General features: G+C 38.2%; 94 protein-coding genes and 3 tRNA genes (1 of these 97 running past the window's edge). 28 read left to right on the top strand and 69 right to left on the bottom strand.

Annotated elements, in window-relative coordinates; genetic code table 11:
• Positions 1 to 2693, top strand: partial view of a pyruvate, phosphate dikinase gene (gene ppdK / locus PALPR_RS00495; protein WP_013443631.1) — the 3' portion only. 31 nt of this gene lie to the left of the window's left edge; 2693 of the gene's 2724 nt are visible here — the last part of the coding sequence; its start codon lies off the left edge, out of view; it ends in the stop codon at positions 2691 to 2693.
• Between the two features lie 118 nt (positions 2694 to 2811).
• Here the strand turns inward: ppdK and PALPR_RS00490 are convergent, their stop codons facing one another.
• Together PALPR_RS00490 and pdxH are read right to left on the bottom strand one after the other, a co-directional pair.
• On the bottom strand, positions 2812 to 4143 hold the full coding sequence (locus PALPR_RS00490; RefSeq protein WP_013443630.1) for a DEAD/DEAH box helicase: 1332 nt from the start codon (positions 4141 to 4143) through the stop codon (positions 2812 to 2814).
• A 141-nt stretch (positions 4144 to 4284) separates the two neighbouring features.
• Positions 4285 to 4914: a pyridoxamine 5'-phosphate oxidase gene (pdxH, locus tag PALPR_RS00485; RefSeq protein WP_013443629.1), complete on the bottom strand. Its 630-nt coding sequence runs from the start codon at positions 4912 to 4914 to the stop codon at positions 4285 to 4287.
• A 279-nt stretch (positions 4915 to 5193) separates the two neighbouring features.
• On the opposite strand from pdxH, the gene gcvP reads away from it, so the two are divergent.
• Entirely contained in the window at positions 5194 to 8043 is a 2850-nt protein-coding gene (gcvP, locus tag PALPR_RS00480; protein ID WP_013443628.1) for an aminomethyl-transferring glycine dehydrogenase, read from the top strand.
• A gap of 96 nt (positions 8044 to 8139) precedes the next feature.
• Here the strand turns inward: gcvP and PALPR_RS00475 are convergent, their stop codons facing one another.
• From PALPR_RS00475 to PALPR_RS00410, 14 genes are all read right to left on the bottom strand, one after another.
• Positions 8140 to 9063, bottom strand: a complete 924-nt coding sequence (locus PALPR_RS00475) for a PorP/SprF family type IX secretion system membrane protein (RefSeq protein ID WP_013443627.1) — start codon at positions 9061 to 9063, stop codon at positions 8140 to 8142.
• An 18-nt stretch (positions 9064 to 9081) separates the two neighbouring features.
• Positions 9082 to 14349, bottom strand: a complete 5268-nt coding sequence (locus tag PALPR_RS00470; RefSeq protein WP_013443626.1) for a T9SS type B sorting domain-containing protein — start codon at positions 14347 to 14349, stop codon at positions 9082 to 9084.
• A gap of 1153 nt (positions 14350 to 15502) precedes the next feature.
• Entirely contained in the window at positions 15503 to 17185 is a 1683-nt protein-coding gene (locus PALPR_RS15220; protein WP_013443624.1) for a GIN domain-containing protein, read from the bottom strand.
• 91 nt (positions 17186 to 17276) lie between these two features.
• Complete coding sequence (locus tag PALPR_RS00460) at positions 17277 to 17603, bottom strand: PadR family transcriptional regulator (protein WP_013443623.1); 327 nt, start codon at positions 17601 to 17603, stop codon at positions 17277 to 17279.
• A gap of 75 nt (positions 17604 to 17678) precedes the next feature.
• Positions 17679 to 18986 (bottom strand): TolC family protein, encoded by a 1308-nt coding sequence (locus tag PALPR_RS00455; RefSeq protein WP_013443622.1) that lies wholly within the window; start codon positions 18984 to 18986, stop codon positions 17679 to 17681.
• A gap of 25 nt (positions 18987 to 19011) precedes the next feature.
• Positions 19012 to 20154 carry an efflux RND transporter periplasmic adaptor subunit gene (locus tag PALPR_RS00450; RefSeq protein WP_013443621.1) on the bottom strand — a complete coding sequence of 381 codons (1143 nt, stop codon included), beginning with the start codon at positions 20152 to 20154 and terminating at the stop codon, positions 19012 to 19014.
• A gap of 49 nt (positions 20155 to 20203) precedes the next feature.
• Positions 20204 to 20425, bottom strand: coding sequence for a hypothetical protein (locus tag PALPR_RS00445; protein ID WP_013443620.1), 222 nt, complete (start codon positions 20423 to 20425; stop codon positions 20204 to 20206).
• Positions 20426 to 20444: 19 nt separating this feature from the next.
• Positions 20445 to 21695, bottom strand: coding sequence for an ABC transporter permease (locus tag PALPR_RS00440; RefSeq protein ID WP_013443619.1), 1251 nt, complete (start codon positions 21693 to 21695; stop codon positions 20445 to 20447).
• Positions 21696 to 21788: 93 nt separating this feature from the next.
• Positions 21789 to 23048, bottom strand: a complete 1260-nt coding sequence (locus PALPR_RS00435) for an ABC transporter permease (RefSeq protein WP_013443618.1) — start codon at positions 23046 to 23048, stop codon at positions 21789 to 21791.
• A gap of 61 nt (positions 23049 to 23109) precedes the next feature.
• Positions 23110 to 23310 (bottom strand): PLDc N-terminal domain-containing protein, encoded by a 201-nt coding sequence (locus tag PALPR_RS00430; protein WP_013443617.1) that lies wholly within the window; start codon positions 23308 to 23310, stop codon positions 23110 to 23112.
• 43 nt (positions 23311 to 23353) lie between these two features.
• Positions 23354 to 24028 carry an ABC transporter ATP-binding protein gene (locus PALPR_RS00425; protein WP_013443616.1) on the bottom strand — a complete coding sequence of 225 codons (675 nt, stop codon included), beginning with the start codon at positions 24026 to 24028 and terminating at the stop codon, positions 23354 to 23356.
• A 332-nt stretch (positions 24029 to 24360) separates the two neighbouring features.
• Positions 24361 to 25236 carry a TraB/GumN family protein gene (locus tag PALPR_RS00420; RefSeq protein WP_013443615.1) on the bottom strand — a complete coding sequence of 292 codons (876 nt, stop codon included), beginning with the start codon at positions 25234 to 25236 and terminating at the stop codon, positions 24361 to 24363.
• 27 nt (positions 25237 to 25263) lie between these two features.
• Positions 25264 to 25503: a hypothetical protein gene (locus tag PALPR_RS00415; protein ID WP_013443614.1), complete on the bottom strand. Its 240-nt coding sequence runs from the start codon at positions 25501 to 25503 to the stop codon at positions 25264 to 25266.
• Between the two features lie 427 nt (positions 25504 to 25930).
• On the bottom strand, positions 25931 to 26671 hold the full coding sequence (locus tag PALPR_RS00410) for a winged helix-turn-helix transcriptional regulator (protein ID WP_013443612.1): 741 nt from the start codon (positions 26669 to 26671) through the stop codon (positions 25931 to 25933).
• Between the two features lie 288 nt (positions 26672 to 26959).
• Here PALPR_RS00410 and PALPR_RS00405 point away from each other — a divergent pair, with 288 nt between their 5' ends.
• A complete protein-coding gene (locus tag PALPR_RS00405; protein WP_013443611.1) occupies positions 26960 to 27289 on the top strand; it encodes a hypothetical protein in 330 nt (109 codons plus the stop codon).
• A gap of 73 nt (positions 27290 to 27362) precedes the next feature.
• Here the strand turns inward: PALPR_RS00405 and PALPR_RS00400 are convergent, their stop codons facing one another.
• Together PALPR_RS00400 and PALPR_RS00395 are read right to left on the bottom strand one after the other, a co-directional pair.
• Entirely contained in the window at positions 27363 to 27791 is a 429-nt protein-coding gene (locus tag PALPR_RS00400) for a hypothetical protein (RefSeq protein WP_013443610.1), read from the bottom strand.
• Between the two features lie 114 nt (positions 27792 to 27905).
• Positions 27906 to 28703, bottom strand: a complete 798-nt coding sequence (locus tag PALPR_RS00395) for a sulfite exporter TauE/SafE family protein (RefSeq protein WP_013443609.1) — start codon at positions 28701 to 28703, stop codon at positions 27906 to 27908.
• A gap of 1073 nt (positions 28704 to 29776) precedes the next feature.
• Between PALPR_RS00395 and PALPR_RS00390 the strand changes: the two genes are divergently transcribed.
• Complete coding sequence (locus tag PALPR_RS00390; RefSeq protein WP_013443608.1) at positions 29777 to 30511, top strand: DUF6261 family protein; 735 nt, start codon at positions 29777 to 29779, stop codon at positions 30509 to 30511.
• A 124-nt stretch (positions 30512 to 30635) separates the two neighbouring features.
• Complete coding sequence (locus PALPR_RS00385; RefSeq protein ID WP_013443607.1) at positions 30636 to 32276, top strand: Ig-like domain-containing protein; 1641 nt, start codon at positions 30636 to 30638, stop codon at positions 32274 to 32276.
• A 164-nt stretch (positions 32277 to 32440) separates the two neighbouring features.
• On the opposite strand, the gene lacZ is transcribed toward PALPR_RS00385, so the two are convergent.
• The 5 genes from lacZ to PALPR_RS00360 form a co-directional block, all read right to left on the bottom strand.
• Positions 32441 to 35548: a beta-galactosidase, LacZ type gene (gene lacZ / locus PALPR_RS00380; protein ID WP_013443606.1), complete on the bottom strand. Its 3108-nt coding sequence runs from the start codon at positions 35546 to 35548 to the stop codon at positions 32441 to 32443.
• A 72-nt stretch (positions 35549 to 35620) separates the two neighbouring features.
• Complete coding sequence (locus PALPR_RS00375) at positions 35621 to 37570, bottom strand: alpha-L-arabinofuranosidase C-terminal domain-containing protein (protein ID WP_013443605.1); 1950 nt, start codon at positions 37568 to 37570, stop codon at positions 35621 to 35623.
• A 56-nt stretch (positions 37571 to 37626) separates the two neighbouring features.
• Complete coding sequence (locus tag PALPR_RS16025; protein ID WP_013443604.1) at positions 37627 to 39834, bottom strand: glycoside hydrolase family 43 protein; 2208 nt, start codon at positions 39832 to 39834, stop codon at positions 37627 to 37629.
• 421 nt (positions 39835 to 40255) lie between these two features.
• Entirely contained in the window at positions 40256 to 41743 is a 1488-nt protein-coding gene (locus PALPR_RS00365) for a RagB/SusD family nutrient uptake outer membrane protein (protein ID WP_171805012.1), read from the bottom strand.
• 83 nt (positions 41744 to 41826) lie between these two features.
• Positions 41827 to 44886 carry a SusC/RagA family TonB-linked outer membrane protein gene (locus PALPR_RS00360; RefSeq protein ID WP_013443602.1) on the bottom strand — a complete coding sequence of 1020 codons (3060 nt, stop codon included), beginning with the start codon at positions 44884 to 44886 and terminating at the stop codon, positions 41827 to 41829.
• Positions 44887 to 45345: 459 nt separating this feature from the next.
• On the opposite strand from PALPR_RS00360, the gene PALPR_RS00355 reads away from it, so the two are divergent.
• The 3 genes from PALPR_RS00355 (at position 45346) to PALPR_RS00345 (ending at position 53767) form a co-directional block, all read left to right on the top strand.
• Entirely contained in the window at positions 45346 to 49386 is a 4041-nt protein-coding gene (locus PALPR_RS00355) for a hybrid sensor histidine kinase/response regulator transcription factor (protein WP_013443601.1), read from the top strand.
• A 393-nt stretch (positions 49387 to 49779) separates the two neighbouring features.
• Entirely contained in the window at positions 49780 to 52140 is a 2361-nt protein-coding gene (locus tag PALPR_RS00350) for a beta-galactosidase (RefSeq protein ID WP_013443600.1), read from the top strand.
• A 40-nt stretch (positions 52141 to 52180) separates the two neighbouring features.
• Positions 52181 to 53767 (top strand): glycoside hydrolase, encoded by a 1587-nt coding sequence (locus PALPR_RS00345; protein ID WP_013443599.1) that lies wholly within the window; start codon positions 52181 to 52183, stop codon positions 53765 to 53767.
• Positions 53768 to 54005: 238 nt separating this feature from the next.
• On the opposite strand, the gene PALPR_RS00340 is transcribed toward PALPR_RS00345, so the two are convergent.
• The 3 genes from PALPR_RS00340 to PALPR_RS00330 all read right to left on the bottom strand — a co-directional run bounded on the left by PALPR_RS00340 (position 54006) and on the right by PALPR_RS00330 (position 56931).
• Positions 54006 to 54731 (bottom strand): lysophospholipid acyltransferase family protein, encoded by a 726-nt coding sequence (locus tag PALPR_RS00340; RefSeq protein WP_013443598.1) that lies wholly within the window; start codon positions 54729 to 54731, stop codon positions 54006 to 54008.
• A gap of 113 nt (positions 54732 to 54844) precedes the next feature.
• Positions 54845 to 55753, bottom strand: a complete 909-nt coding sequence (locus PALPR_RS00335; protein ID WP_013443597.1) for a DMT family transporter — start codon at positions 55751 to 55753, stop codon at positions 54845 to 54847.
• Positions 55754 to 55944: 191 nt separating this feature from the next.
• The gene (locus tag PALPR_RS00330) at positions 55945 to 56931 is read right to left on the bottom strand and encodes an adenosine kinase (RefSeq protein ID WP_013443596.1); all 987 of its coding nucleotides are present in this window, start codon (positions 56929 to 56931) and stop codon (positions 55945 to 55947) included.
• Positions 56932 to 57027: 96 nt separating this feature from the next.
• On the opposite strand from PALPR_RS00330, the gene PALPR_RS00325 reads away from it, so the two are divergent.
• The 6 genes from PALPR_RS00325 to PALPR_RS00300 all read left to right on the top strand — a co-directional run bounded on the left by PALPR_RS00325 (position 57028) and on the right by PALPR_RS00300 (position 59825).
• Positions 57028 to 57101 (top strand) — tRNA-Asn (locus PALPR_RS00325).
• Positions 57102 to 57247: 146 nt separating this feature from the next.
• A tRNA-Asn gene (locus PALPR_RS00320) sits at positions 57248 to 57321 on the top strand.
• 67 nt (positions 57322 to 57388) lie between these two features.
• Entirely contained in the window at positions 57389 to 58147 is a 759-nt protein-coding gene (locus PALPR_RS00315) for a tetratricopeptide repeat protein (protein ID WP_013443595.1), read from the top strand.
• Between the two features lie 120 nt (positions 58148 to 58267).
• The gene (locus PALPR_RS00310; protein ID WP_013443594.1) at positions 58268 to 58753 is read left to right on the top strand and encodes a glutathione peroxidase; all 486 of its coding nucleotides are present in this window, start codon (positions 58268 to 58270) and stop codon (positions 58751 to 58753) included.
• Positions 58754 to 58769: 16 nt separating this feature from the next.
• Positions 58770 to 59243 (top strand): MarR family winged helix-turn-helix transcriptional regulator, encoded by a 474-nt coding sequence (locus PALPR_RS00305; protein ID WP_013443593.1) that lies wholly within the window; start codon positions 58770 to 58772, stop codon positions 59241 to 59243.
• Between the two features lie 27 nt (positions 59244 to 59270).
• Entirely contained in the window at positions 59271 to 59825 is a 555-nt protein-coding gene (locus PALPR_RS00300) for a glutathione peroxidase (protein ID WP_013443592.1), read from the top strand.
• Between the two features lie 825 nt (positions 59826 to 60650).
• Here PALPR_RS00300 and leuB read toward each other — a convergent pair.
• The 25 genes from leuB to PALPR_RS00175 all read right to left on the bottom strand — a co-directional run bounded on the left by leuB (position 60651) and on the right by PALPR_RS00175 (position 85569).
• The gene (gene leuB / locus PALPR_RS00295) at positions 60651 to 61772 is read right to left on the bottom strand and encodes a 3-isopropylmalate dehydrogenase (RefSeq protein WP_013443589.1); all 1122 of its coding nucleotides are present in this window, start codon (positions 61770 to 61772) and stop codon (positions 60651 to 60653) included.
• A gap of 292 nt (positions 61773 to 62064) precedes the next feature.
• Positions 62065 to 63570 carry an alpha-isopropylmalate synthase regulatory domain-containing protein gene (locus tag PALPR_RS00290; RefSeq protein ID WP_013443587.1) on the bottom strand — a complete coding sequence of 502 codons (1506 nt, stop codon included), beginning with the start codon at positions 63568 to 63570 and terminating at the stop codon, positions 62065 to 62067.
• Between the two features lie 62 nt (positions 63571 to 63632).
• Complete coding sequence (gene leuD / locus PALPR_RS00285) at positions 63633 to 64220, bottom strand: 3-isopropylmalate dehydratase small subunit (protein ID WP_013443586.1); 588 nt, start codon at positions 64218 to 64220, stop codon at positions 63633 to 63635.
• 60 nt (positions 64221 to 64280) lie between these two features.
• Positions 64281 to 64679: a GxxExxY protein gene (locus tag PALPR_RS00280; RefSeq protein WP_013443585.1), complete on the bottom strand. Its 399-nt coding sequence runs from the start codon at positions 64677 to 64679 to the stop codon at positions 64281 to 64283.
• A 45-nt stretch (positions 64680 to 64724) separates the two neighbouring features.
• Positions 64725 to 66116 carry a 3-isopropylmalate dehydratase large subunit gene (gene leuC / locus PALPR_RS00275; RefSeq protein ID WP_013443584.1) on the bottom strand — a complete coding sequence of 464 codons (1392 nt, stop codon included), beginning with the start codon at positions 66114 to 66116 and terminating at the stop codon, positions 64725 to 64727.
• A 90-nt stretch (positions 66117 to 66206) separates the two neighbouring features.
• Positions 66207 to 67703 carry a 2-isopropylmalate synthase gene (locus tag PALPR_RS00270; protein WP_041620083.1) on the bottom strand — a complete coding sequence of 499 codons (1497 nt, stop codon included), beginning with the start codon at positions 67701 to 67703 and terminating at the stop codon, positions 66207 to 66209.
• Between the two features lie 385 nt (positions 67704 to 68088).
• Entirely contained in the window at positions 68089 to 68685 is a 597-nt protein-coding gene (locus PALPR_RS00265) for an aminotransferase class IV (protein ID WP_013443582.1), read from the bottom strand.
• Positions 68669 to 69688 (bottom strand): aminodeoxychorismate synthase component I, encoded by a 1020-nt coding sequence (locus PALPR_RS00260; protein ID WP_013443581.1) that lies wholly within the window; start codon positions 69686 to 69688, stop codon positions 68669 to 68671. Before PALPR_RS00260 ends, PALPR_RS00265 begins: the two co-directional genes overlap by 17 nt.
• Before the next feature lie 78 nt (positions 69689 to 69766).
• Positions 69767 to 70330, bottom strand: a complete 564-nt coding sequence (locus PALPR_RS00255) for a hypothetical protein (RefSeq protein ID WP_013443580.1) — start codon at positions 70328 to 70330, stop codon at positions 69767 to 69769.
• 59 nt (positions 70331 to 70389) lie between these two features.
• Complete coding sequence (locus PALPR_RS00250) at positions 70390 to 71115, bottom strand: DUF6261 family protein (RefSeq protein ID WP_013443579.1); 726 nt, start codon at positions 71113 to 71115, stop codon at positions 70390 to 70392.
• A 506-nt stretch (positions 71116 to 71621) separates the two neighbouring features.
• Complete coding sequence (locus PALPR_RS00245) at positions 71622 to 72848, bottom strand: DEAD/DEAH box helicase (RefSeq protein ID WP_013443578.1); 1227 nt, start codon at positions 72846 to 72848, stop codon at positions 71622 to 71624.
• Positions 72849 to 73062: 214 nt separating this feature from the next.
• Positions 73063 to 73941 carry a phosphate ABC transporter ATP-binding protein gene (locus PALPR_RS00240; protein ID WP_013443577.1) on the bottom strand — a complete coding sequence of 293 codons (879 nt, stop codon included), beginning with the start codon at positions 73939 to 73941 and terminating at the stop codon, positions 73063 to 73065.
• The gene (gene pstA, locus PALPR_RS00235; RefSeq protein WP_013443576.1) at positions 73941 to 74786 is read right to left on the bottom strand and encodes a phosphate ABC transporter permease PstA; all 846 of its coding nucleotides are present in this window, start codon (positions 74784 to 74786) and stop codon (positions 73941 to 73943) included. The genes PALPR_RS00240 and pstA overlap by 1 nt, the downstream gene beginning before the upstream one ends.
• A 237-nt stretch (positions 74787 to 75023) precedes the next feature.
• Entirely contained in the window at positions 75024 to 75959 is a 936-nt protein-coding gene (gene pstC / locus PALPR_RS00230) for a phosphate ABC transporter permease subunit PstC (protein WP_013443575.1), read from the bottom strand.
• A gap of 230 nt (positions 75960 to 76189) precedes the next feature.
• A complete protein-coding gene (locus PALPR_RS00225) occupies positions 76190 to 77035 on the bottom strand; it encodes an alpha/beta hydrolase (RefSeq protein ID WP_013443573.1) in 846 nt (281 codons plus the stop codon).
• Between the two features lie 174 nt (positions 77036 to 77209).
• Positions 77210 to 77485, bottom strand: a complete 276-nt coding sequence (locus PALPR_RS00220; protein WP_013443572.1) for a putative quinol monooxygenase — start codon at positions 77483 to 77485, stop codon at positions 77210 to 77212.
• 129 nt (positions 77486 to 77614) lie between these two features.
• On the bottom strand, positions 77615 to 78466 hold the full coding sequence (locus tag PALPR_RS00215; protein WP_013443571.1) for a class I SAM-dependent methyltransferase: 852 nt from the start codon (positions 78464 to 78466) through the stop codon (positions 77615 to 77617).
• Between the two features lie 371 nt (positions 78467 to 78837).
• Positions 78838 to 79215, bottom strand: coding sequence for a VOC family protein (locus PALPR_RS00210; RefSeq protein ID WP_013443570.1), 378 nt, complete (start codon positions 79213 to 79215; stop codon positions 78838 to 78840).
• A 404-nt stretch (positions 79216 to 79619) separates the two neighbouring features.
• Positions 79620 to 80018 (bottom strand): DUF1634 domain-containing protein, encoded by a 399-nt coding sequence (locus tag PALPR_RS00205; RefSeq protein WP_013443569.1) that lies wholly within the window; start codon positions 80016 to 80018, stop codon positions 79620 to 79622.
• Between the two features lie 6 nt (positions 80019 to 80024).
• Positions 80025 to 80864, bottom strand: coding sequence for a sulfite exporter TauE/SafE family protein (locus PALPR_RS00200; protein WP_013443568.1), 840 nt, complete (start codon positions 80862 to 80864; stop codon positions 80025 to 80027).
• Positions 80865 to 81154: 290 nt separating this feature from the next.
• Complete coding sequence (locus PALPR_RS15215; RefSeq protein WP_013443567.1) at positions 81155 to 82978, bottom strand: TlpA family protein disulfide reductase; 1824 nt, start codon at positions 82976 to 82978, stop codon at positions 81155 to 81157.
• Between the two features lie 121 nt (positions 82979 to 83099).
• Positions 83100 to 83522 (bottom strand): GNAT family N-acetyltransferase, encoded by a 423-nt coding sequence (locus PALPR_RS00190; RefSeq protein ID WP_013443566.1) that lies wholly within the window; start codon positions 83520 to 83522, stop codon positions 83100 to 83102.
• Positions 83523 to 83675: 153 nt separating this feature from the next.
• Positions 83676 to 84209, bottom strand: a complete 534-nt coding sequence (locus PALPR_RS00185) for a hypothetical protein (RefSeq protein WP_013443565.1) — start codon at positions 84207 to 84209, stop codon at positions 83676 to 83678.
• A 201-nt stretch (positions 84210 to 84410) separates the two neighbouring features.
• A complete protein-coding gene (locus PALPR_RS00180) occupies positions 84411 to 84719 on the bottom strand; it encodes a hypothetical protein (RefSeq protein WP_013443564.1) in 309 nt (102 codons plus the stop codon).
• A gap of 202 nt (positions 84720 to 84921) precedes the next feature.
• Positions 84922 to 85569, bottom strand: a complete 648-nt coding sequence (locus PALPR_RS00175) for a PKD domain-containing protein (RefSeq protein WP_013443563.1) — start codon at positions 85567 to 85569, stop codon at positions 84922 to 84924.
• 804 nt (positions 85570 to 86373) lie between these two features.
• Between PALPR_RS00175 and PALPR_RS00170 the strand changes: the two genes are divergently transcribed.
• The 10 genes from PALPR_RS00170 to trxA all read left to right on the top strand — a co-directional run bounded on the left by PALPR_RS00170 (position 86374) and on the right by trxA (position 94516).
• Positions 86374 to 88200, top strand: coding sequence for a DAK2 domain-containing protein (locus PALPR_RS00170; RefSeq protein WP_013443562.1), 1827 nt, complete (start codon positions 86374 to 86376; stop codon positions 88198 to 88200).
• A gap of 10 nt (positions 88201 to 88210) precedes the next feature.
• Complete coding sequence (locus PALPR_RS00165; protein ID WP_013443561.1) at positions 88211 to 88987, top strand: DUF1295 domain-containing protein; 777 nt, start codon at positions 88211 to 88213, stop codon at positions 88985 to 88987.
• 5 nt (positions 88988 to 88992) lie between these two features.
• Positions 88993 to 89721, top strand: coding sequence for a peroxiredoxin (locus PALPR_RS15630; RefSeq protein WP_013443560.1), 729 nt, complete (start codon positions 88993 to 88995; stop codon positions 89719 to 89721).
• 8 nt (positions 89722 to 89729) lie between these two features.
• On the top strand, positions 89730 to 90320 hold the full coding sequence (gene plsY / locus PALPR_RS00155; RefSeq protein WP_041620488.1) for a glycerol-3-phosphate 1-O-acyltransferase PlsY: 591 nt from the start codon (positions 89730 to 89732) through the stop codon (positions 90318 to 90320).
• A 174-nt stretch (positions 90321 to 90494) separates the two neighbouring features.
• Complete coding sequence (locus PALPR_RS00150) at positions 90495 to 91388, top strand: LysR family transcriptional regulator (protein ID WP_013443558.1); 894 nt, start codon at positions 90495 to 90497, stop codon at positions 91386 to 91388.
• Between the two features lie 75 nt (positions 91389 to 91463).
• Complete coding sequence (locus tag PALPR_RS00145; RefSeq protein ID WP_013443557.1) at positions 91464 to 92447, top strand: YeiH family protein; 984 nt, start codon at positions 91464 to 91466, stop codon at positions 92445 to 92447.
• Positions 92448 to 92616: 169 nt separating this feature from the next.
• Positions 92617 to 93123 (top strand): RNA polymerase sigma factor, encoded by a 507-nt coding sequence (locus PALPR_RS00140; protein ID WP_013443556.1) that lies wholly within the window; start codon positions 92617 to 92619, stop codon positions 93121 to 93123.
• A gap of 5 nt (positions 93124 to 93128) precedes the next feature.
• The gene (locus tag PALPR_RS00135; protein ID WP_013443555.1) at positions 93129 to 93722 is read left to right on the top strand and encodes a hypothetical protein; all 594 of its coding nucleotides are present in this window, start codon (positions 93129 to 93131) and stop codon (positions 93720 to 93722) included.
• A gap of 8 nt (positions 93723 to 93730) precedes the next feature.
• Positions 93731 to 94195 (top strand): C-GCAxxG-C-C family protein, encoded by a 465-nt coding sequence (locus tag PALPR_RS00130; protein WP_013443554.1) that lies wholly within the window; start codon positions 93731 to 93733, stop codon positions 94193 to 94195.
• A gap of 21 nt (positions 94196 to 94216) precedes the next feature.
• Entirely contained in the window at positions 94217 to 94516 is a 300-nt protein-coding gene (gene trxA / locus PALPR_RS00125) for a thioredoxin (protein ID WP_013443553.1), read from the top strand.
• A 272-nt stretch (positions 94517 to 94788) separates the two neighbouring features.
• Here the strand turns inward: trxA and PALPR_RS00120 are convergent, their stop codons facing one another.
• The 6 genes from PALPR_RS00120 to PALPR_RS00095 form a co-directional block, all read right to left on the bottom strand.
• Positions 94789 to 95616, bottom strand: coding sequence for an ABC transporter permease (locus PALPR_RS00120; RefSeq protein ID WP_013443552.1), 828 nt, complete (start codon positions 95614 to 95616; stop codon positions 94789 to 94791).
• On the bottom strand, positions 95613 to 96557 hold the full coding sequence (locus PALPR_RS00115) for an ABC transporter ATP-binding protein (RefSeq protein WP_013443551.1): 945 nt from the start codon (positions 96555 to 96557) through the stop codon (positions 95613 to 95615). Before PALPR_RS00115 ends, PALPR_RS00120 begins: the two co-directional genes overlap by 4 nt.
• A gap of 33 nt (positions 96558 to 96590) precedes the next feature.
• Positions 96591 to 96878, bottom strand: a complete 288-nt coding sequence (locus PALPR_RS00110; protein WP_049776916.1) for a 4Fe-4S dicluster domain-containing protein — start codon at positions 96876 to 96878, stop codon at positions 96591 to 96593.
• A 7-nt stretch (positions 96879 to 96885) separates the two neighbouring features.
• The gene (locus PALPR_RS00105; RefSeq protein ID WP_083807212.1) at positions 96886 to 97257 is read right to left on the bottom strand and encodes a hypothetical protein; all 372 of its coding nucleotides are present in this window, start codon (positions 97255 to 97257) and stop codon (positions 96886 to 96888) included.
• 21 nt (positions 97258 to 97278) lie between these two features.
• Positions 97279 to 97848: an RNA polymerase sigma factor gene (locus PALPR_RS00100; protein WP_013443548.1), complete on the bottom strand. Its 570-nt coding sequence runs from the start codon at positions 97846 to 97848 to the stop codon at positions 97279 to 97281.
• A gap of 170 nt (positions 97849 to 98018) precedes the next feature.
• A complete protein-coding gene (locus PALPR_RS00095; RefSeq protein ID WP_148226407.1) occupies positions 98019 to 98570 on the bottom strand; it encodes a flavin reductase in 552 nt (183 codons plus the stop codon).
• A gap of 172 nt (positions 98571 to 98742) precedes the next feature.
• Between PALPR_RS00095 and PALPR_RS00090 the strand changes: the two genes are divergently transcribed.
• Entirely contained in the window at positions 98743 to 99399 is a 657-nt protein-coding gene (locus PALPR_RS00090) for a GNAT family N-acetyltransferase (protein WP_013443545.1), read from the top strand.
• Complete coding sequence (locus tag PALPR_RS00085; RefSeq protein ID WP_013443544.1) at positions 99380 to 100348, top strand: helix-turn-helix domain-containing protein; 969 nt, start codon at positions 99380 to 99382, stop codon at positions 100346 to 100348. Before PALPR_RS00090 ends, PALPR_RS00085 begins: the two co-directional genes overlap by 20 nt.
• Positions 100349 to 100694: 346 nt before the next feature.
• On the opposite strand, the gene PALPR_RS00080 is transcribed toward PALPR_RS00085, so the two are convergent.
• A complete protein-coding gene (locus PALPR_RS00080; protein WP_013443543.1) occupies positions 100695 to 101318 on the bottom strand; it encodes a hypothetical protein in 624 nt (207 codons plus the stop codon).
• 255 nt (positions 101319 to 101573) lie between these two features.
• Between PALPR_RS00080 and PALPR_RS15860 the strand changes: the two genes are divergently transcribed.
• On the top strand, positions 101574 to 101897 hold the full coding sequence (locus PALPR_RS15860; protein ID WP_171805011.1) for a hypothetical protein: 324 nt from the start codon (positions 101574 to 101576) through the stop codon (positions 101895 to 101897).
• A gap of 582 nt (positions 101898 to 102479) precedes the next feature.
• Here PALPR_RS15860 and PALPR_RS00070 read toward each other — a convergent pair.
• The 7 genes from PALPR_RS00070 to PALPR_RS00040 all read right to left on the bottom strand — a co-directional run bounded on the left by PALPR_RS00070 (position 102480) and on the right by PALPR_RS00040 (position 109600).
• Positions 102480 to 102863 (bottom strand): hypothetical protein, encoded by a 384-nt coding sequence (locus PALPR_RS00070; protein ID WP_013443542.1) that lies wholly within the window; start codon positions 102861 to 102863, stop codon positions 102480 to 102482.
• A 498-nt stretch (positions 102864 to 103361) separates the two neighbouring features.
• Complete coding sequence (locus PALPR_RS00065; RefSeq protein ID WP_013443541.1) at positions 103362 to 103997, bottom strand: hypothetical protein; 636 nt, start codon at positions 103995 to 103997, stop codon at positions 103362 to 103364.
• A gap of 513 nt (positions 103998 to 104510) precedes the next feature.
• Positions 104511 to 105623 carry a radical SAM protein gene (locus PALPR_RS00060; protein ID WP_013443540.1) on the bottom strand — a complete coding sequence of 371 codons (1113 nt, stop codon included), beginning with the start codon at positions 105621 to 105623 and terminating at the stop codon, positions 104511 to 104513.
• Entirely contained in the window at positions 105604 to 106608 is a 1005-nt protein-coding gene (locus PALPR_RS00055) for a hypothetical protein (protein WP_013443539.1), read from the bottom strand. The genes PALPR_RS00060 and PALPR_RS00055 overlap by 20 nt, the downstream gene beginning before the upstream one ends.
• Positions 106609 to 106614: 6 nt before the next feature.
• On the bottom strand, positions 106615 to 108258 hold the full coding sequence (locus PALPR_RS00050; protein ID WP_013443538.1) for an ATP-binding protein: 1644 nt from the start codon (positions 108256 to 108258) through the stop codon (positions 106615 to 106617).
• A gap of 115 nt (positions 108259 to 108373) precedes the next feature.
• Positions 108374 to 109291 (bottom strand): helix-turn-helix domain-containing protein, encoded by a 918-nt coding sequence (locus tag PALPR_RS15210; protein WP_013443537.1) that lies wholly within the window; start codon positions 109289 to 109291, stop codon positions 108374 to 108376.
• Positions 109292 to 109510: 219 nt separating this feature from the next.
• A tRNA-Ser gene (locus PALPR_RS00040) sits at positions 109511 to 109600 on the bottom strand.
• Between the two features lie 268 nt (positions 109601 to 109868).
• Between PALPR_RS00040 and mltG the strand changes: the two genes are divergently transcribed.
• The gene (mltG, locus tag PALPR_RS00035) at positions 109869 to 110885 is read left to right on the top strand and encodes an endolytic transglycosylase MltG (protein ID WP_013443536.1); all 1017 of its coding nucleotides are present in this window, start codon (positions 109869 to 109871) and stop codon (positions 110883 to 110885) included.
• A 141-nt stretch (positions 110886 to 111026) separates the two neighbouring features.
• Here the strand turns inward: mltG and murB are convergent, their stop codons facing one another.
• The 4 genes from murB to dnaA all read right to left on the bottom strand — a co-directional run bounded on the left by murB (position 111027) and on the right by dnaA (position 115187).
• Positions 111027 to 112037: a UDP-N-acetylmuramate dehydrogenase gene (murB, locus tag PALPR_RS00030; RefSeq protein ID WP_013443535.1), complete on the bottom strand. Its 1011-nt coding sequence runs from the start codon at positions 112035 to 112037 to the stop codon at positions 111027 to 111029.
• Positions 112038 to 112985, bottom strand: a complete 948-nt coding sequence (miaA, locus tag PALPR_RS00025; protein WP_013443534.1) for a tRNA (adenosine(37)-N6)-dimethylallyltransferase MiaA — start codon at positions 112983 to 112985, stop codon at positions 112038 to 112040.
• Positions 112986 to 113080: 95 nt separating this feature from the next.
• Positions 113081 to 113638 (bottom strand): IS1096 element passenger TnpR family protein, encoded by a 558-nt coding sequence (locus PALPR_RS00020; protein ID WP_013443533.1) that lies wholly within the window; start codon positions 113636 to 113638, stop codon positions 113081 to 113083.
• Positions 113639 to 113795: 157 nt separating this feature from the next.
• Positions 113796 to 115187, bottom strand: coding sequence for a chromosomal replication initiator protein DnaA (dnaA, locus tag PALPR_RS00015; RefSeq protein ID WP_013443532.1), 1392 nt, complete (start codon positions 115185 to 115187; stop codon positions 113796 to 113798).
• Positions 115188 to 115343 lie beyond the last annotated feature (156 nt).

Below are 115343 nucleotides of genomic sequence, written 5' to 3'. Positions count from 1 at the left end.
GCAACGGACAAGCCGAAGGTAAAGCAGACATGAAAAACTTGCTCGGAGGAAAGGGAGCAAATCTCGCAGAAATGAATTTAATTGGAGTGCCTGTTCCTCCCGGTTTCACTATTACTACCGACGTTTGTTCGGAGTATTACAGCCTGGGTAAAGATCAGGTGGTGGCATTATTAAAACCTGAAGTAGAAAAAGCTTTGGCCGGAGTTGAGGTTTTGATGAATTCAAAATTCGGCGATGTAGAAAATCCGCTACTAGTTTCGGTACGTTCGGGAGCACGCGCTTCTATGCCGGGGATGATGGATACCATTTTAAATCTTGGTTTAAACGACGAAGTGGTGGAAGGACTGACCCGCAAAACAGGAAACCCCCGCTTTGTTTGGGATTCGTACCGCCGCTTTGTACAAATGTATGGTGACGTGGTACTGGGCATGAAGCCTGTCAATAAAAATGATATAGATCCTTTTGAAGAAATAATAGAACACGTAAAAGAAGAAAAAGGCGTAAAGCTGGATACAGAGCTTAATGTAAACGACCTGAAAGAGCTGGTTGCAAAATTTAAAGCTGCTGTAAAAAAGCAAACCGGAAAAGATTTTCCGGATTCTGCTTACGAACAACTTTGGGGCGCAGTATGTGCCGTGTTCGATTCGTGGATGAACGACCGTGCAATTTTATACCGCAAAATGGAAGGCATACCTGCCGAATGGGGAACTGCTGTCAGCGTTCAATCGATGGTTTTTGGCAATATGGGAAATACTTCAGCAACAGGTGTTTGCTTTAGTCGCGATGCTGCAACAGGCGAAGATCAGTTTGTTGGCGAATACCTGATTAATGCGCAGGGCGAAGATGTGGTAGCTGGAATCCGTACACCACAACAAATTACCAAAGAAGGTTCGCAACGTTGGGCTAAATTAGCCGGAATATCGGAGGCAGACCGTTTGGCCAACTATCCTTCGATGGAAGAAGCTATGCCAGCTATTTACAAAGAACTGGATGCTATTCAAACCAAACTCGAAAATCACTACAAAGATATGCAGGACATGGAATTTACCGTACAAGAAGGTAAACTGTGGTTCTTGCAAACCCGCAACGGAAAACGTACGGGTGCTGCCATGGTAAAAATTGCCGTGGATATGCTTCGTCAGGGAATGATTGACGAAAAAACTGCAATTCTGCGCGTTGATCCTATCCGCTTGGATGAATTACTTCACCCTGTTTTCGATAAAAAAGCACTGAAAGAAGCCAAACTTATAGCTAAAGGACTGGCTGCTTCGCCCGGAGCTGCTTCAGGTCGCGTGGTGTTCAACGCCGATGATGCTGCCGATTGGGCTGCCAGTGGCGAAAAAGTAATTATGGTTCGTGTGGAAACTTCGCCCGAAGACTTAGCCGGTATGGCTGCTGCTCAGGGAATTCTGACTGCCCGTGGCGGTATGACTTCGCACGCTGCCGTTGTGGCTCGCGGTATGGGTAAATGTTGCGTTTCAGGAGCCGGCACATTGAAAATTGATTATACAACCAAAACCATGGAAGTGGATGGATTGGTTGTAAAAGAAGGCGATTATATTTCATTGAACGGTTCTACCGGTGACATTTTCTTAGGAAAAGTGGCTACAATGGAAGCTGAATTGGATGCAGACTTTGCCGAATTAATGACATTGGCTGATAAACATACCCGAATGACTGTTCGCACCAATGCCGATACACCTCACGATGCTCAGGTTGCCCGTAAATTCGGAGCTACCGGTATCGGACTTTGCCGCACAGAACATATGTTCTTCGAAGGTGAAAAAATTAAAGCCATGCGTGAAATGATTTTGGCCGAAGACGAAGCTGGTCGTCGTATAGCATTGGCTAAAATCCTTCCTTATCAGGAAGCCGACTTTGAAGGTATCTTCGAAGCCATGGCCGGTTGCCCGGTTACGGTCCGCTTGCTTGACCCACCGTTGCACGAGTTTGTACCGCACGATGAAAAAGGACAACGTGAGATGGCAGAGGCTATGGGCGTTTCGATAAAAGTTATCAAACAACGTGTTGATTCGCTTCACGAACAAAACCCAATGTTGGGTCACCGCGGATGTCGTCTGGGAAACACTTATCCTGAAATTACCGAAATGCAAACCCGCGCTATTTTGGGCGCAGCACTGGCACTGAAGAAAAAAGGTATCAAAGTTATTCCTGAAATTATGGTTCCGCTGGTAGGTATTAAATTCGAGTTTATCGAGCAAGATACTATCATCCGCGAAACGGCCGCTAAACTCTTCGCAGAAAAAGGTGACAGCATAGAGTTTAAAGTGGGAACAATGATTGAGATTCCGCGGGCAGCTCTTACAGCAGCTAAAATAGCCGCCACTGCTGAGTTCTTCTCATTTGGTACTAACGACCTGACTCAGATGACCTTTGGTTACTCGCGCGACGATATTGCTTCGTTCTTGCCAATTTATCTCGAAAAGAAGATTCTGAAAGCCGATCCGTTCCAGGTACTGGATCAAAACGGTGTGGGTCAATTAGTAAAAATGGCCACTGAGAATGGGCGGGCAGTAAACCCAAGTCTAAAAGTCGGTATTTGCGGTGAACATGGCGGTGAACCATCATCTGTTGAGTTCTGCCATCGGGTTGGATTGAATTACGTAAGTTGCTCACCATTCCGCGTACCTATTGCCCGTTTGGCTGCTGCACAAGCTGCATTGAGAGATTAAAATTAAGAGCAAAGGTTTTAAACCTTTACGCCTAAAAACAGAACAGGCTATCTCGTATAGAGATAGCCTGTTTTGTGTTATACTTGGTACTACAGTCTAAAAACCTACCGACTACTAACTATTTAGTCTTCTGTCCTCTAGTTTTGGGCTTCTTATATTTTATTTTCATGGCAGCCGCCCGGCGTACCTTCATATTTACTTTTTTGTTCTTATCTTTTTTCTCATGAAAAGCCTCCCCTCCTTCTTCTTTCTTGGGAAGTTTTACCAGCGTATTTTTCATAGTCACTTGCGGCATTTCATCCAAGGTCAGCTCTTTTGACACCTCCACTTCTTCGGGCATGGCTGTCATCGGAATTTTTTTATTCATCAGCGCCTCTATCGCTTCACGGTATTCTTTGTCGGCTTTGGTGATAAAAGTCAATGCAACGCCTTTTTTATCAGCACGTCCGGTTCGGCCTATACGGTGCATATAATTCTCCGGAACTTCTGGAACATCGAAGTTAACCACGTGCGATACATCCGAAATATCCAAACCACGAGCCACAATATCCGTAGCAATCAACACTCTATATTCACTTTCCTTGAAACCTCTCATGGATTCAAAACGGTTATTCTGGCTCTTATTAGAGTGAATCAAACCAAACTGACCAGGGAACTTTGAGGCAATCTCATCATACAAAGCGTCAGCGAGTTTCTTCGTAGAAGTAAACACCAGCACCTTGGAAAATTCAGGATGATTGTTCAGCAAGAATTCCAACATATTCACCTTGGTGTAGAAGTTTGGTACACGGAATCCAATCTGTTTGATATTTTCAAGTGGCGTACCGGTTGGAGCAGCTTCAATTTCAAGTGGTTCAACAAAGAAATCGTGAACCAAATCTTTTAGCTCTTCCGAAATAGTCGCTGAAAACATCAGGTTCTGACGTTTTGTTGGCAACAAGTCGATAATGCGAACCAACTGAGGACGAAATCCCAGATTCAGCATTTCATCCACCTCATCAATCACAAATCGTTTAATCGATTTGAGCTTCAGGCTACCATTGAGCGCCAAATCCAATAATCTACCGGGAGTGGCAACCAAAACATCCACACCGGCTACAACCAGCGGAGTCTGACGAATCATATTTACACCTCCATAGACTCCCACTACCCGAACACTCATATAAGTGGTCAGTTTTTCAACCTGTTCAACAACCTGAATAACAAGTTCACGAGTAGGAACAACTATTAAAATCTGAGGATGTTTTTCTTTCGTAAATTTCCATTGACGCAGACAAGGCAGCAGGTAAGCTATAGTCTTTCCGGTTCCTGTTTGCGCTATTCCCACCATATCCTTACCGGACATAATTACTGGATAAGCTTTTTCCTGAATCGTGGTAGGTTGAGTCAATCCCAAGTCTGAAAGGGCATTGAGAAGCGGTGAGTTAATATTAAAGTCGGTAAAAGTCATTATTGCAGTTGATAGTTGACAGTTGATAGTTGACAGAATTTGTGACAAAGATACTCTAAATGTATCAGAATCTGAAATTCAAATCCTAAACCACTGATTATAAAGACAATTATCAATTATCAACTATCAATTGCCAACTAATTACGGTGCCAACCGTGAGATTTTCCATTCATCAGCTTCCCTGGTAAACAACAACCGATCATGCAACCGGTTCGGTCTGCCTTGCCAAAATTCAATGGCTGTTGGTTTTACAGCATACCCACCCCAATGCGGCGGCTTAGGTATCTCTTTACCAAATTTTTGCTGATAATACTGAAACTGTTTTTCTAAAAAATCTTTTGAACGGATAAGTTGACTTTGTGGAGAAGCCCATGCACCCAGCTGACTGTCCACAGGACGGGATTTAAAATACGAAGTGGATAGCACCTCACTGATTTTCTCCACTACACCTTCAACCCGAACCTGTCTTTCGAGTGCAGGCCAAAAAAAGACCAATGAAACTCTGTTATTTAAAGCCATTTGTTGAGCTTTATGACCTTCGTAGTTGGTATAAAATATAAAAGTTTCAAGCGTAAGTTCCTTGAGTAAAACCACCCTCGAATGGGATTGTAAGTGTTCATCAACTGTGGAAAGAATCATAGCAGTAGGTTCCAACTGATCACTTTCTATGGCATCCTGAAGCCATGTTTCAAACTGGTCAAATGGATTAGGCAACACATTACTCTCATCTAACGAAGAAAAAAAATATTGTTTTCTGATATCTCGAAGCATGACTCTTAACTTTAATCCTAAAGAAAATTTGTGGCACTAATATGGTTTGAATTCACATCTTAATAAACAATTTATTATTCAATTGGTTTATATGCACATTAGAAAATGAATAAAAACAAGTGTTTTTATCTACTATTTATAAATAATACAACAGAAATCTTTCAACTTGAAATTTGACACGAAAACTCTCTTAATGTTGAAATCTTTTAGCTGATTCTTAGCTATTTTCCGAAAAGAAAAAACTACTTTTGGGGCACAAAAACAAAAAAAATATCCCTTATGAAAGACTTGTTGAAAGCCCGCCACATAGGCGTTTCTGAACAAGATGAAGCATTTATGCTTCAAGCTGTTGGAGCAAAAAGTATCGATGAGCTAATCGATCAAACAATACCCGCTTCTATCCGGTTAAAAGAAGCAATAGTACTGCCTGAACCGCTTACCGAGCGCCAATATGCAGAACATATTGCCGATATTGCATCGAAAAACAAACTCTTCACTTCGTATATCGGACAAGGCTGGTATGATACCTGTCTACCTGCCGTAATACAGCGAAATATATTCGAAAATCCTTCGTGGTATACATCCTATACACCCTATCAGGCCGAAATTTCTCAGGGTCGGTTAGAGGCTTTGCTTAATTTTCAAACTGCAGTTTCTGACTTCACCGGAATGCCATTGGCTAATGCTTCGTTGCTAGATGAAGCAACTGCCGCCGCCGAGGCTGCCACCATGATGCTGAATCTTCGCAGCAGAGAACAGGTGAAAAATGAAGCAAATATTCTTTTTGTAGATCAGGCTACTTTCCCATCTGTTCTGGCTGTACTTCGTACGCGTGCCGAAGCGCAAGGCATCAAACTTGAAATCGGAGATTTTTCCACTTACAAGTTTACTTCAAAGAACTTTGGTGCTATCGTTCAGTATCCTAACGCAAACGGAAATATCGAGAATTATTCCGACTTTGTAGCCGAAGCGCACGCTATAGGTGCAAAAGTGGCTGTAGATGCCGACATTCTGAGCTTAGCCCTATTAACTCCTCCGGGAGAATGGGGAGCTGATATTGTTTTTGGTTCCACTCAACGTTGGGGAATACCTATGGGATTCGGTGGTCCATCAGCTGCTTATTTCGCTACCCGCGACGAATTTAAACGCGACATGCCGGGACGTATTATTGGTATAAGTAAAGATGCCAACGGCAAAACAGCACTGCGAATGGCATTGCAAACCCGCGAGCAACATATAAAAAGAGAAAAAGCAACATCAAATATTTGTACAGCCCAGGCGCTATTGGCTTCTATGGCAGGAATGTACACCGTCTATCATGGTGCCGAAGGTATTAAAGCCATTTCGCAACGCATACATGCCATAGCCACTTATATTAATGAGATATTACCGGTTTATGGATATACTCAGGAAAACGAAAGCTTTTTCGACACATTGAAAATCAGTTTGCCTGAAGAAGTTTCGGTTGAAGATTTGAAAGCTATTGCATTGGATTACGAAGTCAATTTCCGCTATTTCGAAACAGGCGAAATAGGTATCAGCTTTGACGAAACAACCGATATTGATGATGTAAACACATTGATTGAGATTTTTGCCACCTCGGTGAATAATGCCGCTGTGTATGCGTCAGAAGAAGACCTTGAAAATTTAAGATCTTTCGATGAAAGTTTTGAACGCTCAACGCCATACCTGACTAACGAAGTGTTCAATTTATATCGCAGCGAAACTGAAATGATGCGTTATATCAAGAAACTGGAACGACGCGATATTTCACTTACACATTCCATGATTTCTCTCGGATCATGTACTATGAAGCTGAATGCAGCCTCAGAAATGTTACCCATGAGTCGTCCTGAGTTTGGCGGAATACATCCATTGGCGCCTGCCGATCAAACTGAAGGTTACAATGAGATGATTTCAGAATTAGAAAAATACCTTACATCAATAACCGGATTTGCGGCATGCAGTCTCCAGCCCAATTCGGGTGCAGCAGGTGAATATACCGGGCTCATGGTTATTCGAGAACATTTCAAATCGAAAGGCGAAACACAACGCGACACACTTCTGATTCCGGCTTCGGCACACGGAACAAATCCTGCCAGTGCCGCTCAGGCCGGATTTAAAATAGTGGTTGTAAAATGTGACGAAGGAGGAAATACCGACTGGAATGACTGGAAAGAAAAGGCTGAAGCTAACAAAGACAGACTGGCAGGCTGTATGATTACCTACCCTTCTACGCATGGTATTTTCGAGGAACGCATCAAAGACATGTGCGAAGCCATACACGCCAATGGAGGTCAAGTGTATATGGATGGTGCCAACATGAATGCTCAGGTTGGGTTAACTAACCCTGGAACCATTGGAGCAGATGTTTGCCATCTCAATCTGCACAAAACGTTTGCAATTCCTCATGGCGGTGGAGGTCCCGGCGTGGGTCCTATTTGTGTGGCTGAGCACCTTGCGGCATTTTTACCAAGCAAAACTTACGGAAAAAACACCGTATCGGCTGCACCTTACGGAAGCGCCAGTGTAACTGCCATTACTTACGGATATATTCGCATGATGGGCGAAGCAGGTCTGACACATTCAACTAAAATTGCCATACTAAATGCCAATTATCTAGCGGCGAGACTCAAGGACAGTTATGGTGTGCTTTATACCGGCGAAAACGGTCGTGTTGGTCATGAATTAATTCTTGAAGCACGTAATTTTAAAGCCACTTCAGGCGTAACAGAAACTGATATCGCAAAACGACTCATGGATTATGGATTTCATGCTCCAACTTTATCTTTTCCTGTTCATGGGACGTTAATGATAGAGCCTACGGAAAGTGAATCGTTAGCAGAACTCAATCGTTTTGCAGACGCAATGTTACAAATTTTCGATGAAATAAAAGAAGTCGAAAATGGCACTGCTGATAAAACTGATAATGTTCTCTTGAATTCTCCGCATCCGGAATACAGCATTGTTTCAGACGAATGGAATCATTCATACAGTCGTACTAAAGCAGCGTATCCAACTGCATGGGTTGCCGAAAATAAATTTTGGGTAAACGTAGCGAGAGTAGATAATGCTTACGGCGACAGAAACCTGATTTGTACATGTCAGGCAATAAGCACAGAAGAATAAGATATACTCGATAAAATAGAAATCCCGCTTTACTTCCGTAAAGCGGGATTTCTATTTTAATTCGGTTAGCTCACTTAATTCAAAAGGGGATAAAGCTTACCACCAGCAATTATGACACATCGGTTTTCTGGACAGATTATACGTAATCATTATTTCATTGGTTCCTACGGAATTTCGATTGAGACCACTCACATTATAATCATAACTGTAGGATAAATGAATGGATTCACTTAAATCGATCCCTAAAATTATACCAACTTCACTTTTGGTGCGGTAAAGCAATCCGACATCAAATAAATCGGGAGTTTCTGACAATCCAGATCGTTGACCTACCTTAAAATAGCCCGTTATATTAAACTCTGCCTGATACATGTTGGAATACTGAATTCCACACACTCCAAGACCAAAATCGACGACGTTATTTGAAATCTGTCTGTAACGTGTATACAAGAAATTCGTATTAGTTTGATATTTTCGGTCTGTTGAAAAAATCGAAAATATATTTTGACTCGAAACACCAATTTTGAAAGCTTTGTTAGTCACCTCCACTCCTAAATCGGAATTAAAATTATCTTCGGTCAACAGATTTTGATAAGCTTCAGGATCATAATCGGAAGATAAATTAACCTTAGACACATCGTAACTCAAACTCTGATAGGTCAGTCCCATTCCAAAGTGTAATTCCCAGTCCCGTTGCAGTTTTATGGCATAGGCATAGGTCAAATCAAGATTAGTTATTGAGGTATATCCAATTTTATCCTGTACAGCTATTAATCCCAGTTGAGTATTCAGATTATCGATGTAAGTACTGCCCGAAGCGAAAAAGGTCATGGGAGCACCCGTTACTCCAATCCATTGCTTGCGTGCAGCCATGCTAAATACAGCCTGATATTTATCATAAATAGACGCCGGATTGATGTAATGAGCATTACCCCAGTAATTATTCAACCGAATGTTCGATTGACCAATTGCCAGCAAACTAAATAAACTAAATACTAAAATAAAAATAGTTTTCTTCATCTTAATTACTCATTGCTTTTACGGGATAACCATTAAATAGCCTTCTTTTATCTTCGTGCTCGACTGGGTTGTATAATACAAAGTATAAAAATAGGTATCCTTTGAAACTGGTTTATTACGATATAAACCATTCCAACCATCCACTCCATCATACAAAAGAATGCCATTTCTGTTATATATTTTTGAATGCCAGCCTTTCATAAACGTGTCGTTATAGCCATCACCGTTTGGAGTAATGGTATTAGGAACATCAATCACGTTGACATTCGTAACAACCGTGCTATCACAACCATACTGGGTTTTAAGTACATCGATATAACTGCCGGACTGGCTATATTCATGTCCGTTTATCGAATAAGAATCACCGGAAATAAGCAACACATCGTTATGTTTACTAAATGTCGGATTAACCGTCAGTTTCAATGTAGCAGTACTATCAATGCCCATCGCATCAACTAAATAAGCATTGTATGTACCGGCGCTGGAGTAGTTTATTCCATTGAAAAAATAACTGTCACCATCACAAATAGTAGCATTGGTAACAGAGCTAGTAGGCATTTTTATTGATAAAACCAAGGAGGCAGTACTATCACAACCCGATGCATTAACAAAACGAATAGGACAAGTGTGCGTGCCTGATTCATAATACTTCATATTATTCCAAACCAGTGGCAATCGGGTAGAGCAAACGGTTAAACTGGTTATGGAGCTTGTGGGTGAGCTTACCTTTAAAACCAACGAAGCTAAACTATCGCACCCAGCAGCATTAATTAAATGTTTGCGGTAAGTTCCTGTTTTTGTATAAGCAACTCCGTTAAAATAATAAGATCCTCCCTGGCAAATGGAGGCTTTGGTGGTTGATGAACTTGCCTTTTTTACGTTCAATACTAATGTTGCGGCACTATCGCACCCAACCTTATTAATCAGATGAGCCACATAACTTCCTGCAAGTGAATATAATTTCCCATTAAATGAATAACTATCGCCCTGACAAATAGAAGCAACTGTAGTAGAACTACTTGGCAATTTAATCGAAAGATTCAACGTAGCCGTACTATCACAACCTGCCGCATTAACGGTATGAACAATATAAGTTCCTGCATTGGTATAAGCCACTCCGCAGAACAGATAGGAATCTCCCTGACAAATTGAGGCAGTAGTGGTTGAAGTCGTCGGAAGATTTACTTTCAGTTTTAAAATAGCTGTACTATCGCAACCTACCGAGTTGATAAAATGATTACTATATGTGCCGGTAGTGCTGTATGAGACACCGTTAAACGTATAGGAGTCACCCAAACAAATAGAAGCAGTTGTAGTAGATGTTGTAGGTAATTTAATTCTCAGATTTAGTATAGCCGTACTATCACATCCTACTGCATTAGTAAAACGCTTGGTATAAATACCTGCTGTTGTGTAAGTAGTTCCATTAAAAATATACGAGTCTCCCTGACATATTGAAATATTTGTTGTTGAAGAGGTAGGCAACTTTATAGTCAAATTTAAAATAGCAGTACTATCACAACCTTGCTTGTTTATCAAATGCTTTGTGTAAGTTCCAGCTGAGGAATAAGTTGTACCATTAAACACATAACTGTCTCCCTGGCAAATAGCCACATTGGTATTTGATGTTGTTGGTACTTTCATTGTCAACACTAAAGTTGCCACGCTATCGCAACCTACTTTATTTACTAAATGCTTGGTATAAATTCCGGTAGCATTATAGACAGTACCATTAAACATATAGTTGTATCCCTGACAAATAGAAGCTGTTGTAGTAGAAGCACTTGGCAGATTCACCGTCAGATTCAATGTTGCCAAACTATCGCAACCTACTTTATTCGTCAAATGAGCGGTATAAACTCCAGTGCTAGCATAGTTTGTTCCATTAAATGAATAACTCTCTCCCTGACAAATCGAAGCAACTGTGGTCGAATTGCTTGGTAATTTCACCGTCAAATTCAATGTTACCAAACTATCGCAACCTACTTTATTCGTCAAATGGGCGGTATAGACTCCGGTGCTAGCATAACTCATTCCATTAAAAGAATAACTTTCACCCTGACAAATAGAAGCTGTGGTGGTAGAACTGCTGGGTAATTTTACAGTCAAATTCAGTGTAGCAACACTATCGCAATCTACTTTATTGGTCAAATGAGCGGTATAGATTCCGGTGCTAGCATAACTTGTTCCATTAAATGAATAACTCTCGCCTTGACAAATAGAAGCATTCGTGGTGGAAGTGCTTGGTAATTTTACCGTTAGATTCAATGTAGCCAGACTATCACAACCTACTTTATTCGTCAAATGAGCGGTATAGATTCCGCTGCTAGCATAACTTGCTCCATTAAATGAATAACTTTCACCCTGACAGATTGAAGCTGTGGTGGTAGAACTGCTGGGTAATTTTACCGTTAGATTCAATGTTGCTACACTATCGCAACCTACTTTATTCGTCAAATGGGCCGTATAGATTCCGCTGCTAGCATAACTTGCTCCATTAAATGAATAACTTTCACCCTGACAGATTGAAGCTGTGGTGGTGGAAGCGCTTGGTAATTTTACCGTCAAATTCAATGTTGCTACACTATCGCAACCGACTTTATTAATCAAATGGGCGGTATAGATTCCTGTAGTATTATAGCTCGTTCCATTAAATGAATAACTCTCGCCCTGACAAATCGAAGCTGTGGTGGTAGAACTGCTTGGTAATTTCACCGTCAGATTGAGCGTAGCCGTACTATCGCAACCTACTTTATTAATCAAATGGGCGGTATAGATTCCGGTGGCAGTATAGCTCGTTCCATTAAACGTATAACTTTCGCCCTGACAAATAGAAGCCGTGGTGGTAGAACTGCTTGGTAATTTTACCGTTAGATTCAATGTAGCAACACTATCGCAACCCACTTTATTGGTCAAATGGGCGGTATAGATTCCTGTAGTAGTATAGCTAGTTCCATTAAATAAATAACTTTCGCCCTGACAGATCGAAGCTGTGCTGGTAGAACTGCTTGGTAATTTTACCGTTAGATTCAATGTAGCCAAACTATCACAACCTACTTTATTCGTCAAATGAGCGGTATAGATTCCTGCGCTAGTATAATTCGTTCCATTAAATGAATAACTTCCGCCCTGACAAATCGAAGCTGTGGTGGTAGAACTGCTTGGTAATTTTACCGTTAGATTCAATGTAGCCAAACTATCACAACCTACTTTATTCGTCAAATGAGCGGTATAGATTCCTGCGCTAGTATAGCTCGTTCCATTAAACGAATAGCTTTCGCCCTGACAAATGGAAGCTGTGGTGGTCGAACTGCTTGGTAATTTTACCGTTAGATTCAATGTAGCAACACTATCGCAACCCACTTTATTGGTCAAATGGGCGGTATAGATTCCTGTAGTAGTATAGCTAGTTCCATTAAATAAATAACTTTCGCCCTGACAGATCGAAGCTGTGCTGGTAGAAGTGCTTGGTAATTTTACCGTTAGATTCAATGTAGCCAAACTATCGCAACCCACTTTATTGGTCAAATGAGCAGTATAGATTCCGGTGCTGGTATAGTTCGTTCCATTAAACGAATAACTCTCACCCTGACATATGGAAGCTGTGGTGGTAGAACCGCTGGGTAATTTTACCGTCAGATTCAATGTTGCCAAACTATCACAACCTACTTTATTCATCAAATGGGCGGTATAGATTCCGGTGGCAGTATAGCTCGTTCCATTAAACGTATAACTCTCGCCCTGACAAATGGAAGCTGTGGTGGTAGATTCAGTAGGTTGATTAACAGTTACTACTGCAGTCCCTGATTGTGGATTTGAACAGCTCGTACTGCTGTGATCAGTCACACTCAACAGATTATAGCTAAGGCTTCCGGGACTATTCGTGGGTACGGAAATGCTAACACTATTACCAATCGTAGTGCTGACAGTCTGGGTAGATCCCCCATTGATATTGTATGTAAAAGTATAGGGAGCGGTACCGCCGATACCCGTGAGAACAATATTTGGAGAAGCGGCATTCAAACAAACGGCAGTTGCACCTCTAATGCTAGCACTTGGCAAGGGATTTACAGTAAGGTTTAATGTTGCTGTACTATCACATCCATTTACATTAATTGTATTATAAGTATAGACTCCTGTAGAATTATAGCTTGTTCCGTTGAACAGATATGAAGATCCTTGACAAATGGCAGCATTGGTGACTGAAGTTGTTGGTAAATTGACTTCTATATTGGTAAAAGCAGTATCTCTACAGCCAAAACCTAAATAAGGAGACAAATCAACATTGACGACTCCACTATTAACCGGCGCAGGCGTTAAAGTCACAGTTTGTCCGGTTCCTAACTGCTGAGTATAATCACTGTTCCACCAAGTATAATTTTCATATCCTGAAGGTGCAGTAAGAGTTAATGATGATTTTCCCTGACAATATGATACTGAACTAGATAAAGATGTACATGTTGAATTAACATCAATATAAGCATATCCGAAATGCCGACCTAACGTACAATCTTCAGTGGTAAATTCTAAAATTACTGTATGCCCTGCATAACCCGACAAATTAATTGTAACAGCCGACCAGGGCTTGTATAGCACCGAATGATCAACTGTAGACACATTAAATCCGGGTAAACCGGAAGCTGCCGTAAAATCGTAACTTGCACATGAAATAATATTTGAGCTATTATTAGCATCATAAACTTTAGCCTGAAATCTTGGCTGCTCATCGTAAGGGTGGTTTGGATCTTGGAACACAACTGCATAATAATACTCAATCGAAAAATTATTCTGATCGGCAGGTATGGTAAAACTACAACTAACTTTCTCGGCTTGACTTCCGGTTGAATTATTTCCTAATTGAATTGAGTAATTTCCACCAGAAGGACAAAGTCGGGGAAAATTGCCATAATAATCTAAACCAGAAGCAGATGAAGTTATTTGATGTCTACCAGCTACTGGTACAACGGGAGTTGTTGGGCTCCATGTTACATAATTTGTTGTTCCGGTAGTTTTAGCAGTACCCGTATAACATTTCCAGTTTGTAAAATCACCGTTTTCAAAATCTATATTATTAACGCAGGTACTTGTAGGAGCAGAAGCCTTTACATATTGCGCTTTGGCATATGAAGTTTTTTTTGTTGAAACAACAGTGGTATTTACTGAAGTAACGGAGCTATCAACAGCAGTGTATAGAGGCACTATTGGCCGTTCTTTAAACGACAAATAGGTCTGTCCCAAAGCAGTATTTGCAACCAGAAGGAATAATATTAATTTAAACAACTTCATTTCGTCACATCAATTATATCTCAAATTATTATTCACTGACAATAATATTTTAATAATTCATTTATAGCAAACAAAACAAATTTCATTAAACAGCCAATGTTATTTCATAGGGTTTCAAAAAACTGGTCGAATATACAAAATGCATATATATTATTATGTAACAGTATTTTACACACAATTTGCGACAACTATAATATATACTACATATCAGTCTTATCAACAAAAAATATTGATTTTGTTAATTTAAGACAGAGAGTGCCAATTATTATCTCGCTTATCGAATATTAACAAGGAATCAAATTAAGATACATTTCCATGTGGTAAAAACTACATTACAGTGTAGCAATAAACACAGATGATTTACACAAATCTGAGTGTAAAATAATTCTGCCACTATTTTTCACGTAAAATATAGCATTAAGATTTTAGCATTATTTCACAACAAAAGACATTATTTATCATTTATGTAATTGCAATAACAAATCAAAAAAAACTAATTGAACTCAATTTTCAATATATCATCTACCATCAATATCTAATGTAGAAATGAATTTACGCTCAAAAATCAGAGCACTCTTTTTCTATTTTCACTATCAGAACCTTCAAATAAACTAATAAATCGAACAAATTTTATTCGCTTAATTTATACAAAAATCTATTCAATTTTTAAAAGTCAATTTTTAATATATTAAAAGCCCACTTTTTATAAATCAAAAAAAAATAAAGATTATTTTGTATTACTAAGTTATAAATTGATGATTCTTCCATCAAATTTATCGGCGGAATAAATTAGGACAAGCGTTTCCTTATTTCTCATTAAAATAGCCAATTAGATTTTTCCATTAATTTATTTTTAGGACACACACTTTTATGCTATGTAAAATGGTATAAAAAGGTCGACTTTTCATCAGCAGACAAGGGGGATACAGCCAACAATAATTCGATAGTTAATATTGGTTAGTCTCTGCCAATAGACAACTTTTAGGATATTCTTTTGGAATTTTGGTCGCAGAAGAACATGGAATAAATATTTATTCCGAAGAAGCAGGATCAAATAAATCCAAAATTTCAGTTCAAATTTGTCAATAAAAAAAACCTGTCCGGCTTAAATTAGCCAGACAGGTTTTAATAAAATACTCTTTAAATAATTTCTCTATTCGATATTTATACTGGAAGCTCCTCCATCTGATTTCTTCACGTTTTTTGGATTTCCCTTACAGTCTATTTCACTAGCACCAAAGGCTTCTGCTTTTATAGATTCTGTAGCAAAAACTTTAGCATGGCTTGCTCCCGCCACATGAACATCAACTTGTTTCGCTTTAAGTTCGTAAGCGTTTATGTCACTTGCTCCAATACCGTTTGCACTAAATATATTGCTTGTGCCTCTTAAATCAACTTTAGAAGCACCTTTTACATCTAATTTGAATATTCCGCTTACATTCACATCCAAGTCTGCCTGACTCGCACCTAATAAATTTAGTGTAAAATCTTTTGTAGTAAGCGGGTATTTGCTTTCTATCTTACAAGCGCCCTTCGCTGTTAAGTACTGGATTGAATCTGACGAAACGGAAACCTTGATCGGTTTATTTTGGAAGAGAAACACTTCGTCTGAGTATATATACAACACACCATTCTCAACTTTAGTTATCACTCTCGGGAGATATCCTTTTACAAACGAAACCTTTAGATCTTTAGTCGAATCATTTCTCAATTCTAGTTCTATATTTCCGGACAAATCAATTGCATTGAAAGAACCACATTCTCTTATTTCATCTTCATAAGGTTTATCACCATTATCCCAAAACAAGGAATATCCTTGATCGTGATGCCTGTGAAAATTTATAAATGCATTAGCACCAACACTATAGAACATAAACAAACCTGCAATCCAAAGAATTAACACAACCCATGAAGCAGTACGAGGAGTATCTCGTCTACCAGAAATAAGTTTTACGGCCCAATATATCAGTAAAAAAATCGGACAACCGATAATTAAAAGCAACGATATGCTTATCAGTACCATTTTATCTGGCGAAAATGAACTCCAGTTACTTATTATATCCGGGGCAAAACCATTAAGAACACCAGGCTCAAAAATTAAAAAGAAGATCAAAAGAATCAAAGCACCAACCAGCACAACTCCTATAATACCAAGCACTGCTCCTACAAATCCTAACACTATCTTGAAGAACACTCGAATAATCTCCAAAACCTTATCGCCGACTGTAGATGCACTTTTTTTAAATTCTTCGCTTTTTACATAGTTTTTGGCATTGTTTAGCTCTGTTTTTATACTCTCAACTGTTACGTCTTCACCTTGCATTTCGAGACGTTGCGAAGCTGTTTTGGCTTCCGGGGCAACAAACCAGGCTATAATATAAATCGGTATCATGTATCCGGCACTGATAAGCGCCAATATAACCATTCCAATACGCACCCAAGTTACGTCCCAATCGAAATAGGCAGCCACACCCGAAGCAACACCTCCTAAAATAGCATTTTCGGGGTCACGATAAAACCGACGTGATTTTTGCTGACTTTTGCCTGTTTTAGGAGCTTTGGGTTCTTCACTCTCGTCGGCATATTGACTCGGCTTACCCATTATTTCAATAATTTCCTGAACATCTTCCAACGTCACGACATTCTTATTTTTCTGAAGCTTCTCACTGAAAAGTTCAGCAATTCTGGCTTCAATGTCGTTCATTATTTCCTTTTTCTCCTCGTCCGACCTGAAATGATCTGCGATCTCATGGAGATAAGTCTGAAGCATTTCATACGCATCATCGTCTATATGAAAGACGATATTATTCAAATTAACCGTTAAAGTCTTTTTCATAAAGCGAATAATTTAATATGAAAATATATATCCGATACTCAAAATAAAAGCACTGGAGAAATAACTGATACTGTATTTAGATTTCATAACTTTATTCTCCTTTGATTTTAATTACAACATTATTTATCTCTTCCCATGCGGTTTCCAGCTCACTTAAAAATGCTGCACCTAACGCCGTCATCTCGTAATATTTACGGGGTGGTCCCTGAGTAGATTCCTCCCAGCGATAGTCGAGCAATTCACCATTCTTAAGCCGTGTCAACAATGGGTACAAAGTTCCTTCCACTACAATCAATTTTGCCTCTTTCAGCTCCGAAATAATATCGGAAGCATAAGCCGGTTTTTTCCTAAGAATAAGTAGAATGCAATATTCCAGGTAACCTTTCCGCATCTGCGACTTAATATTATCTGCATTCATATCTATTTAGTTTTTAGTGAAATATAGTTGGCTAACAAAAATTGGACTCATCCAGTCTTTAAAAAAATCTTGTTCTTATTTCATCAACTCTAACAATTTGACTCTGAAGAAATATTCGTACTTTGCTTGTGCCTGTTCCGATAATACCTGAGTTAAATTACTTTTAGATTGATATAATTCATATAATGTAGCTCTTCCTGCTTCATACTTCTGATTCGTAAATCTGTATGCTTCCCTGCTGGCAATTTCGGATTTATTAGCTGCTTCCCAACGACTTTTTGCACCTAAAGCATTATAATAAGCTTGTTGTATTGTCTTCTTCAATTCCAACTTTGCGTTATCTACAGCTATAGAGTTACTCTTCACACTTATTTCTGCTGAACGCACATTATTGCGTGTTGCAAATTTATTGAAAATGGGAACCTGAAGGTTAAACCCAAAAGAAGTACTCTTATTATCTTTTATTTGTTGCGAAAAACTCTTATTCGGAATATTCGATATGTTATAATAATTAGTCCCATAATTTGCTCCAAAACTCAACGTTGGATAATAACTACCTTTTGCAATCTGAACATTATACAAACTACTTTTTAATCGGTACTCTGCTCCTTTAATTTCGGGACGATGAGTTAATGCACTCTGAAGAACTTCTTCCGCAGAAAGAAAATGCAGATCAGACTCTGACAGGTTACTTGGAGCAACAATATCAAGATTCTCAAAATTTTCTAGTTCTAAGAATTGCGCTAAATCAAGTAACGATAATTTCAGCGTATTATCAGCACGAAGCCTGTTCAACTCCTCTTTAGACTCCTGAGCAATCAAATCATAGAGCTCGCCCTCAGACATTTTACCAGAAGCTACCAACGCTTTTCGTTGTTCAATTTTAGTTTTGGTCAAATCAAGCTGATCTACTGCGATTTGTAACAACTCTTTGTTTAGCAGTATTTGTAAGAAACCAGCAGCAACGTTGACAGTAATGTCCTGCTTAATTTTCTCCAAATCTGCTTCAGAAGCATACATTTCCGATTTAGCCAAATCGATATTACGCTTCATTTTAAAACCATCAAATATGGTTATTCCGGTTGATAGCCCGAATGAGGCCTGAGATGAATTAGTACTTTGATATGTATTATCCACTGTCAACGAGCGTCCAAAATTCCAGTTTTGGCTGGCTGACCCATTCAAATTTGGCAACAAATTTTTACGAGCCTGATCGTATGAAATTTCTCTTGTTTTTTTTGTTAATATCTGCTGTTTTACATTTCGGTTGTTAGCCAAAGCCGTATCTACACACTGTTGTAGTGTCCAGAGTTTTGACTTTTGAGCATTAGCTAATGTTGTGACCAACACAGCTCCCAAAATTAAATATATTTTTGCTTTCATACTTTGTCTATTGATTGATAAATATTTACTCCTCAGAATTGTTATTTTTCTCTTTCTTAGCTACCTCGGGTTTCTTTTCCAACACTTCAGCTCCACGAATTTTGTCTTTTAGGGTCAATCCGTTCTTTATCTCTATCTTTACTCCATCGGACAATCCAATTTTCACCTGCTTTTTGACGAAAGTCTGCGGTTCCTTAGTTTTCAGCACATACACAAAGGCTGTGTCACCACCAAACTCTATACAACTTTCAGGAATAGTGATTACATGATCTGATTTTGAAAATACAATTTCAGCATTGGCACTATAACCTGCGCGTATAAATACATCCTTTGGCACTTTTACAGCAGCCTTCATTTCGAACATAATAGCACCACTCTCTTCTTTACCTTTTGGAGAAACATATTCCAGCTTAGCTTGCAGTTTTTGATCCTGTAATGCTCCAATGGTAATATTCATAGGCATACCTACCTTAATTCTTCCAACTTCAGTTTCATCGAGTTTTCCAACAAAGAGCATATCACTCATATTTGCTACAGTAGCAATGGTAGTTCCGTCATTAAAGTTATTAGACTGAATAACAGAGTTTCCAACCTTGATAGGTACATCCAGAATGGTTCCGTTAATCGTCGAGCGAACCAATGTATTACTGATAGCAGCACTGTTGGTACTTATACCATCTCTGGTTAAACTCAGGTTATCTTTAGCCGCTTTAAGTTCCTCTTTATCATTATTATATTGAAGCTGAGTCTTTTCAAACTCCTCTTTCGAAATAACTTTATCGGCAAACAACTTAGAATCACGGTCATAGTTCTTCTTGCTTTGATCATACGAAATTTGAGCACGTGAAACTCTTGACTCGGCACTGTTTAAGCTTACCATATCAGGAATTACTTTAATTTTGGCAATCACATCACCAGCTTTTACAATATCACCAGCCTCTTTGTATACTGCGGCAATAATACCCGACATCTGAGGTTTAATCAGAATCTCATTTCGCGGATCTACTTTCCCGGTTGCTACCGTTTTTTTATCAATATTACCAATCGAAACTGACACTATCTCGTATTTTTTCACTACCGGACGAGATTTTTTCCATAAAAACCAGAATGTCCAAAGTACGGTTATGGCTAATATAACCAGTAAAGCAATTTTTAAAAATTTCTTCATAATGTTTTGTTGTTGAACAATCTAAAACCCTTACGGGAGAGTAGATTAGTTAGTTATTTGATTGTTTTTTATTTGTTTTTTTGACTAAATTTATTCCTACAATAAGAAATATAGGCATAAAGGGCATAAAACTGGATATAGAATGTGCTAATGCTTCTGGCACATTATGCAATTTTCCCAGATTGTAACAAAACTCCAAAGCATAAATAGCTAAAAATGAAAGAAGTAATGCCTGAGACAAAATCTTCTTATTTTTCAATGCAATACTCATATTCAATATATTTATAAAATTATTCTTCACGTATAGCCTCTATTGGTTTTATATTCATAGCTCTGTTAGCAGGAATAAATCCGGCCAAAGTTCCTATTACAAGTAAAATAAACAGAGCTGCAATTGCTACACTAAAACTAATTTGCGGATCTTTAAAGAACTGATCACCTTGGCTCAGCAATATACCAACTATTGAAAGTATCCCTACCCCAACCATCATACCGGCAACACCGGCTATTAAAGTAAGTATAATACTTTCGCTCAGAATTTGAGTTATTATATTTTTGGGAGTTGCTCCCAATGCTCGACGTATGCCAATCTCTTTAGTTCTTTCCCGTACTGTCACCATCATAATATTACTTACTCCGACAGCTCCGGCAAATAAAGTCCCCAAACCTACAAACCATATTAGAAATGCAATTCCCAGCCCTAAATATAAAAACATTGTAAAAATATCTTCAATATTAAAGCCTCCTATTGCTTTTTTATCATCGGGTGAAATGCTATGTTTTTCACTTAATACTTTGCGGATCTTATCTTCAATGACTTTCACTTTAATTCCGGGCTTGGCAGTTACAGCCATAAAGTGTACGGTTTTCCCCTGATTAAATGCCTGTTGCATTGTACTAAACGGAAGTACAACGGTTTCTTCGGTGCGTCCTCCAATATTTATCACACTTGAAGTATGCCTACCGACCCCTACAACCTGAAAATATATACCATTTACCTGAATACTTTTCCCAATAGGATTTTCTCCATTTGGAAACAGCACTTCATATACCCGCTCTCCAATGACACAGACTTTCCGCTTTTCGGCAATATCAATATCATTAATATACCTACCGTAAATCATTTTACATTCGTCAATTTGGTTATAGGAAGGATAATTCCCTTTAACACCATAACTTCCTGCCTTATCATTTCTGGTAACATTGTTGGTTCCACCGCTTCCAAAAAGTACAGGTGCCAGGTATTGAATTTCAGGTACCTTATTGATCAACAATGAAATATCTTCGTTTTCCATAGTCCATGTGCGACCTTTTTTAAATCCTTTATAAGGTTCCGATGTTTGCTCTGACCAAACGAAGTACGAGTTGGTTGCAAAACCCTCAATTTCAGAGCTCATTCCCCGTTGAAGTGCAACTCCGGCTCCCACCATGACAACCAGCATGAACATTCCCCAAAAGACACCAAATGCAGTCAAAAAACTTCGGGATTTATTGTGTGTTATGGTAAACCATATTTCCTGCCAACGATCTAAATCAAACATATTCTTTATTATTAGTTATGAACCACTTAATAGTGTTAGATAAATTCTTGCGTATAAATAATTTACATTTGCCAGTCAACAATTCTAGTCGAACTATTCTTCTCTCATAGCTTCAATCGGTTTAATTCTCACCGCCCTGCGTGCAGGCATATACCCGGCTATTACGCCCGAAAGAATTAAGATACCGGTAGAAATCAACACATAGGACAATTCCACTGTGGGGTTTTTGAATATCGTTGGTGCATCCGGCGTAGCAGCAGTTGACTTAATCATAATAAAATTCACCAACTCAGTCAGCCCAATTCCCATCATCATTCCTATATAACCAAATATAGAAGTGATAATGATTGCTTCAAGAATGACGGATTGCAAAATGGAAGCCGGAGGCGCACCTAATGCTTTGCGAATACCAATTTCCCGGGTTCTTTCTTTTACGGATACCAACATGATATTGCTGACACCTACGATACCTGCAATAAGAGTGAAAATACCAATTACAGAAACGAAAATAGTTATACCGCCAAATATCTTCATCGTTTGGATAAAATCACTTTGATCATTTCGAATGTATATTGCCTGCGTATCATTAGGATCGAAACTCAAACTTTGTGACATTGTCTTTTTCAATCTTTTATTAAAGTCATCATTCGATTCTTTACTCTCCAGACCATTTACAGTCATAGCTATATTTCGAAACTTTAAATCCGGATTAAAAATATACTGCGCTGTGCTAAAAGGAATATAGGCTTGACCATCTCCAAATCGGGCTTTCTTAGTATTAATTCCGATTACTTTGAACATTACAGAGCCTATTTTTACGTATTTACCTAAAGCACTCGTTCCTTTAAAAAGTACATCTTCAATTTTTTTATCCAGCACAACTACCTTATTGCTCGACTTGTTATCCAACTGATTAATAAATCTACCACCATTGGATTCAAATTTTAAATTAAAAATTTTCTGATAAGACGGCTCTACACCATTAATGCTGAAATTACCAAATTCATTATTGTTGGTTATAGTCATTTGCTTTTCTATAATTCCACTCTGATCACTTGTCTCCAGCATATTATCTTTTACAGTGCTAACTTGACTTTTGTCGAAAGTAAGCGATCTGCCACTTTTTAAGCCCATAAAGGGGAGTGAAGATGTACCTGAATAAATTTGTACATTGTTTGTTGCTGCTCTGTCTTTGAAATTCGACATAACAGCATTTTTCAATCCATTGCCCGCACCCAGCAACACAATAAGAATAAATATACCCCACGACACCGAAAGTCCGGTGAGTATGGTACGCAACTTATTGTGTTTTAAGCTGTCCAGTATTTCTTGTATAGAATTAATTGTAAACATGTTGTAAAAATTAATGGTTTGTTTGTTGCCTCACCTGAAAATACATCAATCATTTAACAGCTTAGTCCTTCAGTTTTCTTGACGGACCTACAATGAAATAAAGAATAGCTCCAAATGGTATAAAAATTACAATCAGGATCATAAGCAGGTTATCATTTCCCGGAAATTTGCTTCTGAGAATGTCAATGATAGCAATAATTGGTAGCGCCAGGGCTAGAATTACGATCAACGGAATAATTAAAAATAAGCTGAAGAATCCCATTTTAATGTGTTCTAATTTGTTATTATGAAAACTAATATCCGAATTATTTTCTCTCAATATTTTCGATCAAACCATCTTTAATGTGTATTATCGATTTGGTTTCATCGGCTACCGATCTTTCGTGCGTTACAATTATAGTCGTAAGTCCATTAGCATTCAAATCACCCAGCACTTTCATCATTTCTACTGTAGTTACACTGTCCAATGCGCCGGTCGGCTCATCAGCCAGCAGTATTTGGGGTTTGGAAATAATGGCTCTGGCTATGGCTACACGTTGTTTCTGACCACCGGACATTTCGTTAGGCATATGATGTGCCCAATCTCTTAACCCCATTCTGTCCAGGTATTCCATAGCAATAATATTACGCTTTTTACGACTAATATTCTTGTAATATAATGGCAGAGCTACATTTTCCAGCGCATTCTTGAAATTTATCAGGTTGAACGATTGAAAAACAAAACCAATCATCTCGTTACGATAAACAGCAGCCTGCTTTTCCGATAAATCTTTAATCAGTTTATTATTTAAATAGTATTCACCCTTATCATAATTATCTAATATACCCAGAATATTTAGCAACGTTGACTTCCCTGAACCGGATGCCCCCATTATCGACACATATTCTCCTTCCGAAATATGTAAATCAATCCCTTTGAGAACGTGCAACGAAGCCTGACCCATGTCGTACGTTTTGTTGATGTTTTTAAGTGTAATCATTCGTATATTATGTATTTGAAAATTATTGAGTTTAAATATAAAAGTACTAACGCTTGTTCAGCTGACTTTTGACGGTAGACCACAGACTAATATAATCATGGTGCAAATATAGAGGGTTTTATAGTACCATGCAATACATAGTACTGTATTTTCAAATAAAAAATTAATTTGAATTAAATCAATTTATTTATTATTAGACGTTTACAACAATCAAAAAAGATTATAGATTAACAACAATTAATAAAAAAAGCTATTTTGTTTCTCTTACTCAGAATCACAAAACAGCTATTTTATCGTGTAATTGCCTGAACTTGAATATATCCAGTCCGAATTTATTGAAGAATTACCGGTTCAACTTTAAAACCAGCTTTCTTTAGTTGGGCTATTAATCCCGTTTCGCCTACCAAATGCATACAACCTACTGCTACAAAACAAGATTGCTTTTTGAATAACACAGGCAACTGACCAGCCCATTTTAAATTTCGTCCTTCATAGATTGGCCTTCTTTCGGCTGGAGTCATGTCATCATCCTCTTTGTCTATCTTAGCAATTTCAATCAGATTACCGGCAAGATAAGCCACGTTCAAACGCTTCAGAAGCTCTATTCCTTTTTGCTTTTCTTTTACGGATTTAACCAGCACTTCAGCTTGACGGTTGAAAGGCAACGAATCAAACATAATAGCCGCCTGTTGCTCTACCGTTTCCAGACCTACGACTGCTTTAGCATTGTCCCTGGCAGCCTTCTGAAACAATATATCAACTGCTTCGGGCTGTTTGGTTAGGTTCTGCGATTTCAAATATACTGTTGTGACAAACAGCGTCTGCAACATCATCGGTTTAAGAACTCCCAATTGTTCTAAACCTGCGCCCAATAATTGTTTCAGCTCCGTATCCACTATTGCATAATCGGCTGTGGATATCATATCCTTTATATTTTTTCCGGGCATCATGGCACTCTGCATTATCTTGGTCTGCATCGACAATATATCCGACATATCTAATTCGCCTACAACAGCATCAGACTGAGCAGCCAATGCAAGAATTTTATCAAAGTTATTAATTTGCTCCTTTTCAATTAAATGATGCGTTCCAAACAGATAATTGGGTTTGGTCAATCCGTTTCCTGAAACTTTCCATAGTAACTGCGCACAGATATTAAATACTGAGAATAAGGCGATAAACGCCACGAGAATCAATTTTCTTTTCATGTAATTGGATGTATTAAGAGAGGGTTATTAATTCATAGAAATGTTGTTGGTTATGACCTCGTTTTCATCTCGTTGATAATAAAAGGTCTGATACTTCCGGGAATACTGCACATGCATATTCAAAGCATTCAGTTCGTCAATCAGCACGTACAGTTTGGCACGGTTTATACCTAATTTTTCGGCCAATTCTTTTGGCGATCCTGTTTTTTGCTGGACAATGAGCTCGTGGAGTTTTTCCACATAAGTTAGATTTTTGATTAGATTCATAAGATATAAGTTAGATTATTAATTTCATGACCAAAAATGTACCGCTTCTACCCTAAAAAGCAACATCAACAAACAGCGTATTCAAACAAAACAATTACAACAAAACAGCGCAACGCAAAATCAAATTATAATCAATTTCAGCAATTTGCTTTTTATATGAAACAATACACGCCAAAATTAACTACAAAATTCATAACATCCAAGTTTTAAGATAAATATTTGATGCATTTTTCATTATCATATATCGCTGATTTCATGACAATTACATTAATGTGTAAATTTAAATTACGTTTAATAATATTTTCAGACAAAAAACGGTATAAAAATGTGGAGATTTGAGCATTCAATGCATCGAAGTATGTGATAAAAAAAAGCGGGTTGACTCACTTTTCAGAGTCAACCCGCTTATAATATCGTGTTTAGTTATTTACACAAGTGTTACCGGAGCAATAAACTTGTATCCTTTTCCGTGAATATTAATGATATAGATATCCGGATCATCTTTCAGATACTGACGTAGCTTGCAAAGATAAACATCCATACTTCTTTTTGCACCGTAATCTTCTTTGGATGTTTTCCAAAGTTTTTCAAGAATATAGTTGCGATCTACGAAGCTATTGGCATGTTCAACAATAAGCAGTAACAAAGAAGCTTCTTTGGTAGTAAGTTCCATAGTACGATCGTCGATGGAAAGTCTGAATTTTTGCACCTCAAACTTATAATTACCAATCATATAAGTAGTAGTATTCACCACATTCTGTCTTTCGCGCTTCATGCTGCCTCTCTTCTGAATATAGCCTTTCGATCTTTTTTTGGTACCGATAGCCGATACAAGATCATGCACACCAAATGGTTTTGAAAGGATAATCTCATTTTCAACATACAGTCTGTCCAGACTAAGCGAATTTGGCTTTGTCAATACTACAATGGCTTCGCTATTTTCTTCATGAACTTTATCTATCGCTCCAAAACCCTTGGCAGTGAAAATAGTTGCATCAAGAATGTAAATGTTGTACTTAACATCAGTCAATATAGCCTCATTTGAATCAAGTTCAGCTGCAGTCACTAAATCGACTTCAAAATTTTTGCGTCCCAGATAATCACTTATCACAAATCCTAAATCTTCATTTTTTTCGGACAATAAAACTTTTAATTTCTCTTCAACCATAATAGTGTGTCTTTTTTGTTACAATTATATATCAAGTCTGTTTGTTAATTCAAATTTCGTTTCAAATATACATACATTTTTTTAAACAATCAAATTTATTGACAAAATACAAACGAAAATAACATTTAACGGTCATAACCTCTCATTTGTTAGAATAAGATTTTATACAAAACTTAAAGTATATGAGCAGGTATAAAAATGAATAAAAGCCTATTTTTTTGGCACAACATTTGAATTTATCCTCACAAATAAATCAATTGCTTCATTACAACTAAAAAAAGAAACGTTATGAAAAAGTTAATTATCGCCGTATTGGCAGCCGGTATTGGTTTAGCTGCCTACGCACAGGGACCCGGAGTACAACGTACGAACATCAAGAATCATCCTCGCGTAAATCAGGTGAACAAGAGGATAGACAATCAGGAAAAAAGAATTATTGAAGAAAGAAAAGAAGGTGACCTTACTCACAAGGAAGCGCGCGAAATCCGTAAAGATCTGTCGGCCATCAATCAGGAAAAAAGGCAGATGAGAAAAGATCACAACGGGCACCTGACTAAAAAAGATCAGGTGATACTGAACAAACAGCTAAACGAAACCAGCAAGAAAATTGGTAATTAAGCCGTTAGCGCTAGGAGATAAAAAAGCTGCAAAATATAAATTTGCAGCTTTTCTTATGCCGGGCACAGTAGTTCTACAACCACATGCTCCACGGGATACGCGAAAGGATCAATACTAAACCCAAAGAATATAAAGTAACCACCCGCTTAAATTTCAAGGCATCAGTCGAGGGTTGTTTTAGTTTGGAGTAGCCCACCGTTATAAGTACCAACGCCACAATCATAACCAACGGATGCTCCAGAATATACAGACGTGACACGGAATTTTTCATTGCCTCGCCCGAAAAATTGCTAAGCCCCAGCGGCGACACAAAGTAAAGCAACAGCCCGATAAGAAACTGCGTGTGAACGGCAATTAAGCCCAACAGCGCCATCAATTTATTGGTTTTGGAAAAAGGTTTACGGGCTACCCACCCGTAGCTGTTGTAAAAAACGGATGCCACAAGCAACAGCAAACTAAGCAAGGCAATAAAAGAATGAACATGTTTTATAGCAATATACATAAGCCGGATTTATTTAAATGAACTATCATGAAAAAAAACAGCCTTGGCAGGCCGGTGTACCTATAAAAGTACATCGATAGAACGTTTTGATGGACTCAAAGTTTAGCACCCGCTTCATTGTTTTAGAAAAACATCGTAAGCATAACGCAAAATCATTATCGACACGATAACCAAAAACACCACGCGGATAAAGCCATTGCCTTTTTTCAGCGCCATGCGGCTACCCGTCACGCTGCCCAGCACATTGAAAACTGCCATGAGCAAAGCAATGCCGGGCAAAAAATTGCCCTGACGCACAAAAACTATCAATGCAGATATATTGGTTATGCAATTGATGATTTTAGCATACGCAGAAGCCGTCAGAAACTCGAAACCCAGTATAACCACAAAGCCCAGCACAAAAAAACTGCCCGTGCCGGGTCCGAAAAACCCGTCGTAAAAACCCACTACCATCCCTATCAGCGACCCGAAAACAAGCTGCCTGCGGGTACTCAGCGTCCGTGAGGGAAGCGAACCCAGGTCTTTTTTCATAAACGTGTAAACGGCAATCAAGATAAGTATTACCAACACAATGGGTTTCAGCGTATCGACATTTATCAGACTTACGGTTTTGGCTCCTACGTACGATGCCACAAACGAAAAAGCGGCAATAACCAGCAACAGCCTAAAATCGAACCGGACACGCCGCGAATACTGATAAGCAGCCACCGAGGTGCCCGACAAAGACGCTATCTTGTTGGTGCCGAAAACGGTGGCCAAAGGCTGATTGGGCAAGCTGATAAGCAGTGCCGGAATCTGTATTAATCCGCCCCCTCCCACTACGGCGTCGATAAACCCCGCCACGAACGACAGCACCACCAACGAAACGATTGTAATCAACGAATAATCCGAAAATAACTGTACGAAATTCATGTATGCTTTATTATTTTATAATCCTGTGAAGAGATAGGTAAGTAAATAATTATTGATAATATGTTTTTTGTCACATAGTTCACACTAGTTTTAAGTAGTTACGAGTATTTAGTTACGAGTTACAAGTCTTATTCTCTGAATGTTATTTCAGAATAACATATCAGTAATTATTTATTATTACTTAAATAGGAGATATAAAACTAAGAACACATAGCATTATCCCGAATACGGGATAATTTCAGACTAAGCAAGAGTATCGTCAGATACTTTTACTATGTGACCTAAGTCTTTTTCTCTCATGATTTCTATGTGTTCTATTGTGGTAAAAACATAGCATTAAATATTAGCAACTACTTAACCTGTTCAAGCATTACCACACAAGGTCTGCAAAAATAGCCAAAACATTTGTTTATCCTGTCTGGAATGGAGGATTCTTGTTATTAAACCCATTGTACGACCGACTCTTATTACTATTCAACCACAGAAAAACCGCTATAACCACCATACAATATCTGCTGTATCCATCTCGCCTACAGTGCAGTGTTATGAATCCACTTCGCCTATCTGTTTCTTTTTTTCTGTTAAAGCCATGTTTAAAAGGTTTTGATATAACAACTCAAATTTTTTCCTTTACAAAGAGAAAATATTTCGATAATTTATTTCTTAGATAAATTAAGTTATTTATATTTGCAATCGAAAGACAAAAAAACATTGTTTTTATTCATTTTTTGTCTGGCTGTTTATTACGCTCTTTTACATACCGATTTTTTACTCAAATATGTCATTCGGGGTGTTTTTCATAATTCTCGGAATGTACCCCATCACTATTTTGGTATTTTCATCGCTGAAAAAAGAATCAAAACTACTGATTTGGAATTTTCATCGCTGTGAAAATCTTCCCGACGACTGTTTTAGTGTTTTCATCGCTGCGAAAAGAACTAAATCAACAAATTTGGAGCTTTCATCGCTGTAAAAAGCTTCCCGATGACTGATTTGGAACTTTCATCGCCGTGAAAAGAACAAAATCGGCAAACCTTTAAAATCTTTTTAATACTAACTATAAAAATGAAAAAATGGAACAAAAACAAAAACTTTCAAATGTCTCCCCAAATCGTCTAACTATTGAAGACGCAGCGGCATTGTTTAACCTTACCATAGACGATGCGCTATTGGTGAGAAATGAAATTGGTGAAATGGCCAATGTTGCCTTAACCGAACTGGAACAAACGGGCAGAGCATTCAGGGCTCAAACAAACCGTTCGAAGAAAAGTCAACTTACCGACCAGGTGAATCTGGAAAGAAAAGTATGCGTAGACGGTTATGCAGAAATAAAGAAAACAGTCGTATTCGAGAGTTCATCGCGCATCGAACAACGGAAAAAGGCAGCCACCGACCTGCAATTTTTCCTCAAACCCAACTGGGATATTACCAAAGGCCCCATTGGCGATCAGATAGACCAGACTGAAAAATTGGTGTTGCAGTATCGTGCCAACCCTCTGTTGGTAATGGCCGGTCAAACAATTAGCATTGATATGCTAATGAACGAACTGGATGCAAATAATGCCAATTTGAAAACTACATTTAAAGCCCGGGAACTGGAAGAAGGAAAACAAGAACCATCGGGTTCGGACCTTCGCCCGGCTGCTACCGACAGTTACAATCGCTTTTGCAACATTATCGAACAAGCAGTCAACTTTACTCCGAATCCGGCCATACAGGAACTGTTTATAAAAATGGACATGCTCCGCAAAAGGTATCATGCTCTACAGTCGGGCGGCAAAGATAAAGATGCTGCGCCAAGTGCATAGGCCCCAATATAATCAGTTTTCCCCTGACGCAAGAATAAAGTGGCAGGGGAAAATTGTATAAATAATTATCACGGTTGTTGATTTTCCGGGCAATAACCCATAAAATTCTAAATACAAATGTCAAATGAAAAAAATTACTTTCTTCTGTTTTTTCAGCCTGTTACTATTTTCTTCTTGTTCTAAAGAAGATGTTATAGAGATAACACAAATAACACCGTCTCAAACTACCGCTTTACTTCCTATAGGCGATAGTTTAACGCTAACCATATCCTGCATACCGGCTAGTGCCACTGTTCCTACTTGTACATGGACATCGTCTAATACCAGCGTTGCCACGGTGGATAATAAAGGTAAAATTAAAGCTATAGGCCGGGGAACTGCAACCATCGGAATTATTTCCAATACCAACAACGTAACTACTCAATGCAAGGTAACCGTAACGTACAAAGGTGACGGATCGGCTTCAAATCCGTATCTTATTTACACCGTTGACGATTTAAAAGCGATAAGAGACAGCATAAATACAAAAAATGATGTTTATGGCAACAAAGCCTATAAACTAATGGCTGATTTGGATTTCTCGAAAGAGAAAACGAGTAATTGGACTCCTATCGGAAATACAGCAGCAGCTACATTTAAAGGGAGCTTTGATGGAAATGGAAAAGCTATCAATAATATGCATATTGGAAGCATAGATGAATATTATTATTATCCTGACACATTAAGATATGCAGGATTTTTTGGGACTATTAATGGAGCTGAAATTAAAAACATAAGTATTGCATGGAATCAGATAATTGACGGAAAAAGTTCCGGCAATTATTATGTAGGAGGTATTGCAGCTTATGGTTCAGGAACTATTACTAATTGCAATTCTAGCGGAGACATGACAGGTGCTGATTCTAAATATGATGGAAGATGCACTGTCGGTGGAATTATTGGATACGGAACTATAACAACAGTGATTACAAATTGCCACTATAACTCTGGAAGTGTATCTTATATTAAAAAATGTGGTGATCCGGCGGGTTATGCAGGTGGCATTGCCGGATATATAATAGGGACAATTTCTAATTGCTATTCAAAAGGGGAAACAGGTTATACAATAAAATATGCTGGTGGTATTGTTGGATATAGCATTGGAGCAATCGTTAATTGTTATTCTACAAATGCTGTATTACCTTGGCAACCAAATACTCTATCAGGCGGTATTGCAGGTTACAATGTGGGAAGTATTGTCAATTGTTATTCTGTAGGAAATATCAGCGGAATTTATTCAGGCGGCATTGCAGGTGAAGGATCTGATATAACGAATTGTTATGCATCAGGAGTTATTTATGGTTTCGAAGGTTCCTCCAGTAGTACTCCTCCCATATCTTATACGGGTTATGCCGGCGGAATAGCAGCAACTATATTTGGTAACATAAGCAATTGTATTGCTTTGAATAGTAAGGTTTCTGCAGTGCCTGAAAGTTTAGATGCATCTGCAAAAGGTTATGCTGCCCGCATTTGTAGTATGTTTTCTGCTTCGGCCTCTGCGAAAAACAACTACGCTGCCACATCTGTGGTCGTAAAAGTGAATGACCGTACCAATGTAACAGTAACGGATTTCTCAGATACTAAATTGCATGGCTTCAACTTATCGGCCCAGCCGGTTGATTTGCTCAATGCCTATGTTAGCGCTAACCCTACATTTAATGGCATCAGTTTAAAAAGGTGGAAAGTTAGCGCGGATGTAAATAATGGTTATCCTGTTTTTGAGTAATGGATTAAAGCCCTTGTTCGCCGTAGCGAAATTAGCGTTGGATGTTCCACTGCTGATGCTGGTAATAAATAAAAACGGTCGGAACTTTTAAATTCCGACCGTTTCGTCACTAAACAACGTGATTATATACCTCTATAAATTCACGTTTTTTCTTTGATAGCAATCTACCTTACGGGTTTTATCAAAAATCCATACTTATATTCTTTTGCTTTCAACAGATATTGCTCGTGCGGATAAGCACCCCAACTGTTGTCGCCACCTACACCGCGCTGAGCAAGGTCTACTGATAAAATAACTTCATCGCGATTAGGAGTAATATCGTTTGTATGACGGTATTTTTTTGATAGTCCCGGATCAAAATCTTCCGGCCAGTTTTGCAATGCACTGGCACAAATTGGTTGTAATCCTTCAATCCGAATACCTTTACCATCATTGTTCGTCAGCGTCAACCAACGAAGATCGGTTTTGTAACCGTTCTCTTGCGGACGAGTGTAAGGAACATACTGATCGGATACCTTACTATTATAAATACCTATCAAAGATGCATTGTTACGATCGGCATAATTCTCCCACGGTCCGCGTCCATAATACGCGAAGTTTTCAAACTCTTTATCAAGCGACATAATCATACCAAAACGAGGCATTTCAGGTAATTCGTTTGCTCCTGCTTTGTACGATACATTTACCGCCAACTCGCCATCGCCACTCATGGTATAAACAATCTGATAGTCTGATGCTACGTCTCGTAAATATAGATCGGCAGTGACAGTAACCTTGCCATTTTCTTCTTTGGCTGCAATATTTTTAATCGAAGTATTGCTTCCGGCTACCCTCCAGATATTGCATTTGTGTTCCATCCCATTTCCGAAGTCATTATCGGTTGGAGCACGCCAGAAATTAGGAGTTGGCTTTTGATTAAAATACCCCTTGCCGGCAAACTGATATCCGTCCATAAGTCCCGACAGTTTATTGATAGAAACACTTACCCCTCCGGCAGACATGGTGATACGCTCTTTTTCATCGGTTAGTTTTACCGTTCCTGCAGCAGACTGTTTTACGAAATAGTTACCTACACCCAGTTTAAATTGTTCGCGCGCTACCTCATGACCTTGCGGGATAACTTCGGTACCTACACGTGTGGTTGCAAAAACATTCAACAAATACTCTACTCCATCAGCAGCGGACATCTCGGGCAAAGCCAGTTTTACTTCTTTTTCCGATTCGGGAGCTACATCCAAATCAAACGAACCGGTTTTGATCACTTCGCCGTTTTTCAACACTTCATAGTTGAATTCGTAGTTCTGAAGATTGGTATAATGAAATTCATTGGCTACAGTAATCAGACCAGTTTCAGGATGCTCCGCCTTAAAGTAGATGTCCTGATAAAATCTCTTCACTTCCATTAAGCCCGGATGCGGAATACGGTCTGGGAATACTAATCCATTGTGATCAAAGTTTTCGTCATTCGTATAGTTTTGACTACCCATATCACCACCATAAGCCCAGTATTTGCGTCCGGCTTCATCGGTCACTTCAAATCCCTGATCTACCCAGTCCCAAATAAAACCTCCCTGCATATTTTTACTTCCACGGATGATGTCCCAGTACTCCTTAAAGTTTCCGGAACTATTTCCCATAGCATGAGCATACTCGCACATAATAAACGGACGTTTTACGTTTTCACGCGCTGCATATTCTTTCATATACCTGATGCTTGGATACATGGGGCATACCACATCGGTGTTTTCTTTTTCATGAGCTTGTTCAAACTGTACCAAGCGCGATTTATCACGTTCTTTAATCCATTTATATGTTTTAAAGAACACATCACCATTACTACATTCATTGCCGAGCGACCAAAGAATTACAGCAGGTGAATTTTTATCGCGTTCCACCAAACTTACGGTTCTGGCCATGTGCGCTCCATCCCAGGCCGGGTCGAAGGCCATATTTTCTTTACCATAGCCCATGCCATGACTTTCGATATTCGCTTCATCAACCAGATAAATACCGTATTTGTCACATAGTTTTACCCATTGGATGTTTTGCGGATAGTGGCTACAACGCACAGCATTGATATTATGCTGTTTCATCATCCGAATATCCTTCATCATAGTGGCAAGATCCTGATAATGTCCGGTAATCGGGTTGTGCTCATGCATATTCACTCCATGAACCATAATACGTTTTCCATTTACCAGCAACTGCCCATCCTTAAGTTCAACCTTGCGGAAACCGATCTTACTTGAAACTGTTTCGATAAATTTCCCATTTTCATCTTTCAACGACAACACCAAAGTATACAGATAGGGCGTTTCACTACTCCATAAGTTAGGAGAAGAAACCGCACTAGTCAGCGTAGCCTCTTTTTTACCATCGGCAGGAGTTTTTATTTTCAGATTTTGACTAAATATTTCTTTTCCTGTAGCGTCAAGCAGAGAAGCTTCAACTTCAGCACTCTTAGCCGATTTATTATAATTGCTTAATGTAACATCTACTGCCAACGTACCGTTTTTATAGGCAGCATCCAACTCCGGATGAGCGAAGAAATCAGCAATACGTATCTGCTGGGTGCTATATAAATAAACGTTGCGGTCTATACCCGAAATACGCCAAAAGTCCTGATCTTCGAGGTACGAGCCATCACTCCAGCGATAAGCTTCCACTGCCACAAGGTTTTTCCCGGATTTTACGTATTTGGTTATATCAAACTCGCAGGGACTTTTTGTATTTTCGGAATAACCCACCTTTTGTCCGTTTACCCAAATATACATGGCCGATGTACCACCTTCGAAGTGAAGATACACACGACGACCGTTCCAACTTGCAGGTAAATCAATATAGCGCCTATAAGACCCTACCGGATTATCCGAATGATCAATATAAGGTGGATTAACAGGGAACGGGTAGGTACTATTCGTATAAATAGGTACTCCGTAACCTTTCAATTCCCAGTTGGATGGCACCTGAATTTCCTTCCAGTTAGCCACATTAAAATCTGTTTTATAAAAATCCTTTGGGCGTTGGTCGGGAGTAGGTGACCACTGAAACTTCCAGTTTCCATTTAGCGAGCAGAACCATGGAGAATTTTCATAAATATCAGCAACAGCTGATTGCTTATCAGCAAAAGGCAGAAAAGTGGCACGTGCCGGCTCCCGGTTAATCTGAAAAACAGCCGGATTTTCCCAGTCATTTGAAACAAGTTTGTTCTCGGCGCTAACCGATAAAAACATAGCTGCCAACAAACCACCAATAATTAGTTTTTTATTCATTTGTATGTCAATTATGAATTATTTATTTGTTATCATTTTATTCAACCAAATGTTGAACCAACCGATATAATGCTACCGGTTTCCTTTTACGTTGATCACGGTTAATGACATAGGTTGAACAGTATATGTAAAGTTCCTTGCAGCTTTGAAGTTGGAAGTAACCGGTTTTACTTTATCCGGTGTTTCAAAGCTATTCTCAACTGTGGCATCTCCAGTGAGTATAGTAACAACGGCTTTTGTGCCTATTCCTTTGAACTGCGACAAATTTACGTTGAACGATTTTTCCACCTTACTGCTGTTCACCAATTTGAGAATCACATCGCCTGTTTTACTGTTGCGTACACAAGAGTAAGCTAATGCTGTATCTGCTTTGTTGATGGCGGGTGTTACTACATTTGAATGATACATATCACCTTCGTTGGTAGAGAATAACTGCTGAACATAATAATTAGCCGTGCGATAGATGGTGGTGTTGTTGAAATAAATCATATCGGGGTTCCATTGCGTATGTCCTGCTTTGGCCAACAAAGGAGCATAAGATGAAAGACGCACCACATCACCGTTGCGTTCCAGCGAAGTCATATAAGCTGCTTCGGCAATGGCATTGAACAGACTGTTTCCCCACGAAGCATATTCACCCAAATATACTTTTGATTTCAAACGATCGTAAGTATCATAGCGCTTCTGGTTGGCAAGAAACCATTCGGGTTTCATGTAGTAATGTTCATCCACCATCGGTACATTTTCTTTGTTGGCAAACTTCCATCCCAGTTCAAAATCTTCTCCATCGGGTGCAGGACCTACGGTTCCTATTACTGTAATCTCTGGATGTTTGGCTTTTACCACGTCGTGAATCATTTTAAAACGCTCTTTAAATTCCGGAGTAATCTTATCCTCGTTGCCAATGCCCACATATTCCAGATGGAAAGGTTTTGGATGTCCTGCTGCTGCTCTTTTGGCTCCCCAGGTGGAAGTAACTGGACCATTTGCCCATTCTATCAGATCTAATACCTCCTGAACATAATCCGGCATCTCGTTGAGTTGAATTCCTTTTTGTCCGGTTCCACCAATGCGCCATGTTCCGCCTGAATTCTGACAACTTACGCCGGCAGGAACAACAGGAAGAGGTTTAGCTCCCATATCTTCGCAAAACTGAAAATATTCGAAATAGCCTAAACCGGCTGTTTGATGATAACCCCAAATGTTTTTCTGAGCCACGCGTTGTTCTACCGGCCCAATGGTGTTTTTCCAACGATACATATTGCCCAGTCCGTCACCATGCACCAGACAACCGCCCGGGAAACGCATAAATTTAGGTTTCAAGTCGGCAATGGTTTGTGCTAAATCGGCACGAAGTCCGTTTACTCTGTTTTTGAAGGTATTTTGCGGGAAAAGTGAAACCATATCGATGGCAATTTTTCCTTTTGCTTTGGCCAATAACACCAGACTCGCACTATCCTGGCTTTGAGTAACGGTGATAGTGGCTGTATATTTCTTCCAGTCTTTGGAGGTAGTGGTGAAGGTTGTTTCGCCGATTGTTTCTCCTTTTTTGTTTAGCAATTTGACCTGCATTGGCATTGAACTACCATCCTGTTGGGCAATGAAAACTGAGAAATTATATTTCTCTCCAGCTTTTACAGGAATACCATCGAAGCCTGAGTTCTTCAACCCAATACCTTCCTGACCAACTTCTTCTACTTTGAGCACTGCATAGTGCGGATTATTTGGATGTACAGGCGAAGTTGTTTCTACTGAAAGAGCTCCATAACCATAACCCTGAGTAATATATTCCCAGGCGGTAAATGAATTCCAACCTCCATGATCTGTCGGGCTATATTCAAACGACCTGTTTTGAATCAGCTCGGCATACAATCCACCATCGGCAGCATAATTGATGTCTTCGAAAAATACACCAATCAAATCGGGGCTGATAGCTTTGGAGCTAATGTTTTTTCTCTGTTGGGAATGTGCAGGGCAAATGACTCCCAGTACAAACGCGAGAGTGAAGAGGCGGTTTTTCATGATTATTATACGTGTTTTAGTTGATTAAGATTGAGAGTTGATATATTGTGTAATTATCACAACTTTACAGGATCTATTCCTTTGTGTGTAGGTATAACCTGTTTGATACCACCATCGGCGCTAAACTCCATTTTGTCGATACATACTTCGCGGCTATAACCGGCTGCATCGCCCTGCGTAATTCCTTTCGGGTAATTGAAGCGGTGGTACACAAGATACCATTCATCTTTTCCTGGAATCTGAAGCACCGAGTTATGTCCTGTTCCGTAAATGCCGGCTTTTGGGTCTTTGGCAATTACCAAATTATCTTTCGGAATAGTGAATGCACCCAAAGGCGAAGTAGAAGTAGCATAACGTACCCGATAATTTTCGCTGCGGGTATCGTCTTCCGACCACATAAAATAATAAATGCCTTTACGATAGAATACATAAGTACCTTCGCGATAGGTATTATCCGGTTTCAATATGGTAACAGTTTCCGGCTTTATGGAAGTCATATCATCGTTCAGTTCGGCACCAGCCATATAACCATTTCCCCAATACAAATAACTTTTACCTGTTTGAGGATCAGTGAATACATCTTCATCTATTTCCTGCCCATAGTTTATTCCGTTAGGATGTTTATCAATCAATGGTTTACCCAGATCAACAAAGGGTCCTGTAGGACTATCGGAAACAGCCACACCAATTTTTTGAGCTGCAGAAAAATAGTAGAAGTATTTATATTGTCCGTTAACTTTCTTTTCCTCAATACATGGAGCCCAGGCGTTGCGATTGGCCCAGCTAACATCTTTACCTAATTGAATAATTTTGCCTTCGTCAGTCCAATCTACTAAATTATCAGACGAGAAACATTTAAAATACGTTCCAGACCAGCCGGTAAATCCATCGCTGGTTGGATAAATATAGTACTTACCTGTTTTCTTCGAATACAGAATCTCCGGATCGGCATAGTAACCGTTCAGCACCGGATTATGGTTTTTGACTGCTTCAACCGTATATGTTTCCGATTTCTTTCCTCCTATCTTCACTGTATATTTTACCGCTCCCTTACTAAAATCTGCAGCACCGCTTGGCTTAACACTAACTCCCGGAAAGCTATTCAATTCAGGTTTGAACAGACTTAAATTAGTGGCTGGTTCAACAGGTAAACAAACCTTTTTGGCAACCGTATCCACTACGATATTGATTTTCTTCAGTCCTTTTGCTTTTGCCGATTCGAATACAGACGAAACGCTTACCCATTTATTGGTTAACCGGGCTACTTCATCGGCTGTAATGGGCAGCACAGTTCCATGGCGGGGATGAAAGTCCATAGTAACATCTTGATCAATGACTTTGAAATGCTCCAGATCAGTACTTTTGGTAAACTGATACTTTCCGCTGGTATACATGTCGTACATCAGCACCCAATCATTGGAGTTGTTCAGCTTAAAAACTCCGGCTCCTTCTACCGGGCTGGTAGTTTGTTGCATCATACCACCCACCGATTTCCATTCGTCGGTTAGTTTATCGGCTACGGCTTTTCTGATACCCTTCTCCGTATCTTCGGTTTTGTAAAACAGATGATATTGTCCAAAAGCTTTTACAATATCTCCATCAATACACGAAGTTTTATTGGGATTGAAAAATAACTGTTTAGGGATGGTTTCCAGTGCCGTAAAATCTTTATTGGCGTAAGAATAGTAAATCTTATCATAGTCTCCTTTTTCGCTTTTCAACATCGAGAAGTAAACCATATACTTACCCACCGATGGGTCATAGATTGTTTGTGGAGCCCACACACGCAGCACATTACCAAATTCTTTAGAAAAAACGGTAGGAATATGTACGGTGGCAGAAGTCCAGTTTACTAAATCGGTCGATTTCAGAAGTACTATGCCTCGATTGGAATCCCAACCTTTGTCTGAGGTCATATCGGTAACAACCATATAAAAAGTTTTGCCATCCTCGCAGCGTAGAATATGTGGATCGCGAACGCCACCGCTCAGACTGATCTTCTGCGAGCTAATAATCGGATTATCCTGATTCAGCGCTTTGAAGTTATATCCATCGCTACTCAACGCAAACCGGATTTGCTCTTCCTCTTTCCGATTTCCGGTAAAGTATACAAAAAGGTAAGCACTGGTTTTATCCTTCGCTTTTACCGTAGAAATTTTCTTTCTTGAATTCTTCGGGATTGATAATTGTTCTGCTTGAACAGTGCTTAAACAGCCTAATACAAGGCTCAGGCAGAGAAAAAACTTGATTTTTTTTAAATACATTTTTGATTGGATTTAGAGATTGGAATTATCTTTATGTGTTCTTTATGATCAAACTAAATGATTGACTCCTCATTACTTTACAAAAATACGATTTCTCATTATAATTGAAGTTCAATAATCAACTATTAAAGTCGGAAATCAGGTAAAACACGTAGAATGAGCTGTTAGATACTAACTTTCAGACGTCAATCTGGATAAAAGAAAAAAGGGCAGATTTATATAAATAAATCTGCCCTACAATCAAATTAAAGCATCTTGCCTGTTTTCAATAACTAATACCTATTTGCGTGCTTTTAATTTGTATATATCTATTTACTAATCCTTTTCGTTACCAATAATACATAGTAATTATGCTCTCATAGGAAATAGATATACAGTATTATTCCCTTTTAAAGGAACAATGTCAAACAACAATCATTTTTTAATATCCAGGATTATTCGGAAGTAAATTTTTATTAATCAATATATCTGATTGAGGAATTGGCCACAACCATCCTTTAGTTGCATTAAATGTTCTTGTGTCAATTTTAATTTGTGAGAACACCCATTTGGCTGGATTAGTTGGATCAGACAATTTCGTTTTATCATAACCATAAACATCATGTACCAACGATTCATCTTTCCATCTCAACATATCGGCATAGCGCGTTCCTTCCATACAAAACTCAACCCTTCTTTCATGTCTGATAATTTGGCGAAGTTGTGCTTGGCTAAGACCAGTACCTTCTACTGATTCAACAGTTGGCATACCCACTCTGGCGCGCACTTTATCAATAAGATCATAGATTTCCTGAGCTGTGCTACCTGACTCAACAAGTGCTTCGGCTCGCATAAGACAGATATCTGCATAACGCATCAAAATAGTATTCAATGAGCTGTTATTGACATCAGCAATTCCGTACTCTGCATACTTACGTGGCTTAGCACCACAAGGATATTCATCATAACTAGCAGGGATAAAAGTAGCTGTACCATATTTTGTACCAGGTAGCACTACAGTAGCGTCCAGTCTTGGGTCTCTGTTTTTATAAGGATTTTGATCATTATAGCCCGATGTAGCATCTGTAATAGGCTTACCATTAGTCATGTAATATGAATTAATCATATCAGCTGTGATGTTTGATGTTTGCCAGGTTCCAAGAACAAATGGTTCTGCAGGCCATGGTTGACTTTGAGTTGTTGGAATATACTGGATATCAAAAATCACTTCAACATTATTCTCATGAGCTTCAGTGAAAAGGTCAGAATAGTTAGGATAAAAATCATAAACTTTTAAATCCATAACATCTTTGGCTGCTTGTGCTGCCTCTGCCCATTTTTGATTATAGAGTAATATCTTGGCCTTATAAGCCAACGCGGCTCCTTTTGTAGCACGTCCTATATTTTCTTTAGAATAAGAAGTAGGAAGACCACTTGCTGCATCTGTCAGGTCAGTAAGAATTTGAGTAAGCACTTCGGCTTTAGCATTTCTTTTTACATAAGCATCAGCTAATGGCAAAACTTTAGTAATAAGTGGCACATCACCGAAATAAGTAATCAAATCTGAATAGGCATAACCTCTTAAGAATTTAGCTTCTGCTACCATAGGAGCTTTAACATCATCGCTTACCGAAGCAGTACTGATGTCTTGTATAAATTGATTTGCCCGCGAAATAATTGCATAATCCTGTGACCATTTCGCATTGGGACCCCAACTGTTTGAGTTGGTACTCCATGAACCAATTTCATTTGAACCTTGCCATGCAGCCTGACAATAACCGTTATCAGACATAAATTCAAACTGATAAAAATGAGTTGGTGTTGCATTGGGCTGAAGGGCATTATAAACGCCCATCAGCGCCATTTTACACTGTGTTTCATTTTGATAGAACGTAGCTGGAGACAGTCTGTCTTTTGGGGTCTTGTCCAAGAGGTCACTTGAACAGCCCAACAAACTCAATAAAATAAACGATAAAGTAATAATTCTATTTATATTGTTCATAATCATCATATTTAAAAGTTAACATTTACACCTACAGTCATAACTCGAACCTGTGGAAAGGCTTCAGCTCTGGTTTGGTCTGTCTTTTGTTCCGGATCAAAACCTTTGAATTTAGTAAGAGTAAAGGCATTCTGAACATTTCCATAAACTCTTAGTGAGCTAATTCCTATTTTTGAAAGAATAGTCGGACTTATAGTATACCCCAGTTCGATGTTCTTTAAACGAAGATACGATGCATCTTCCATGTAAAAAGAAGAGTGAACATTTGTATGAGTCTCATTTAAAGTCACCTTTGGCATTGTGTTAGATGGGTTCGTTGGTGTCCATCTGTCCATCCACCACGAACCTAGATTAGCAACACCACTGAATGGAGTAGCAATTTCATAATAGAAATAGCCCTGAATTCCCTGAACACCCTGGAAGAACATACTAAAATCAAATCCCTTCCATTCTAAATTAATATTCATAGAATAAGATAAATCCGGGAATTGTTTTCCTAGAACCTTCCTATCATGATTCTGATCCACTACGCCGTCTCCGTTGAGATCTTTAAATTTAATATCTCCTGGTTCTGCACTAAAGTCAGTTACATCAACAACTCCAGGTTTTAAAATCCATTTTTTTTGAATTTGATCATATCCAGTAAAATCAGATGTCTGATAGATTCCATCCATTTGGTAACCATAAAATGAATTAATCGCTGACCCTATTATAATTGCCTTTGGAGAAGTAAATTCTTCATTAACATCCAATTTTGTAATTTTATTTACAATATGAGCTAAGTTAAGTGTGGTACGCAATTTTAGTCCATTTGTAAATGATTTTCTGTATGTGATAGAACCTTCAATACCTTCATTTTGAACTTCACCGGCATTTGCAAACGGATAACCTAATGCCATTGTAGCCGGAATAGGTTGTCTTTTTAATAGATCCTTTGTCTTTTTATTAAAATAGTCAGCAGTCAGTTCAAATCCGTTCTTCAGATTAAAATCAACACCAAAGTTTAATTGTTGCGCAGTTTCCCATGTCAATAGTTTGTTGGTCATATCTCTAATTGCCACGCCGGAGTATAAAGTTCCTCCAAGAGAGTAATTTTGACCAGATGCTAAGATATCACTACCATTATAGTAATTATCAATGTTTTGATTGCCTAATCGACCCCATGACGCACGCAGTTTTAACAGGCTAATCCAATTGGCACTTTTCAAGAAACTTTCATTTGAAGCGATCCAACCAGCAGAGAATGAAGGGAATGTACCCCATTGATGTCCTTCAGCAAATCTGGAAGAGGCATCTCGACGAATATTAGCTTCAAGCAAATATTTTCCTTGAAAACCATAGTTTATACGTCCAAAATAAGAGCGCAAACCAAGATCATAACTTCCTGCATCATTTGTCTGTGAGGCAGCATCACCCAAGCTAAGAATTCTTTGGGTATTGTTTACGAAATTTTTTCGATAGCCACTCTGCCAATCATAAGTAAACTCTTCTTCTGAATAACCTGCCAGTACATTCAAATCATGGTCTCCAAAAGTTTTATTGTATTTAAGTAAACCGGTGAACATCGTTTGAACATCAGTTTCATTTTTAATATACAAATCTGATTGCTCTGTTTTTGTACCTCCTGCTTTATTTTGTAATACCACATTGGCATTAAAAGCATTTTCATTGGATGACATAACGTTATACCCATAAGTCACCTGTGCACTTAAATCTTTAAAGATTTTATATTCTGCTTCAGCCTGCGCACTTAAATCGTATCGTTTTACTTTTCTGGTACTACCAGCTTGAATTTCTGCGTAAGGATCTAATTCTCCATTTACTGACATATACTGACCAGCAGCATTCTGTAAAGGATATATTGGCGCAAGTGTAGCATACCAAGTAGCATTCCACACACTAGTAGGTTCATTCTTAACACCCAAGTTACCGGCTATCTTAGTAGAGATTCTTAATTGTTTATCTTTCAAGAAAAAGGCATCAATGTTAGAACGGAAATCTGTTTTCTTATAATCAGTGCCTACCATAATACCATCTTGGTTTAACTGTCCAAGCATAAAGGCAAATTGTACATTTTCGCTACCTCCTGTAAGACTCAAACGGTGGTTTTGAGTTTGAGCTTTTCCATAATAAACATCAAAGTAATTAATGTCAGGATACATTGGGTCGTTGTGTGCTGCAAATTTTTGGATGTCTGCATCCGTAAAGCTTGCTACACGTCCAGAATTTGCTGCAGCTTCATTTTTAAGTGTTGCATACTGAACTGAATTTAAAACGTTAGGTAATCTCGTAGCTTGCTGTACACCAAAGTAACCATTGTAGCTCACTGACATCTTGCCTGAGGAACCCCTTTTAGTAGTAATCAAGATAACACCGTTTGCAGCTCTGTTTCCATAAATAGAAGAGGAAGCAGCATCTTTCAATACCGATACCGATTTAATGTCATTGGCATTTACATCAGACATATTGCCTGGGAATCCATCAATAATTACCAAAGGGTTATTATTACCAAATGTTCCGATACCTCTGATTGAAATAATTGCGTTGTCATCACCAGGTTTACCTGAACTTTGCAAAGCATATACCCCTGCAACTGTACCTTGTAAAGCTAAACTTGCATCAGTCAACGGTCTGGTTTCCATGTCACTCATCTGAACATTTCCAACAGAACCAGTCAGATTTACTTTCTTTTGTGTACCGTAACCAATAACAACTACTTCATCCATACCGATTGATTTGTCCGATAAAGTCAATTTAATTGTTTTTTGATTTCCGACAACAACTTCAGCATTATTCATTCCCACGTACGATAAAATTAACACTGTAGATGGCGTAACATTCTTAATGCTGAAAGCACCATCAACATCAGTTACTGTACCATTTGATTCACCTTTAATTCTTACAGTAACACCAATTAATGGTTCTCCTTTTGTGTCTATGACTTTCCCTGAAATGGTACTCGTTTTTTGTTGAATGGTTTGAGCGGTAACACCACTATCGATGTTTTTTAACGTTGGCAAATAACAAATCATTAAAGCCAAAATGAAGAAAAATTTTCTTTTTACATTCATGATTTCAAATTTAAGTAATATTAGATTGTAATTAATTATAAAGATAAAATATCTTTCGTCTGCTTAATAAGAAGAAAGAACTCATACTAACTGGATTTAATCATACTTTAAAATTTTGATATTAATATTGGGGTTTGTTGACATGCAAATGTATTGTATATAATACTTATTTATGGTCGTTTATTCGTTCAAATAAGTCACAAATAAGTGCAATTCAAAAAGTATTGCAGATTACATTATTGTATTAAAAGCCTACTATTTAATAAATTAGCACTCAATCCTTATTGTCATTATTGATAAACATCTTCTAATTTGTGTACATAAAGTCAACTTATAAAAACAACAAAAACATCCAACAAACTACCATAGGGTTTAAAACTATAAAATATGAATTAAGTTTTGTGTATTGCCATTATTTGAAAAAACTATCTATTTTTGTATTATTATAAGTTTAATACTATGCAAACAAAAAAGATATTTCTTTCTATATTATTCATCACAATATCATTGACGGGATCCGTTTTTGCTTCAACCAATTTGTCTTTCGAGCATTTTTACTATTCAGATCAACTTCCCTCTAATTCTGTACAGCGCATTTATAATGACAAAGAAGGATATATGTGGTTCGGCACAAAAGATGGTCTTTGTCGGTTTGACGGATACAGAATAAAAATTTTTCGTTCAAGTGCGATCAACCACAACAAACTAAATAACAACAATATACAATGTATAGTTGAAGACAATAATAATTGTTTATGGATTGGTACAATTGAAGGAATTAATATCATAGACAAATCGAATTATTCTATCACTCCGTATGATAATCCCATGATTGGTAGAGATAGAATTAATGCATTACGTGTGGATAAAGCCGGCAATATTTGGGTAGCAACCAATAGTAGAGGAATCATTCGGATAGATCGTAACAAAAAAAGTCATGTTTACCAGCACGATATTAAACTAAAATCAGCTCTGCCTAACAGAGTATCGTCAATATACGAAGATTCTGAAGGTCGAATCTGGGCTATGTTTTGGAAGGGAGGAATAGCTTTATACCAGCCAACCCGCGATAAATTTGAAATACTTCCTCCGATTGGAAAGACAAATAGTCCTTTCAGAATATTAGAAGATAAAGATCATAATTACTGGATATGCACATGGGGAGATGGTATGTTTTCTATGGATTTAAAGAACATTTCCGGCAACCCATTTACTCCGGTATCCTTCATTAAAAATGGGAAGCCTGTGAAGATGAGTAATATTATATACAGTATTATACAGGATTCAAAAATGGGATACATTTGGATTGTTTCATTCTCAGGCTTAAATGTCCTTGAAAAAGTAAATGATCACACCTTAAATCTTATTGATAGTGAATCAATGTTTAATGAACCCAGTAATAAATTATTTCACGAAATTATCAATGACAGAAGAGGTAATTTATGGTTAGGATCAGTTGGAGAAGGAATATACAAGCTTGATTTTAGCAAATCTTCATTTCAATCCAACTCTTTAGCGACACTTACAAAAAAAATCGGCTTTTCACCCAATGTTTACCATGTTTGCAAAGCAACTGGAAATCTGATATATTTAGTAATTGACCGCCTGGGATTATATACATTAGATTTGCGAACAGGAATATTAACTCAATCTAAAAATCCTCTATTTCAGGGAGTACAAAACATTCAGGCAATTTATCAAGTTAATAGCAGGCATGAGATATGGATTGTGAAAGAAGAATCTAACGAAATATATGTTGGTCAGGAACAACCCAATGGAGATATTAATAATGTCACAACGATTAATATTGACAAAACAAACCATTCTGTAATCAATTGCTTTCTGGAAGATTCTAACGGCAATGTATGGATCGGATTTGAACAAGGTTTGTATAAAAGATTTGCAAACGGAAGAATTTCTCTAATAAGCAGTAAAATCTCCAACATAACAAGTATTGCAGAAGACAAGAATGGACATATATGGGTAGGAACAGAGAAACAGGGCGTTTTTCAAATCCAACTGAATGCTAAAGTAATAACCCGGATTATGAACTTTAGCGAGAAATCGGGAAACTTACAAAGCAATTCCATACAGTCTGTTTGTTGTGTAAAAAATGGAAATGTTTATATCGGCTCAAGAGAAGGAAGCATATATTTGTATGATTACCAAGCCAATAAAATGACCGATATTAGTTCTCAATACGGTATTACCGAGGATGCAATACAAGATATTGTAGAAGACAACTATGGATTGCTGTGGATATCTACTGTAAAAAAGATTATTCGCTATAATCCTGTCAATCATGTTTCTACTTACTATACGCCCTCTGATGGTATATTAGTGAGCTCTTTTTCCAAAAATGCAGGCATTAAACTTCAAAACGGTCAGATATTCTTTGGTGGAAACAAAGGATTCTGTTTATTTACACCTGGTGAGGCTAGTAATCATCACACTTCTTCGTCAAAAGTAACCATCACAAACATTGATGTAAATAACCTTTCCATTTTTGATCACACCAATAAATCTCATTACGACTCTCAGCGTAATAAATTAATTCTTCAACCAAAAGATGACAACATAAGTTTAGAATTTTCAGCTTTGAATTATTCCTCTGCTGACAAAATTCAATATGCTTACAGATTAATAGGTATTGACAAGGATTGGGTATATCTTGGCAACAACCGCCGATACGTAAACTACACTAATCTGCCTTCCGGACAATATACTTTCGAGGTAAAAGCTACCGATGAAAATGGGCAATGGGTTAACCGGATTTCTTCTCTTACAATTATCAAAAAGCCTCATTTTTACCAATCATGGTGGGCATATTTGCTCTATTTTTGTCTGGCTGGCGCAATAATATGGTTTCTATTAAACAGGGTTCGACTTCGTAATGAGTTACGCATTTCTCGCATCGATAAAGAAAAATCGGAAGAACTTGCTCAAACAAAATTACGCTATTTCACCAATATTTCTCACGACTTACTTACACCACTTACCATTATTTCCTTGCTCATTGACGAATTACAGTCAAAATCTCAGGTTGATAAAAATCAGGTTGAACTAATAAAAAACAATGTGAACCGGCTACGCCGATTGATAAGACAAATCCTTGCATTCCGAAAGATAGATACAGGAAATATGAAGCTTAAAGTAAAAAACAGCGATATAGTTTCGTTTATTCATCAGGTGTGTTATACTAACTTTCAACCACTTATTAATGAGAAAAACATTTCCTTTGCAATAGAAACCACGCATGATAGTTTTTCAGCTTATTTTGACCCCGATAAGTTAGATAAAGTACTTTATAACCTGTTATCAAATGCTTTCAAGTTCACCCCGTCAGGAGGCAGCATCATCATCAAAATAAGCTTCCCCGTTCAAGAAGGAATGAGCTTTCTCCATCTTTCTGTAAGTGACACCGGCGAGGGTATTCACGAAAAAGATTTGCCGCATATTTTCTCTCGTTTCTACATCAGTAATTCGTCTGATCAGAGCCAGAGTAATGGTATCGGGCTGTCGTTAGTGCGCGACTTACTCCAGATTCACAAAGGAGAGATCAATGTGGATAGTAAACTGAAAGAAGGAACTACATTTACCTTTGAAATTCCTGTTTCTGAAGACGCTTTTACGGAAGATGAATTTGCCTCCGAAGAGAATGATGCAAAAAATGTAATGCTTTCGGCGCAGGAAATAACACCTGAGAAATTAGAACCTGAAAAAACTTCCGATACAAGCAATTATAATATTCTGGTGGTAGAAGACAACAGGGAGCTTAATCAGATTATTGTGAACCATTTAGAAAACAGATTCACGGTATATAGTGCCTATAATGGTAATCAGGCTCTTAATTCCGTAAATGAACATCCGATTGATTTAATTATTTCGGATGTAATGATGCCCGAAATGGACGGACTTGAACTATGCAAGACACTTAAATCAGACATTACAACAAGCCACATTGACATTCTGCTACTTACAGCAAAAATCTCAACTGACGACCAGATAGATTACTTTAATGCTGGAGCTGACGCTTACATGCCTAAGCCATTTGATTTAAAGGTTCTGGAAGCCAGAGTAAATAATCTGATCTCCAAACGAAAAAAAAATATTACTGATTTCAGAAAAGATCAACAAGTGAATATTTCCGCAATGCAGTACAGTTCCTTAGACGAAGAGTTTTTGCAAAAAGGAATTGCTATAGTTGAACAACACATGGATGATTTCGAATTTGATTTTGATAAATTTGCAGAGGCCATGAACAGCTCAAAGTCAACTTTACATCGCAAACTTAAGGCACTGACAGATCTTTCGCCCGGTGAGTTTATCCGAAACATAAGACTCAAACATGCATGCAAGATGCTCGTCAGCAACAACGATCCAATCTCAGAAATTGCCTACTCTCTTGGATTTAACAACCCGAAATACTTTAGTAGTTGTTTCAAAACTGAGTTTGGCATGACTCCCCGCGAGTATAGAGATTCGGCTCAAAACGAGTAAAACGGGTATTCCATGATTATCCATTAGAACCGTGCTGCCAGATTTCTCCAAGGCTGCACATCACCATTCACAGCACAAAACTATCAGACCTGAACTCTCTCCGAAATAGAAAGTTCAGGTCTTTGGCATGTATATCCATCGTAAAAACGCCCCACCTTCTTTGATACTTATTTATCAACACTTTAAATACAAGAACAAACTCGGCATACTAAACCGACAAGCGTGAAATGACTTTATTTTAGCCTTTATTGAGATGATTTTTACCCTTGTTTTGTCAACTTAGAAATAACTTTGTTGACGTAAATCTGGAATAAATCTAAGTTACTGTTTCCTGTTCAAATATAAAGTTCAAAATTACGAAATACAAGAAAACTCAATATAATTTATCGTGCTATGAATAGAAAAATCATCGGTCTCTTAATAATTTTACTAACAGCCAACAACTATATTTTCCCCTTAACACCAACCTCAGCAGATCTTTCAAATTCATTCCATGCCGGCAAAAATGAGTTTATGCTTAACGGAAAACCGTATATTATCAGAGCCGGTGAACTGCATTATACCCGCATACCCAAAGCCTATTGGGATCATCGCATAAAAATGTGTAAAGCGATGGGGATGAACACAATTTGCATATATTTATTCTGGAACATACATGAACAGACTCCCGGAGTTTTCGATTTTAAAGGACAAAATGATGTCGCTGAATTTGTTCGCTTAATACAACAAAACGGTATGTACTGTATTGTTCGCCCCGGACCGTACGTTTGTGCCGAATGGGATATGGGCGGGCTTCCCTGGTGGTTATTGAAAAAGAAAGACCTACAGGTGCGTAGCCTTAGCGACAGCTATTTTATGGAACAAACAAAAAAATATCTGAACGAAGCAGGAAAACAACTGGCTCCGCTACAAATTCAAAATGGTGGAAACATCATTATGGTGCAGGTTGAGAATGAATACGGAACCTGGGGTAGCGATAGTAAATATATGGAAACAATGCGAAATAATGTCCGTCAGGCTGGTTTCGGCAAAGTTCAACTGCTTCGCTGCGACTGGTCATCTAATTTCTTTCACTATAAACTGGATGGAGCTGTAAATGCATTGAATTTTGGTGCCGGTTCCAATATTGACGACCAGTTTAAAAAATTTAAAGAAATGAATCCCGATTCGCCACTAATGTGCGGTGAATACTGGACAGGCTGGTTCGATCAATGGGGTCGTCCGCACGAAACCCGCGAGATTAACAGCTTTATTGGCAGTCTGAAAGACATGATGGACAAACGAATCTCTTTCAGTCTTTATATGGCTCATGGTGGCACATCATACGGGCAATGGGCTGGTGCTAATGCTCCTGCTTACGCTCCTACTACTTCGTCGTACGACTACAATGCACCAATTGATGAAGCCGGCAATCCAACAGATAAGTTCTATGCCATCCGCGATTTACTAAAAAACTACTTGCAGGAAGGTGAATCACTACCTGCTATTCCTCAAAATCCGGAAATAACCATAACTATTCCAACAATTAAGTTTACGCAGACGGCTAATGTGTTTGAAAATCTGCCTGTAGCCAAACAATCGGAAAATATTCAACCTATGGAGTTTTTCGACCAAGGTTGGGGTTCCATTATTTACAGAAAACAACTAGCTGACTGCAACCACAAACAAACATTGATTATCAAAGATGTGCATGACTGGGCAACCGTGTTTATTAATGGAAAGGCCATCGGAAAACTGGATCGACGCAGAGGCGAAAACACAATTGAAATTCCTGCTCTAAAATCCGCTGCACAGTTGGATATTCTGGTAGAAGGAATGGGGCGTGTAAATTATGGTGAGGCGATTCTCGATCGTAAAGGGATTACGGATAAAGTTATACTTTCCGACGGTAACACAGAAAAGGAATTAAAGAACTGGACTATTTTCAATCTACCTGTGGATTATCAGTTTCAGACAAAAGCAAGGTTTACTGTAAAACCTGCAACCGGTCCTGCATGGTACAGAGCTTCATTCAACCTTACCAAAACAGGATATACTTATCTGGACATGAGCTCATGGGGCAAGGGAATGGTTTGGGTAAATGGACATAACTTAGGTCGTTTTTGGAAAGTAGGACCTACACAAACACTTTGCCTGCCGGGTTGTTATTTAAAAAAAGGACGGAATGAAATTATTGTGTTGGATATTGACAAACCGAAATCGGCAAGCATTACCGGACTTAATTACCCGATTTTGGATGTAATAGGAAAAGATGATAATCAACAACAAAAAGGAGCCAAAAGTCTTAATCTGAATGGTCTGAATGCGGTTGTGACTGGTACGTTCCCTGCCGAAAGCGGATGGAAAACTGTCAATCTGAATGAGATGACTGCTGGACGCTATTTCTGTTTCGAAGCATTGAATGCTCAAGATCCAAACGACAACAGTACATCGGCAGCCGAATTTGAAATCATTGGTGAAGATGGCAAAGCTATTTCTTCCATCAACTGGAAAGTGGTATTTGTGGATAGTGAAGAAACTGAGAAAGCAGCTAATGGAGCCGACAAATTATTTGACATTCAGGAATCCATTATCTGGCAAACTAAGATTGGAGACAAAGCAAATCATCCGCACCAGGTTGTAATCGACATGGGTAAAGAAATCAACGTAAAAGGATTCAGAATACTTCCACGCACGGACAAAAGTACCAAAGGAATGGTAAAAGACTTTCGTTTTTTCCTGGAAAAGAATCCGTTCAAAGTGATAAGTCAATAATACTGTTAACCAGAAATTGCGACCCTAAAAAGATAAGCGTATGAAATTACAATCTACAACCTCCCATGTTTTCGGTATTGTTTTGTTTTTAATCATGCCTTACTTTCTTTGTACCGGTTATGCAGGAAACAGGGCTACTGACAATGCTTTATCGAATAAGAAGATTCCTGTAATTGTAATTAATACTGACGTTAAGTTTCAAACTATTCAGAATTTTGGAGCTTCGGATGCATGGACAGGGCAATTTGTCGGATTATGGCCCGATGCCAAACGTAACCGGGTTGCCGATTTACTATTCAGTACTGAAACGAATAAGAATGGTCAACCCAAAGGTATTGGGCTGTCATTATGGAGGTTTAACATCGGTACAGGAAGCGCAAGGCAAAATAATCTACGTGATGAATGGAAAACCACTGAAACTTTTTTAAATACTGACGGCACATACGATTGGACAAAACAATCCGGACAACGTTGGTTAATAAAAGCTGCACAAAAAAGAGGAGTGAATCAATTTCTTGGATTTACCAATTCGCCTCCGGTTTCGCTCACTAAAAACGGAAAATCTTTCTCGGCTGGAGGCATACATGCTAATCTGTTGCCCTCTAATTATACTGCGTTTTCGGAGTTTCTGGCTAACGTGGCGCTCCATTTCCAACAGGAAGGCATTCCATTAAACTACCTGAGTCCCTTTAATGAGCCGCAATGGGACTGGGCAGATAACAAACAAGAGGGGTGTCCTTATACCAACCAAGAGATATACGATATTACTAAAAAGCTTGACTCGTTGATTAGCGCTAAGAAATTAAACACAAAGATAATTATTGGCGAAGCCGGGAAACTGAATTATTTATACGAGAAAGCGGATAAAGCCGAACGTGGGAATCAGATTAGCGAGTTCTTTAATCAAAACTCAACCCGTTATCTGGGCGCAATGGCCAATGTTGAAAAAAGTATATCAGCTCATAGCTATTTCACTACAGGCCCGGTAGGTTATATGACATCTAGCAGACTAGCCTTAAAGAACAAACTCACCGAAGCATCTATACCTTTAGCCTTCTGGCAAAGCGAGTATTGCATTTTGGGCGATCAGGAAGAAATTGCAGGAAGCGGAAAAGACTTAGGAATGAATACTGCTTTATACGTAGCAAGAATAATTCACTACGACCTCGCGGTTGCCAACGCTTCGACATGGCAATGGTGGTTAGCTGTGTCTGTGTATGATTATAAAGACGGCTTGATATACATTGACAAAAATAAAACCGATGGAAAAATTGAAGAAAGCAAGTTATTGTGGGCTTTCGGTAATTTCAGCCGGTTTATCAGACCCGGTTCTATACGCGTAGGAGTAACAGGAGAAAATCTGGACATAAATAATCCAACCGGGCTCATGGTATCTTCATACGTCGATAATTCCAACAAAAAACTGGTGACAGTGCTGATAAATTATGGATCAAGCGATGTGAATTATAAAGTTCAGGTAAAAGGAATGAAAATTAAATACTTCACTCCTTACATTACCAACGACACAACAGAGAAAGGTTTAAATCCTCTAACAAGAATAAAAAGCAGCGAGTCATTTGTTGTGCCCAAGCGATCAATAGTTACATTGGTTGGAGCAATGAATTAGCTCTTCAACTTTACAATATAGGAGTTTTTAAACTAAAGTTGTTTTTAAAACAAACCAACTGAATTAAACAAAACTCTCTCTCTTGACTTTACTGATTGAAAGTCATTAATAATTACAATCAAAAGTGTTTTTTCCGTTGTATTGATTAAGAGAAGATTTCTATGTGAGTAGAGATCTTTTCTGTTTTCGGGTGTGAGAGCTAACAGCTGATTTGAACCCCAAAATTAGTTTATCATCCTCATAAAGCAGACTGTATCTGATCGCGGGTAAATTGTATTAGTTCATGAAACTGATCGGGTCTGTAAAGATGAGGATCGACGGGTTCGTGAATAAACATTTCTATCGGACCGGGCGTAACGTTTATCGAATTTCGCGGCATACGGTCGAAACTACCCTTGAGCGTTACCGGTACAATGGGCAGCGACAGCTCGGTTGCCAACTGAAATGCTCCACGTTTAAATTTACCCAGTTCGCCGGTATAGGTTCGGGTTCCTTCAGGGAAAATTACCAACGACACCCCGTTGCACAACTGTAGCTTGGCTTTCTCCATACTTTTCAGAATGGTAGCCGGATTGGTACGGTCGATAAAAATATGACCGGCCGACTCGCAGGCTTTACCTACAAAGGGTATTTTGCGAAGCTCGGCTTTCATCATCCATTTAAAGATAAAAGGCAACCGCCCATACACCACAAAAACATCAAAAAAGCTCTGATGATTCAGCGCAAATATATACGATTGCTTAGGATCCAGTTTGTCCAACCCATGCACCTTTACCGGTACGAAACAAAGTCTGCAAATGATCCGCCCCCACCATCGTGCAGGATTATACGACAGCTTGTTGTTGGGAAAAACCGGAGAGAGAATAACAGTAGCTGTGGCAACCAAAATAGTGGCTAAAGCTATAAGCGGATAGGCAACTATCCATTGATAAATACTAAACAGTGGATGTTTTTTCGGTTTCATAGATGATTTTTTCTGAATAAAAAGACAACAGAAACGAAAATGCGCAAGTTGAAAATTCCTTTACACAAAATTAGTATAAATAATTTTCAAAATGAAACCGGGTAATTATTTTTTTAGAGAATTTCTTCTACTTCTTTATTGAATTTGATTTTGCCCCATTGGCTTACAAACAGGCCTACCACCACTATTACAATTCCTATCCATTTGCTCAGGGTAAGTATTTCGTCCAGAATTACCCACGACAGAATGGCCGTAAAAACAGGAATAAGATTCACAAATACATTGGTGCGGGTCACTCCTACCTTGCGCACTGCTCCGGCAAACAATACAAACGCAATAACAGAAGCAAAAACCGATAGCATAAACAACGCTATCAACGATTCTCCACTCACCCTCAGAGTATGAATGGTGGGGTAATCCGTTACCAAAAAAGTTGGAATAAAAAACAATAACCCGAGCAAGCTCTGATAGAATATCACACTCATATTATTGTAATAATCCGGCACTTTGCGCAACACCGTGGCATAGCAGATAGCCGCAAAAACCGCCAGAAATAGCAAAGCCACTCCCTGTGGATTGGCTTTGAGCCCGCCGGTTGGTTCATAAATCACAAAGAAAACGCCTATCAACGAAACAACTATACCGACAATATTCGACCAACTTATCCGCTCGCGCAACACGACAAAGGCAACCACCGGAGCAAAAAGCGGAATGGTAGAGACAATAACCGCCGCCAGCGTTGATTCTACCATGGTCAATCCGTAGGTTTCGCCCACATAATATATAAACGGCTCAAAAAAAGCCAGTGACAGAAACCATTTTACATCCTTACGGCGTAATTTCTGAAATCTACCTGTCGATTTCAGCACCACAAACAAGAGCAACGAAGCCAATATCAAACGCAAAGTTATCAATGTCATGGGTTGAAACGAATGAATGGCCACCCTTGTCCAGATGAACGAGAATGACCAAAAAACCATCGACAGTACAATGGCAGAATATAATTTTATGGAGTTAAACATCGACAAATAGTTTGTAAATAGTGGGTAGTCGGTAGTTAGTAGTGGAGATTCTTTACTAAGAAGTTGTTAGTTGGTAAGAGTTTTTTATTCAAAGCAATGTCTTTTTGATTAGAGTTGGCCTTATACAGCCAACACAACAAACTGCAGACTCATTACTACCCGACTACAAACTAATAACTACCTACTAAAGACTATCGACCTAGAACAATTTCCCTAATGTCTTCATGAATGCTCTCCCATACCTCTTCGGACATTTTAGCACCGAGCACTTCCACCACATTGCCCGAAACCACCGATCCTATCTTTCCACAAACTTCGAGGGAATAATTGCTTGCCAATCCGAACAAGAAACCTGATGCATACAAGTCGCCGGCACCGGTAGTATCAATACAATTTGCTTTACGAGGTTTAATACGCACTTTCTCGTTATTTGATTTTATAAGCGAGCCTTCTTTTCCTACCTTCACGATAGCAATTTCGCACTGTTCTGATATAATATTCAACGCTTGCTCAGGTTCGTGGCCGGTGTAAGCACGTGCTTCTTCTTCGTTGGCAAAAACAATGTCCACATATTCGCGCACAATCTCATGCAGAAAATCCAGATGCGCTTCCACCACATTGTAACTGGCCATATCGATAGAAACTTTCAATCCTTCCTGTTTTGCCAATTTCACCGCAGTACGAATCAAATCGTGATTCTGAACCAAGTATCCTTCAATATGGAAAATATCATATCCGGCAAACAGCTCGGGTGTTAAATCGGCAGCTTCCAGTTCGCAAGCAGCACCCAGATAAGTACAAAGTGTACGCTCACCATCAGGAGAGACTAACACCGTACAACAACCTGACGGAGTTTCGCTCAACGATAGTTTTGGTTCTACGCCGTTATAAATAGAGTCGTTGGTAAAAAACAAGCCGATATCATCTTTTCCCACTTTTCCCACAAATCCACCGGCCATGCCAAGGCGTGTAATGCCATTGATGGTATTAGAAGCAGATCCGCCCGTAGCCATTTTCTTTTCGAAACGGCTCACAGAAGCATTAATTTCTTCAGATCTTTCGGTGTTTATCAACTGCATTCCGCCTTTTAGCAAACTCAACGAAGATAAAACCTCATCATTGTCTATTTGCAATAAAATGTCTGTCAGGGCATTACCCATTCCTAATATTCTTTTCATAAATTAATCCGTATTTTTCGTGCAAAGATATTGCATATTTCAGGAAAAGCCATTACTTTTGCAGCGCATTTGACAAAAAAAAATGTACAATAAAATTCTTCCTTAGCTCAGTCGGTTAGAGCATCTGACTGTTAATCAGAGGGTCCTTGGTTCAAGTCCAAGAGGGAGAGCAAAAGAGTCGTAGAAACACGACTCTTTTTATTTTGAAAAAAGGCAGAAACGCCTAAAAAGCTTGAATTCTTTTCCTGCTGCTATTGCAGCATTGCAAAAAAACTATTACTTTTGCACTGCATTTGAAAATAATGCGCAATTAAACTCTTCCTTAGCTCAGTCGGTTAGAGCATCTGACTGTTAATCAGAGGGTCCTTGGTTCAAGTCCAAGAGGGAGAGCAAAGCCACTACGAACCGTAGTGGCTTTTTTGTTATATACCGATTAATATCAAGCAAAAAATCAGACATGAAAAAATCAGACATTCAACTATTTATAGCAAGTTTAATCGCAATATCCTTCTTGTTTGTTGCTCAAACTACATCAGCCCAATCAGCCAACCAGAAAATTATCTACAAAGCCTATATCAACAGTGACATGACGAGTTGGGCTAATACGATACACAGCATTGAAACCAATACTCCACCCGCAAGCATCGATCAAAAACTTGAACTGATAAATTTTTACTACGGATATGTAGGCTACCTTATCGGACAAAAAAAGAACGGACTGGCAAAGAAGGAAATAAGTGCTGCTCAAAAAATTATCAACGACGTATTAAAAAACTCGCCAAATAATGCAACTGCCATGGCATTTAAAGGTTCATTTAAAGGTTTCGAGATGAGTATCAACAAACTAAAGTCTATATCATTGGGTTCAGAAAGCCTGTCCTGTATCAGCAAAGCCTACAATACTGACCCACGCAACGTTCAAGCCGTAACAGATAAAGCCAATGCACTGTTTCAGGCACCGGCACTATTCGGAGGAGACAAAAACGAAGCCATAAAAGTCTATCTTAAAGCCATAAATCTTATAGAGTCATCTAAATCTGCCGATCAAAACTGGTTGTACTTACACATTTTGATTACACTAGGGAAAATCTACGAAAAACAGAACAACCTGTCTGCTGCAAAAATGATCTACGAAAAAGCCTTACATAAAGAACCTGCTTTCAGGCTGGTAAAAGAAAATCTATACCCTGCCCTTTTATCTAAAATCAAAAAATAAAGCAATTACCCTCTCGGATACATTAATATTTATTAAAATCGCATTCGCATTTATGTCGTGTGCGATATAAATTGTATTTTTGTATCGCAAACGATATAAAACAATAAATCAACAAAAAACATGAATACAAATTTTCACCAATTTACAGCAACCAGCCTACAAGGCAAAGAGATTGCCATGGTTGACTACAAAGACAAAGTAATAATAGTAGTAAACACCGCCAGTAAATGTGGACTTACCCCACAATACGAAGGTCTTGAAAAACTCTACAAAGACTACAAAGACAAAGGATTAGTCATTCTGGGTTTTCCTTGCAATCAATTCGGAAAGCAGGAGCCGGGAACAGAAAAAGAGATTTCGGAAGGCTGTTTAATCAATTACGGAGTGTCGTTCCCTATGTTTTCTAAAATAGAAGTCAACGGTAAAAATACCCACCCCATTTATGCCTACTTGAAAAAGGAATTAAAAGGAACTTTTGGGAACAATATCAAATGGAATTTCACTAAATTCATCATTGACAAAAATGGAAATCCGTACAAACGCTTTGCCCCTGTCACAACGCCCGAAAAACTACGCAAACACGTTGAAGACCTGTTGAAGAAATAAAAATTGAAAACGACAAATGAACTACGATCAGCTTAAACTGGAAAACCAGCTATGCTTTCCGCTGTATGCAGCATCTCGGCTTATTATACGAGCTTATCAGCAGGATTTGGACAGGCTTGGTATTACATATCCACAGTACCTGGTACTAATGGTAATGTGGGAGCACGAGGAGCTTACTGTAAACGAAATAGGCGAAAAGCTCATCTTAAACACCAATACCGTAACTCCACTGCTTAAAAGAATGGAAACTATGGGGCTACTTATACGCACACAATCCAAAGCAGATCAGCGGAAGGTTTTAATCAAACTCAGCGAGCAAGGAGTCAATATGCAATCGAAAGCAGCAGAAATCCCGGCCAACCTACTCAGCAAATTAAACATAAAAGCCAACGATGCCGAAATAGCCCGAGCCTTGGATCTGAAAAATCGTTTATACGATATAATAAATCTGGTCAAAGAGAGCGAACAAACAACAACAGAACTTGTTTAGTAACATATAAACAAAAACCAATTCATCATGAAACATTATTCAATTATTCTATGCTTATTATTGATAGGTGCATTTTCCACGAAAGCACAGGAAAAATCAACTTCAACAGATTTTTACAGTTTCAAAAGCACTAATATACAGGGCCAGAATGTAAGTATGAAAGCCTTTAAAGGGAAAGTAGTACTAATAGTCAATACTGCCAGCAAATGTGGATATACGCCGCAATACGAGGGACTTGAAAAGCTGTACAAAACTTACAAGAACAGAGGATTGGTTATTCTGGGATTTCCATGCAACCAATTTGGCAATCAGGAACCGGGTAGCGCTGAGGAGATCGCAAAGTTTTGCACATTAAAATATGATGTTACTTTCCCCATGTTCATGAAAATAGATGTAAATGGCGAAAATGCAGATCCGCTCTACAAATATCTGAAGGCTTCATTGCCCGATAACGGAACCGGGGACATAAAATGGAATTTCACTAAGTTTCTACTTGACAAAAACGGAAAACCGATTAAAAGATATGCCTCTGCCATCAAACCTGAAGAACTGGCAGCAGACATAGAGAAACTATTACTCTGATTACAAATAGAAATTAAATAAATAGTCATCTGAATACATAATCAGGTGACTATTTTTTTATACAGATAATAAGAGAATGCACACTATTCACGACATCTGTAATTTATATTTCTGTAAGAATATCGCAGAATCTATTTTATTTGATATTTTAAAAGTCAAAACCAGATTCAACATGCTAATATATGTTATATTATTCTCGATATTAGTTAATCTTTGTTTACGCAACATTGATTTAAAATTACCTCAAAATCATTATCACTGATTTAAACTTATTATTTAAATATTAAACCGAAGTGGATTTTTAAAGAAAACAAAAAACATTACATTAATAAAAATAAATATCTACAGCCGTTAAACACCCTTGAAATCTAGGTTTAGAGAATAAATATATAATTATCATAGAGATATGAACACGAATGATTTATTAGCAAAGTTATATAAAAGCAACAACTGGCAAAATCAAAATAATAAATTTAGTCAATATGTGATATTTACTACAATTAACCCAAATAATACTACAAGATACTACATATTGATAATTTACATACCTTTGTAGCCCGTTTCTTTTTGAAACCGAGGAAAACAACAGATTTTTTATTTATAATTCTCACTAATGACAGCTGCATCTATCAGTTCATTCTTCAAAACAGCAATACTACTCTTTTCGAGTTATTTGCTTACTCTTTTGGTTATTATTATGATATTAAAATAATAACAACAGCTTTGATCATTCATCAGAATACCCTATAAAAGAGAGCGACAGTTTGAAATAACAAACTACCGCTCTCTTTTTTTTATTTCAAAAGTAAGGAAAATAAAAAATCCTTATTTTGCTATATAATTCACAATCCATTCGCCAACTTCAGAAGTTTTATAGGCTTTTGCATTATCAGCAATATCTTCGGTAACAATGCCCGCAGCCATACTGGCAGCTACCGCTTCACGAATCAAAGCACCTTCTTCCATCATACCAAATGCATATTCAAACATTAAAGCAGCAGAAAGGATAGTAGCTAAAGGATTTGCGATATTCTTTCCGGCAGCCTGAGGATATGAGCCATGAATAGGTTCAAAAACTGATGTATGAATTCCTACAGATGCCGATGGCAACATTCCTAGAGAACCGGTGATAACAGAGGCTTCATCAGTAAGAATATCACCAAATAAATTCTCTGTAACCAGTACATCAAAACTCTTTGGCCATTGGATAATGCGCATAGCTGCGTTATCAACAAACATATATTCAGTCTCAATGTCAGGATATTGCGGTGCGATTTCCTGAGCAATCTGTCGCCATAAACGCGAAGTTGCCAATACATTAGCCTTATCTACTACAGTTACTTTCTTATTTCGCTGACCAGCATATTTATAAGCTAAATGCAATATTCTTTCAACCTCTTCTCTGGTATAAACACAAGTATCGTAAGCAGTATTACCATCCTCACTTCTACCCTGCGGGCGACCAAAATACATACCTCCTGTCAATTCGCGGATACACATAAAATCGGCTCCATCAACCAAATCAGCACGAAGTGGTGATTTATGAATAAGCGATGGAAAAGTAGTTACAGGACGAATGTTTGCATACAAACCTAAATCTTTACGCATTTTTAGCAAACCCTGCTCAGGACGCACTTTAGCTGCAGGATTGTTATCATACTTCGGATCACCGATAGCCCCAAACAATACAGCATCAGATTTCATACACAAATCATGAGTAGCCTTTGGATAGGGCTCTCCTACAGAATCTATTGCACAGGCACCTACGATTGCATATTCGTATGTTAGAGTATGACCGAATTTATTGCAGATAGCTTTAGTTACATTCAACGCTTGTTCTACAATTTCAGGACCGATTCCATCTCCAGGAAGAACTGCGATATTAAGATTTTTAGAGTTTGTAGCAAAAATTCCATTCTCAATGCTACTTTTTGACGTTTCAGACATATTTTACTTATATTTTAAGAATTTTTATTAATTTGAAGAAGATATTTTTCTATTATGAATCAACAATTATTATCTTTGCAGTATTAAACTTATAAATTAATATAGACAATGGTTTACGTACTTATTACCGTTGGGGCATTTATTTCAATAATAACCACTTCAATTTTTAAATCGGTAAAAGATAGCTCGAAGTTCAGAAAAACGAAAAAGGCAGCAATCGTGATCATTTCCTTTTTAGTATTTATAACTTTCTGTTTCTTTTTACTGAATCAAAAAGGGTATCAATAACACGCTAGTCGATGATGTTGAGCATTTTTATGGTTGCCTTAATGGCAGCTACAGTCTGATCGCCGTCCAAACCGCGCGTTTTGAAAACTCTTTCCTTAAACCTCCAGGTTATAATTGTTTGTACAAAGGCATTGGTTTGTCCTCCGGGAGGAATAACCACCACATAATCCAGCAACTCGGGAGTTGGTTTGTTCAGTTTCTTGTAAATTTTCCACATAGCTTTAGAAACAGCGTTATACTGTCCATCACCCGATGCCGACTGTTCATAAAGAGCTCCATTAATTTCCATTTTCACAGAAGCCATTGGGCGTAAACCCTGAGTCAAAGATAATGAATAATTGATTATTTTCACAACCTGCTCCTCCTGCTCATTTTTCAACACATCGGATACAATATAAGGAAGCTCATCAAGCGAAACCATTTCTTTCTTATCACCTAACTCAATTACACGGGCAGTAACACGATGCATCATCTCGTCGTCGAGTTCAATGCCCAATTGCTGCAAGTTTTTGAGAATATTGGCCTTACCGGAAGTTTTTCCAAGCGCATACTGACGCTCACGTCCAAATCGCTCAGGCAATAAATCATTGTAATAAAGGTTCTTTTTATTATCTCCATCGGCATGAACCCCCGCTACCTGCGTAAAAACATTTTCGCCAATAACCGGTTTATTATGAGGAATACGAATTCCGGAATAAGTTTCAACAACTTTGCTGACTGAATTTATTTTATCTTCCTTTATTTCCGTTTGTACCTTCAAATGGTCATGCAGCACGGCCAATACGCTTGAAAGAGGCGCATTACCTGCACGTTCACCCAAGCCATTTACCGTAACATGAAGTCCTTTAACTCCGGCTTTAACTGCTTCAAAAACATTTGCTACAGCCAGATCATAATCGTTATGAGCATGAAAATCGAAGTGTAAATCAGGATAGCGACTTATCATCTTTCGACAAAATTCAAACGTCTCCGCCGGGTTTAATATTCCCAGTGTATCGGGCAACATAAAACGTTTGATATTTTCATCTTTCAACGAATCTACCATAAAATACACGTAATCTTCCGACTCACGCATTCCGTTTGACCAATCCTCCAGATAAACATTGACGGTTATACCCATTTCTGCGGCATTAACCAACAACTGCTTGATGTCGGCAACATGCTGTTCTGGGTCCTTTTTAAGCTGATGTATGCAATGCTTTAAAGAGCCTTTACACAGCAGATTGATAACAGTACAACCAGCATTTTGAATCCATTCCAGCGATATTCGTCCATCAACAAAGCCAAGTACTTCAATTTGATCGATATGACCATGAGTACGAGCCCACTGAGCCACACGCTTTACTGAGGCAAATTCGCCATCGGATACCCTGGCAGAAGCTATTTCAATTCGGTCAACACATAATTCTTCGAGCAGAAGCCGGGCAACACTCAACTTTTCTTGTGCAGCAAAAGAAACTCCCGATGTTTGTTCTCCATCGCGGAGCGTGGTATCCATTATTTCTATCATAATTCGATATTAAAATTTACCTTCTCCAAGCTAAATAACCTTGAAAAAGATTTAAAAACCTATTATACTCTGGCTTTTTCGAACTGTTCGATTTGTTCTTTTTTGCTCAACAAATAATCGATATCATCCAAACCATTGAGCAAACATTCTTTTTTGTAAGCATTTATTTCGAATGTTTCAGATTTTCCTGTAGCGTTATTGCTAACCGTTTGATTTTTCAAATCGATAGTCAAAGTTGTTTTCGGATCAGCATTGACACACGAAAACACTTCAGCTAAAAATTCAGGAGTAACAACCACCGGAAGCACACCGTTGTTTAAAGCATTGCCACGGAAAATATCAGCAAAAAAGCTCGAGACCACAACTTTAAAACCGTATCCATCAATAGCCCATGCAGCATGTTCACGACTGGAACCTGAACCAAAGTTCTTACCTGCAACCAGAATTGATCCGCTATAGGTTGAGTTATTTAAAACGAAATCAGCTTTAGGACTACCATCCTTATTGTAGCGCCAGTCGGCAAAAAGATTGTCACCAAAACCATCTTTGTTCGTTGCTTTTAAGAAACGAGCAGGTATAATCTGATCTGTATCCACATTTTCAATTGGAAGTGGAACGACAGATGAAGTTAATGTTATAAATTTTTCCATCTTTCATTTAATTTGAACGCAAATAACGCGAATAAACGCAAATTTGAATTCTGATTTTATTTAAAGAAATTTTCTATTATTTGAATATACTTTTCTACTGAACTTAGCTTTCTTTCCAAAATTCAGAAGATATCCAACTTCAATTTCAGTTGCTTTTAAATAATTTATCAACTGAGCCTCATGAGCTGGATTAATTTCCTCGCAAGCTTTTAATTCCAGTATTACGCAGTCTTCCACTAATAAATCGGCACGATAATCACCAACAACATGTCCATCATGAAAAACCTTAATAGGTTTCTCTACCTCACACTTTAAACCTTCGTTTACAAGAGCAAAATAGAGTGCATTCTGATAAACTCTTTCAAGAAATCCATAGCCTAAATCATTGTAAACCCTATAAAATTGAGTCAGAATAATATCGATTAATTCCTTCGAAATCAAATCATCGTACTCTTCCATCTTTATCTTATTTGCGTTTATTTGTGGAATTTGCGTTCTAAAAGATTACGCTCTTGGATCTGTTATTTTTCCGGTAATAGCAGCAGCAGCAGCTACTAACGGACCAGCAAGAATTGTACGTGCACCAGGACCCTGACGTCCTTCAAAGTTACGATTCGATGTTGAAACGGCATACTTTCCGGCAGGAACTTTATCATCGTTCATTGCCAGACAAGCTGAACAACCCGGTTGACGTAAAGCAAAACCTGCTTCAGTAAGAATATCCAAAAGGCCCTCTTCACGAATCTGTTTTTCTACCATCCAGCTTCCCGGAACTAACCACGCTACAACATTATCAGCTTTCTTCTTCCCTTTTACATAAGCAGTGAATGCGCGGAAATCTTCAATACGACCATTGGTACAACTTCCTAAGAATACATAATCAATGCTCTTTCCTTCCAGTTTATCACCTGGTTGGAAACCCATGTATTCCATTGATTTTTGGAAAGAAATACGTCCGGCTTCGTCAACTTCACTCAATGTAGGAATTGATTCTGTAATACCCATTCCCATACCCGGATTAGTTCCATAAGTAATCATAGGCTGAATATCAGCAGCGTCAAAAGTGATTTCTTTATCAAATTTCGCACCTTCATCGGTCTTCAATGTTTTCCAATAAGCAAGTGATTTTTCCCACTCTTCTCCTTTTGGTGCAAACTCACGACCCTTTACATAATCGAATGTTGTTTGATCGGGAGCAATCATTCCTCCACGAGCTCCCATTTCGATACTCAGGTTACAAACGGTCATACGTTCTTCCATAGAAAGATTGCGAATTGCTTCACCTGCATATTCTACAAAATATCCGGTAGCACCACCTGTTGTAAGTTTAGAAATCATATAAAGAGCCAAATCTTTGGCAGTAACACCTTTTCCTAATTTACCATTAAAGGTTATACGCATCGTTTTCGGACGTGATTGAAGAATACATTGTGTAGCCAAAACCATTTCCACTTCGCTGGTACCAATACCGAAAGCGATTGCACCAAATGCTCCATGAGTAGATGTATGACTATCACCACAAACAATAGTTGCACCCGGATGAGTAAAACCATTTTCAGGTCCGATAATGTGAACTACACCATTTTTAATGTGACCCAACGGAAAGAATAGCGGCAAATTAAACTCAGCAGCATTCTTAGCAAAAGTATCCAACTGGTTTTTTGAAATCGGATCTTTTACCGGCTGATCCTGATCAATAGTCGGTGTGTTATGATCCGCCGTTAATGTTGTTTTTTCAGGACGAAATACTTTCAGTCCTCGGGCACGAAGCCCGTTGAATGCCTGTGGGCTGGTTACCTCATGACAAAAATGACGGTCGATATACAACTGTGTGGGACCATCTTTTACCGCAGATACCACATGAGCATCCCAGATTTTATCAAATAATGTTTTCATCTCGTTTGTTTCCTGTCTCCTGTCATCAGACAACTGTCGTTGGTCATGTAAAAGACCGGAGACAGGTGACCGTTGACCATTGACTATTTTTTATTTTACAAATTTATTTATTGCATTAATATAAGCTTCAACTGATGCAGCAACGATATCGGTATTGGCTCCAAATCCATAGTAAACCACTCCTTCATATTCCACCTGCATGTGTACTTTTCCCATATCATCACTACCTTTATTCATCGACTGGATAGTAAATTCCTGCAGGGTCATTTTACGTCTGATTATTTGTTTCAACGCTTTAATGGCAGCATCTACAGGACCATTACCTGTGGCTGCAGCTTCAAATTTCTCATTTGCAATCATGACTCCGATACTGGCAATCGGCTTAACACCCACACCTGAAGTCACTTGCAAATAATCTAGTTTGATCCGTTGCTTCTCGCTGCGTTCTAGACCGGCTATCAACAAAACATCATCATCGTTAATATCTTTTTTCTTGTCAGCTAATTTCAGAAACTCCTCATAAATAACGTCCAATTTTCCGTTTTCAACATCCACTCCCAAAACACTTAACCGGTGTTTCAATGCAGCACGTCCACTGCGGGCTGTCAATACGATAGAATTTTCGTCGATACCCACATCTTTCGGATCCATGATTTCATAGCTCTCGCGGTTTTTCAACACGCCGTCCTGATGAATGCCAGAAGAATGCGCAAATGCATTGCGACCCACAATAGCTTTGTTGGCCTGTACAGGCATATTCATCAAACCAGAAACAAGCCGACTGGTAGAATAAATCTTTTGCGTATTGATTTGAGTTTCGATGTTCAAGCCTTTATGGCATTTCAAAATCATAGCCACCTCTTCGAGCGAAGTATTACCGGCACGCTCACCAATACCATTCATCGTTACTTCCACCTGACGTGCACCATTCATCACACCCGATATAGTATTGGCAGTAGCCATTCCCAAATCGTTATGACAGTGGGTTGAGATAATGGCATTATGCACACCGTTTACATTTTCCATCAGGAATTTGATTTTTTCGCCAAACTCCCAAGGCAAGCAATAGCCTGTTGTATCGGGGATATTTACCACTGTAGCTCCGGCTTTGATAACAGCCTCTACCACACGCGCCAAATAAACATTGTCTGTACGTCCCGCATCTTCGCAATAAAACTCAACATCTTCCACATACTTTTTGGCATATTTTACTGCAGCAATAGCACGCTCCAGAATTTCTTTCTGTGTAGAATTGAACTTATGCTTGATATGAAACTCCGATGTTCCGATACCTGTATGAATACGTTTATTTTTAGCATATTGGAGTGCTTCGGCTGCTACATCAATATCTTTCTGTACTCCGCGTGTCAACGCACAAATCGTAGGCCAGGTTACTGCTTTCGATATTTCAACCACCGAATTAAAATCGCCCGGACTTGAAATGGGAAAACCTGCCTCAATAACATCTACACCCAGACTTTCTAGTGCCTTGGCCACCTGAATTTTTTCAACGGTGTTCAACTGGCAACCGGGAACTTGTTCACCGTCGCGTAATGTAGTGTCAAAGATAAATAATCTATCCATAATCTTCTATTTTAAAATCGACCCCTAACCCCTAAAGGGAAACAAGAGTCCCGCTATTAAATTTACATCTGTATTTTCTATCACCTAACCTTACTCCCCTTTAGGAGCAGGAAATTACAAAAAAAGCCTTCCACACCGAAGTGAGAAGGCCTTATATATATTATTTGAATTAATTACACACACCAAACTCACTTCTACTTGTTTTGCAAGAGAATAATAATACCGAGTAGGAGAATATGTAAGTAATTTTTGTTCATTGTTTGTTTTTCTAAAAGTGCTGCAAAGATAAGGCATTTTTTTAAACCAGCAAATACAAAGTGAAAATAATTTGATATTTTTTCTTACAATTCAGAATTAAACACCCGCCAAATTAATAATTTCAATATATTTATTGTCGAATAGCTGAAATTTCTAACTTCAACTCACCAAATTCTATCATAGCATTAAACAAGCAGATGTATTGAAAGTTCATGAGCTCAACCGGTTTTATATCTTTTTCAATCAGCTTTCCTTCAGTAATTAATTGCGCACGATTTACGCCATACAACAAAGGAAGACACGGAGTAATCCAGTTTTCTCCATCGTATAAAGCTATATTACAATAAGAAGCATCGGTCAACAAACCGTTTTTGACCAACAACACGTCATCGCAATCAGCACGCAAGGCAAATGCCGCATTAAACTGCGAGCGATCTTCCATTTTATACGGACGGCTTTCCATGTCAGTTTCTACCAACTTGAGCGAACGAACATCGCGACGCACATAAGGCTCGAATTCCAATGATTGAACATCCGTGTCGTACACCATGCGGCACTTAAAAATACCCTCCTGCGGAAAAGTATATTGATTCAACTGAGCGACAATATTAATCGGTTCTTCATCTGGATAGAAGTCGGTAAAGGCTTTATTAATACGTTGCTGATGGAGATTCAGGCGATAAAACCGACCATCCTGTAGTTTAATTGATTCAACGAATAGGGACATATATTTTCTGAATTAGTTCTTCATATTCTTTTTCCAGTTCACTTTGCGAGGTTATACCACCGCCACTTTTAAAAACAAATCTATCGTCCTGCTGTTCAGCAAATCGTATCATGACGGCAGAATCGAGATTTTCACCATCAAACCAACCACAAATTCCAGTGTAAAACCCTCGCTCGTATCCTTCGGCACGGTCAATTATCTCCAGTGTTTTCTGTTTCGGTGCTCCGCAGATGGAACCCGCAGGCAGCAAAGCAAACAGTATTTCACCCAACTGCCGATGGTAGCCGTTTGGCAAGCGCCCGGCAATTTCGGAACTAACCTGTAGCAAATCAGCTTTATTGGTATGCAGCTTTTCGACATACCGATACCGTTTCACCTCTACCTGCTCGGCCACCAGACTCAAATCATTTCGTATTAAATCTACAATGGTGGCATGTTCGGCACGCTCTTTCGGATCGTTGAGTATAAGCTCTTCTGCATTCGGTACGGCGGCATCAATCGTTCCCTTCATGGGGAAAGAAGAAATAACCCCCTGATGGATGCGTACAAATGTTTCGGGCGAAAGCACGGTAAACATCCCGTTGAGCCACAACTTATATTTTGCGGAACCAAGTTCGTATAAATCGAGCAGGGTAAGATTGGTCTGCACCTCGGTAGGCTGCGTGAGGTTAGTGAGGAACGAGTTTCCGAGGCGGATTTGCGCCACCACATAGTCAAATTTCGGTTGATAATCTTTGAGGCTAAGCGGTTTGGTTTGCCAGGAGATTGGTTCAGTGGTTAATTGGTTCAGTGGGAGATTGGTTGATTGGTTGATAGGTTGAACAGATGAATTGAATTGAAAGCGAATAAATCGTTCATCCATTTCATCCTGACGAATCACATAGCCCGACTCCGCTTTGTAATCGACAATAAACAGAAAAGGAATGCCCAAAACAGCTAACTGATTGATTTGTTCAATGATTCGCTGCCTGTTGAGCAATATATAGGGAAAATGCTTTGCCATCCGTTGTGTTATAACCTGAGAGAGTGCAAAGTTACGGAAAGATTTCAGAACATCCGAAGAGATGAATTTGAATTGAGATTACTTCTTCGATCCAAAATTTTTAAGATTGAATTCCTTATTCTTATCTTTATCTAATAAATAAAAAATTCTGTCAGCTTTTTCAAATGGTATACTTAGCCGTACAGATTCATGTTTTAATTTTTCTAAATATTGAAAGTACAATTTTATCTGAGAATTTATGTTTTTTTCAGATTTATTTGCTGGAATTGGAAGAGGATTACCTGAATTTATAAACCGATATACCCTTTGATCAATAATTTGATATACTTTAGGATTTCTAAATCTCAAAATTGTAGAGGCCATTGGTAATCTTACACCAGGTTCAGACAATAAACTCTTCAAAACTTCCTCTGTAAGATTTATATTAATCTTGTCTGATGTTGTAGAAATTGAATTAATTAATCTCAAAGAGTTTACAGATAACTTTGCATATCGATTAACCTTCCAAAGCACAATTTCGTTTATTATTTCTTGATTAAAATCACTAGAAATCGCATCTAGTTTATCTGTCAATTCTTCTTGGTATTTATATGGGAAATCCTCACAATTTATTTCAACGTCAATATTATTTGTTGTTTTCATATCATTTATTGCTATATTATCTTCCCCCACCACTCGCGCAGCAGGGGAAAGATTATTATTTATTTTGCTGTAGTTTCAGCGGCTTTTTTATTTCGTCCCTGCCGTTGAGCAAGGGTAAGAGTGAAACTATCGATGCGGTTATTCAGTTTGTTTACAAACGCGGCATACTGAGCATCTCCTTCGATGGTTATAAAAGCATTAATACGGTCTACAATTGCATCGTAGGCATCGTCCACATCGTTGCGCACATCTTTCATGCGCAAGTTGGTTTTGAGGTCTTCTTCTGCAAAACGACCTTTTTTTAGTTCGGCAAAAGCATTGTTTTTGGCCTCAATTTCGTTCAACCAATCAGCTGCACCGAGTAGATTCACATCGAATGACGAAGTTCTGATGGTTTCCAGCCACTTGGTTATAGCCACAGTTTCTTTTTCGTACGGAAGTCGGGTGATGCCGTTGAAACTTTCGTTAATAACATCTACCCCATAAGCCGCAGCGCTTACTGCCGGATTGAAATGGTGTAGTTGCCCTTTCACCACTTTAAAGAAACCCAAAATGGGTTTGTCACGCGCCCTATCGCCTTCATCAAGCTTTGCCGTGAAAACACTTTTTTGTACCTGATCCAATGCTTTGTTCTCATCGGGCAATAATTGCTTGTAAGCATTAAACTGCGTATCTACTCTCAGAAAAGCTGGCGAAAATTCATTTACTAAATCCGCCACATAGGTGTGAAAACCATAATGTTCTTCGTTTTGAAAATCATTTAAATGAACATTTTTTACAAACATAACTAGAAATTTTGATTAATAATATAGGTTATCTAAAACATCTTATGGTGTAAACAATAAGAATCTGAATACAAATTATCTCCCGAAAAAGATAATTTAAGCCGCAAACTTGCAGCGAACTTTCCCAACCGCGGGAAACCTTGTCGCAGACTTGCAGCGAACTTTCCCAACTGTGGGAAACCTTGCTGCAATCTTGCAGGAGACTTTCCCATGTTGGGGAAACCTGTCGCATATATGCAGGAGACATTCCCCGTATTGGGAACGGTTGCTGCAAATAAAAAGCTCTTATTTTCCTTTTATTTGTGGGGGTTTTCAAAGAATCGAAACAAAAAAGGCATCACATTTTCAACACATAACGGGTCAAAGATATAAAATTTAAGTTATACAAACAATCAAATTACAACTTTTTGAAAAAAAAGTTATCAACAATTAGATTGCTAAAATAAGACATAAAAAAAGAGCCGCGAAATATCGAGGCTCAGAATAAAGTGAAAGTTTTATTGGAATTATTTTTGCGGTTTATTGCGGCGAAATTTACCTTTCCCCGAAGCAAATTTTTTGTGTCCAAAGCGGTGCAATTCGGGTTTATACTCGGGGGCTTCACCCAGTTCTACCGGCATAGGTATTTTGTAAATGTCTTTTTCCAGAAAATCTTCTATTTGCTTGAACTTATATTGCTCTTCTTCGGACACAAAGGTAATGGACATACCCTTGGCACTGGCGCGAGCGGTACGCCCGATTCGGTGAACATAATCTTCGGCATCGTGCGGCACATCGTAGTTTATTACCAAAGAAATATCGTCGATATCGATACCACGCGACACAATGTCGGTAGCTACCAAAATGCTTACGCGGTTATTTTTAAATTCGTGCATCACATGGTCGCGCTGCGCCTGATCCAGGTCGGAGTGCATCTCTCCCACCGACAAGCCCATTTGGCGGAAAGTTTTGAAAAGTTCTTTTACCTTGAGTTTTGAACCGGAAAAAATAATCACTTTCGTGGCTTCCTGCTCGGCAAACAAATGACGGATAATGCCGTGCTTCTGTGCTTCGTAGCAAATATAAGCCGTCTGCATAATGCTTTCGGGCGGACGCGAAACGGCAATTTTCACTTCTACCGGATTATTCAGAATGGTTTTGGCCAGCAGGCGAATTTTAGGCGGCATGGTAGCCGAAAACATGATGGTTTGTCTGTCCTTAGGTAAGCGATTTACCACCTGCATAATATCATCGAAGAAACCCATGTCGAGCATGCGGTCAGCTTCATCCAAAATAAAATATTTTACGTGCGAAAAGTCAATATCATAGAGGTTGATATGTGAAAGCAAGCGTCCCGGAGTAGCTATTACCACATCGGCTCCGTTTTGCAAACCACGTCGTTGGGTGTCCCAAGCTGATGCATCGTTGCCGCCATACACCGCCACCGACGAGAAAGACGTGAAGTACGAAAATCCCTCCATTTGCTGGTCAATCTGCTGAGCCAATTCACGCGTAGGTGCCATGATAATGGCATTCACTTTGTCGGCAGCCAGGGGCTCGGCTTGTAAATTGTGTAGCAACGGAAGAATAAAAGCGGCTGTTTTACCGGTTCCGGTTTGTGCACAAGCAATTACATCACGTTTTTGTAAAATTACGGGGATAGTTTCGGCTTGTACCGGGGTGGCTTCTTTAAAATTCATGGCTTGCAATCCGTCCAGCACGGCATCGCAAAGGGGAAGTTCGTCAAATCTCATTGAAAGTATATTAATATGCTGCAAAGATACGCAAATTAAACTGACACCCAAGATATAATACTTCAAAATGCTACAACAAGGATTTTAAACCATTGGTTTACCCTACATGAAAACCGCCACAAAAGTATCAGACATGCCGTATAGTCGCGAATTTATCAACTTCCCTGGAATAATAAAAGTGCCTAAACGTGTGTCGACAGTAAACTGTCCGCAACTAGCTAAAAGCTCCCTCCAGATACTTACGGGTTAATTCTTGTTTTGGGTTATTGAACACTTCATCGGCCGGACCGGCTTCAATAACTTCGCCGAGATACATAAAAACCACATGGTCTGCAATACGCAAAGCCTGTCGTAAGGTATGTGTTACCAAAATAATGGCGTAATCTTTTTTAAGCTCCACAAACAACTCTTCGATATGCTTACTGGAAATGGGATCGAGAGCCGATGTGGCCTCATCGGCCAATATAAATTCTGGTTCCACGGCTAGTCCCCGGGCCAGGCACAAACGCTGCTGCTGACCAATGGATAACTTGGATGCAGGTGAACTCAAGCGGTCTTTCACCTCCTCCCAAAGCCCTACAGCCTTAAGTTGAGCTTCTACTATGGAGTTTAGTTTTTTCTTCTTGTGCTCACCGTGCATTTTGCAGCCAAAAGCTATATTCTCATAAATAGACATTGGAAGCGGACAAGGACGCTGAGATAGTAAACCCATTTTTTTTCTGATTTCAGTAATCTCGGTTTTCTTGTCAAAAATATCGTATCCGTCGACAAAAATGCTACCGTCGTATCTTATACCTTCCGTGTCGTCAATCAGGCGGTTGAATGTTTTCAGCAGGGTTGATTTTCCGCAACCCGAAGGACCAATAATACAGGTTATTTTTTTATCCGGAATCTCCAGGTTCACATTTTTCAGAATGTGAGCCTTATGAATATGGATGTTTAAGTTACTTACTTTTAAATACGATTTTTTAATTCCGAGACCTTCTCTTTTGTCACTTTCGCTGTCAGATTGGTTCTTTGAATCATTATTCAAAAAAGAGTAATCTTCAGCCCAACTTGCTCTCGTGGGGTTTCGGTATAAGAATGATTTCATTATATTTTATGTTTTGAAAATCGGTTTGTAATTAGTCGTCCTGCCACACTGATAATAAGCACTATGAAAATAAGAATCAAAGCCGCAGAATAAGCTCTGTCCTGTACGTCGGCATTCGGGCTGCTGAGCTGAAAGAATACCGAAAGAGGTAACGTAGCTGCCGGTTGACTCAACGAAGTGGGGATACTATCGGTAAACCCGGCTGTAAACATCACACCGGCTGCATCGCCAATGGCACGTCCTACTGACAACAAAGTCGCAGTAGCAATGCCGGGCGCAATCTGACGAAGCACTACCTTTATAGTTTCCAGCTTGGTTGCTCCCAATGCATAAGTAGCATCAAGCAGGTCGCGGGGTAATTGCTGAGCCACTTCGTCCATTGATCGGATAAAAATTGGAATAATGAGCAGCGTGATAACCAAAATACCGCCACCGAGTGAAGTATGCATACCCAAATAAATCATGATGGTAAACGCGAAAGCTCCATAAACAATGGATGGAATACCAAACAACACGTCGAAAGCCAACCGGGCAATATAAGCCAGTTTAGAATCTTTTCTCAGGTAAACGTTCAGGTAAAATACCACCGGAATACTAATGAGCAGACCCAATATAGTGGAGCCAAGCACGATGTACAACGAGCCCATGATAGCATTCAGAATACCGCCACCGCCACCGTTGTAATATCCTCCTGCAGGAATTTTACTTATCATATCCCAGTTCAGCGCTGGTAGTCCACGTCGGAATATGGTGTAAATAATATTCACCACAAAGACAATGACAGCAACGGAAGCCAATATCATCAGCACTTTAGCTATTCTTTCTTCTATAAATTTTAATTTCATATTTTTCTCACTTTGTTCGTGTTATTCGCTTCGCTGATATTTACACTGCGTGTGATATTTAGCTTCGCTGATATTGATAGATATTTGCCTTCGGCGATATTTAGCTTCGCTGAGATTTACTTCGTAACATTTTAATATCGTCCGAAGGACTAATATCTATCAATATCAGCGAAGCTTAATATCCATAAATATCAGCGCAGCTTAATATTCATCAATATCGCCAAAGGCAAATAGCTATTATTTAAACTTCCTTTCTATTCTGTAAATTACTGCCCTCGATGTTGCATTGAAAATAAACACAACAATAAAAAGCAGAAAAGCTGCAAGCATCAGTACCGATTCGTACAAGGGTACAGATAGCATTTCACCATAATTATTCGCTATCAGTGCCGGCAGCGGATAACAGGAATCGAAAAGTGAATGCGGCAACAACGGTATGTTTCCGCACACCATAAGTACAGCAATAGTTTCGCCGAATGCACGGGATACAGCCAGAATTAATGCAGCCAGAATTCCAGGAAAGGTTTTACGCAAAATAACGTGCTTACAGGTTTGCCATTTGGTGGCACCCAATGAAAGGGAAGCATCTCTATACTCGCGGGGGACTGCTGAAAATATTTCCACAAAAAGACTGATGAGCAAAGGCAATATCATAACCCCAAGCACAATACCACCTGCCAACACGGTGTATCCGGTAGAGTATTCTACGAAATGAGGAGCCAGTTTTTCCGATATCCAGGGCACTATAAACAATGTACCCCATACTCCGTAAACAACAGAAGGTATTCCGGCTAAAATATCCAAAGCTGTAAAAACCCATTTTTTGACTGCTGTTTTGGAGTATTCATTCAGGAACAAGGCCGAAAGCAAAGCTATAGGCAAAGCCAGTATTACGGCTATAGTTGTAATCGATAATGTCCCGGCAATGAATGGAAGAAACCCAAATTCACCTTTTCCAGGCTTCCAGTCAGAAGATGTAATTAAATGCCAGAAACTATTGTTTTCAAAAACAGGTACTGACTTCAGGTATAATCCTAAACCAATAAGAATTACCAATAGAATTGACAATACCGTTATACTTAACATCACACCACCGGCGATATTATTTTTGAGAACCCTTATCCCCTTACCTCCAAAAGGCTGTGTGAAAAGTGATTTAATTCCATTATTCATTTTCTAAGTACATTCTAAACATGTATAATTTTCTTATTGCAAAGTTCAACTTATTCAAGAGTTGTTACAATCCCATTCAGAGGGTATTTATCTACCTTGTTTATGGTATTTGCCTCTGTATAAAAATGCAGATATCAGTAAATAAAAAAGTGGTAGTACGACCTAAAGTCATACTACCACTCAATAATAATTTGAAATACTACAGTTAAAGCTGATAAACAACCAAACGACTATTTCATTTTAGAAATTCCTCCACGTGTAAAGAACTCATTAAAAAACAGAAACTGGTATTTTACTGAATTTTTCCAATATGGCCAGTTATGAACGCCGGGACGTTCTGTATAATCGTGAGGATATTTCATTTCCAGTAACTTTTTATGCAGGTTGGAGTTTACGTCATAAAAGAAATCATTCACACCACAATCGATAATTAGTTTTAGTGAACTGTTTTTCAGCAAATCAAGCATATTTACAATGGTATTCTTTTCCCAGTTTTCAGGTTGACTTTGCAAAGTGCCAAGGCGTTTGGCAATATCCCAGTTGTTGGGGAAAGGACGTATATCCACACCTCCACTCATACTTCCTCCTGCTCCAAATAAATCCTGATGACGAAGAGACAAGTAAAGACCTCCGTGACCACCCATACTCAATCCGGTAATAGCACGAGCCGATTTATCCTTGATGGTTGCATAATGAGCATCCACATATCCAAGCAGTTCTTTTGTTACAAAGGTTTCATATTTATAAGTGCTGTCCACCGGACTGTCGTAATACCAACTGGTAACACCACCATCGGGACAAACAATAATGACTTTATAAAGGTCTGACAATTCTTTAATTCCGGGAGCATTGGTTACCCAATCTTTGAAGTTACCACCTGCACCGTGAAGCAAATATACCGAAGGGTAAGTTTTAGTTGATTGATAACCGTCGGGAACTACCACGATGTTCTTTATGGTTTTATGCATTGCTTTACTTTCAACGCGTACGGTATCAACTCTGGAAGCAAAAATTAAGCCCGTAGAAAACAGGACAATTGTCAGCAGAAATGCTCTTTTTTGGATTTTTGATTTCATTTTTTAAGCCAGTATTAGAATTTATAATATTTGATTTTTATTGCGGTTGATTTTCTGGAGGTCACATGCATCCGAATACAACACAGTTCAAGTCTTTGCTTTTCTCAGACTTGAACTATATTACATACCCGAAGGAACACGCACCCGACAAACTATGCGGCTACGCTCTTTCTATCAAAATTCGAACTTTTCGACTTTGACTGTGGTAAACTCTTTAAGAATAGCTATATTTTTAATGAAAGAAGCTGATTTTTCGTGATTCACAATCGCTTCGTTGTCTTTCCATGTTTCGCAAATCAGCAACACAGTTGGACGGGTGGCGCTTTCAAAAATATCATAAGCAATACAGCCTTCTTCTTTAACCGAAGAAGCAGTCAATTCTTTGGCAGCAGCCAATACTTTGGTGCGGTTTACTTCTTCTACCGACATAAATACATTCAATCGAATCATAATCGTATTTTTTTAAATTAGTGAGATACAAAAATACAGATTTTTTATGCCAGAACCTAATAACTTCAGTCAGATGTATGAAGTTCTGAAATCATTTAAAATAGTTTATGTCTTCTGAACGTGAATAGTCTAGATTGTTGCCATTAAGAATACTTCTCCGCTTGCCGGTAAAAGTTTATCTCTTCTGTCTGCAAAATAAAGTTGTTCCATATCTTTTGTAGAAATAGTTTTTGCCTCTTTAAAACCAGCATCGGAAGCTAAAGACATAATTTCATCCGGTTTAAAAAAACTTATCATGGGAGTCCCTGATGCTTTAGCTCCTTTTATCGACATTTCCATCAAGGGTCTGTCCTCTTCGTCGATACTTTCAATGGGCAGATAAAATGTTACGGCTAAAACTGAGCCAATAGACATTTGTTTTATAGTGGTCAATGTTTCAACAATTGCCGCTTTGGTGAGATATAATGTCACTCCTGTAGAAACCAACACTGTAGGTATATTGGGATTAAATCCCTTATTAATCAAAGCTGTCCACCAGGAAGTCGTTTCAAAATTGACAGGAACAAAATGAAGATAATCAGGAATACCAAAACCCAGTTCAACAAGTCGTTGTTGTTTCCATGTCAATGTATCGGGTTGGTCAATTTCATAAATTTGAAGCGTTGAGGCAATGTCCTTTCTGCGTTGAGCAAAGGTATCAAGCCCGGCTCCGAGTATAACATACTGGCTAATTCCCCGTTTGCTTTGTTCAACAATTAAATCTTCGACAAAACGAGCACGAGCAACTATAGAAGCCCGAATACGCGTTGTATATTTCATATCCGGACGCTCTTTCCAATCATTGGGTGGAGCTATCAACTTCAATCCTATTTCATCTTTAATGATATGAGGTGCGGCATCTGCCTCAACATGCAAAGCCCTCCATAAAGCTGTTCGTACAGCAGTATTATCCGGCTGTACCATTGTTTGTTGTGGTTCCATATATACTTTTATTTAATGATTCCCTGAAAATTCGATCTTATAGTATCCTGATTAATAATCTAACATTGATATAACCGTTCAATACACTAGTAAGTTTTAGCAGCCAAAAGCAAAAATAAATTTTAACTACAAAGTGTTGTCTATGCTTATTTTCAAACTCATCTGGTGAAACTTTAGTTGTAGACACAATCTATTATTTCTTTAATGTGAATGAATTATTAGGTTTGGATGATCTTCCATTTTCAAGGGAAATACTCGCCATTGGCGGGAGAAGGGTTTAAAAGAAAATGGTAGTATGACTTGAAGTCGTACTACCACTATAAGTAAGGTGTAAGTTCTTTGATTATATCGGATATTGTTATTTCTTGTTTTTAACGAACAGGTTCCCACAGTTCTACTTTGTTCCCCTCAGCATCCAGGATATGAATAAATTTTCCATAGTCATAAGTTTCAATCGTATCCACAATGGTTACACCTTCCGTCTTCAATTCCTCGATAAGTGCTTCCAGATTTTCAACGCGGTAATTAATCATAAAATCTTTTGAAGAAGGTTCAAAATACTCTGTCGTTTCGGAGAAGGGTGTCCATTGTGTTTGAGCTTTCTTTTTACGGTCCTCAGTTTCGTACCACTCAAACGTTGCACCATAGGGGTTTGTGTCCAGTCCAAGGTGCTTTTGGTACCATGCAGTCATTTTTTTGGGGTCTTTACATTTGAAGAAAACACCTCCAATACCTGTAACTCTTTTCATCTTTACTATTGTTGATAGTTATTATTGATTTGAACATAAAATCAGGGAATAAAGTTGTACAGGTACCAATTCTACTCGTTTATTTTTAATTGATATCACTTTTCCCAAGTTCTCAAAAGCTCAATCGCAAACGATTTAAGTACAATCTGAAAGAACAAAAGTGTAATAGCAACAGATTTCAGTACGATCTGAAAGAACAAAAGTACAATCTAAACCGATTTAAGTACAATCTAAGAAAACAAAAGTGTAATCGCAACCGATTTAAGTACGATCTGAAAGAACAAAAGTGCAATCGCAACCGATTTCAGTACAATCTGAGCCTACTTTAGTCCGATATCAAAAAGCAAAAAGATAATTACAGAAGGAGATTGCGCTGAAATATGTCGTTGCTACAAAAAAGTAAATCAATGTAATCCAAAAAACATATTGATCATTATAATAATCAATACAAGCGTTGTAATTCCAACATAGAGTTTATCCTTTTCTATTGCAAAAGAAATCAGCGAAAACACTACCCGAAGAACAGGTGTTGCTATCAGCACAATTAACCCAAACTGTACAATAGCCGCTCCATCAAACCGTATGATTTGTGGCAGTATCGAAGATAATTCACGTAAATAAGCCGGAGCACCCCGAAAAATCTCATTACTGGCTACCACCCCGTAGTTTGCAGTAGAACCATGATGCTGAATTAGATACAGAATACCTCCAAAAACAGTAATCGCTGAAGCAGTAAGTACGCCTGCACGCAATAATTTCCCTATAATTAAATCAATATCGTGTTGACTAGTTAGTTTATTCATTTGTCATTAAATTTTACCGGTTATAGCATTGTAAATCATCTGTAGTGCCAGCATAGTAATAACCACGCTAAATACTTTTCGCAGGGTTTGTACTTTGGCTTTCACCAATATTTTAGAACCAAAGAAAGCCCCAATAAGTACTCCCGGAACAATAGGCATAGCCAATCCCGGATCAATGTATCCCCGTTGCAAATAAATTACCGCACTGGCAGCAGCAGTAACACCAACCATAAAATTGCTGGTAGTGGTGGATACTTTAAACGGAATTTTCATCATCGTATCCATAGCCAACACCTTAAGGGCTCCGGAACCAATACCAAGCAGTCCCGACAATACACCCGCAACTGTCATAAGTGAATAACCACCCAACACATTATGTACATTATAATTTATCGTCCCTTTTTCGGAAGGGTAAGAACCGTTCAGTTTCAATTTTACTCCCAGTTTGTCGCCCGGAGCAGCATAATCAACAACCGTGTTTCGCTTCCGAATAGTCATTGCAGCCGAGAAAATAAGAATCGCGGCAAAAATCAGAGCAATGATATGGGTAGGTAAATACATGGCAACCAACGCTCCTGCCACAGCACCGGTAGTAGTAGCTATTTCAAGAAACATCCCTATCCGGGTATTGGTTATTCCCTCCCGAATATACGCAGCTGCAGCCCCCGAAGAGGTAGCTATAGAAGTAACCAACGCAGTTCCCACTGCAAAACGCATATCCACACCAAACCCGAGCGTGAGTAACGGAATAATAACTACTCCCCCACCAAGACCGGTCAGAGAACCTAACAAACCTCCAAAAATTGCCCCAAAGAACAATATTAACGTAAATAATTCAATCTCCATAACTAACCTATTTTAATGAGGTGCAAAGTTACTATTTTCTTAAGAGTTGGGAAAGTTGATACTTTCCACCTTCTCTAAAATTGCATTTTATTTCAAATTAAATACATTGTTACAAATTATTCTTCTGTGAGAACGATTATACGTTTCTATGCCGTAAAATAAAACTCCCGCCACCGGTCAAAACCAATTGCGGGAGTTCACCCTTCTTCTAAGTTTATTTCTATGCATTGCATAGTTCAGATTTGAAGAATCAATGAATAGAGTCCTCAAATCCAGATAAATTAGATATTTTATTTCAGCACTTCTGCTATTTTTTTGAATCCATTCACCAGTTCATCATCATTCCCGCTATATCCTACAGTGGTTGAGCGGATTTTTCCGTTTTTGTCAATTACAATCTTGGTGGGAATACTATTGACTTTATAAAGTTTAGCTACCATAAAATCATCTCCTTGCTGTTCGTCAAGCAAAACGTCGAACTTCACTTTCTTTGTCTCTAATGTTTGTTTGACCTCTTTGATACGTGTATCAGCTGATGTGCGTTCAGAAGTATTGATAAAATAGAAACAGACGTCTTTATTATCCTTCAATGCATCAATTGATTTCTGCATACCGGGGAATGATGCCAGACAAGGTCCGCACCAGGTAGCCCAAAAGTCAAGTACCACTATTTTACCTCTCATGCTGGAGAGTTTCACCGTTTTACCATCCAGTGTTTTTAATGTGAAATCAGGTGCCGGTTTCAATTTTAAAGCCAATTTAGCTTTAGCGGCTGCTAATCCTGTTGTTGAACCATTCAATCGGATATAAGCCACATCATAAAGTGAATCTAATTTTGCACTACTCTTATCGGTGCTTAAAAATTTCTCTCCCCAGGTTAAAGCTTCTTTTGGTTGATTTAAGGTGATAAGATACTTCATTAGCTGTTCGTTCATGTACGTATTGTTTGACTTCGACAGTACAACTCCCAGTTGTTCTTTTTCAGCGGCCTCTTTTATATTGCCCTGTTTCTCCAAAATATAGCCATAGGTATCGTAATTATTTCCCTGAGTATAGGCCTGCCTTTCTTCCCATTCTTTCAAATAGCCGGCATCAGCAGGTTTCTCATACTTTAATACCGAATCCATAGTGGCTATACACTTTTCGGAATAAGATTTGGCCAGTGCCAGATTGGTATCGGTTGTAGCCATTTCCCAGGCTATCTGGTTATATTGTTGCGCTTTCACCTGTTTATCTTTAATAGATGAAACAACTTTATCGAAATTTACATAGTCTTTTTTCTTTCGATACGTATTTAACAAAATATTATCTATTGTCTGTTTGCTGGTTTTACATCTATCCGGAAATTCATTCTGCAAAGCACTCAGCATGACTAATGTTGAGTCAGGATCTTTTTGACTATACAATTTTTCAAGCTTTAGCATGAAGCTTGTGCTTCCTTTGGGAAATTTCCGTACTACTTCTTTCTCCAACGAGTCTCGTTTTTTAATGCTACCATCATATATTAAACGAATATAAATTGATAAATCATTGTCATCAGTTGCCGTCTGTAAGACTTTGTCGAAATGTTTTTGAGCCAATGCTATGACTTCAGCTTTCCTTTCTTTTATACCCAGCATTGCGTACAGGTAATTGTAATAAGTTTTTTCGCGCTGTTCCGGAAAAAGTGTATATTCCTTTTCAATCAATTCGAGCGCTTTATTTCCTCCACCCTTCGAGCTTAACAACGCACCTTTTACCAGATAAGTTCCTTTTACAGGTTTTCCGGCTTTGTACACTAAATAATCATATCCCACGCTTTCTTTATCCTTTATATCGGTTTTATCGCCGTTGGTAATAACAAAAGAAACATAAGTAGTGGTGTCAGGCACATTAAAACTACCGGTGATGCTTTTCCCGGTCAACTTTGTTTTAACGACTTTATCTGTGAACGCCTTTGAATTATACAAACGCACAGCAATTTTTGTTCCTTTCATAGCAAGTTTACCCGTATAAGTAAACCGTACATCTTTGCCCGCTTCTATCTTTGATGGGCTAAGCGTTAACACAGAGGTTTGAGCATATATACATATGCAAAATACCATTGACAATACTACTGAAATTAGTTTTTTCATAACAACGATTGTTTTTAAGGATTTATATTACATTCGATATCTGTTATTTTTTTATACGGACAGTTCACTCTGAGCTAAACATGATCTTATCCATAGAGCGCAAACTTGTAAGAATCAGGAATCATTCTGTAAATCCCTTATCTTTCATTTTCTTTGCATCAACGAACAGAGCCATTCCTGTTTTCATTCTCTTGAAATTTTCTTTTTCATAGAATTTTTCTTTGCCCGGTGAAGCGTATAGAATAAAATTACAATTGGGGGTATTTCTCACAATGGCTTGTATTATAATTTTACCTATCCCTTTTCCCTGATAGCTTGGTAAAACAGCAATGTCATACAAGGCAGCTTGATATTCTCCATCGGATATAGCTCTGCCAAAACCTACCAATCTTTCTTCATCAAACACAAATACTACCGTATGACTATTATTAAACGCTCTTTCGTGGATTTCACTTGTATGGTAGCCCATTCCAACTTCCCGAAGTATGTCAACGATCAGGTTCCAGTCAATATCGTTGGTGTCAAATTGTAACCGTAAGTTCATCTGTACTACTTTTAAATTTTATTTCAGTTGTTGTTTTAGGGAATTATAAACAGCCACCTATGCACTTCTCAAAAAGAAAGTTTCTTATCTTCCTTTGTATTGACAGGGCTCACAGAACAGAGCCTCTGGCCATAAACAATTGACTTAGTTCAATTAAACCTTAGTTTTAAGCTCGTCAAGATCCGATATTAGATTCGTGTATTCCTTTTTTCTCAATAGACTTATACTAACATCTGATGTTTCAAACACTCCGTTGTTGTTTATCTTTTGAAGTCTTAATTCTTTCCGAAGTCCAAGCTTTCCAATAGTAAGTTTATAATTACTGTATTCCTCTTTGCCGATTTTCAATTCCTTAATTCTTTTTTTGTAGCCAAATAAAATAAATTGAGACTCCCACTTATATGAATGTGGATTATATACTCTAACAATAATTTCATTGGCTGTAAGCTGAAATTCAAAAAAAGCCGGTTTGATTCTTTCGTCGATTATTAAAAGACAAATTAAAACCCAATTAAATATTATCAAAGTAGACTTTCCTTCATCTCTATAATTGGGAAATAGAACCTGAAAGAAATCTATTTTTATAAAAAATGACGTAATTATCATTCCTGTAAGAATTATAACACTACAGAAAATAATGGCTCTCAGAATCAAGTAAATCTCAAATAATGCTTTGTTATTAATCATTCTATTATACTTTAGTTTCGATTCTTTTATTTATTGTTCTATTCGTAAGTTTTTGAGGAAACACCTTTTATTGCGTTACCAACGAGGGAAAAGTGATTTATATGCGTTCATACTTCAGACATCGTTGTAACAGAGATCTGAATAGTCTATTCATAGAGTGCAAACTTCGTGTTCTACATGCTCAAATATCACATAACTCACCTAAATTTCGGGTGAAAAGAATTCAACTTTTCCACATTTAGGACATATGTATAAATCGAAAGATTCTCTGTTCGTAAAAGCTTCAAATACATTTCCAAAAATACCATATCTGGTTCCTTCATGGAATTTAAAGTTTCCTGAAAAAGCAAGTGGAACCTTACAACGCAAGCAGTCGATTGCCTTTACACTTTGTTTTTCATCAACATCTTCAAATTCAACAACTTTATTCTCAGAAAAGCTATAGTTACAATTCCAACATAAATTGAAGTTGTCTTCAACTTCTGATTTGCAATTTGGGCAGTTTTTCATACTTATTTAATTTCAGTTTGTTTTTATTTTTTTCTCTCGCAATGTCAATATCTCACCCATTCAACATACTCTCCAGACTACGTGGAAGTCAGAAGACTTTCTTTTAGCCTGAACGAAGTAAGGACACTGCACTCAATATCATACGCTAAACTATGATTGACAAGATTCACAAAACCGCTCAAACTACGAAATACAATACATTCTACAAATCCTTAATCATAACACTATTTGAAACACCATGTGAGCTTCGAGGAATTACTTTTGTAGTGTCGGACACAATGATATCACGGTGCTTAAAGTTTTCCAACCAAATTAAATTCGGTAAAGTGTATTCGGAATTATCTATGAAAAATGAAATTCCAAATATATGATTGTTTCCATTATTAAAATTATAGCCATATATGGTATCTGATTGTGAATTCATTCTTACCATAAAACGGCTAACACTACCAGTTTCATAATTGTCAATATAAGTAAGACAGTCGAAATACTTGCTACTTTTGTTCACGACTCTAAAACTCAGAGTTCCTTTATGCACTGTTATTGTTTTTGAGCTTGTCATTCCATTTACTTTCATCGAAGTCGTATAAACACCTTCTTTTTCGTATTTATGAGTCACATTATATTTTCCGGTTAGCGTGCATCCATCTCCAAAATTCCACGAGTATTTATTACCACCAATAGAGTCTTGTGCAACAAAGTTTACGTCCGACTTAAGATATACTGGGTCTTGTTTTACTGAGAATTCAGCAGTTTTCACGTCCAGACTATTATTTCCGTCACATGCTACAAAGGTCATACTTAATAAGGCTAAAGATAATCCAGTCAAAATGTTGAGTTTACAATTCATAATTTTAATTTTCTAATTATTGATATATTTTATTTAGTTATTATTTTCGTTTTATGTCAAGCAACAAAGTCTCTCTCTCTTCTTGTAGTTGCTGATAATAATCGAGACAATTATTATCATTTGTCTGTTTTGCGGGACATGTTACAAACACCAAACCATTTACCCCTCGTTACAAACGAGGGGGAGAGTGAGAGCTAGCTTAATGTATAATTTGCTTTTTACGTCCAGCAAGGCAATATTGCTTCTTTTTTATTTTCAACCCCAAAGATAAAAACAATAATTTACAATATGAATAAATACTTTATTTTTTTTAATTCACACAATGAAGATTTTTTAGCTTAAAGCATATAAGAGAGGAAATAGATGATGAGGAATGATAAGAATGGAGCGTTTCAATACAATAATGAGGTCATTTCAATAGAATAATGAAGCATTATTCTACTAAGTTGCTTCATCTCTATACAATAATGGAACATTATTCTATTAAGATGTTCCATTATTCTACTAAGAAACTGTATCTTTGGTGAATAATGGTGTGTTCAGGTACAAAATAGCCGCAACTTTGGCAGCTAATGGGGCATTGTTTTATAAATGCTCCGGAATAGTATCAGGGAGGTTTCTGCATATGAGCTTTTGGGTGCAATTGGTATCAAGAGTACAAATGCATTATTTAAAAATCAAAGCAAAACAAAAGCCGAAATAAGCTGCTTCTAAGAACAATCGAAAGCATCGGTTGTTTCAATTATGTCCTACAGAATGTAAAAAAGAGTTGAGTGATTTTTTAAACCTAATTTGAAAAAATTGATGCCAGCATTCACCGAAAAAACGAGAAAATACGAACAGGATAAAACGGCAATAAACGGCAAGCTACTCTATTATGCCTTTGTTGCGGGCGGCAATCAAATACTACAGCACCAGGCAGAAATAAACCGAATCAATGTATTTCCGGTAAGCGATAAAGATACGGGAACTAACCTGGCTGCTACCATACGGTCGGTAGTAGATACGATAAAGCCGCACAAATCATACAAAACCACAGTAAACAACATAGCCGAAGCTGCCCTGACAGGTGCCCGGGGCAATTCGGGGGTGATCTTCGCTCAGTTTTTGCACGGCCTGAGCTGTGAGACGCTGAACAAACCTCACATTAATATTACCGAATTCGCACACAGTGTGAGCAATGCCATTCCCTACATCTATAAAGCCATTTCCAATCCGGTAGAGGGTACCATGCTCACCGTTATACGCGACTGGGCGGACTTTATCAACAGCAAAAAAGAACGCTTACACGATTTTAAACAAGTAATGATAGAGTCGTTGCAGGTGTTGGAGAAATCGCTTGCCGAAACTACCTTTAAACTGAAGGAACTGGGCAAGTCGGGATTTGTAGATGCCGGAGCCAAAGGTTTTGTTGTGTTTATTAAAGGGATAGTGGAGTTTATTCAAAAGCTGAATATACGGTCGTTGAAGGTAGATGCGCAAACAAGTATATCGCTTGTGCACACGGAGAATATAAGCGAGTCGGACATTCCGTTCAGATACTGCACCGAAGCCATTCTGAAAAATCTGACGGTAAAAGATACAGACGTTCAACGCTTGTTGTCGGACAGTGGAAACTCGGTGGTAGTTGCCGGCTCCGAATCTACCTGCCGCATTCATGTACATACCAACAATCCTACGCAACTGTTTCAGGAACTTAAAGGCATGGTTACCATTACGTTTCAGAAAGTGGACGATATGGTGCGCCAACAGGAAACTATATTTAAACGTAAATGGAACATTGCGCTGGTAACAGACTCTACCTGCGATTTATCGCAAGAATTGATCGACAAATACCAGGTAAATGTAGTGCCGCTGAATATTAATTTCGGCAACAATCATTTTCTAGACAAAGTAACCATTCAGCCGGAGCAGTTTTACGACATGCTGGAAACAGAAGCCGAATTTCCGAATACATCGCAGATAAACGAACAGGCATTTACCAATCTTTACTCGCATTTGGCTTCGCACTACGATGCTATTATTGCCATTCATCTCACCGGAAAGTTCAGCGGAACGTATAACAACAGCGTGAAAGCCGGACAGCGGATAGCCAAAGAGTTCAATAAACCGATACAGGTAATAGATTCCAACAATCTGTCGGGTTCACTGGGCTTGCTGGTACTCAAAGCGGCTCAGTACATCGAAGCCGGAGAGAATTTTGACAGCATCGTGAGTAAAATAAAAGCCGATGTGGCGCAATCGTTTATCTTTGTCAGCGTGCGCGACCTGAAGTATATGATTAAAGGCGGCAGAGTGTCTAAACCCAAAGGAGTGATAGCCGGATTATTCGGATTAAATCCGGTGATATCGATGGACGAAAACGGAAAATCCATGTTGTTTGGCAATACCTTCAGTCAGAAGTCCAGCCTGAAAAAGATATTCAGCCATATAGAAAAAATGTGCGGACAAAAAACAGTCTGGAATTACATTATTCTGCATGCACACAATCCGGAAGGAGCTGCAGAGGCTGAAGAACAAATGAAACAGCTTACCGGAAAATCATCGGTGTCGGTGGTGGATATTTCGCCCGTCATTGGTATGCATGCCGGCATTGGAGCTGTAGCAGTATCATTATTATTAAACAATTAAACTATCGGGTATGGCAACATTATTTTTTCAGGCATCGCTTATTATACTTGTGCTTTTGATTTTGCTCTGGATAGTGAGCGTATTTATTAAAAATGTGAGCATAGTCGATCTCTTTTGGGGATTCGGGTTTGTGGTTATCAATGCTTTCTACGTGTTGTCTTCGGCCGAGATAACCGACAGGCAAATTCTTTTGCTCGTACTGGTTTCTCTCTGGGGATTACGTTTGTCTTTTTATCTGGGATGGCGGAATATTGGCAAAGCCGAAGATTTCCGTTATCAGGAGTTCCGAAAAAAATACGGTCCGGAGCGGTACTGGTGGTTTAGTTTCTTTCAAACATTTCTGTTGCAGGGCGTATTGATGATGTTGATTTCCACTCCTCTGCTCGGAGCAAATTTCGGCGAACAAAACTCGGGATTGCAATGGTTGGATTATGCAGGCATACTGGTGTGGATTATCGGTTTTACATTCGAAGCGGGTGGCGATATTCAGTTAGCACGTTTCAAAAGCAATCCTCAGAACAAAGGGAAAGTACTTAATACCGGTTTTTGGAAATATACCCGCCATCCGAACTATTTTGGCGATTCAGCCGTGTGGTGGTCGTATGCATTGTTCAGTATAGCCGCCGGAAGTTACTGGCTCTCGCTGGGATCGGTACTGATGACATTGCTTATTATCAAAGTATCGGGAGTAGCCCTGCTCGAAAAATCGCTGACAAGCACCAAACCGCAGTACAGTGAATACATTCGTAAAACCAATGCTTTCATACCCTGGTTTCCTAAAAAATAAACGGCATGGAAAACATCATCAAAAACATCTGGTTTATCCTGTTTATCGTTTGGGGACTTCCGCTGGGCTACTACCGCAGCAGATTCCGCAAACTGGTTTACCGTACAGACAGCTGGACTATCAATATCAAACCGGTTTTCCGGACAGAACTGCGCGGACTTTTCGGCAATCTCTTTCCCGGCAATAAACTGTATGCAAAATCGCGAAACTTTTATCTTTTCTACCTGAGTGTATATGCCCTGCTGTTTATCGTTTATCTGAATACCGATACTAAAAAAGGAGTGCAGGTGGGCGATAAAGTTCCTTCGTTTGAATTGCAGGATCAGTACGGCAAACCATTTGCGCTCGATTCTGTTCTGGGTAAAAAGAACCTGGTAATCTACTTTTACCCGAAAGATGACAGCCCCGGTTGCACCAAAGAAGCCTGTTCGTTTCGCGATCAGTACGAAGTGTTTCGTGATGCCGATGCTTTGATAATCGGCATCAGTGCACAGTCGGTTAGCAGTCATTTGGAATTTGCCAAAAAACACCGACTAAACTACACCCTGCTAAGCGACAGCGATAATAAAGTGCGAAAAACCTTTGGAGCAGAAGGTAAGATATTTGGCTTAATACCCGGACGAATTACCTATGTGATCAGTAAAGAAGGAAAAGTGCTTTATATCTTCAACTCACAGGTACAGGCCGAAAAACACGTGGATGAAGCATTACGCATTCTAAAACAGCTCAAATGAACAGTGCGATGCCGATAATATTGATTGTCGCTACTTATCTTATCGGGTCTATTCCGGTAGGGTATTTACTGACCCGCTATGCAACCGGAAAAAACATCAGGGAATATGGCAGCGGCAATATAGGTTCTACCAACGTAAAACGTATTGCCGGAAAGAAAATTGCACTTATCACGCAACTGCTGGATATGCTGAAAGGACTGTTGCCCGTATCGCTTTATCTGCTTTTCTTTTCCAACAGCGGCACTTCTTCTTTTTGGGTTTATGGTGTAGCGTTGGCTGCCATCCTGGGACACGACTTTAGCGTGTTTCTGAAATTCAAAGGAGGCAAAGGCGTAAACACCACGCTTGGCGCGTCGGTTCTGCTTGCACCCGTTGCAGTCTTTGCTTCGGTAGCATTGTACTTTATTGTAAAATGGCGTTTTAAATATGTATCGCTGGGTTCGCTGGTATTGGCGGCAGCATTGCCTATTATTTCTTTTATTCAAAACAACATCACACCTACCTTCTATTACCTGCTGGTTTGCACCGTACTCATTACGGTGCTACACGCTAAAAACATCCAACGCCTGCTGCGCAACGAAGAGATTCCGTCCAACTAAATCCGAATTAGTTGTTTTTTCCTTCTCTCTTCCTGAAAAGCGAATAACAAAACAATACAGCATTATTGCAATAATGCAAAAGTCACCGGCAGTAAATAACAATCTATCGGACTCCTGTTTCGGGTATTGCAAGTTTTATCGTATTTTTGTTGCAAACAGAAAATACAGGAATATATGTTCGACTTTCGTTTAAAGGTATTCTATACAGTTGCTAAGCGACTCAACTTCACCAAAGCTGCTGAGGAACTTTGCATCACGCAGCCAGCCGTGTCCAAACACATTCAGGAAATTGAAAGCTATTATAAAATACGACTGTTCGAACGCAATGGCAATAAAATTCACCTGACCAAAGCCGGTGGCGTGCTACTTCACTACTGCAACCAGATATTCGGACTTTACGGGAGTCTGGAGTTCGACCTCAATGCCCTTACAGAAACCTTCAAAGGAAAACTACGCATAGGAGCCAGCACCACCATTGCACAATATGTGCTACCCCCACTGCTAGCCGATTTCCACCAACGATATGAAGACATTCAGGTGTCACTCACCATCAGCAATACCGAGCAGATAGAACAAGCGCTGAACAATAACAGTATCGATTTCGGAATTATCGAAGGACAATCGAAAAATACACTGTTCAAGTACACCGAATTTATTCACGACGAAATAGTTCCGGTAGTAGCATCCAATCATACATTAGCGGCTCAAAAGGAGATATCCATAGAACAGTTGGTATCCACTCCACTCCTCTTGCGCGAACCCGGCTCGGGCACACTGGAAGTAATAGCTCATGCACTGAAACCACATAACATTAAATTATCCGATTTGCAATGCGAAATGCAACTGGGCAGCACAGAAAGTATAAAGTCCTATTTGCTGCATTCCAACTGTATGGCTTTTCTTTCCATCCATTCTATTCTGGATGAACTGGAGAATAACAAGTTACGAATTGTGGATGTAAAAGACCTGAATCTGGATCGTACCTTCCACTTTATTCAACTTTATGGAGGAACGGAAGGATTGCCGGAATTATTCATCGAATATGCCCGACACTATAACTTCAGGTAATCAGACATAAATAATAACTATCATAATCCTGTTTATATTCCCTGTACCTTTGCAGAGTCAATTAAACAAAGGAAAATGAAAAGGGAAATTACAGAAAAAGATGCACATGAAAAGCATGTATTATTTAGCAATGCAGCAGTAAAAATCAGTTTTTTAATTATCGGGATTTGTTGTTTAACCCCTTTTGTTTCACCACCCGTTGCCTTGTTTGCCGGATTGATATTTTCGCTCAGCGTTGGAGCACCGTTTGAGGCATTCAACAAAAAAGCATCAAAATACCTGTTGCAAATATCGGTTGTGGGATTAGGATTCGGCATGAACCTGCTCGATTCTGTGAAATCTGGTTCCGACGGTATGTTGTTTACCTTGTTCTCGGTTGTAAGCGTACTGTTTATAGGCATAATGCTGGGAAAATGGCTTAATATAGGGAAAGTCCCCTCCTACCTGATTGCTTCAGGTACGGCTATTTGCGGAGGAAGTGCTATTGCTGCCGTTGGACCTATTGCGAAAGCCAACGAGAGCGAAATGTCCGTTTCACTGGCAACTATTTTTGTGCTGAATGCCATTGCGCTGTTTCTTTTTCCGGTATTGGGGCATTGGATGCATCTTTCTCAGCATCAATTTGGCTTGTGGGCTGCCATTGCCATACACGATACCAGTTCGGTCGTTGGAGCCGGAGCAACTTATGGCGAAGAAGCACTGAAAGTAGCTACCACCGTAAAACTCACCCGGGCATTGTGGATTATTCCATTGTCAATCTTCACATCGTTTTATTTTAAATCGAAAGGCGACAAAGTTTTTATTCCCTGGTTTATATTGTTTTTCATAGTAGCTATGATTCTGAATACCTATTTGAATATTCCCAAAGCAGTCACCCACGGTATAGTATCGGTTGCCCGCCAGAGCCTGACGCTCACACTTTTCTTTATCGGAGCAGGATTGTCAAGGAAGACCTTGAAATCAGTAGGTGTCAAGCCACTTGTATTGGGTGTTACGCTCTGGGTGTTTATTGCCATTGTAAGTTTATCATTTATTTATTTTTTATATCAACCTAAATAAGATTTCGAATTGCTTTTTTCAATTGCGTATTTTATAAATCAGCAAATTGCCTTTATCTTTGGAAAAAATTAATACTGCCTGTGATTTATTGACGTAATGTGTTACTAATTGATTTAAATGTGCACACAGACAAATTAGAAAGAATCAATTAAAAGTAACATTATGGGAAATGACAAAAGATAAACTTAGCGACCAATTTCTTAGTGTCTTCGAGGAAAACACCGGGATTATCATTAAAATTTCAAGAGCATTCACACACACTTCTTATGATAGAGAAGACTTGATTAATGACATTGCTCTTGAACTTTGGAAATCATTTGAGAAATTTAAAGGTGATTCTAAAATCTCTACCTGGATTTATCGGGTAGCATTGAATACAGCAATAAATTATAAGCGAAATAAGAAAAATGATTCTTTGTTTTCCTTCTTAAATGATTTCAGGAAAGAAGAAATTACACCATGGCTTATTGAACAGGAAGAATCAGATGAATCAGCTGTATTGTATCAATGCATTGAAGAACTGAATGAAATTAACAAAGCCATTGTCTTACTCTACCTCGACGGCAATTCGCATACCGAAATATCAGAAATCATGGGTATTTCAAAGACTAATGTAGCTACGCGAATTGGTCGTATTAAAGAACAACTCAAAAATTTAGTCCTTACTAAAATCTAATTATTATGGAACTTGATGAACTACAAAATATTTGGTTGCAATATGACCGAAAAATCACCGATAATACGCAGTTGAATAAAGAAATTCTAAAACGAATGTTGTTGTCTAAACCAGAGAAACGTCTCAACTGGATTAAGATTAAAGCCGGATTTAATGTGCTTTCGCCAATAATTCTTATTTTACTGATAAAAGTTATGGATATGAAATTTAGTTTGACTTCCGGTTTTTATATTGGATTAAGTTTGTTTCTAACCTTATTTATAATCAATTACATCTGGAATATCAGATATTTCTTATTGGTTCGAAAGATTGATTTTTCAGGAGCTATTTTGTCGATAAAAAAACAAATTGCGGAACTTGAAAAATATAAAATCAAAACAACGAAAATACGCTACTTAATCATGCCTTTCGCCATTATAGGAATTTTCTTTATGCTTATACAAAAACCTATATTTAATACCGAATCGATTGTTATGTTTGTGTTAATTATACTTGTTTATATTACTTCAATTTATTATACTTTTAAATACTCAATTGCTGAGCAATTTCGGAAACTCAATAAAGAGATATTCGAAATTGAGGAGTTGGAAAAGAAATAAATCTACTTATGATAAAAGAAACTGAAATAGAAAGCCGCGTTTCAGCAGCTATCACTTTTTTTGAGCAAGGCTATAACTGTTCGCAAGCTGTTTTTATGGCGTATGCCGATAAATACCAAATTGACAGCGAAACAGCTGCCAAATTGGCTACTTCGTTTGGCGGAGGCATGGGTCGGTTGCGCGAAGTATGCGGTGCAGTGAGTGGTATGTTTTTTGTCTTGGGATTGCATTATCCGTTTACACAACCTACTGATAAAGTGGCCAAAGATGCAAACTATAAAGCTGTGCAACGCACTGCTGCCGAGTTCAAATCAGTCATGGGATCTTATATTTGTGCCGACTTGCTAAAAACAAAGCGCGAACCGCAACAGCCTGAATCGACTGAGCGAAACGAGGCATATTATAACTTACGCCCTTGTACGCGCTGTGTGGCAGTGGCTGCCGGGATTGTTGGACGGGAGATAATGCAGTAATAATCTTTAATTGCCAATAATATGACAGGAAACTTTGATTCAATAATCAATGAAAATCGCCCGGTAATAGTCGATTTTCATGCCGTGTGGTGTGGACCGTGTAAAACACAATCACCCATTTTAAAACAGGTAGCTGAAGAGCTTGGTGAACGTGTGAGGGTAATAAAAATAGATGTGGATAAAAATCAGGCTATCGCAGGCAGATACCAGATACAAAGTGTACCCACCTTAATGATTTTCAAAAACGGAGAAATAAAATACAAACAAGCCGGAGTGCATACCAAAGCTCAGCTAACGAACATTTTACACAACATTCAATAGCCTAAAGCCAGCAACTGCTCATCTAAGCTCAGGTATTAATCTGAAATCTGGTTCTTTTTCTCTTTCGTAGCTGACCGATAGACTTTTTGGAAATGAGTAGACTTGAGATTTGTCAAACACCGGTTTTTAATTCTCACTTCGTTCAGAATAATAATCAACAGTTATATTTGCGGTTTGGGGTAGTTTGGAGGTTTCGCCTCCAAACTACCCCAAACTCTATAAAGACACTAACAATCTGTCATTCTGAACGGAGTGAAGAATCTGTACTTCTCTTAATGAGCATGTTTGAAAATCTTTACCCTAGAGAAATCGGCTGAATTGAAGCGATTCACACACAATACAAAAAACACGGCACACAGCACCCCGATAAACAAGAAACTCAATAACGGTGTAATAATAAATCCATTGACATCAAAAGCCACTCCTGCTTTAAGTAATCCTGACACCGGTGTTCCTTCCAAGTGTAATGTGATAAACCGGAAAGCGGCCGTTGTATAGGTCAAGGGGTTCAGGTATACCAAAGGCAATAATATCTTTGGTAATGCCATGGTAGGGATATAAGCCCCCGAAAGAAAAGTCAACGGAAACGAAACAATGGCGATTAGTAGTTGAAAATTACTCGATTCTTTCGATAATGTAGCCAGGTAAAGTCCCAGTGTACTGAATGTCAACCCAACTAATAACATAAGTCCAACCATAGCTATTGCGGACCAAAAGCTTAGCGTAAGCCCCATAAACATGCCGATAATAACAATGATCAAACCTTGTATGACGGACACCACCGTGGCGGAAAGTACGTGTCCGATAGCAATTTGCCAACGGGTAATGGGTGCAACCAGAATTTCCTTCATCACACCCGAGGTAATGTCTTCCAGTATGTTCATCGAATTGCTCAGGGCCGATTGAAATACAGTCATGATGATAATGCCTGAAATCAGATAATTCATTGGATGATCCATGCCCGGAGCAGCCGATTTCATTATAAATGAAAAGATAAACAGAAATAACCCCGACATAAACAGATTCATAAACAACTTCATCTTGTCTCTTTGCAGTTTCAGCAGGTTTCTCAATAATATTGCTTTAATGGGTCGTATCATTCTCTTATCTCCTTTCCGGTTATGGCAATAAACACATCGTTCAGGGTGCCTTTATTAATTTCTATATCTTCAATTGATTCTCTGAAAGTGTTGGTAATGTCCAATACATCCGCAGTGCTGGTAGCATAAATAGTCACCAAATCTTTGTCCACACTGTGTTTAATGGAACGTTCCGTCATATATGTTTTCAGGCTGTCGGCATCATTCGTTTTCAGTTTCATGGTAGTGCTGGTATATTTTTTCTTCAGGTTGGCAGGCGTGTCGTGTGCTACAATTTTCCCTCCATCGATAATGGCTACCTGATTGCATATTTCCGCTTCATCCATGTAGTGGGTGGTCAGAAAAATGGTAATGTTCTTTTGTTTCTGTAGCTTGTGGATATAATCCCATACACTTGCCCGTGTTTGCGGATCCAATCCGGTGGTGGGTTCGTCCAGAAAAAGCACCTTTGGAAAATGCACCAGTCCGCGGGCAATTTCGGCTCTTCTTTTCATACCGCCTGAAAGACTGTCGACCGGTGATTTTTTTCTGCTTTTTATATCTACAAGGTCGAGCACAAAGTCAATTCGCTCTTTTACCTCCGATTTGGGAACTTTGTAAAAATCGCAATGCAATTTCAGGTTTTCTTCCACCGTGAGTTTACCGTCCATGGTTGAGTCCTGAAAAACAATTCCAATATCGTTTCTTACCAGGTCTTTTTGTTTGGAAACATCATTTCCGTTGATTTTCAACATCCCTTCCGTCTTTTCTTGTATAGTGCAAAGGGTGTTGATGGTTGTGCTTTTACCTGCTCCGTTGGGACCTAGGAAGGCAAAAATAGTTCCCTGTTCCACATCGAACGAGATATTGTCCACGGCGGTAAAATCTCCGAATTTTTTGCTGAAGTTCCTCACTTCAATGCTGTTTGTTTTCACTTCATAATTCCTTTCTTTTTTATACATTAATCAAAATAATAAATACCTTTTGTTTTCTATCTAATCTCCAGCCTGAATAGCAGATTCATGACAATTTTTCTCGCACAATTTGCACGATATACATGCATTGATATTTTGCACATACGCTTTCCTTCTCCCTTTGAAAAAGACTTTTACTCTTCCCTTAAAAGGTAATCCGGCAATTTCAGCATCGGATAAATCCCGCAATGAAATAACTTTATTCGGACAAATATCCACACACTTACCGCAACCATCGCAAGACGATGTATTGATGCGAATTTCCCCGGCTAAAGCTATTCGGTTGAGTTTTGGCTTAAGACTTTGCATATTAATACTATTCAGGTTTAACGGTGTGTCCAAAACGTTGTTTCCATTCATTTTTCAATTCACTTCTCATTTTTTCTCTTTCCTGAGGATCCATTTGCATCCATTTTTCCCTTAAATCTCTTTCCATATGGCGGCGGTGATGTTCGTGACCACGATTATGCAATCCTTTTAATCCGCCAAAAAGAATTTTGGATAACACCAATATACCCATAGCCTGCCAGTATGTTACGGCATGTACACCGGTAATAACCACCGGAAGGACAGCATTCCACAGAAACATTACTGCTCCACTGCAAATAAAGAACCCTATCACAATTATCGGGATGAAAAAGGCTCTTTTACCCCTAAAGCCAGTTCTCTGTTTATGTTCAAAATTCATTTCTGTTCTCATTTTCGTTGCTTATTTAGTTAGTAATTCATCATATATATCTTGCAGTTGCTCTCTCAATCGGGTGACTGCATATCTTTTTCTCGAAATAATTGTTTTGATACTCTCACCCGTTTGATCGGCAATTTGCTGAAGGGTCATCTCCTCCATTTCATTCAATACAAATACCTGACGTTGTTTTTCGGGTAATTCATTCAGCGCCTTAAAAAAGAGTTCCCGGAGTAAAGCCGTATCCATTGTAGTTTCTGCTTCCTGCACATCGGTCTGAATTACGTCCGGAAATACCATCTGTCCATCATCATCTTCGTAAGCAAAATCTTCCAGCGACAAGGTTTTATGTTTTTTCTTTCGGTCGATTATTTTGTTTTTACTTACGCGGTACAGCCATCCGCTCATTTGGTCGATGGGTTCGGTGTCGATGATAGTGCTTAACTGGTACCAAACATCCTGCAAAATATCCTCAGCATCTTCATCCGTGCTTACACGACTCCGTATAAATTGATGCAGACGTTTACCATAATCATGAATGGCAGACAAAATAGATTGATGTGTGTTGCCGTCGGCAGGATTAACTTGTTCCATATACTCATGAAGACGACTGAAGAAAATTATTACTCTATAAACATATTTTCTCCGTTCATTTTTTTAGTTGAATATTGTCAAAGCCTTCTGCTAAGCGAAAGTCGATAGGTAGGATGACGAAGAGAATGACTAATCACTCTCTTCGTTTTCTATAGGTTTATGGTTTACTCTTATTTCTTTACCCAAACATGCGTAATTTCTCCGAACACATAATGACGATAATCACTTGCATCTTTGTACGCCTCGCTTATATAGTCTTTCGCTTCTTGTGAGTAAAAATCATCGATATCGGGAGTCGTTATTTGAATCAATCTACATTCCAGGATTAGTCGGGCTTCTACGAAAGACATATTTCCCGAAGGAGTTTGAACACCTGTTAATTCAACTTCTTTCATTTTCTCACTGTCTCTGCCGGACTTACTTCCAAGGAAGAGCATTTGTGTTCTGTATTCTTCGGGGAAGTAAGACATCGTATAAGTTTGTTCTTTTAATATCAGTTCAAGTGTATAACGGTCAGCCCGCATAAGACACCAAGTGGTTGGTTTCTTGAAAAGCATTCCCAAACCGCCTCCACTGCCTACCATGGAATTAAAATGGTCTTCCTTGCCTGCTGTAATAGTATAAAAGTCTTTTCCTACCAAGGTAAATACATTGTTGGGTATTTCTTCAGGAGTTATTTGTTTAAATAACTGATCAAAATTCATTGGTTTTATTGTTTTCATTCTCGAATGGTTTGCTTGATATATTATCTAATTGATACTGCAAAATTAGTTGGTATTTCAACGATAAAATAACTATATTTGCCATCAAAATAGTCATAAAAGACTTTTTACGAGTGTGAATAGTTTAAATGATTTTTGATAAGGATATAATGAATTAAAAGACAATTTAGGAATGAAAGACATTATCATTGAAAAAATGCAAAACTCAGAAATCGGCGGGATTGCAGATATTCTTACTGATGCATTTGAAACAAATCCGGCATATTCAATAATTTTTACAAACAAAGATCATCAAAGAGAAGGTTTAAGGTGGTTGTTCAAAACAAGTCTTACTCTCAATAATCACAAGCAGATCTTAACACGTGTAATTAAGGAAAAAGATACGGGGAAAATAATTGGAACATATACTCTTATTCCACCACAAGGAGTAAAGACTGGTACCTTCATTTATTTTAAAATTGGAATAATAGATTTTATTAAAAGATTTGGTATAAAATCATTCATTCGAATGATGAGACTGGACAATATTAATAAATCAACTCTATCAAACTCAATAAAAACTTCGGAATTTTATTATTTGTCGATGGTTGTAATCCAAAAAGAATATAGAGGTAGTGGAATAGGTTCCTACGCTATAAAACAGGCTATCGAGGAGCTTGTATCTTCAAATCCCAGTTGCAATTTATTGGCATTAACAACGCAACTACCTGAAAACGTGGTATTCTATTCTCGTTTAGGTTTCAATCTACTTGACGAAGGATATATCGACTTCAAAAGAGACAGGTATTACAATTATAATATGAAACTCAATGTCAAACCGCAACGATAAGCAGCAAACAGTACCAGGTATTCTAAAAAAACTTGCTCAGTTGTTGGGTACAGAAATAATAGGCCGAAGATTAGAAATTCCTGAAAAATATGGTAAGGGTTACTGTACAGGATTTGTTTTTAATGAGCATATCCGAATGATAATCAGTAATTATGAACTTAATGAGGACTTGGTGGTAGTAAATGAGGACATCGATGCTTCAAAGAGAATGATATTTTTCAAGTTTCAGAACAGCTTTCCAAAAAAAGAAATCGTTATAACCGAAAGGCACGTAACGGAAATGCCTTCCGTACTGGTTGCGACCAGCACAATAAACACCGATGATCTTATTTTGATTCATACAAACACCGAAGTTGTCAATATAGAGATAGATGCAACCTATTTAAACGAATTATTTGACTTATCGGGAAAATCACCAGTTTTACAAAGTTTGTTACAAAACACACAACCCTTACTCTTCGAACAAATGATTTATCCTTCGTTACAAAGAATTGTGGACGAAATAGTGAATGAACCGATTGATCCGGCTTTTGAATTGTTTTACCGACGGGTAAAGGCCGAAGAACTAATTTGCCGTTTGTTGATGGAGTTGGAAAAACGGGACGAGCAACAGCTTTATGCATTGAACGCACTTGATATACAAGCCTTATACAAAGTAAAGGAACAAATGCTTATGCATCTGGAGACTCCCCCGATTATTAATACATTGGCTGCACTTGCCTGTATGAGTCCATCCAAATTAAAACGATTATTCAAACAAATTTTCGGCAACAGCATTTTCAGTTATTATCAGGAATTCAGGATACAGGAAGCCGCCCGTTTGCTGAAAGAGGAAAAACTATCGGTTTCCGATGCGGGTTACCGAATGGGATTTACCAACCTAAGCCATTTCTCAAGGGTTTTTGAAGAACACCTAGGAATGAAGCCGAAACAATATAGCAGATCTTAACTGTAAAGTATACTTTTTAATCCCCTCTAACTCTCACGCAGCTTAAACGACTTATCAGATTTTAATTGTCGTTATTCTGATCTGACAATACAATTACCCGGGAACAAAAAAAACAGGAACATAACTTCAACATTGGGTTCCTGCTATTCTGAACAAAACGTATGAGATAATAAAACTCAGGGGGGGGGGTGACTTGGCTACTCAGGGGGGGACTTCAAGTCACCTCCTGAATTGTTATTGTTTTCAGGGAGTGGCCCAGAGTCACCTCGTGACTTGCTATTATATTCAGAGGGTGACTCGAAGTCACCCCCTGAATAATGATATGAAATAGTTATAATAGTGCAGTTTATCGCGGAATAAAGGCCATGGGTTCACTGGGCGTTCCCCAGCCGTGAGTATTTCCACCCGAAACACGGATATATATTTTCTGCGCGGCTGTCAGGCCTCTTATTTCAAGTTTCTTCAAACTCCCGAAATCAATTTCAGTTTCCCAACTTTCGGGATCATCGGGTGTGGTGGTTGTTTCCACTTTGTAGCGGTCGGCATCGGGTAACGCATCCATGTAAATTTTCACGCTGCATGGTACGCTTCCATCTTCCAATCGTTTAATCACTGCTTTATCCGGTATATCATGTTGCACCGGCTCATTATTGCAATCGAAACCCGAAAGTAAAATAATGCTTACATCACCATCGGCTACCTTGTTCACGTAAATAGTAAGCGATTTCAGCATACTGTAAACCACTTCGGCCTGATCAATAACTGCCTGAGCCTTTATTTTACTTCCATCTTTCGCTTTTATGGATGTGTCCAATTTGGAAATTTCCGTTTTAAAAAGCTCCAACTGAGGGTCGGGTCTAGGAAAAGTCGTTTGAGCGGCCTCCAAACTGGTACTTACTCTACCGGCCAAGTTGTAGATTTTCTGAGGGTCTTTGCTCTTTAAGTGCAAAACAGCGGTGTTTGTTTTCATACGTTCATTTTTATTTTTTAGTTAGTAGTCGTATGGAACTCGCTATGAACAGTGTCTTTGGTTTAAACAGATGTTTTAAGGCTCGTTTCATTCGTTCAGTTTTCAGGGTTTTACGCTGCCAAAATTACGGGGTCGGGATTTCCGATCCAAATTTTTTCGGTTCGATTGCGTCCCGGATTATAAAACTGAACTCAATAGGACTCCAAACTATTTTTTGTGCAGGTATTTAACGGTTAGGACCCGTCTAATTTTCAGTTGGAAGGGTCTAAAAATATTTTAGACGGCAACAAAAGATTTTTGGACGGCAACAAAAAGTGTCAGACCCCGTCTAATTTTCGTTTGGAAGGGATGAAAAATATTTTAGACGGCATCAAAAGTTTTTTGGACGGCAACAAAAAGTGCCAGACCCCGACTAATTTTCGTTTGGAAGGGATGAAAAATATGTTGGACGGCAACAAAGGATTTTTGGACGACAACAAAAAGTGCCAGACCCCGACTAATCTTCAGTTGGAAGGCTACAAAAAATGGTTAGACTCGTCTAATTCTCGGTTGGAAGGGACAAAATACGTTGAGGTTTAGTGGGAGTGCGAGTTTAAGTCGTGCCCCCACTAAGTAATTGGAAGAATATATTGTCGTATTAAAAAAAGAATGGAACGCTGATTTTACAGATTGAGCGGATAAAAACGGATGATAATTAAACGGATATAAAACTGATTTTAGTCATGCAAGCATGACAGATAAGAATATAAACCTTTGAAAATCATTTCGACAAGTCGAAATTAAAATCCGTATAAGATCCGCTATATCAGCGTTTATCCGCGTTCTAATCTTTTTCCATTTTTAGGTTTACTTATACGACATTATTTAATTTCTGCTACTTAGGTTAGAAGAATCTTATTTCCAGCTCTACTCATACCTCTACTCCGCGAGTGACCCGAAGTCACACTTCTGCGCCTCATTTGTAACATGGGGTTTATGGCTTGTTGTTTCTAACAATAAAAAACGGAGAAATGAAATTTCATTTCTCCGTATAAAATACATCAAACCAATTAGCTCTCGTTGCGAATGAGAAACGGATGGGATCAGACAAAAAAAAGAGAAGGTGTTACAAATCTTGTAACACCTTCAATTATATATGAGTACAAAGTATTTTGGTTTGAATTATAATGCTGTAACAAATGTTTCAGTATCGCTATCAACATTAGACTTATTATTGTTGACAGTAACATTGATAAGCGTTAAGTACTTTTTGTACTGTGCGTCGCTTAATACAGCTTTTACATTTCCCAAATTGAAATACATTGCTTTTTCTGCTGCTTTTTCGTCATTCTTTTTCAAAGCAGATTCCATTTTTTCTTCTGTCATTGAAAATACCACCTCTAATTTTTCAGATTGACTGCTATCTACATCCAGATAACGAACTAACCCGTAAAATGTGTTCTCATTACTTAATGAGCTAAATACTCCGTACTTTGTTGTATCAAGAGCAAATGCGCTAGTTGCACTAACAACTACACCTAAAATAACCGTTAAAATCTTTTTCATAACCAAACTTTTTAAATTTATTACACAATACCTATTAATAAAAAAACAAAGAATTCCCTTGTGATTTTTTACCGGGTATTCTTTGTATTAGATTTGTCTTATCAATTTATCCTTGATTGACGATGCAAAAATATATGTTTTACAACATATAAATTGCATCTTTCGGGTTAAATCTTTCAATCAACATGAAAGTTTAACAATGAAGGTTCTTTCTATAGCTCTTCAAGATATTGATATAATGTCGTTTAAGTGCAATTTTTACACTTAAACAAATTCAGCAAGAAAACGCTCTCAAAACAATGTTTTACAACATATTTTGGAATGGAAGCTCATTTTTGGATAGAATTTAACCCTAACGGAGAGTTTTCAGGAAGCAAATTCGCGTCCGGACGTTTATCCGTATTAGTAGCACGACTTTAAGTCGTACTACCAATGCCTGTACTTTGCTTACTCAGGGGGTGACTTCAAGTCACCCCCTGAGTGAAAGTCACCCATGAGTTAGCCTTGCAGACACGAATAAACCAACCCAAACTCAGCAGCTCGCGCTCTGTTGATTAATTTTCCGTTTCTGATACCGCAATAATCGGCGTAGGAAGAAAATTCCCACTCCTCGGGCAGTTTCACCAGGTTGGCAGTCACCGGATTTTGATGTATATAATTAAAGCAAACCTGCGGATATTCCTTCTCCGGAATACGAACATTAATATGCGAACCAAAAAACGCCGGAGTTATGCCGTTGATTTTAGTTAGACATTCGGCTTTGGTATGTGGTTTGAATAAAGAACCACTTCTTTTTTCTTGAATATTAATGGCGCGGGTGTATGACGTTAATAATATCGCGATGGATTTATTGAGATTCTGCATTTTAGCAGTTCTAGTTCTATTCGTATTGGTAGCACGACTTAAAGTCGTACTACCAATTTCAGTACCTACTTCAATTTCCGCATCCTTCACATAAATCATTAAATGAAAATGATTGGGCATTAAGCACCAAGCCACGATATCGGCATGTGGAAGGATGTGCGTCTTGATTTTCTTCAGGAAGAACAGATAATTTTCGCGGGAGAAAAATATCTTTTGCCGATTGTTTCCCTGATTGTAGACATGATATAAATTTCCGGGTTCAAAATTCATACGCTTTTAGTTAGTTGGTTCGCTGGTGGAAGTTTGAGTGGGTATATTAGTTTGTATTAGTTATTAGTGGGAGTATTAGTGGGGGTGCGACTTTGAGTCGCCCCCACTGGTTATAGTTGCGCCGTTTATCCATATTGGTAGCACGACTTAAAGTCGTACTACCAGTGTCTGTACTTTGCTTACTCACGGGGTGACTTCAAGTCACCCCGTGAGTAAAAGCCAAACGGATATATAGAATTTCATTCCTTCGTTTAAAAACCTAAGACCAATTACTCATCATTGCAAAAGATGGAGAGCGAGATTCAACACTTATCTGATGACTTTTAGTCATCTGATAAGTAAGAGCAAACCTCCGCAACGGCACGGTTTATAAAGTATCTCCTTCAATACTACTCAGGGGGTGACTTCGAGTCACCCTCTGAGTAAAAGCCAAACGGAGAAATAAAATTTCATTCCTCCGTTTAAAAACCTAAGACTAATTACCCCTCGTTTCAAACAAGTGGGAGCTGATGTCTAATAGGAATGAATTCTTTCTTGTTTTTTATCATAATTATTCCATTCAATTTTATATCTAATACAGATATTATGTTTTCTAACATCAGCTCTAAATTTTCTAATCAATGAATCTGACCATTCAGGGTGGATGAAATAATCATTATCATTTTGATATTTAACCTTAGGATTATAATTGTCAAAAGTTTGATCTAATGGTCTAAATCTACAATCGGCTATCTGAACCCCCCATTCAAAACATTTTCTTCTTTTATTCTCCAATTCGTCGTATTTGAAATCCCAGTTGTAAACCATAAAAATAAAAATATTCCTTCGATTATAACCTGCGTTTTCCATAATTGATATCCAATTCTCGACTTCAGAATATTGATCATAAGAGAAGTCCCAGGCCAGCCTAATATTTGTAAATCTTGCTTTTCTTAGCAATCTTGCTAAATCTGGATTTCTTGAAAGAATACGACCATCAAAACCACTTTGACATTCACATTTTAGAACTCGACCATTATATGTAGTTTCAGCTAACATTGACAGTATATCTCTTATGTTAGGGTTGACAAGCATATTATTATCATAAAAGATTAATTTATTATTGCAAATCTCTTTATTTAGTTCATCTGCATTTTTAAAATTTAATCCTTCAATTTTCCATATTCCACAAAATGGACATTTCCTTGAACAACCTCTCATTCCATGTAATATCTGATAATCAACATCAACCAAATCGTATGCAGGCATTAATTTATCAGCTTCTTCGTGCTGACCTATAAAAACCTCATCACAGCCTGTATATTCTTTACAATGCTGAGGCATTAATGTAGCATATATTCCCCCAACTATTACTTCTGATTTTGGATATCGGCTTTTATAAAAGGAGACAGATTCCTTTACGTAAAAAGACCAATAAGTAAAAAGAGAAGTGATTAGTATTTGATCTGGATAAAAAGATGCTGCTTTATTTCCTCTAATAAGTTGAACTTCATTTTCAGTATATCTACAGTAAGATGCCAATTTCAGTAATCCAATAGGCAAAAAATTCGAATGGTTTTTACTCTTATTGACTACTGGAAATTCTGGTTCTACTAATAGAATTTTTTTATTTCTGCCAAAAATCATTGTATACTTCTGATTTACAAAATGATGACACTGGGTTTGTTTCTGATTTAATTTCAGGAATTGCTTGATTTACTGAGTTAGTCATTTCAGAAGTTTCTAAATTTGGACTAATAAAACCTTCATTTAAAAAATCAAGAATATTCTGTTTTATTATAGCATTACGACCGAAAGTTTCCTCATAGGTTCCTATAATTGTGAATTGAACTAGATTAAATGGATTGTTATTATATCTAACAACAGGTAAGAAATGAGGAGTATAGTTATTTACACTTAAAGTATCCGATAAAGTTTTAAACACATAGGCTTTAAGCATTCTAATGTCTTTTTCAAGACCATTTAATTTAGAAACCGTCTCGATAAATTCACCCAATCTAACATCTTTTTTTATAATTTCTTCAAAATCCTTAGCTTCTACATTCCAAAAATTAGCATTTAGCGTTAGAAATAATACAAATTTATGTGGATGGGAATTATTCTTATTTTGTAAAGCCAATATCATTTTAATAATATTCAATTTATAAATTGTCTCAAACTCGCCTTTTTTTGTATTAAATATCTTTTGAGGCGAAGTCACTTCATTACAGAAATCCAAGTTATATAGTGTAATAAATTTATCCAATTTAAATTCAAGAAGATCATTATCTTTCCCATTGATTATAACTTCCTCAATATAGCCGTCATATAAATTGAAATCTAGAATTTTCCCTTTTCTTTGTAGATCAACCAAATTAAATTCCAACCTTTTAACAGCTTCAGCACTTTGATTAGGATCAGATGGTTTTGGATATTCTCTACACTGAAATGCTATTACAAATTCAATATATTCAATCCATTCATGAATATCACCTGCATCAGGTGATGGTAATCCAAAGTAGACAAGCTTCCTTTTAAAGGTGGTCGTTAGGTAATTTAACAAAGGGGCATTATACTTTGAACGAATAATTTCCTTATTTAAGGTTGGGCTAAAATGACTTAATTGAGGCATATACTTTTAATTTAGTTTTTCAAATTCATCTTTCAACTCATTTAAAATTTCAAAGTATTGCTTTTCATTCTCGGCTAATGATTGGACAACACGCTCATCTATTATACTGACAATTGATTTAACATCTTCAGACAATAATATATCTAAAGATTCAAGAAGAGATAAAAGGTTGTTGAATTCAATTTTCTTCACTTGGAATGTTCCAATAGAAGCTAATTTTACTGAAACATTTTGAGGTGCTTGTTTCTGCTTAATAGTGATCTTTTTAGATTGTTCTGTCAAACTCTTGATAGTTCCTTCAATCGCACATTCAATTTCCTTAGCAGCAGATTTAATTTTTTCAGCATCCTTAATTCTTTCTGGTCTAATCGAACCTCTTTCAAGTCTATCTGAGATTAATTTATATACAGCTCTTATTTCTACAACTGAATCAATTAATCTATTAGCATCTTTTGAATAAAGAGTGAACTTATCATTGATAGAATTTAATTTAATTGTAGCGTCATCAATTTGTTCATCACCCAAGGTATATTCCTGAACCTCATGTGCTTTTAAATTAAATTTTTCAAAACCTTTACTTATCTGATCATATAAAATAGTGCGCAAATTTGAATATGCAAAATCATTTCTTGCCGCATTAGGTAAAATCTTAGGATCAACAATAATAACCTCGCCTATATATCTATCGTAATAAACAGGTCTTAAAAATTGAGATAATTTTTGTCGATCTCCTATTGCAAATCCTTGTTTTTTTACAAGAAATCCTCTTAAATCTTTATTAGAAATTTTATTTCTTGTTGAATTTAAACATCCCCAAATAACTCCAAAAAAATGATCTTTTGTCTTTAGTTCCACAAAAACTGGTTCGTAAGATGAATTATTATTAAATTCAATATCTGTGTACGGACGAAACAACCATTCACTTTCATTATTTACTTGTAAAAATAGTTTTACTAATTCAAACTTCGCATTATGATTTAAGCATATCTGGGTAATTTTTTCTTCAATAACATTTGCGTGCTTAAAGTTTATTTTATTAAACTCTAATGGTATAACCTCACGTAAATAATTTGATAAAATTTTAAAATCAGAAAACTCGTTTATGAATTCAGTGTTAAGTCCTTTCAATTCTATTCTCGTTCCGATATTTGGATACTCATCATCAGTCGTTTCACCTACAACTACAAATTTTTCCAATAAAGACTGCAAATCCAATAGCTCATCACTATTGATCTCATGATTCGCCCGTTTCAGTTTCTGGTCATCTAATAAATTTCTCATCCCTATAAAGTCCATGACTAAATAGCAAACTGAATTATTTTCTTTTTTGCTATAAATCGTAAGTTCTTCACAAAGATGAAATGAACTATAAATTCCAATTCCCATAAAACCAACATCTTTTCCAGGGTTTTTATCTGAAACACCAACTCTAGCAGCTTTTCTCAAGGTGGTTTGATCCATCCCAATACCATCATCATCAATCGAAATAGTGTTTTTTCTTATTCTAATTTGAATGCTTTTTGCACCTGCATCAACTCCATTTTGAACATACTCTCTTAATGCATCTTTTGGATCTGGATACATTCCCCTTGTTAATATCGAAAGCACTTCTGCTCCAATATCGTATCTCGTTGCTTTTATATTTCCCATATGTTTACAAAATAAAAAACAAAAATACAAATTCTTATGAATAAACAGTTTGATTTTCAAATAAATTATATAATTCTTAAAGTTCTATCATTATAGCGTAAGATAACAATCCGTGTCATTTCTGTCTAAAATCACAAACATTTTCTTCAACCTTGTTCTCTTCCTTTTTCAACCCCTCCAGGTATTCAGTTGGGGTTTTTCCGGTAAACTTTTTAAAGGCTTCGTAGAAGGTTGTTTTGCTTTGAAAGCCACAGTCGTACCGTAGCGATTCAAGTTTCAGTTTTTTGTTGTGTCCGCTACTGAGTATGCGGCAGGCTTCTTCCACGCGGTATTTGTTTCGGAAGTCGTTGAAATTATACGCTGTCTGCGAATTGATAACATACGAGAGTTGATGCAACGGAATGTTCAGGCGATCGGACACGTACTCCAGTGTGCATTCGGTGTTGAGGTAGAGTTTATCGGTTTCCATGGCGTAGTGCAGGCGTTGAAGAATCTTTTGTGTTTGTTGTTCGCTCAGGTTGGGGTGCGATTCGCGATACTCCCTCCTACTGCGGCGACGATCGATGGTGATGGGGTTCAGCTGTCTGTCCACAAAATATCCAAACGCGGGGATGGAAACCAGACTTACCAATAGGTTGTAATACTGAAGTTGGATGAATGAGAGTAATCCGGGTTGGAAGTCGGGAATCTGAGTGCAGGCATATACATACGTAATCAGGGCTGTTGTAGGAATGTAAATGCTCAGGGCACAAAGCTCCTTTCGTACAGTCCAGGTGTGCGACTTGTAATACTCTGGCCAGAAGTACGAAAGAATAATGTAAAGCAATGCATAGGGGAAGAAAAACAGAAACAGGTAGCAGTCCAACAACAGTGATTTATGTAATTCGTCACTGTTGATAAATCCCAGTGGTTTTGTCAGGTTGGCCAATATAATACAAAATGCTATGAGCCAGATAAAATAACACCGTCCTTTTCGGTTTTTCAGGAACAAAGGAAACGGACGGTTAAGGGAGTGATGGATTAATGTTTGCATAGCGGGTTAGCTCTATGTCTTCGTAAACTTTAAGACTGGTTTTTATATTCGGTTAATAGATTCACAACACAAAATTAAGAAAATATTTTGAATATCGAAATAAATTATAATAAAAAACGAAGCGAATCATTCATTTTGAGGTGAATGATTCGCTTCGTGGTTTAAATGTATCGAAACAAAAAACCCTACAGAACATAAGTTCTATAGGGTTTTCTCTTTTGGCGGAAGCTACGAGATTCGAACTCGTGGTACGGTTGCCCGTACGTCAGTTTAGCAAACTGGTGGTTTCAGCCACTCACCCAAACTTCCAAAACTTCGCTTTAGCGGGTGCAAATATAGGAAGGAATTTTCGATTATCAAAACCAATTATGCTATTAGTTATTTATAATTCCACCCCTACAATTATTTTTTATTGACATTCTGTATTTTAGACACAAAAAAAACTAAATAAAAAAAAGGCGCATTATTTCTTTTTAAATTATTTCAAAACAAATCAGTATTTTTGTAGGACAAAAATAAATCTACAGATTTCTGAAAACCATGACTACAAAGAAAAAACAAAAAAAAGGGTAAGACATTGAGCAAACCTGTCAAATGGCTTATCTATGCTGCTTTAGCAGTTTTTCTTTATTTCGTTTATATCTTGTTTGCACCTAACATCCTGCTTCGAAGCAACGAAAAAGCATTTCTATGCATTCCGGACAGTAGTAGTTTTAATGATGTAACAAAGATTTTGGACAAAGATGCACGCGTGCTTAATATGTCGTCATTCCGTCAGGTGGCTAAGCTACTTAGTTACGGGAATAAGATTCACTCAGGCAGGTATGCACTCAAGTCTGGAATGAACAATTTCCAACTTATCAGAATTCTGAGAAGTGGCAGACAAACCCCTGTCAAGCTAACTTTTAATAACATCCGAACGAAAGAGCAACTGGCAGCACGACTAGGAAGCGAGTTAATGGCCGACTCCACCTCCATTCTTAAACTTTTGAATGACACATCGTTCCTTTCTTCTTACAATTTAGGGCCAAATACGGCTATTTCTATTTTCATTCCCAATACCTACGAAGTTTTCTGGAACCTGGATGCAAAGGAACTGTTCGAAAGAATGAATAAAGAATATAAAAAGTTTTGGACCGATGAACGAAAAGCAAAAGCAGCTGCCATTCCTCTCACTCCTACAGAAGTTACAACCCTGGCATCTATCGTAGAAGAAGAAACAAATAACAAGCATGATCGACCAATGGTGGCTGGACTTTACATCAACAGACTGAAAGCCGGAATGCCACTGCAAGCAGATCCTACAGTAAAATTTGCTTTGAATAATTTCGGATTGAAACGCATTTTGTTTGTACACTTGCGCGCGGAGTCACCTTATAATACGTATAAGCATGCCGGTTTACCTCCGGGACCAATCCGGGTTGCCACCGAAAACGGAATAGATGCCGTATTGAATTACGTCCATCATAATTACATGTATATGTGTGCCTCCGAGACATTGAACGGCGAGCACAAATTTGCGGTTACATGGGCAGAGCATATGGTCAATGCAAAAAAATACCGTCAGGAATTAGACGCCCGGAAAATCAAATAAAAAAGAGGGCGTTCCAAAAGAAAAAAGAACGCAAATTACGCAAATAAACACAAATTATAAATGGCTAATATAGCCTGTCTACAAAAGGGATAACATTTGTGGTAATTTGCGTAATTTGCGTTCAAAAGAAAAATAGCCGGATTAAATATAATTTACCTCAGGAGTCAGTTCTATTCCATATTTCTCTTTCACCGACTGTTGAATCTCCTGAGCCAGATACACAATTTCCGCACCGGTTGCTCCACCCGTATTGACCAGAACCAAAGCCTGCTTATCATGCACTCCTGCCCTACCAATCTTTTTCCCTTTCCACCCGCATTGGTCAATAAGCCAACCGGCAGGAACTTTTTCTTCTGTTTCTGAAACTGTATAATGAGGAATATTGGGGTATTTCTCTTGCAAAGCGATGAAGTACTCTTTTGATATTACAGGATTCATAAAGAAACTTCCGGCATTACCCAACACTTTTGTATCAGGCAATTTGCTTTCTCTTACTGCTATAATTGTTTGACGGATTGTTTGAAGGTTCACGTCGCCATTCTTTAAAACTTCTTCTTCCAAATGCTGATAATTCAGTTTAAAATGGGGCTTTTTATCTAAACGCAACAAAACAGAAGTAATAATATATTTACCTTTCAGGTCGCCCTTAAAAACACTGCTACGATAACCGTAACGACATTCTTCGGCCGTGAAAGCACGTACAGTTGCAGTTTCCTTGGCTACTGCATAGACTTCGGATATCACATCCTGTATTTCCACTCCATAGGCTCCGATATTCTGTACAGCAGCTGCTCCTACCTCACCCGGAATCAAAGACAAGTTCTCAACTCCTCCCCAACCGTGACTTACACAATACGCAACCAGATCATCCCATATCACCCCCGACCCTACTTCAACATATACATGGTTGTCATCTTCCCTGATTTTCTCAATGCTTTTTATCGCCGAATGCAATATCACCCCGCTGTAATCTTTCAAAAACAATAAATTACTACCACCACCAATGTGCAAAAAAGGTTGATTAGTCACAATTTCAGACGTCAACACTTTCTGCAGTTCTTCTATTGAACTGTATTCTACGAAATAATCTGCCTTCACGTCAATTCCAAAAGTATTGTACGGGAGCAAGGATATATTCTGGGTAATTTTCATTTATCCGATTTTTGTTGTAATTAATTCTATATTGGCCTCAAGCTCTTCGGGATGATACCACAAAATTTCTTTATCACGATTAAACCAGGTAAGTTGGCGCTTTGCATACCGCCGCGAATCCTGCTTAATCATATTGACGGCAAAATCCAGTGTCCAGTTTCCATCCATATATTCGTATAGCTCTTTGTAGCCAACAGTATTTAGGGTATTCAGTTCTTTAAACTTATAGAATTGCTCTGCTTCCTGAAGCAAGCCTTCACGCATCATTATATCAACCCGGGCATTTATTCGCTCGTACAAATCCGGTCTTGGACGGTTCAGTCCAACTTTCAGCACATTAAAACTTCGGGGTTTTCTGACGCCTGTCCGTAAGTCAGAATAAGGCTTGCCGGTGATAGTACAAATCTCCAAAGCATGAAGAATTCGTTTGGGGTTTTGCAAATCAACCTGATCATAATGTAGCGGATCAAGTTTCTTTAATTCAGACTGTATAAATTCTAAGCCAAATTCTGAGAACTGCTTTTGCCAATAAGCTCTTGTTTCAGCATCGACGGTTGGAATTTCGTCCATCCCATTACAAATCGCATCAATGTACATCATCGAACCACCAACAAGCAAAACAACTTTGTGTTGCTGAAACAGTTCATCCAACAGTTTTATGGCATCCTGCTCATATTGTCCGGCATTGTACTCATCATGTATGGAATGCGAACCAACAAAATAATGCTTAACTCTGTTCAACTCATCTTCTGTTGGCGCAGCCGTACCAATCTTCAACTCCCGGTAAAACTGCCTGGAGTCCGAAGAAACTATAGGACAACCAAAATGTTCAGCCAGACTAAGACTCAACTTGGTTTTACCCACTCCGGTAGGCCCTAAAAGAACAAGCAATGTTGGTTTTTCAGGGTTCAATTCCGGGCTAAGAATTTCAGAGTCGTTTTTATTCATTTATGCTGTAAAATTATACAAAACATCTTATCAACAAAAAAAGACAGAAAATAATACCTGCTTATTTTCTGTCTTTTTAAAAATTTCTTTTATTATCAGAATTTTGGATCTTCAGAAAACAAACTGCTGTCGTCAAAATTCATTTCGCCATAACCTTCTTCGTCCAATTCGTCCAGTTCAAAGTCTTCATCTCCATAAAAGTTCTCGTCAAGACTTGCCTTCGGAGCTACAGTTATTCCTTCTTCTACCATTATTTGTACAGGAGCATCACCTTCCGAACTTACGCATTCTGCTTTATCAAGATTCTTTCTTGGAATAATATCGGTCATTTCCATAAAGAATACCCGATCAGACATCATATCAAAGACATAAAGAAGTTTTTGATTTTCGTCTACGATTAACTCTTCCAGTTTTGTGTCTTCCATCACCAGATTATCGTATTCCGAACTCGATTCCATTTCAACCAAAGTCACTTCCTGTCCTTTTTCCCAATTATCAGAACACAAGAAGAATGACGTCATCTGATTTTTCTCATAATTCACAGAATCGAGAATTGCATTATGCAAATCGAAGAATGTCGCTTCCGAATCGATAGTGATTATGCGCACAAAATTATCTACCTCATCAGATAGAATTGTGAATTTATATACCATGTTTGTTTGTTTTAATTTCGGTTGTAAAAATACAATATTATTTCCTATTTTCATAGAAACCACAGAAAGTAATTTCGCAAAAAAAGCTGCTATTTATCATAGCAGCTTCCAAATTTCAGTACAAACAAAAGCAAATAATCTACTTGTAATAAGCCTTTTACTGTTTTAGTTTCTCTTCTATTTCACGAACACTCGAACGGAAATTTTTATCACTATCCATCAAATCATTAACGATTTTGCAGGCATGTAATACGGTGGCATGATCGCGTTGTCCAATGGTATTTCCGATAGAAGACAAGGAACTTTTAGTCAACTGTTTTGATAAATACATGGCAATCTGACGAGCCTGAACAACTTCGCGTTTACGGCTCTTAGTCGAAATAGCATCGATAGACAAAGAGAAATATTCACACACCACGTCGCGTATTTTCTCAACAGTATTTACTTTTCTGGTGATATTTACAATACGACTAATTACTTTTTCAGCCAAAGCTACATCAATTGGCATATTGGCCAGCGTTGAGTGAGCCAGAAGAGACACCAACACGCCTTCTAAGTCACGAACATTGTCAACTACATGCTCTGCTATAAAATCAACCACTTCGTCCGAAATTTCCAGACCATCGCGGTAAATCTTGCTTTGCAAAATAGATCTGCGTAGTTCAAAATCCGGTTTTTCAATTTCAGCAGACAATCCCCACTTGAAACGGGTCAGCAAGCGCTGTTCCAAACCAACCATAACAATCGGAGAGCGATCTGATGTCAACACCAATTGTTTGCCTGTTTGATGTAAGTGATTAAATATGTGGAAGAAAGTATTTTGAGTTCCTGTTTTTCCAGCAAATTCCTGAATATCATCAACAATCAACACATCGATAGTTTGATAGAAATTGAGAAAGTCATTCACAGTATTGCTCCTTACAGCATCTGTATATTGAATCTGGAAAGTATTGGCTGAAACATACAAAACACGTTTCTCCGGATGTAATTGTTTGGTCATTACCCCGATAGCATTGGCTAAATGGGTTTTTCCAACACCGGATTGTCCATAAACGAACAAAGGGTTAAAGATATTCTTTCCAGGTTCATTACCTATACTTATACCGGCGGTACGAGCCAGCTTATTGCTATTTCCTTCAATGAGGTTATTGAAATTATAAGCCGGATTAAGCTGTGGATCTATTTCAGGTAACTGAGGTTTGTGATATGGATTTACATAAGAAGAGTTGCTTCCTGTGCTTTTCTGTTTAGTTTGTTCAGCAGCACTTGGAATCTGAGTTCCTCTTCCACTTGATTTATCAATTAAGACACGGTACTCTAAACGTGTTCCTACTCCCACTTCACGATAAAGCGTCATGCGCAAAAGATCAATATATTTCTCCTCGATGTATTCAACGAAGAATTGACTTGGCACCTGCAATACAAATATGCTATTTTCGTACTTTAAAGCAACGATGGGAGCAAACCATGTATTGTAAGACGCTTCGCTGATATTGTCTTTAATAACGCTTAGACAGCGATTCCATAACTGATCGTGATTATTCAACATTTTGGTTTTAGTTCAAAAAAAAAAATTATTTACTTCAAAAAATACAACAAACAAATAGATACGAACAAAATAGCTTTATTTTATTTCGCGATTTTCAGTTCTACAAAAATCTAAAACTTTTTCGAGAAAAAAAAATCATTTTTCTTTCGTTTTTTT

Source organism: Paludibacter propionicigenes WB4, assembly GCF_000183135.1.
Classification (GTDB): Bacteria; Bacteroidota; Bacteroidia; order Bacteroidales; family Paludibacteraceae; genus Paludibacter; species Paludibacter propionicigenes.
Note: the sequence above shows the minus strand (reverse complement) of the source record. Positions and strands in the feature narration are given on the sequence as shown.

Coding starts and splice junctions, on each gene's coding strand:
- PALPR_RS00490 (WP_013443630.1), bottom strand. CDS start 4,143: ATGACTTTTACCGACTTTAATATTAACTCACCGCTTCTCAATGCCCTT.
- pdxH (WP_013443629.1), bottom strand. CDS start 4,914: ATGCTTCGAGATATCAGAAAACAATATTTTTTTTCTTCGTTAGATGAG.
- gcvP (WP_013443628.1), top strand. CDS start 5,194: ATGAAAGACTTGTTGAAAGCCCGCCACATAGGCGTTTCTGAACAAGAT.
- PALPR_RS00475 (WP_013443627.1), bottom strand. CDS start 9,063: ATGAAGAAAACTATTTTTATTTTAGTATTTAGTTTATTTAGTTTGCTG.
- PALPR_RS00470 (WP_013443626.1), bottom strand. CDS start 14,349: ATGAAGTTGTTTAAATTAATATTATTCCTTCTGGTTGCAAATACTGCT.
- PALPR_RS15220 (WP_013443624.1), bottom strand. CDS start 17,185: ATGAAAAAGACTTTAACGGTTAATTTGAATAATATCGTCTTTCATATA.
- PALPR_RS00460 (WP_013443623.1), bottom strand. CDS start 17,603: ATGAATGCAGATAATATTAAGTCGCAGATGCGGAAAGGTTACCTGGAA.
- PALPR_RS00455 (WP_013443622.1), bottom strand. CDS start 18,986: ATGAAAGCAAAAATATATTTAATTTTGGGAGCTGTGTTGGTCACAACA.
- PALPR_RS00450 (WP_013443621.1), bottom strand. CDS start 20,154: ATGAAGAAATTTTTAAAAATTGCTTTACTGGTTATATTAGCCATAACC.
- PALPR_RS00445 (WP_013443620.1), bottom strand. CDS start 20,425: ATGAGTATTGCATTGAAAAATAAGAAGATTTTGTCTCAGGCATTACTT.
- PALPR_RS00440 (WP_013443619.1), bottom strand. CDS start 21,695: ATGTTTGATTTAGATCGTTGGCAGGAAATATGGTTTACCATAACACAC.
- PALPR_RS00435 (WP_013443618.1), bottom strand. CDS start 23,048: ATGTTTACAATTAATTCTATACAAGAAATACTGGACAGCTTAAAACAC.
- PALPR_RS00430 (WP_013443617.1), bottom strand. CDS start 23,310: ATGGGATTCTTCAGCTTATTTTTAATTATTCCGTTGATCGTAATTCTA.
- PALPR_RS00425 (WP_013443616.1), bottom strand. CDS start 24,028: ATGATTACACTTAAAAACATCAACAAAACGTACGACATGGGTCAGGCT.
- PALPR_RS00420 (WP_013443615.1), bottom strand. CDS start 25,236: ATGAAAAGAAAATTGATTCTCGTGGCGTTTATCGCCTTATTCTCAGTA.
- PALPR_RS00415 (WP_013443614.1), bottom strand. CDS start 25,503: ATGAATCTAATCAAAAATCTAACTTATGTGGAAAAACTCCACGAGCTC.
- PALPR_RS00410 (WP_013443612.1), bottom strand. CDS start 26,671: ATGGTTGAAGAGAAATTAAAAGTTTTATTGTCCGAAAAAAATGAAGAT.
- PALPR_RS00405 (WP_013443611.1), top strand. CDS start 26,960: ATGAAAAAGTTAATTATCGCCGTATTGGCAGCCGGTATTGGTTTAGCT.
- PALPR_RS00400 (WP_013443610.1), bottom strand. CDS start 27,791: ATGTATATTGCTATAAAACATGTTCATTCTTTTATTGCCTTGCTTAGT.
- PALPR_RS00395 (WP_013443609.1), bottom strand. CDS start 28,703: ATGAATTTCGTACAGTTATTTTCGGATTATTCGTTGATTACAATCGTT.
- PALPR_RS00390 (WP_013443608.1), top strand. CDS start 29,777: ATGGAACAAAAACAAAAACTTTCAAATGTCTCCCCAAATCGTCTAACT.
- PALPR_RS00385 (WP_013443607.1), top strand. CDS start 30,636: ATGAAAAAAATTACTTTCTTCTGTTTTTTCAGCCTGTTACTATTTTCT.
- lacZ (WP_013443606.1), bottom strand. CDS start 35,548: ATGAATAAAAAACTAATTATTGGTGGTTTGTTGGCAGCTATGTTTTTA.
- PALPR_RS00375 (WP_013443605.1), bottom strand. CDS start 37,570: ATGAAAAACCGCCTCTTCACTCTCGCGTTTGTACTGGGAGTCATTTGC.
- PALPR_RS16025 (WP_013443604.1), bottom strand. CDS start 39,834: ATGTATTTAAAAAAAATCAAGTTTTTTCTCTGCCTGAGCCTTGTATTA.
- PALPR_RS00360 (WP_013443602.1), bottom strand. CDS start 44,886: ATGAATGTAAAAAGAAAATTTTTCTTCATTTTGGCTTTAATGATTTGT.
- PALPR_RS00355 (WP_013443601.1), top strand. CDS start 45,346: ATGCAAACAAAAAAGATATTTCTTTCTATATTATTCATCACAATATCA.
- PALPR_RS00350 (WP_013443600.1), top strand. CDS start 49,780: ATGAATAGAAAAATCATCGGTCTCTTAATAATTTTACTAACAGCCAAC.
- PALPR_RS00345 (WP_013443599.1), top strand. CDS start 52,181: ATGAAATTACAATCTACAACCTCCCATGTTTTCGGTATTGTTTTGTTT.
- PALPR_RS00340 (WP_013443598.1), bottom strand. CDS start 54,731: ATGAAACCGAAAAAACATCCACTGTTTAGTATTTATCAATGGATAGTT.
- PALPR_RS00335 (WP_013443597.1), bottom strand. CDS start 55,753: ATGTTTAACTCCATAAAATTATATTCTGCCATTGTACTGTCGATGGTT.
- PALPR_RS00330 (WP_013443596.1), bottom strand. CDS start 56,931: ATGAAAAGAATATTAGGAATGGGTAATGCCCTGACAGACATTTTATTG.
- PALPR_RS00315 (WP_013443595.1), top strand. CDS start 57,389: ATGAAAAAATCAGACATTCAACTATTTATAGCAAGTTTAATCGCAATA.
- PALPR_RS00310 (WP_013443594.1), top strand. CDS start 58,268: ATGAATACAAATTTTCACCAATTTACAGCAACCAGCCTACAAGGCAAA.
- PALPR_RS00305 (WP_013443593.1), top strand. CDS start 58,770: ATGAACTACGATCAGCTTAAACTGGAAAACCAGCTATGCTTTCCGCTG.
- PALPR_RS00300 (WP_013443592.1), top strand. CDS start 59,271: ATGAAACATTATTCAATTATTCTATGCTTATTATTGATAGGTGCATTT.
- leuB (WP_013443589.1), bottom strand. CDS start 61,772: ATGTCTGAAACGTCAAAAAGTAGCATTGAGAATGGAATTTTTGCTACA.
- PALPR_RS00290 (WP_013443587.1), bottom strand. CDS start 63,570: ATGATAGAAATAATGGATACCACGCTCCGCGATGGAGAACAAACATCG.
- leuD (WP_013443586.1), bottom strand. CDS start 64,220: ATGGAAAAATTTATAACATTAACTTCATCTGTCGTTCCACTTCCAATT.
- PALPR_RS00280 (WP_013443585.1), bottom strand. CDS start 64,679: ATGGAAGAGTACGATGATTTGATTTCGAAGGAATTAATCGATATTATT.
- leuC (WP_013443584.1), bottom strand. CDS start 66,116: ATGAAAACATTATTTGATAAAATCTGGGATGCTCATGTGGTATCTGCG.
- PALPR_RS00265 (WP_013443582.1), bottom strand. CDS start 68,685: ATGTCCCTATTCGTTGAATCAATTAAACTACAGGATGGTCGGTTTTAT.
- PALPR_RS00260 (WP_013443581.1), bottom strand. CDS start 69,688: ATGGCAAAGCATTTTCCCTATATATTGCTCAACAGGCAGCGAATCATT.
- PALPR_RS00255 (WP_013443580.1), bottom strand. CDS start 70,330: ATGAAAACAACAAATAATATTGACGTTGAAATAAATTGTGAGGATTTC.
- PALPR_RS00250 (WP_013443579.1), bottom strand. CDS start 71,115: ATGTTTGTAAAAAATGTTCATTTAAATGATTTTCAAAACGAAGAACAT.
- PALPR_RS00245 (WP_013443578.1), bottom strand. CDS start 72,848: ATGAGATTTGACGAACTTCCCCTTTGCGATGCCGTGCTGGACGGATTG.
- PALPR_RS00240 (WP_013443577.1), bottom strand. CDS start 73,941: ATGAAATCATTCTTATACCGAAACCCCACGAGAGCAAGTTGGGCTGAA.
- pstA (WP_013443576.1), bottom strand. CDS start 74,786: ATGAAATTAAAATTTATAGAAGAAAGAATAGCTAAAGTGCTGATGATA.
- pstC (WP_013443575.1), bottom strand. CDS start 75,959: ATGAATAATGGAATTAAATCACTTTTCACACAGCCTTTTGGAGGTAAG.
- PALPR_RS00225 (WP_013443573.1), bottom strand. CDS start 77,035: ATGAAATCAAAAATCCAAAAAAGAGCATTTCTGCTGACAATTGTCCTG.
- PALPR_RS00220 (WP_013443572.1), bottom strand. CDS start 77,485: ATGATTCGATTGAATGTATTTATGTCGGTAGAAGAAGTAAACCGCACC.
- PALPR_RS00215 (WP_013443571.1), bottom strand. CDS start 78,466: ATGGAACCACAACAAACAATGGTACAGCCGGATAATACTGCTGTACGA.
- PALPR_RS00210 (WP_013443570.1), bottom strand. CDS start 79,215: ATGAAAAGAGTTACAGGTATTGGAGGTGTTTTCTTCAAATGTAAAGAC.
- PALPR_RS00205 (WP_013443569.1), bottom strand. CDS start 80,018: ATGAATAAACTAACTAGTCAACACGATATTGATTTAATTATAGGGAAA.
- PALPR_RS00200 (WP_013443568.1), bottom strand. CDS start 80,864: ATGGAGATTGAATTATTTACGTTAATATTGTTCTTTGGGGCAATTTTT.
- PALPR_RS15215 (WP_013443567.1), bottom strand. CDS start 82,978: ATGAAAAAACTAATTTCAGTAGTATTGTCAATGGTATTTTGCATATGT.
- PALPR_RS00190 (WP_013443566.1), bottom strand. CDS start 83,522: ATGAACTTACGGTTACAATTTGACACCAACGATATTGACTGGAACCTG.
- PALPR_RS00185 (WP_013443565.1), bottom strand. CDS start 84,209: ATGATTAATAACAAAGCATTATTTGAGATTTACTTGATTCTGAGAGCC.
- PALPR_RS00180 (WP_013443564.1), bottom strand. CDS start 84,719: ATGAAAAACTGCCCAAATTGCAAATCAGAAGTTGAAGACAACTTCAAT.
- PALPR_RS00175 (WP_013443563.1), bottom strand. CDS start 85,569: ATGAATTGTAAACTCAACATTTTGACTGGATTATCTTTAGCCTTATTA.
- PALPR_RS00170 (WP_013443562.1), top strand. CDS start 86,374: ATGCCAGCATTCACCGAAAAAACGAGAAAATACGAACAGGATAAAACG.
- PALPR_RS00165 (WP_013443561.1), top strand. CDS start 88,211: ATGGCAACATTATTTTTTCAGGCATCGCTTATTATACTTGTGCTTTTG.
- PALPR_RS15630 (WP_013443560.1), top strand. CDS start 88,993: ATGGAAAACATCATCAAAAACATCTGGTTTATCCTGTTTATCGTTTGG.
- plsY (WP_041620488.1), top strand. CDS start 89,730: ATGCCGATAATATTGATTGTCGCTACTTATCTTATCGGGTCTATTCCG.
- PALPR_RS00150 (WP_013443558.1), top strand. CDS start 90,495: ATGTTCGACTTTCGTTTAAAGGTATTCTATACAGTTGCTAAGCGACTC.
- PALPR_RS00145 (WP_013443557.1), top strand. CDS start 91,464: ATGAAAAGGGAAATTACAGAAAAAGATGCACATGAAAAGCATGTATTA.
- PALPR_RS00140 (WP_013443556.1), top strand. CDS start 92,617: ATGACAAAAGATAAACTTAGCGACCAATTTCTTAGTGTCTTCGAGGAA.
- PALPR_RS00135 (WP_013443555.1), top strand. CDS start 93,129: ATGGAACTTGATGAACTACAAAATATTTGGTTGCAATATGACCGAAAA.
- PALPR_RS00130 (WP_013443554.1), top strand. CDS start 93,731: ATGATAAAAGAAACTGAAATAGAAAGCCGCGTTTCAGCAGCTATCACT.
- trxA (WP_013443553.1), top strand. CDS start 94,217: ATGACAGGAAACTTTGATTCAATAATCAATGAAAATCGCCCGGTAATA.
- PALPR_RS00120 (WP_013443552.1), bottom strand. CDS start 95,616: ATGATACGACCCATTAAAGCAATATTATTGAGAAACCTGCTGAAACTG.
- PALPR_RS00115 (WP_013443551.1), bottom strand. CDS start 96,557: ATGTATAAAAAAGAAAGGAATTATGAAGTGAAAACAAACAGCATTGAA.
- PALPR_RS00110 (WP_049776916.1), bottom strand. CDS start 96,878: ATGCAAAGTCTTAAGCCAAAACTCAACCGAATAGCTTTAGCCGGGGAA.
- PALPR_RS00105 (WP_083807212.1), bottom strand. CDS start 97,257: ATGAATTTTGAACATAAACAGAGAACTGGCTTTAGGGGTAAAAGAGCC.
- PALPR_RS00100 (WP_013443548.1), bottom strand. CDS start 97,848: ATGGAACAAGTTAATCCTGCCGACGGCAACACACATCAATCTATTTTG.
- PALPR_RS00095 (WP_148226407.1), bottom strand. CDS start 98,570: ATGAAAACAATAAAACCAATGAATTTTGATCAGTTATTTAAACAAATA.
- PALPR_RS00090 (WP_013443545.1), top strand. CDS start 98,743: ATGAAAGACATTATCATTGAAAAAATGCAAAACTCAGAAATCGGCGGG.
- PALPR_RS00085 (WP_013443544.1), top strand. CDS start 99,380: ATGTCAAACCGCAACGATAAGCAGCAAACAGTACCAGGTATTCTAAAA.
- PALPR_RS00080 (WP_013443543.1), bottom strand. CDS start 101,318: ATGAAAACAAACACCGCTGTTTTGCACTTAAAGAGCAAAGACCCTCAG.
- PALPR_RS00070 (WP_013443542.1), bottom strand. CDS start 102,863: ATGAAAAAGATTTTAACGGTTATTTTAGGTGTAGTTGTTAGTGCAACT.
- PALPR_RS00065 (WP_013443541.1), bottom strand. CDS start 103,997: ATGAATTTTGAACCCGGAAATTTATATCATGTCTACAATCAGGGAAAC.
- PALPR_RS00060 (WP_013443540.1), bottom strand. CDS start 105,623: ATGATTTTTGGCAGAAATAAAAAAATTCTATTAGTAGAACCAGAATTT.
- PALPR_RS00055 (WP_013443539.1), bottom strand. CDS start 106,608: ATGCCTCAATTAAGTCATTTTAGCCCAACCTTAAATAAGGAAATTATT.
- PALPR_RS00050 (WP_013443538.1), bottom strand. CDS start 108,258: ATGGGAAATATAAAAGCAACGAGATACGATATTGGAGCAGAAGTGCTT.
- PALPR_RS15210 (WP_013443537.1), bottom strand. CDS start 109,291: ATGCAAACATTAATCCATCACTCCCTTAACCGTCCGTTTCCTTTGTTC.
- murB (WP_013443535.1), bottom strand. CDS start 112,037: ATGAAAATTACCCAGAATATATCCTTGCTCCCGTACAATACTTTTGGA.
- miaA (WP_013443534.1), bottom strand. CDS start 112,985: ATGAATAAAAACGACTCTGAAATTCTTAGCCCGGAATTGAACCCTGAA.
- PALPR_RS00020 (WP_013443533.1), bottom strand. CDS start 113,638: ATGGTATATAAATTCACAATTCTATCTGATGAGGTAGATAATTTTGTG.
- dnaA (WP_013443532.1), bottom strand. CDS start 115,187: ATGTTGAATAATCACGATCAGTTATGGAATCGCTGTCTAAGCGTTATT.